The sequence below is a fragment of the Ktedonobacteraceae bacterium genome (assembly GCA_035653615.1).
GTDB lineage: Bacteria > Chloroflexota > Ktedonobacteria > Ktedonobacterales > Ktedonobacteraceae > DASRBN01.
In genome coordinates, this window is sequence record DASRBN010000015.1 from 57,672 (window position 1) to 173,014 (window position 115,343).

General features: G+C 54.3%; 93 protein-coding genes and 2 tRNA genes (2 of these 95 cut by a window edge). 39 read left to right on the forward strand and 56 right to left on the reverse strand.

From position 1 onward, the window contains the following. From VFA09_07865 to VFA09_07885, 5 genes are all read right to left on the reverse strand, one after another. Positions 1–377 carry the 5' portion of an RNA polymerase sigma factor gene (locus VFA09_07865; GenBank protein ID HZU67179.1) on the reverse strand. The gene continues 160 nt to the left of window position 1, outside the view, so 377 of the gene's 537 nt are visible here — the first part of the coding sequence; it begins with the start codon at positions 375–377; its stop codon lies beyond the left edge, outside the window. Between the two features lie 288 nt (positions 378–665). Beyond that, entirely contained in the window at positions 666–941 is a 276-nt protein-coding gene (locus tag VFA09_07870; GenBank protein HZU67180.1) for a hypothetical protein, read from the reverse strand. Positions 942–1,187: 246 nt separating this feature from the next. Further along, positions 1,188–1,571 (reverse strand): hypothetical protein, encoded by a 384-nt coding sequence (locus VFA09_07875; protein ID HZU67181.1) that lies wholly within the window; start codon positions 1,569–1,571, stop codon positions 1,188–1,190. 37 nt (positions 1,572–1,608) lie between these two features. Further along, a complete protein-coding gene (locus tag VFA09_07880) occupies positions 1,609–1,830 on the reverse strand; it encodes a hypothetical protein (GenBank protein ID HZU67182.1) in 222 nt (73 codons plus the stop codon). Next, positions 1,827–3,230, reverse strand: a complete 1,404-nt coding sequence (locus VFA09_07885; GenBank protein HZU67183.1) for a hypothetical protein — start codon at positions 3,228–3,230, stop codon at positions 1,827–1,829. Before VFA09_07885 ends, VFA09_07880 begins: the two co-directional genes overlap by 4 nt. 637 nt (positions 3,231–3,867) lie before the next feature. On the opposite strand from VFA09_07885, the gene VFA09_07890 reads away from it, so the two are divergent. Next, positions 3,868–4,950, forward strand: coding sequence for a hypothetical protein (locus tag VFA09_07890; protein HZU67184.1), 1,083 nt, complete (start codon positions 3,868–3,870; stop codon positions 4,948–4,950). 477 nt (positions 4,951–5,427) lie between these two features. After that, the gene (locus tag VFA09_07895; GenBank protein ID HZU67185.1) at positions 5,428–6,168 is read left to right on the forward strand and encodes a hypothetical protein; all 741 of its coding nucleotides are present in this window, start codon (positions 5,428–5,430) and stop codon (positions 6,166–6,168) included. 334 nt (positions 6,169–6,502) lie between these two features. Here the strand turns inward: VFA09_07895 and VFA09_07900 are convergent, their stop codons facing one another. The 10 genes from VFA09_07900 to VFA09_07945 all read right to left on the reverse strand — a co-directional run bounded on the left by VFA09_07900 (position 6,503) and on the right by VFA09_07945 (position 18,198). Next, positions 6,503–6,820: a hypothetical protein gene (locus tag VFA09_07900; GenBank protein HZU67186.1), complete on the reverse strand. Its 318-nt coding sequence runs from the start codon at positions 6,818–6,820 to the stop codon at positions 6,503–6,505. A 12-nt stretch (positions 6,821–6,832) separates the two neighbouring features. Continuing rightward, positions 6,833–6,985, reverse strand: coding sequence for a hypothetical protein (locus VFA09_07905; GenBank protein HZU67187.1), 153 nt, complete (start codon positions 6,983–6,985; stop codon positions 6,833–6,835). Beyond that, a complete protein-coding gene (locus VFA09_07910; GenBank protein ID HZU67188.1) occupies positions 6,970–7,614 on the reverse strand; it encodes an MFS transporter in 645 nt (214 codons plus the stop codon). The genes VFA09_07905 and VFA09_07910 overlap by 16 nt, the downstream gene beginning before the upstream one ends. Positions 7,615–7,748: 134 nt before the next feature. Further along, positions 7,749–8,699, reverse strand: coding sequence for a phosphotransferase (locus VFA09_07915; GenBank protein ID HZU67189.1), 951 nt, complete (start codon positions 8,697–8,699; stop codon positions 7,749–7,751). Positions 8,700–9,150: 451 nt separating this feature from the next. Continuing rightward, positions 9,151–10,503 carry an amylo-alpha-1,6-glucosidase gene (locus VFA09_07920; protein ID HZU67190.1) on the reverse strand — a complete coding sequence of 451 codons (1,353 nt, stop codon included), beginning with the start codon at positions 10,501–10,503 and terminating at the stop codon, positions 9,151–9,153. Positions 10,504–10,512: 9 nt separating this feature from the next. Then, entirely contained in the window at positions 10,513–11,391 is an 879-nt protein-coding gene (locus tag VFA09_07925; protein HZU67191.1) for a carbohydrate ABC transporter permease, read from the reverse strand. Between the two features lie 11 nt (positions 11,392–11,402). Beyond that, a complete protein-coding gene (locus tag VFA09_07930) occupies positions 11,403–12,386 on the reverse strand; it encodes a sugar ABC transporter permease (protein HZU67192.1) in 984 nt (327 codons plus the stop codon). 235 nt (positions 12,387–12,621) lie between these two features. Then, positions 12,622–13,992: an ABC transporter substrate-binding protein gene (locus tag VFA09_07935; protein ID HZU67193.1), complete on the reverse strand. Its 1,371-nt coding sequence runs from the start codon at positions 13,990–13,992 to the stop codon at positions 12,622–12,624. 99 nt (positions 13,993–14,091) lie between these two features. Then, positions 14,092–16,518 carry a hypothetical protein gene (locus tag VFA09_07940; protein ID HZU67194.1) on the reverse strand — a complete coding sequence of 809 codons (2,427 nt, stop codon included), beginning with the start codon at positions 16,516–16,518 and terminating at the stop codon, positions 14,092–14,094. Positions 16,519–16,701: 183 nt separating this feature from the next. After that, on the reverse strand, positions 16,702–18,198 hold the full coding sequence (locus tag VFA09_07945; GenBank protein ID HZU67195.1) for an AAA family ATPase: 1,497 nt from the start codon (positions 18,196–18,198) through the stop codon (positions 16,702–16,704). Between the two features lie 422 nt (positions 18,199–18,620). Here VFA09_07945 and VFA09_07950 point away from each other — a divergent pair, with 422 nt between their 5' ends. The 4 genes from VFA09_07950 (at position 18,621) to VFA09_07965 (ending at position 23,988) form a co-directional block, all read left to right on the forward strand. Continuing rightward, positions 18,621–19,184 carry a DoxX family protein gene (locus VFA09_07950; protein ID HZU67196.1) on the forward strand — a complete coding sequence of 188 codons (564 nt, stop codon included), beginning with the start codon at positions 18,621–18,623 and terminating at the stop codon, positions 19,182–19,184. Between the two features lie 161 nt (positions 19,185–19,345). Then, complete coding sequence (locus tag VFA09_07955) at positions 19,346–20,017, forward strand: TlpA disulfide reductase family protein (protein ID HZU67197.1); 672 nt, start codon at positions 19,346–19,348, stop codon at positions 20,015–20,017. A 252-nt stretch (positions 20,018–20,269) separates the two neighbouring features. Beyond that, entirely contained in the window at positions 20,270–22,717 is a 2,448-nt protein-coding gene (locus VFA09_07960; GenBank protein HZU67198.1) for a phosphoketolase family protein, read from the forward strand. Between the two features lie 56 nt (positions 22,718–22,773). After that, positions 22,774–23,988 (forward strand): acetate kinase, encoded by a 1,215-nt coding sequence (locus VFA09_07965; GenBank protein HZU67199.1) that lies wholly within the window; start codon positions 22,774–22,776, stop codon positions 23,986–23,988. Between the two features lie 252 nt (positions 23,989–24,240). Here VFA09_07965 and VFA09_07970 read toward each other — a convergent pair whose 3' ends face one another. Both VFA09_07970 and VFA09_07975 read right to left on the reverse strand, forming a co-directional pair. Then, entirely contained in the window at positions 24,241–24,963 is a 723-nt protein-coding gene (locus VFA09_07970) for a zf-HC2 domain-containing protein (GenBank protein HZU67200.1), read from the reverse strand. A gap of 29 nt (positions 24,964–24,992) precedes the next feature. After that, positions 24,993–25,631, reverse strand: a complete 639-nt coding sequence (locus VFA09_07975; GenBank protein HZU67201.1) for a sigma-70 family RNA polymerase sigma factor — start codon at positions 25,629–25,631, stop codon at positions 24,993–24,995. A gap of 247 nt (positions 25,632–25,878) precedes the next feature. Here VFA09_07975 and VFA09_07980 point away from each other — a divergent pair, with 247 nt between their 5' ends. Together VFA09_07980 and VFA09_07985 are read left to right on the forward strand one after the other, a co-directional pair. Beyond that, entirely contained in the window at positions 25,879–27,327 is a 1,449-nt protein-coding gene (locus VFA09_07980) for an acyltransferase (protein ID HZU67202.1), read from the forward strand. A gap of 242 nt (positions 27,328–27,569) precedes the next feature. Next, positions 27,570–28,691 carry a citrate synthase gene (locus VFA09_07985; protein ID HZU67203.1) on the forward strand — a complete coding sequence of 374 codons (1,122 nt, stop codon included), beginning with the start codon at positions 27,570–27,572 and terminating at the stop codon, positions 28,689–28,691. 65 nt (positions 28,692–28,756) lie between these two features. On the opposite strand, the gene VFA09_07990 is transcribed toward VFA09_07985, so the two are convergent. Beyond that, on the reverse strand, positions 28,757–30,667 hold the full coding sequence (locus tag VFA09_07990; protein HZU67204.1) for a protein kinase: 1,911 nt from the start codon (positions 30,665–30,667) through the stop codon (positions 28,757–28,759). Between the two features lie 264 nt (positions 30,668–30,931). On the opposite strand from VFA09_07990, the gene VFA09_07995 reads away from it, so the two are divergent. Further along, complete coding sequence (locus tag VFA09_07995) at positions 30,932–32,395, forward strand: hypothetical protein (GenBank protein ID HZU67205.1); 1,464 nt, start codon at positions 30,932–30,934, stop codon at positions 32,393–32,395. Here the strand turns inward: VFA09_07995 and VFA09_08000 are convergent. Then, complete coding sequence (locus VFA09_08000) at positions 32,392–33,060, reverse strand: macro domain-containing protein (protein HZU67206.1); 669 nt, start codon at positions 33,058–33,060, stop codon at positions 32,392–32,394. The two genes, VFA09_07995 and VFA09_08000, sit on opposite strands and share 4 nt — an antisense overlap. A 317-nt stretch (positions 33,061–33,377) precedes the next feature. Between VFA09_08000 and VFA09_08005 the strand changes: the two genes are divergently transcribed. Next, positions 33,378–33,782, forward strand: a complete 405-nt coding sequence (locus VFA09_08005) for a DarT ssDNA thymidine ADP-ribosyltransferase family protein (protein ID HZU67207.1) — start codon at positions 33,378–33,380, stop codon at positions 33,780–33,782. Positions 33,783–33,864: 82 nt separating this feature from the next. On the opposite strand, the gene sufB is transcribed toward VFA09_08005, so the two are convergent. The 3 genes from sufB to VFA09_08020 form a co-directional block, all read right to left on the reverse strand. After that, positions 33,865–35,265, reverse strand: a complete 1,401-nt coding sequence (sufB, locus tag VFA09_08010) for a Fe-S cluster assembly protein SufB (GenBank protein HZU67208.1) — start codon at positions 35,263–35,265, stop codon at positions 33,865–33,867. Between the two features lie 337 nt (positions 35,266–35,602). Continuing rightward, positions 35,603–35,676: transfer RNA gene (locus tag VFA09_08015), tRNA-Arg, on the reverse strand. A gap of 197 nt (positions 35,677–35,873) precedes the next feature. Continuing rightward, positions 35,874–36,305, reverse strand: coding sequence for a hypothetical protein (locus tag VFA09_08020; protein ID HZU67209.1), 432 nt, complete (start codon positions 36,303–36,305; stop codon positions 35,874–35,876). A 235-nt stretch (positions 36,306–36,540) separates the two neighbouring features. Between VFA09_08020 and VFA09_08025 the strand changes: the two genes are divergently transcribed. Both VFA09_08025 and VFA09_08030 read left to right on the forward strand, forming a co-directional pair. Next, entirely contained in the window at positions 36,541–37,632 is a 1,092-nt protein-coding gene (locus tag VFA09_08025; GenBank protein HZU67210.1) for a Gfo/Idh/MocA family oxidoreductase, read from the forward strand. Positions 37,633–37,696: 64 nt separating this feature from the next. Then, a complete protein-coding gene (locus tag VFA09_08030) occupies positions 37,697–38,245 on the forward strand; it encodes a DsbA family protein (protein HZU67211.1) in 549 nt (182 codons plus the stop codon). 18 nt (positions 38,246–38,263) lie between these two features. Here the strand turns inward: VFA09_08030 and VFA09_08035 are convergent, their stop codons facing one another. The 9 genes from VFA09_08035 to VFA09_08075 form a co-directional block, all read right to left on the reverse strand. Next, the gene (locus tag VFA09_08035; protein HZU67212.1) at positions 38,264–40,090 is read right to left on the reverse strand and encodes a S9 family peptidase; all 1,827 of its coding nucleotides are present in this window, start codon (positions 40,088–40,090) and stop codon (positions 38,264–38,266) included. A gap of 96 nt (positions 40,091–40,186) precedes the next feature. Continuing rightward, positions 40,187–40,489: an AzlD domain-containing protein gene (locus VFA09_08040; protein HZU67213.1), complete on the reverse strand. Its 303-nt coding sequence runs from the start codon at positions 40,487–40,489 to the stop codon at positions 40,187–40,189. Continuing rightward, complete coding sequence (locus tag VFA09_08045; protein HZU67214.1) at positions 40,479–41,216, reverse strand: AzlC family ABC transporter permease; 738 nt, start codon at positions 41,214–41,216, stop codon at positions 40,479–40,481. The genes VFA09_08040 and VFA09_08045 overlap by 11 nt, the downstream gene beginning before the upstream one ends. A gap of 299 nt (positions 41,217–41,515) precedes the next feature. Next, positions 41,516–42,190, reverse strand: a complete 675-nt coding sequence (gene lepB / locus VFA09_08050) for a signal peptidase I (protein ID HZU67215.1) — start codon at positions 42,188–42,190, stop codon at positions 41,516–41,518. 72 nt (positions 42,191–42,262) lie between these two features. Further along, the gene (locus tag VFA09_08055; GenBank protein HZU67216.1) at positions 42,263–42,703 is read right to left on the reverse strand and encodes a spore germination protein GerW family protein; all 441 of its coding nucleotides are present in this window, start codon (positions 42,701–42,703) and stop codon (positions 42,263–42,265) included. Positions 42,704–42,785: 82 nt separating this feature from the next. Continuing rightward, entirely contained in the window at positions 42,786–43,361 is a 576-nt protein-coding gene (locus tag VFA09_08060) for a hypothetical protein (GenBank protein ID HZU67217.1), read from the reverse strand. Between the two features lie 16 nt (positions 43,362–43,377). Then, positions 43,378–44,586, reverse strand: coding sequence for an XRE family transcriptional regulator (locus VFA09_08065; GenBank protein HZU67218.1), 1,209 nt, complete (start codon positions 44,584–44,586; stop codon positions 43,378–43,380). Positions 44,587–44,772: 186 nt separating this feature from the next. Beyond that, entirely contained in the window at positions 44,773–45,888 is a 1,116-nt protein-coding gene (thiO, locus tag VFA09_08070; GenBank protein HZU67219.1) for a glycine oxidase ThiO, read from the reverse strand. A gap of 213 nt (positions 45,889–46,101) precedes the next feature. Beyond that, a complete protein-coding gene (locus VFA09_08075; protein HZU67220.1) occupies positions 46,102–46,422 on the reverse strand; it encodes a MazG nucleotide pyrophosphohydrolase domain-containing protein in 321 nt (106 codons plus the stop codon). 219 nt (positions 46,423–46,641) lie between these two features. Between VFA09_08075 and VFA09_08080 the strand changes: the two genes are divergently transcribed. Continuing rightward, entirely contained in the window at positions 46,642–48,729 is a 2,088-nt protein-coding gene (locus VFA09_08080; protein ID HZU67221.1) for a protein kinase, read from the forward strand. A gap of 3 nt (positions 48,730–48,732) precedes the next feature. Here the strand turns inward: VFA09_08080 and VFA09_08085 are convergent, their stop codons facing one another. Continuing rightward, positions 48,733–50,247, reverse strand: coding sequence for a sialidase family protein (locus tag VFA09_08085; GenBank protein ID HZU67222.1), 1,515 nt, complete (start codon positions 50,245–50,247; stop codon positions 48,733–48,735). A gap of 323 nt (positions 50,248–50,570) precedes the next feature. On the opposite strand from VFA09_08085, the gene VFA09_08090 reads away from it, so the two are divergent. The 9 genes from VFA09_08090 to VFA09_08130 all read left to right on the forward strand — a co-directional run bounded on the left by VFA09_08090 (position 50,571) and on the right by VFA09_08130 (position 59,670). Then, the gene (locus VFA09_08090; protein HZU67223.1) at positions 50,571–51,269 is read left to right on the forward strand and encodes an SIS domain-containing protein; all 699 of its coding nucleotides are present in this window, start codon (positions 50,571–50,573) and stop codon (positions 51,267–51,269) included. Beyond that, positions 51,266–51,904: an HAD family hydrolase gene (locus VFA09_08095; GenBank protein HZU67224.1), complete on the forward strand. Its 639-nt coding sequence runs from the start codon at positions 51,266–51,268 to the stop codon at positions 51,902–51,904. Before VFA09_08090 ends, VFA09_08095 begins: the two co-directional genes overlap by 4 nt. Before the next feature lie 136 nt (positions 51,905–52,040). After that, on the forward strand, positions 52,041–53,216 hold the full coding sequence (locus tag VFA09_08100; protein HZU67225.1) for a glycosyltransferase family 9 protein: 1,176 nt from the start codon (positions 52,041–52,043) through the stop codon (positions 53,214–53,216). Then, positions 53,213–54,346, forward strand: a complete 1,134-nt coding sequence (locus tag VFA09_08105) for a glycosyltransferase family 9 protein (GenBank protein HZU67226.1) — start codon at positions 53,213–53,215, stop codon at positions 54,344–54,346. The genes VFA09_08100 and VFA09_08105 overlap by 4 nt, the downstream gene beginning before the upstream one ends. Then, positions 54,340–55,422 carry a glycosyltransferase family 9 protein gene (locus VFA09_08110; protein ID HZU67227.1) on the forward strand — a complete coding sequence of 361 codons (1,083 nt, stop codon included), beginning with the start codon at positions 54,340–54,342 and terminating at the stop codon, positions 55,420–55,422. Before VFA09_08105 ends, VFA09_08110 begins: the two co-directional genes overlap by 7 nt. 9 nt (positions 55,423–55,431) lie before the next feature. After that, the gene (locus tag VFA09_08115; GenBank protein HZU67228.1) at positions 55,432–56,391 is read left to right on the forward strand and encodes a glycosyltransferase; all 960 of its coding nucleotides are present in this window, start codon (positions 55,432–55,434) and stop codon (positions 56,389–56,391) included. A gap of 96 nt (positions 56,392–56,487) precedes the next feature. Beyond that, complete coding sequence (locus VFA09_08120) at positions 56,488–57,855, forward strand: glycosyltransferase (GenBank protein HZU67229.1); 1,368 nt, start codon at positions 56,488–56,490, stop codon at positions 57,853–57,855. Continuing rightward, positions 57,842–58,705, forward strand: a complete 864-nt coding sequence (locus VFA09_08125; protein HZU67230.1) for a glycosyltransferase family A protein — start codon at positions 57,842–57,844, stop codon at positions 58,703–58,705. Before VFA09_08120 ends, VFA09_08125 begins: the two co-directional genes overlap by 14 nt. Positions 58,706–58,926: 221 nt before the next feature. Next, entirely contained in the window at positions 58,927–59,670 is a 744-nt protein-coding gene (locus VFA09_08130; GenBank protein ID HZU67231.1) for an SDR family oxidoreductase, read from the forward strand. Between the two features lie 402 nt (positions 59,671–60,072). Here VFA09_08130 and VFA09_08135 read toward each other — a convergent pair whose 3' ends face one another. Beyond that, positions 60,073–61,911, reverse strand: a complete 1,839-nt coding sequence (locus tag VFA09_08135; GenBank protein HZU67232.1) for an ABC transporter ATP-binding protein — start codon at positions 61,909–61,911, stop codon at positions 60,073–60,075. A 705-nt stretch (positions 61,912–62,616) separates the two neighbouring features. Here VFA09_08135 and VFA09_08140 point away from each other — a divergent pair. Both VFA09_08140 and VFA09_08145 read left to right on the forward strand, forming a co-directional pair. Further along, positions 62,617–63,717, forward strand: coding sequence for a zf-HC2 domain-containing protein (locus tag VFA09_08140; GenBank protein ID HZU67233.1), 1,101 nt, complete (start codon positions 62,617–62,619; stop codon positions 63,715–63,717). 588 nt (positions 63,718–64,305) lie between these two features. Next, positions 64,306–65,325 carry an NAD-dependent epimerase/dehydratase family protein gene (locus VFA09_08145; GenBank protein ID HZU67234.1) on the forward strand — a complete coding sequence of 340 codons (1,020 nt, stop codon included), beginning with the start codon at positions 64,306–64,308 and terminating at the stop codon, positions 65,323–65,325. Between the two features lie 233 nt (positions 65,326–65,558). On the opposite strand, the gene VFA09_08150 is transcribed toward VFA09_08145, so the two are convergent. The 14 genes from VFA09_08150 to VFA09_08215 all read right to left on the reverse strand — a co-directional run bounded on the left by VFA09_08150 (position 65,559) and on the right by VFA09_08215 (position 86,579). Then, complete coding sequence (locus VFA09_08150; protein ID HZU67235.1) at positions 65,559–66,086, reverse strand: vitamin K epoxide reductase family protein; 528 nt, start codon at positions 66,084–66,086, stop codon at positions 65,559–65,561. Further along, entirely contained in the window at positions 66,087–67,100 is a 1,014-nt protein-coding gene (locus VFA09_08155; GenBank protein ID HZU67236.1) for an SDR family oxidoreductase, read from the reverse strand. A gap of 72 nt (positions 67,101–67,172) precedes the next feature. Further along, on the reverse strand, positions 67,173–69,392 hold the full coding sequence (locus VFA09_08160; GenBank protein ID HZU67237.1) for a glycogen debranching N-terminal domain-containing protein: 2,220 nt from the start codon (positions 69,390–69,392) through the stop codon (positions 67,173–67,175). Continuing rightward, the gene (locus VFA09_08165; GenBank protein ID HZU67238.1) at positions 69,389–70,765 is read right to left on the reverse strand and encodes an NAD(P)/FAD-dependent oxidoreductase; all 1,377 of its coding nucleotides are present in this window, start codon (positions 70,763–70,765) and stop codon (positions 69,389–69,391) included. Before VFA09_08165 ends, VFA09_08160 begins: the two co-directional genes overlap by 4 nt. 227 nt (positions 70,766–70,992) lie before the next feature. Then, on the reverse strand, positions 70,993–71,763 hold the full coding sequence (locus VFA09_08170) for an SDR family oxidoreductase (protein ID HZU67239.1): 771 nt from the start codon (positions 71,761–71,763) through the stop codon (positions 70,993–70,995). Positions 71,764–71,835: 72 nt separating this feature from the next. Then, entirely contained in the window at positions 71,836–73,056 is a 1,221-nt protein-coding gene (locus VFA09_08175) for a M24 family metallopeptidase (protein HZU67240.1), read from the reverse strand. A 227-nt stretch (positions 73,057–73,283) separates the two neighbouring features. Then, the gene (locus VFA09_08180) at positions 73,284–75,053 is read right to left on the reverse strand and encodes a GMC family oxidoreductase (GenBank protein ID HZU67241.1); all 1,770 of its coding nucleotides are present in this window, start codon (positions 75,051–75,053) and stop codon (positions 73,284–73,286) included. Further along, a complete protein-coding gene (locus tag VFA09_08185; protein ID HZU67242.1) occupies positions 75,053–75,883 on the reverse strand; it encodes a gluconate 2-dehydrogenase subunit 3 family protein in 831 nt (276 codons plus the stop codon). Before VFA09_08185 ends, VFA09_08180 begins: the two co-directional genes overlap by 1 nt. Position 75,884: 1 nt before the next feature. Next, complete coding sequence (locus VFA09_08190) at positions 75,885–77,039, reverse strand: hypothetical protein (GenBank protein ID HZU67243.1); 1,155 nt, start codon at positions 77,037–77,039, stop codon at positions 75,885–75,887. A 98-nt stretch (positions 77,040–77,137) separates the two neighbouring features. Then, a complete protein-coding gene (locus VFA09_08195) occupies positions 77,138–80,263 on the reverse strand; it encodes an FAD-binding and (Fe-S)-binding domain-containing protein (protein HZU67244.1) in 3,126 nt (1,041 codons plus the stop codon). A 221-nt stretch (positions 80,264–80,484) separates the two neighbouring features. Further along, positions 80,485–81,606: an enolase C-terminal domain-like protein gene (locus VFA09_08200; GenBank protein HZU67245.1), complete on the reverse strand. Its 1,122-nt coding sequence runs from the start codon at positions 81,604–81,606 to the stop codon at positions 80,485–80,487. Between the two features lie 6 nt (positions 81,607–81,612). Beyond that, positions 81,613–83,403 carry a thiamine pyrophosphate-requiring protein gene (locus VFA09_08205; GenBank protein ID HZU67246.1) on the reverse strand — a complete coding sequence of 597 codons (1,791 nt, stop codon included), beginning with the start codon at positions 83,401–83,403 and terminating at the stop codon, positions 81,613–81,615. Positions 83,404–84,228: 825 nt separating this feature from the next. Further along, entirely contained in the window at positions 84,229–85,845 is a 1,617-nt protein-coding gene (locus VFA09_08210; protein HZU67247.1) for a HAMP domain-containing sensor histidine kinase, read from the reverse strand. 44 nt (positions 85,846–85,889) lie between these two features. Continuing rightward, positions 85,890–86,579 carry a response regulator transcription factor gene (locus tag VFA09_08215; GenBank protein ID HZU67248.1) on the reverse strand — a complete coding sequence of 230 codons (690 nt, stop codon included), beginning with the start codon at positions 86,577–86,579 and terminating at the stop codon, positions 85,890–85,892. Between the two features lie 461 nt (positions 86,580–87,040). On the opposite strand from VFA09_08215, the gene VFA09_08220 reads away from it, so the two are divergent. From VFA09_08220 to VFA09_08235, 4 genes are all read left to right on the forward strand, one after another. Then, positions 87,041–87,742 (forward strand): SDR family oxidoreductase, encoded by a 702-nt coding sequence (locus VFA09_08220; protein HZU67249.1) that lies wholly within the window; start codon positions 87,041–87,043, stop codon positions 87,740–87,742. Positions 87,743–87,829: 87 nt separating this feature from the next. Then, positions 87,830–88,903 carry an S-adenosylmethionine:tRNA ribosyltransferase-isomerase gene (locus tag VFA09_08225; GenBank protein ID HZU67250.1) on the forward strand — a complete coding sequence of 358 codons (1,074 nt, stop codon included), beginning with the start codon at positions 87,830–87,832 and terminating at the stop codon, positions 88,901–88,903. Between the two features lie 290 nt (positions 88,904–89,193). Continuing rightward, positions 89,194–90,246: a magnesium/cobalt transporter CorA gene (gene corA / locus VFA09_08230; protein ID HZU67251.1), complete on the forward strand. Its 1,053-nt coding sequence runs from the start codon at positions 89,194–89,196 to the stop codon at positions 90,244–90,246. Between the two features lie 155 nt (positions 90,247–90,401). Continuing rightward, positions 90,402–90,884: a hypothetical protein gene (locus VFA09_08235; protein ID HZU67252.1), complete on the forward strand. Its 483-nt coding sequence runs from the start codon at positions 90,402–90,404 to the stop codon at positions 90,882–90,884. Positions 90,885–90,894: 10 nt separating this feature from the next. Here the strand turns inward: VFA09_08235 and VFA09_08240 are convergent, their stop codons facing one another. Further along, positions 90,895–91,734: an isocitrate lyase/phosphoenolpyruvate mutase family protein gene (locus VFA09_08240; protein HZU67253.1), complete on the reverse strand. Its 840-nt coding sequence runs from the start codon at positions 91,732–91,734 to the stop codon at positions 90,895–90,897. Between the two features lie 409 nt (positions 91,735–92,143). On the opposite strand from VFA09_08240, the gene VFA09_08245 reads away from it, so the two are divergent. The 4 genes from VFA09_08245 (at position 92,144) to VFA09_08260 (ending at position 98,684) form a co-directional block, all read left to right on the forward strand. Continuing rightward, positions 92,144–93,772: a 4Fe-4S dicluster domain-containing protein gene (locus VFA09_08245; GenBank protein ID HZU67254.1), complete on the forward strand. Its 1,629-nt coding sequence runs from the start codon at positions 92,144–92,146 to the stop codon at positions 93,770–93,772. Positions 93,773–93,810: 38 nt separating this feature from the next. Beyond that, positions 93,811–96,630: a molybdopterin-dependent oxidoreductase gene (locus tag VFA09_08250; GenBank protein ID HZU67255.1), complete on the forward strand. Its 2,820-nt coding sequence runs from the start codon at positions 93,811–93,813 to the stop codon at positions 96,628–96,630. A 162-nt stretch (positions 96,631–96,792) separates the two neighbouring features. Continuing rightward, the gene (locus VFA09_08255; protein HZU67256.1) at positions 96,793–98,163 is read left to right on the forward strand and encodes a rhodanese-like domain-containing protein; all 1,371 of its coding nucleotides are present in this window, start codon (positions 96,793–96,795) and stop codon (positions 98,161–98,163) included. Between the two features lie 131 nt (positions 98,164–98,294). Beyond that, positions 98,295–98,684 carry a hypothetical protein gene (locus tag VFA09_08260; protein HZU67257.1) on the forward strand — a complete coding sequence of 130 codons (390 nt, stop codon included), beginning with the start codon at positions 98,295–98,297 and terminating at the stop codon, positions 98,682–98,684. 55 nt (positions 98,685–98,739) lie between these two features. Here the strand turns inward: VFA09_08260 and VFA09_08265 are convergent, their stop codons facing one another. Continuing rightward, positions 98,740–100,125: an ATP-binding protein gene (locus tag VFA09_08265; GenBank protein HZU67258.1), complete on the reverse strand. Its 1,386-nt coding sequence runs from the start codon at positions 100,123–100,125 to the stop codon at positions 98,740–98,742. A 224-nt stretch (positions 100,126–100,349) separates the two neighbouring features. Next, positions 100,350–101,684: a TSUP family transporter gene (locus tag VFA09_08270; GenBank protein ID HZU67259.1), complete on the reverse strand. Its 1,335-nt coding sequence runs from the start codon at positions 101,682–101,684 to the stop codon at positions 100,350–100,352. 388 nt (positions 101,685–102,072) lie between these two features. On the opposite strand from VFA09_08270, the gene VFA09_08275 reads away from it, so the two are divergent. Further along, positions 102,073–103,104, forward strand: a complete 1,032-nt coding sequence (locus VFA09_08275; protein HZU67260.1) for an alpha/beta hydrolase — start codon at positions 102,073–102,075, stop codon at positions 103,102–103,104. Here the strand turns inward: VFA09_08275 and VFA09_08280 are convergent. Next, a complete protein-coding gene (locus tag VFA09_08280) occupies positions 103,101–104,009 on the reverse strand; it encodes a ribonuclease Z (GenBank protein ID HZU67261.1) in 909 nt (302 codons plus the stop codon). The genes VFA09_08275 and VFA09_08280 overlap by 4 nt on opposite strands. Positions 104,010–104,537: 528 nt before the next feature. On the opposite strand from VFA09_08280, the gene VFA09_08285 reads away from it, so the two are divergent. Further along, entirely contained in the window at positions 104,538–107,021 is a 2,484-nt protein-coding gene (locus VFA09_08285; protein ID HZU67262.1) for a serine/threonine-protein kinase, read from the forward strand. A 28-nt stretch (positions 107,022–107,049) separates the two neighbouring features. On the opposite strand, the gene VFA09_08290 is transcribed toward VFA09_08285, so the two are convergent. Continuing rightward, positions 107,050–107,373: a hypothetical protein gene (locus VFA09_08290; protein ID HZU67263.1), complete on the reverse strand. Its 324-nt coding sequence runs from the start codon at positions 107,371–107,373 to the stop codon at positions 107,050–107,052. 195 nt (positions 107,374–107,568) lie between these two features. Between VFA09_08290 and VFA09_08295 the strand changes: the two genes are divergently transcribed. Further along, positions 107,569–107,641: transfer RNA gene (locus VFA09_08295), tRNA-Arg, on the forward strand. Positions 107,642–107,758: 117 nt separating this feature from the next. Then, positions 107,759–107,848 carry a hypothetical protein gene (locus VFA09_08300; GenBank protein ID HZU67264.1) on the forward strand — a complete coding sequence of 30 codons (90 nt, stop codon included), beginning with the start codon at positions 107,759–107,761 and terminating at the stop codon, positions 107,846–107,848. A gap of 23 nt (positions 107,849–107,871) precedes the next feature. Here VFA09_08300 and VFA09_08305 read toward each other — a convergent pair whose 3' ends face one another. Then, complete coding sequence (locus tag VFA09_08305) at positions 107,872–108,585, reverse strand: helix-turn-helix transcriptional regulator (protein HZU67265.1); 714 nt, start codon at positions 108,583–108,585, stop codon at positions 107,872–107,874. 304 nt (positions 108,586–108,889) lie between these two features. Here VFA09_08305 and VFA09_08310 point away from each other — a divergent pair, with 304 nt between their 5' ends. The 3 genes from VFA09_08310 (at position 108,890) to VFA09_08320 (ending at position 111,087) form a co-directional block, all read left to right on the forward strand. Next, on the forward strand, positions 108,890–109,162 hold the full coding sequence (locus tag VFA09_08310) for a helix-turn-helix transcriptional regulator (protein ID HZU67266.1): 273 nt from the start codon (positions 108,890–108,892) through the stop codon (positions 109,160–109,162). A gap of 177 nt (positions 109,163–109,339) precedes the next feature. Next, entirely contained in the window at positions 109,340–109,828 is a 489-nt protein-coding gene (locus VFA09_08315) for a MarR family transcriptional regulator (GenBank protein HZU67267.1), read from the forward strand. Then, positions 109,825–111,087 carry an MFS transporter gene (locus tag VFA09_08320; protein ID HZU67268.1) on the forward strand — a complete coding sequence of 421 codons (1,263 nt, stop codon included), beginning with the start codon at positions 109,825–109,827 and terminating at the stop codon, positions 111,085–111,087. The genes VFA09_08315 and VFA09_08320 overlap by 4 nt, the downstream gene beginning before the upstream one ends. Here VFA09_08320 and VFA09_08325 read toward each other — a convergent pair. The 3 genes in view from VFA09_08325 to VFA09_08335 are tightly spaced (at most 56 nt apart) and all read right to left on the reverse strand, a layout consistent with a single transcriptional unit that may run on beyond the window. Further along, positions 111,074–112,954, reverse strand: coding sequence for a cellulase family glycosylhydrolase (locus VFA09_08325; protein ID HZU67269.1), 1,881 nt, complete (start codon positions 112,952–112,954; stop codon positions 111,074–111,076). The genes VFA09_08320 and VFA09_08325 overlap by 14 nt on opposite strands. A 21-nt stretch (positions 112,955–112,975) precedes the next feature. Then, a complete protein-coding gene (locus VFA09_08330; protein ID HZU67270.1) occupies positions 112,976–114,547 on the reverse strand; it encodes a carotenoid biosynthesis protein in 1,572 nt (523 codons plus the stop codon). 56 nt (positions 114,548–114,603) lie between these two features. After that, a protein-coding gene (locus VFA09_08335; GenBank protein ID HZU67271.1) for a glycosyltransferase family 2 protein crosses the window boundary here: on the reverse strand, positions 114,604–115,343 show its 3' portion. 673 nt of this gene lie beyond the right edge of the window; the window shows 740 of its 1,413 coding nt (coding positions 674–1,413); its start codon lies off the right edge, out of view — the gene reads right to left on this strand; the stop codon is at positions 114,604–114,606.

Consider the following 115,343-nt stretch of genomic DNA (forward strand, 5'->3'; position numbering starts at 1 on the left):
CGGTATTGCTGAGGCATGCGGCGAAGTGCCGCGCGTACTAATTCGGTTGTACCATAGATTTCTTGTGGGTCTGCGCTCTCTACATCCGCCGGTTCGTGATCAAGGTCTTGCCATGGCAACCAGGCAATCAATTTACGACGACGCAGCGCGTCATAAGCCGTATTCGTCGCAATGCGATACAACCAGGCTGAGAGCTTCAGGTTCGCATCCATTTTTGGCAGAGCCCGGAATGCCTTGAGAAAGGTATCCTGGGTCAGATCATCTGCTTGTTCGCGGTCCCCAACCAGGTGATACACATAGTTATAAATAGGTATCTTATATTCGTCGTAAATCTGGTCAAAGGACCAGGAATTCTCCTTGGTTTCCACCCTGGCCATGCGCTACAGTCCCTTCGATGGCTAGTGCTAATAACTTGTCCGTTCCATGCAAGCAATAGCAATGCATCTACAGATCCGCGCATAGTCGCTATGCGAGTTCCGGTGGTTGCGGAAAGGCTTCGGCCCTTCTGTGTAGTGGAACGGACAATCGACGCTTTCAGTAACATTAAAATGTTGTTAAATGAGAACGGTTTTTTCGCGTGATTTATTGTTTACCATGGTAGCATATTTGCCGGATTCTGCGAAATCAGTAGCCCGACAGTTAGTACTATTTGGGGGGATGGAGGGCTATTCGTCGTCCATGCTGTGCAGGAGCGCGTCCAGCAGGGCTTGCTCGCCAGCCGTCGGACTGGCCTGCGCGTAGTCCTGCCGCAATTGTAGCAGGCGCAGCATGAGCGTGAAATGGCGACAGGCGGCCTGTTCGCGCTCGCCGGGCTTCATGTCTTCGGGGTTATTGTTGCTGAGCAGGGCGGTGATGCGCCCCTCAAGCACATTCAGCCACTGGTTAACACGCCGCAGGGCATCTTGCTGGCATTCCTGTTCGTTCTGGGGGATGGTGGACATTGTTCGCGGTTCTCCTTGTGTGAATGATGATCTGGTAATGGACGAAAGAGTCGAAAATGTGGCCAGGGTCGATCACGAGTTTTACCGGGCAAGATCGGCAATCTGAGCGACCCTGACCATGTCATGCTGAGCGCAGCGAAGAATCTGCGTCCAGGCCCACCGAGATTCTTCGCCGTTCGCTCCACTCGGGGCTTCGGCTCCTGCGCTCAGCATGACATGCGGCGGATTGTTTGCCGGTTTGAACTATCATCGCAGGCGGCGCAGCAGGACGCGCAGGTGACTGCCGCCAGGGATCATGCCGGCGGGCAGTACCTCGATGATTTCATATTTGGGCGCGGCAGCGACGGCCGATTGTGAGGGCGTCGGAGTATCGGCGACATAGACTGCCCCGGTGAAACTGATGCTTAGCGGCGCGACCATTTCCATATCGGCATTGTGCTGCGGCTGCTGGCCGCTGGCATCGTAGATTTGCGGATCAATAATCTGCTCGGGGCGCATGATGACCTGGATGGCGCTGTAGGTATAGCTGCCACCTGCCAGGTAGACTACGACGACGGTGCGCTGCCGTCCGGTCCAGGATTTGGGTACGACATTCAAAATGTGCTGCGATTTACGCGCATCGAGCGGCATTGATCAACTCCTTTCGCCATTTCTGAACTTGACGTAACTAAAAGGATGGTTGTTCCACGCCTGTTGAAGGATGTGGACTGCTATGCACGGGAAGGTGAGTCAGTTGCCGGTGAGAGGAATGTTGCCGGGCATGATTGTGCCCATGATGCCGGGGATGGCTTATGTCCGAGGACAGCGTGAGGGTAGAGGAATCAAGCGTTGGAGCGGAGGAATGGCCTTTCGCTGCTGATCTGCTCTGGGTTTTAGGGATATAGGTCATGCTGAAGGTTCCTTCTGAATACGCGCGCGCTCTTCGCTGATGTCGACTTCTTCGCCGGCGAACTGGAAGATCAGGCGCATGGCCGTTTCGTCGCTGACCCAGCCCTGTGCTTTGGCCTCGGTGAGAGCGGCGACGAGCATCTGTGTAGCGTAGGCCAGCGTCTGGTGATCGGCGACATCGATCTCCGGGAAGATAATGTCGTAGTGTGTATCGATCTGCTGTGCCAGCACGCCGGCCTTGCGCGCTTCCAGCAGCACACGGTCGAGGATCGTGCGCAACATGGCGCGCATGACATACTGGCGGCGCTGGAACTTGAGGAATGTTGGCAGGCCCATTTCAGCAGCTGTGGCGCGGTTGCCATAATCGCCATCGCTCAGGTAGTGCTCTGGAAGCTGCGCGCCAACTGCTATCATTAACTTTATGGCCCGACCGTCAGCGGAGGCGTCGTTGGCGCTGATCTCCGGCTTGACCGCCGACCATTGCTCCGCCTCGTTGTGAATAATGACACTGCCCGGTTCTGGCGGGTAGGCATATTCGGCCTTCTTGCGTTCGATGGCCTTGCGGTCCGCGCCGGATAGGCGCACATCCCACAGGAAGGCGCCCTTGTACTTGTTGATACGCACCCTATCGGTGAGCCAGTCCTTGTAGCGTCGCAGCCAGGGCAGCAGTGTGGCCAGGTCGCTTTTGCCGCGTTTGGCATTGGAGACCTTGTTGATGCAGAACTGCACGACCTCTTCGCCGGCCTTGAACCACTCGCCCTCGAAGCTGCGCGCATCCTGCGGTGTTACCGGTGCCGGGTCGCCGGGCATGGCCGCGCTCGGACCGATTGGACGGCGATGGAAACGCAGCGGCGTCTCAATATCGTTGGGGTCGGTCTCGATCTCATCGATGATAGAGGGATCGATCTGGCGAATCTTGACGCGCCCATCATACGGGTTCACAAAGAAACGGATGAATTGCTCGCCATACAACGACAATTCCGTGCAGAGGGCATAGACGCGCGTATCCATGTGATTATCGGGATCGTTCCAGAAATCCATCAAGACCTGTTGCACCTCGGGCCGGCTTGCCGCGACGGTAACGCCCTTTCCCAGCACGAAACTGGTGGTGATCTCAACGATGGCGAAGGCCAGGGGATTGGCGTTATAAGCCTCGTAACAGGAGTTATGCAGTTCCAGGTAAGTCGAGGGAATTACGTCCTTCTGGTACCAGTTGTCGCTTAATCTCCGCCAATACCGGTCTTCTTCGACACCGGTCGCGTATCGCCCCCAGTACCAGTCTTCCTGCGTTGGCGAGGAGGCAACATATGTAGGGTTAATCTGTTCCTGGATGTGCATGCTTGAGGCTGGTTCACTTGCGTTAGAGGGTTTGAGCCAGCGCAAGAAAGGGGGTAGCGCCATGATGGGTAGCTCCTGGTGGGTATTAACAAATTCCGAACAGCACGTGTTCTAATGAATTCTGATTCCCAGATTGGGGAATCCTGATGAATTTTGACTACCGAATCGGGCAATGGGAAGCCACCTCGCTCCGTGCTGTAGGGACAGCGGCTGGTCCCTGTCCGCGTCTTCGATGTACAACCGTGCTGTAGGGACAGCGGCTGGTCCCTGTCTGCCTCAGGGAACCGGGACAGGGACCAGCCGCTGTCCCTACAGGATTCCCGATTCGGCTGGAAAAGTTCATCAAGGGTGGGAACGCTGGTGATGGAAGAGATGTAACTCTTGTGATTGCCCGTTACCGTGCCGGGGTTCATTACTGAGATGAATGACGAAGCTTGCTCGTCTTCATGAGCAAGTATACATGAAAGCAAGCAAGCTGTCAAGACTTGTAGCTTCTTTAAAATTTCCCGCCTGCCGAACAGGGCTATTGAAAAGTCGAGAGAACGAGCTTGATTTTGTCGGAGCGCCTTCTAAAGTTGACCTCACTGACTCGACTTTTAAATAGCCCTGCCTGCCGAAAGAGGCTGGTTGATTTTCCATACAAACTCATGTATGATTGCAAGCAGAAGCGAATCTTTTCCCTGATGATACCATCTCGCGTATGAGTAGGAAACGAGCAAGCTATTGCGGCCTGGCTCGCGCTTTTCGTCCAGCTGTATTATTTATAGAGATCATGAAAAGGTTTATCACGCATCGCTTTCGCTGGCTTTTCCTCGCTTGCTCGCTCATTCTCCTCTCTCCACTGCTGCACGCGAGCCCAGTTGCTGCCTCCACGCCGCTCAAGTGTAAGGGCTGGCATGTGGTGCCAAGTCCCAGTCCCGGTGTGGCCGGCAATTATCTCTACGGGGTCACTGCCATCTCCAGCACTGCTGCCTGGGCGGTAGGCGAGTACGGGCCAGCAGGCGGTGGTTCATCGACGTTGACGGAACACTGGGATGGCTCGCAGTGGAATCTCGTCCCCAGTCCCAATCCCGGCACAAATGGCAATTATCTCTATGGAGTCGCGGCCATCTCCAGCACGGATGTCTGGACGGTGGGCGTCAGGGATGCAGTCACCTTAATTGAACATTGGGACGGCACACAATGGAGCGTAATTCCCAGTCCCAATCCCAGTTCGAATGTCGATTATCTCTATAGTATCTCAGCGGTCTCCAGTAATGACGTCTGGGCGGTGGGTTATTCTTCGCCTCCTAGCGGAGGGACCTATATCTTAATTGAACACTGGGATGGCTCCCAGTGGAGTGTCGTCGCTAGTCCTAGTCCTGGCCCCTATGTCAATTATCTCTACGGGGTCGCGGCTGCTTCCAACACCGACGTCTGGGCGGTCGGAGGCTACTCACCGCGTAAAGGTGGGGCAGCCACCCTCATTGAACACTGGAATGGCTCCCAGTGGACGAAGGTGAAAAGCCCCAATCCTGGCAGCTTTGCTAATCTTTTGTACGCTGTCTCTGCACTCCCGAACGGCAATGTTTGGACGGTTGGGTACTACTTTCCCAACCCCTCGACCGTCTTGAACTTGACCGAACACTGGACTGGTGGTCATTGGAAGGCGGTGAAGAGTCCCAATCCGGGACCTGATAACCTGAGAGGAGTAGCGCTGGTACCTGGAACTAGTCGGGCCTGGGCAGTAGGCTACTATAGTAATGGCACCGATGAGCAAACACTTATTGAGGCCTACTGCTAGTTTGCTTCGCTGCCCAGCGAAAAGTCTAGTCGTTGTAGCCTATGCCCTGGTATGTTTTCCTTTTCTGCAAATACCCTCTTGAGTCATTTCTGTGTGCGCATAACTTTTCTCTTTTTTGCTCATGCAAAAGGTTAACTTTCACGATAATCGCTGGTATACTGGCAATTGTAGAGATAACTATGCGCGTCGAGTCTCTCGCTTGGTTTGAGGAATCATGGGTCAGGCCTCTCCTTTCCCTCGCGTGTCCTGCTGGCTCTCTCCTCACGCTCGTCATCATAGAGGGGGAATTATATATGAAAACGAAATGTTGCTTTGCTCTTGTCCTTGGTCTAGTGAGCGTATTGAGTGCTGTCCTCATCTTTCCTCAAGTGTTGGGAACTAAAAGTATTCCTCTCGCTCGTGGCAAGCCATTTGCCCCGAACACCTATGGATCCCCGGTGACCTATTATGGAGGTCCAGTGATGCCAGGGGTGGTCAATGTGTACCCCCATCTACTGGTTCCCCAATGATAATGGAGCTAACGACCAGTACATCAGCCATATCAATCAGTATTATCAGGATGTGGGTCCCAATTGCCTCTATCAACTGGTAGCCAGTGAATATGCCGGCGACAATGGTAGCATCCATTCAGCTGTGCTGGCTAACTGGTGGGAAGATACTCAGACCCCTTACCCGTGTCAGAACTGCTCACTGAGCAAATCGGAGATTGTCGCTGAGGTCAAGCTCGCCATCGCCACCAATGGCTGGCCAACAAGTGGCTACAGCAACTATTTTCCGGTCTACACGCTGCTGGGTGAGCAGGTAGCCGATCCCAGCGACGATGGCACCTGTGGCTATCAATCCTTTTGGGGACCACTCGATAGTCCAACCATCTATGCCCATATCGTCTTTCCTTCCGCTGGCGATTCCCTCAGTGGCTGTCCGATACATGTGCCAACGGCTCCCAGCGGGAATATCTACATCGATAGCAGCATCGATGTCTCGGCCCATGAGCAACTGGAGGCGGTTACGGATCCGGTTCTCAGAAGTGTCGGCTGGTATGGGAACGGTGAGATCGGCGATATCTGTTCCAAAGATTTTGGGGGCTCCTATCCCTTTCTCTATGATAATGGACTGGCCAACCAGGCCTGGACGAATCAAGCCGGGCATATCGATTATTACATCATCCAGACTATCGCCAGCAGGACACCGGCAGGCTGCCTGTTGGGTCCCTCGTGAGCAACCCCGTGCCTTGCTCAAGAAACCCGAAAGTGACGAAGCAACGAACGTACCGTGTTGGGGGAACCTGCTCTTCTGGTTTTCAGAACTGCCCAGGCAACTCCAACCCCAACTGCTATTGCGTGACCGATATTAACGGCAGGGCCGAATGCGCATGTAACCAGACCTGTGACGGCTTAGAATTCTGCGGCTCTGATGCGGCCTGCGGCAGGGGTAGTATTTGTGTCATCCTGATCCCTTGTACCGGGTGTGATAGCTCTAGTGGCATGTGCATGTACAAGTGTACGGGCAAGAACAAGAATTGCTCAGGAGGTGGGCAAGGCATGAGAGCTATTTAATCCACCTTCCGAATAGCCGGGTGCAGCAGCCCCAGCGCAATAACGATTGCGCTGATGGCCCCGCCGAACACAAAGACCGGCGATGCCCCCAATCGATCTGCTGCAATACCCGCCAGTCCATAGCCGATGGGGGCTAGCGCCGTGGAGACCAGCATATCGATACTGGCAACACGCCCCAACCTGCCAGCGGGAACGAACTCTTGCAATGTATTTATCCATGCCAGCCCAAATGAAGTGTATGACGCGCCCTGGATCAGGAACGCCAGGCTTATTATGCTCGCGGGAAGCGGTAAGCCTGCGACCAGCAGCATCAAGCTGGCAAGAATCTATGCTCCATAGATAAATGGCCCGCGTCTCCGCAGTCGCTTGAAATGTCCGAGCCAGAGCGCCGTGCTGATGGAACCGAGCGCGGACAGCGAGGTGAGAAGCGCGTAGAGGTTTACCTGTGTCCCGAATCGCTCTTTCACCAGCAGGGGCAATACTGCCTCATCGGGCCGCTGAGAAAAATCGTGCTGACACAGGCGGCCGCAATAGTGACCCACAGCCAGGGAGATTGCAACACTGTACCTATCCCCGCCCGCAGGTCATGGAGTGGGCTTGTTCTTTCTTTTGAGCTGGAATTGCGGCGTGCCGGCTTGCCAGGCAGGGCCAACAGGCATGCCGCCGAAATGACGAAGGAAGCCCCATCCAGCGCGAATGCGAGCGGAGTTCCACCCAGCGCGATAATTGCCGCGCCGATGCCCGGCCCGAACACTTGTGCCACTTGCAGGCTGATCCTGCGCAGCGAGTTGGCGCTGAGCAGGTGTTCAGTTGGTACCAGGTCGGGAATGGCAGCAGTAGAGGCCGGGTAGAAAAAAGCGCCTACAAGGCCAAAAAAGGCGCTCATGGTGCAGAGTTGCCAAAGTTCGAGCCGCTGCGTGAAGGCCAGCAATGCGATGATGCCGACCGCTACTCCTCGTGAAAGGTCGGAGGCGAGCATCAGACGGATGCGGGGAAAACGGTCCACGGCAACGCCACCAACCAGGAGCAGCAGGAGCATGGGGTCGTAGAGCAGATCAGGACGATGCCCATAGCCGTCGCCGAGCCGGTTTTTTCGAGTACCCACCATGCTAGAGCAATCGTATAGAGGCTATCGCCCAGGCGCGAGATGGTCTACCCCCACCACAGCAGTGCAAAGGAACGCTGGGAAAGTGCGCGAAATACGGTCATTGTCGCTACGGTTTCCTTTCGTATCGAATGTCGTTATAAAGCAGGCAATGACAATTCGTGCAAGCCAAACTTCCAGTACAACAGGTTCGTCTCGATCATCTCCTGGCCGGGATGATAGTGATCCCAGGTGAGCATCGACCATATGGGCTGCGTCAGGCCCACGTATTTGAGGGCGGATTCAAGATGTGCCAGTTCATAGGCTGAGAACGGGCGCACGCTGGTATAGCTCTCAAAGAGGGCGCGGTACAGTCTGGGATCGAAGAGCGCCCAGTAATAAGACCCGGCAGGCGAATCGACGAAACAGAAGCCCAGCATCGTCATCGCAAAATCCATCAATGCCGCGCTGACGCCAATTTCCTGCCAATCGACAAACGCGACCAGTTTGTCCCCATCGAACAGGCAATTGGTTGTATCCAGGTCGCCATGCACGATGCTCTGCGGGAAGGTCGCGGGTCGAAAATCGTCTAGGGAGTGAAAGACTGCCAGTGTTTCACGCAGCCTACCGGCGCTATATTTCTGGACAGCCGCCTCTATAGACTCGGGCAGGTAGCGCGCAGCGAGCCAGTGACGTTTCTCCGGCAGGCCATCGCATGGGATGAGATGGAGTCGTGCAAGGTGCAGGCCAACCTCGCGGTTAACAGCATCTGAAAGTTCGGGCATTGCGCCCTGCAGCCTGTGCATAACCACTGCTTCGCAGTCCGGGCTAGAATAGCACATCGAGCCGTCCGGCGCCTGAAGGTAATAGGCGGTCGCCTCGAAATGATATGCCTGCAGGCGCTGTAAGAAAGGCAGGCCACGCAGTATATCCTCAAGCGTCGTATTGACGATGATCTTGAAGAGGTAGTCGCCCTCTGTCGTGTTGACGATGTAGTTCTCGTTGGTGCCGGGAGCGCGCTCAAATGACTGAATCTGGCCCAGGCCAAAATGGTTCGCGATGGCCGCCAGTTTTTCGTCCAAAGTGCGTCCGGCGTGTGAAGAAGGCATAAGAATGTTCCCTTTCTGCAATGGGAGTGCGAACGCGGGAGGCGAACCAGAGGCAAGCAACTATGCGTAGATGACAGCGGGCAGCCTGCGCGCTCGCCTCACGGTCTATCGATCTAACAATTCAGCTATGTAGTTAGGAGAATCAAAAAGCCGCGGGCGAAGCTGAACAATCGCCCGCGGCCACTATGCTGTTTCCCCTTGCGTTTTAAGAAGCTCTACAATCGAAAAAGGGCATAGTAAACCCCTGGGCGACTGTACAGGTAGTGCAATGCCCACAGCAGCGGGTGCGAAAGCCGCGTTTGCGCATGAATCTCACCACAAAGCTGCCCATATTATGCGAATAATCCTTTACCGTAAATGTCTACGAACCCGGTAGCGCTTCTACTGGCTCTTGTTGAAGATTACCTGAGTTTGAGCAAGATGTCAAGCGGACCCGGTCACTTGCTACACGTTACAGGTGCAGCGAGACGAGGTAGAGCGTAGCTGCGGCCGTCCATGCCTGGATGCTGCTGGCGTAGTAGTAGTCTACCAGCACATAAGGCTGGGCGATGCGCGGGGAGCGTATCCAGGTCGAAGGAAGAACCACGTAGAGTTCGACGGGCTCGTTGATGGTGTGCATGGCCTGCAGGATGGTGTGAGCGATATGGCGTGCTTCATCCTGCAAGCCATAGCGCATCATGCCTGCCGCGATGACGGCGTTGTCGAACGGCCAGACGGCGCCACAGTGATATTTGGAGGGGTTGTAGTAGTAGGCGGTTTCGGAAAGCGTGCGGATGCCCCAGGGCGTGAGCAGGTCGGGCTGCAAGAGGCGCCGGCAGACCTGCTGCGCCTGCTGTGTTTCGAGTACTTCGCTCCAGAGCAGGTGGCCGGGATTGGATGAAACAACCTCGACCTGTTTTTTGTTGCCGTCGAGGATCATGGCCGGGAACCCCTCGCCGGCCATCCAGAATTGGGAGATGCCCTGGCGCAGTCCGGTGATACGCTGCTGAACTTGCTGGCGCAGCTCGGAATCGCTATGTCCCAGTGTTTCGGCCAGTTCAATATAACTGGCATAGGCGGCGAGGGCATATCCCTGCATCTCTATCCAGGCGAATGGGTGAAGCAGCGTTTCGCCTGCGCGCGGCTGAATCGATTCGCTGCTATCCTTCCAGACCTGGTTATCGAGGCCTATTCCTTCGGGATTGCGCCGGAGGTATTCGACGAGGCCATCGTTGTCGAGGTCAGACCATGCTAAGGCCCAGAGCAAGGCGGCGTGAATATATGGCCAGAGTTCTTCGAGCAATTGGCGATCATGGAAGTAGGTGAAGACCCGCGCGGCCGTGATGAGAAAGAGGAAGGTGGCATCGAAGGCGCCGTAATAGCGGCCGTCGATGACGGGCCAGCGAGCGACAAGCATACGATGCGGGACGGGGTTCCAGTACTCGTGAATGATGCGGCCTGGCTGCTCTTCGTTGGTGTCATTGATGGCGCGCCCCTGCAGGCTGGCGAGGCCGCGCAGTACGTCGCGAGCGAGGCTATGCAGCCAGTCATCGTAGGATGGGAAAGGCACGATAGATGAGACGGGGAGATGGTTTTCCCCCAGGGCGCGCAGTCGCTGACCGGCCTCGAGCGCCAGCAAGACGGTCCAGAGAGAGTCACGGCCAAAGATGGCATGGAAGAAACCATTCTGGCCGCTTGCCATGACGCCCAGCGAGGTGCGCAAAGAGTGCAACGCGCCGAGCGATTTCTCCCACAGGATCGCCAGCACGGCGCTGCTGAGGTCAATCTCGCCATGCGACTGTGTATCGATTTTAAAGCTATCCACTACTGATACTTATCCTTTTACGCCAGAAGAGACGGCTCCTTCAATGAAGTAACGTTGGAAGATGAAGAACAAGACCAGGATGGGAATGGTGTTGAACATCGAAGCGGCCAGTAGCAGCGCGTACTGGGTGAAGTGTTCGGATTTGAAGAAGAACAATCCCAGTGGAAGCGTGTACATGTCCTGCGTGCCTAATGCGACCAGGGGCCACTGGAAGTCGTTCCAGGCGCCCTGGAAGGTGATAATAGCCACGGCAGTGAGGGCCGGCCTGACCTGAGGGAGAATAATCTGGAAAAAGGTACGGAAGCGAGACGCGCCGTCGATAAAGGCGGATTCTTCCAGCTCTTTTGGCAACCCTTTCATGAATTGCACCATGATGAAGACCGAGAACGGCTGTGCCATTGCCGGAAGGATCAGCGCGAAATAGGTGTTGGTCAGGTGCAGGCTATTGACTACCAGGAACTTGGGTATGAGGTAGATCGCCGAAGGGATCATCATGACGCCCAACGTTAGCAGGAAAATGAAGTTCTTGCCGGGGAAACGCATTCGACCCAATGCATAGCCTGCCATTGCGGAGAAGACGACATTGAGTACCATGGCACCAACGGCGTAAATGAAGGCATTTAGCATCCAGCGCAAGAACAGCGGGTTGCTGAGAATTGTCACGTAGTTGGAAATGATAAAAGGATTGGGCAGGAGCGTGGGCGGAAAGGCCAGCACATCGTGTTCAGTTTTGAATGAAGAGATGATCGTCAGGATCAGCGGCCCAATCGAGGTGATAGTGAAAATTATCAGGAAGATGAGCACAATCAGTTGCCACCAGCGTATGGTGGGACGTTCTCTCTGTATTGTTTGCACGGCTTCGATTGGACGTGCCTGTATTTGTGCCATGGTTAGCCTCCTTATCGTGAAGCGTCAATATCAATGAAGCGGCGCTGTATGATGGTGACGATGAAAATGACGATGAAGAGAATGACGGACATTGCCGCGGCGAGGCCAAAGCGACCATCGGCGAAGCCAGCGTTGTAGATTTCCAGCATGGGAGTGAGGGTGGAATTGAGCGGCTGGCCGTTGGTCATGAACTTGGCCTGGTCAAACATCTGGAAGGCGCCGATGGTTCCCAGCGCCACTACGAGGAAGATGGTTGGGCGCAGCAGTGGCACGGTGATGTACCAGAAGGTCTGGAAGCGGTTGGCGCCGTCAACTTCGGATGCCTCGATCAACTCCCGTGGCAAATCCTGCAATGCTGCCAGGAAATAAATCATGAATGAAGCGGCTGTCGTCCAGATGTTGAGGAGCATCAACGCGGGCAATGCCCAGAACACATTGTTCAACCAGTCTGGCCCGTTGATGTGAACCAGCGAGAGGATATAGTTGATGATCCCGTCAGGATTATACAGCCAGAGGAAGATCAGCGCAGTGGCAACCGAGGAAGTCACGGCCGGCACGTAGAAGATGGTGCGAAAGATGCCACGCCCGCGTACAATGGCCTGTAAGACCAGCGCCATTGCGAGAGCGAGGATGGTTTGCCCGATCACAACAAAAAAGGTGAACTTCACGATGTTGATCATGGAAGTCCAGAAGTCGCTCAGGCCAACATTGGAAAGCTGATTGAAGATAAAGGTGTAATTTCTCAGTCCAATGAAGACGGGGCCGGTGAAGCCGAGGTCAACGCGGAAGAAGCTTAACCCCAGCCCAAATATTGAAACAAAGACGAGAAAGACCGCCAGTACGAGCAAGTATGGCAGGAGGAAGAGGTAAGCGGCAATGGCTTCGGCGCGGTCGCGATTTGACCGGCTCCCTCCACCCTGCGAGAGCCGGTGGCCCTTTTCTTTAGTAAGTGCAGGAGCTGTGGACATAGATTGTCCTACCGGTTGAGTAGCCATAAATGTTCTCCTTCGATCTACATTGGTTCAGTAAGGGCGGGAGCAGGGTGGTGGGGAGCTTGCTCCGCCGCGGGGTGGGGAGGGGCCAACCTCGGATATCCTCAAGGCCTGCTCTCCCGTTTCCCCAGGAGAACGGAGCAAGCTCCCCTGTCACCTAGCCGCCACAGCCCGCGCCCCTACTGGTACACGCCATTTCAAGAATCGACCCGTTCATGCCACGGGTTGCTACAGGGCGTCATGGGGCCTGTAGCTGGCTGTTGACCTTGGTAGCAGCGTCGTTGAGGGCCGATTGTGCGTCCTGCTTGCCGAGCAGGACGGCATCGATGGCGTTACTGACATCCGTATGGATGGTGGCGTCCTGTGGGCCATAGTAGTCGGCGTAGCTATATGGCGCTGCGTCAAAGAGTACCTTGAAGCCCGGGTTGGTGGTGAAGTAGGGCGCGTTGGCCAGGCTCTTGAGGGTCGGCAGGGCGAAGCCCGCGTTCAACTGGCTCTCCTGTACGGTTGAGCCAGTCATGTACTTAATCAGTTCCCAGGCTGCCTCAGGATGCTTGGTGCCGGAATAGGCTGACCAGGCATTGGTGAAAGTTAGATTGGCACGCTTACCGGTAGGAGCAACCGGCAGGGGAGCGATGCCGTACTGGACGTTTGGATAGGTTGAGGACAGGAAGGGGAGCATCCAGCCGCCCTCGATTACCATTGCCGCACGCTGCTTACCAAAGGCTTCACCGTTCCACCCCGCGCCCACCGTTGTTGGCAGCGCGCCGGTGTTGTTCTTGAAGAAGCTGTCATAGTAGTTCAGCGCATTGACACCTTGCTGATTGTTGAAGGTAGCCTGCGTGCCGTCTTTGTTGAGGACGGAGCCGCCATCCGCGAACAGGAAGGCGCCCCAGCGGGACAGGTCGGCGGAAAGGACGATGCCGTAGACCGAGTTGGGGGAGCCAGGATTTTTGGTCAGCTTCTGGGCGTCATTCTGCAAATCGGTCCAGGTCCAGTTGGCGCTGGGGGCAGATAAGCCAGCTGCCTGGAACATCTGCTTGTTGTAGAAGACACCCAGGCTGTTCCAGTCTTTTGGCAAGCCATATACTTGCCCACTGGTGCAGACAAACGGGTTGATCAAGGCGGAGTAGTAGTCGCTGGCCTTCACGCCGTCGCGCGCCATGTAGGGTGAGAGGTTGAGCAGTTTGCCGCCGCTAATGTACTCACTGGCCATGGCCGGCTGCAGGTAGAAGACGTCGGGAACGGTGTTGCTGGCGATGTTGGCGCGCATCTTGGTGGGATAATCACCGGTGATGGGCGCCCAGGTGATGTGAATGTTGGGGTGCAGCTTTTCGAAGTTGTTCAGGTTTTGCTGCACCAGCGCGTCCTCTGCTGGCGTCGAGGTCCAACCGGAGACGGTCAGCGAGATATTGCCGCTTTCAGGCGCGGCAGCTGTCGTGTTCGTACTGCTGGGGCAGGAGTTGTAGGGGTTACCACCCGCAAGCCCCTGCTGGCTCACTCCGTTGTTGCCACTTCCACCGCTGCTGCCGTTGTTGTTACCGCAGGCGGCCAGGATCAAGGTAAAGATAACAAAGATAGGTACGAGCGTTGTAATGAGTCGTTTCATAACAAGCCTCCTGAAGGTGACTTTTGAGAAGCCACGCTTTGTGCTGCCTGGTAGGGCGAGCGACGGCACTCAGGAAGATGAGTGAAGCGACTCACAACACTACCAGGCTACAAGGAATTCATACCGGTGGTATCCTCTGATGGGAGAGGCTGCTACCACCTGCCATGCCGGTTGATCATGCTCCTTTGTACGATCATCTACGATGTATCTATGATACTGAATGGCGTCCCCGTTCAAGGAGACACAACGAGGCTCCCTTGAATCAGGATACGTAATACCGAGTGTTACCTGATACAGCGGGTCCCCGGTTTCCAGAATGAGGCGCGTTTCCGCTCCGGTTTCTTCCACTTGAAGATGCATGCTGGTTGACCCGACACGCACATTGCTGAGGCGCACATGCTTCCAGCTGGCGGGAAGATGCGGAACGAAGCGCACAGAACGCGAAGCGGCGTCAGGCCGGAATCCAAGAAAGTAATGAACCACGGGCCAGATAATGCCGACGCTTGACCAGGCCTGGATAAAACACCCGCCATCCGGCGAAACCTCGCTCATCGCGCCTGGCATGGCATAGGGCAGTGTGGCCGCTATTTTGCGGCAGAGCATCAAAGCCTGCTCTACGCGTCCGTAGCGTGCCTCAGCTGCCACCATCAAGCCGCTGGGCAGGGTCATGGTGACGCGATGCCGGTCTGGATTGAGGTAGATGCCCCAGGGTCCCATGAACTCGTCCGACTCCAGGCGAGCAAAAGCGCGTTCCGCCTGTTTATAGGTTGCCAGTCCCGTCTCCATGGGAGTCAGGGCGATCATATGCTTCAGCAACCAGGGACGTTCTTGCTCCAGCGCTTCCTGGTCAAGAGGATGCTGCTGGGCAAAGCGTTCGAGCATGCTATCGCTGTACTCCAATTCGACCAGGTCGCCCGGCCACAAGGGTTTTTCTGCACGCAAAAGCTGGTGCGAGGTGGCGAGCGCTTGCGCGGAGGTGAAGATATCACCGTACATGCCCTCGCCGGGCATCCACCACACGCTATTGACATGCGCGCGTAGTTGCTGCGCCTTTTGCCGCAGTTCGGGAACGAGGGCCTCATCGCCGGCAGCTTGAGCGAGTTCTGCCAGGCAGAGCAGCGCCTCGTAGGTGTAGGCAGCGATATCCAGCGTTTTGAATCCCTCGCCATATTGCAGCTCGCGCGATTCAACCAGGCCCTTGCCGGTCGCGCACAGGTTGCCGTCCAGGTCGCGCTTCCCTAGCACAAGGTCGAGCAGGCCGCGTTTGCAGAAGGCATAGTGTTCTTGCAAGAACTCGCGGTCGCCCGTCCACATGAACGCGTGATAGCAGGCGCGGACGAAGAGCAGCACTTCAACCAGGTGTCCGCTATCATGCACGTGTCCCTGCGTCAGAATTTCATGAACGACTCCGCCATCCTTGTTAATGGCCTGGCTATAACGGGCAAGGTTGCGCAGCGAGGTTAGCGCCAGCTCGAACTGGCCGCTCGCGACAAGCGGAAGGGTCGTATAGGTTGTATCCTTGCCGAACCACCACGGGAAGTCTGGCAACCCGGCGGCCATTCCCTGCCCGATACCGGGAACCTTGCGTTCCAGCATCTGCAACGTGACTTTGGCCCAACCAAAGGCCGTGTCGATTAACTCATCGTCGCTCGCCAGCGCGCAGCGTTCAATGATCTCCTGGTAGACTTGCCTCTGTCGTTCGATCAGTTCGCGAGAGTGAGCGCAGAGACGCTGGTAGGTCGCGAGAGCTGCATCAGCGGAGCGCGTTGAGCCTGCTATGATGCACATCACCTCCTTTGTCGATTCAGGCGGCAGTTCCACCTGGTAGCGCAAGTACCCGCTGATGCCCTGGCCGCCGGTCTGCCTGGTCGCCCACAGGTCGTTTCCGATGGTGACGGCGAACGGTCGCCGCTGCGATCCAAAGAGTACAAAAGCCGGATTGACAGTATTGTAGGCCGCGATACATGCCTGTTTATCAAGGTAGGCTGCCTCATCGCGTCCATCGCGCCAGGGCAGGCGGTTCTCGCCCAACCAGGCTGTCCGCAGGTCGGTGCGGGCTAGAAAATGCAACACGAGAGCCAGCTTTTTCCGGTGCTGATTCCGCAGCACCAGCTGGATCAGCATGCCTTCTTCATCATCCACGCCGTATTCGTGGCGGGCCACTTCGAGCTTCGGTAACTGGTAGGTGATCTCTACCTCGCCGGGCGTCATACGCCAGTGGCTGGCCTGAGTCAACCAGTGAATCTTCTCACCGGCGCCTGCCAGCTTGCCGGTTCCAAAAGAGATGCCGAGCCAGAAGCCATCCAGCAATTTGATGGGATGATCCCAGACGCCGGCCATCTCACCAGGCTGTCTCCAGCCGATATCAGGAAACTCGCCATTTTGCGTGGCGATGCTATAGACACGGTTGCCTGCCGTAACAAAAGGCTGGTCGAGGTTTGCAGTATGTTCAAGTGACCAGGGCCAGCGTTGAACTCGCACGTCTTCGAGCGTCAAGCGTTGTTGTTCGATAGGGGGAACCACCATAAAGCCCTCCATAACAGAAGTGACATACGCTCGCCGGTGTACTCCTCCGGGAAATGCTGTAGGATAGAGTGCGGATTGATCCAGCACGTCGCCTTGTAGGAAGTGTAACGAGCAAGCGTCACAATAACGTTACAGACAGGTTACATCGTGGTTGCAAAAAAGGAAAGAAAGCCACATTTCGCCTTATTGTAGCGAAGGAGAGAGGACGAGTTCGGCGAGTGCATTCTGGCGAAACGCGCTCTGGCGTAAAGGCGTCAATCGTTTCTCCGCGCGCCCGGTGCGGGCCGTTCCCAGGATGTAGACACTGCCGCGTTTGGTATGGCGAACGAGGTGGCCGACCAGGGCCAGGGTCGCTTTGTCTGCCCAGTGGAGATCATCGAGTTGCAGCAGCACAGGGCGTTGCGGTTGAGCGAGTTGGTCGAAGAGCGCGACAATCGCGTCGGCGAAGATGAGTGGCTCGATGGGGCCTCGCTCCTGCCACGTCACTTCGCATGGAAAGAGGTCTGGGAGAAAGCGGGCAAGCGCGGCGAACCAGATTCCGGGCAGGTTCACCCGGTGAATATCCTGCTCTTTCAGGCCGCCTCGTAGGGCCTCGATGATGGCATGATAAGGAAGTTTGCGCTCGACCTGCTGGCAGGCTCCCCATAACACCAGCCAGTCGGCAGGCAAACGCTTGCGTAGTTCGTTCAGAAGGGCTGTCTTCCCGCTGCCCGCCTCACCGAAGAGCAATAATAAAGGCGCGTCTAGCGTGGAACCGGCCAGCCGTTGCTGGAGCCACGCCAGTTCGTGGATGCGCCCAACCAGAAGCGACGGCGAGGCCTCGATTGGCTCCAGCGCCGGTCGAACGGGAAGAAAGGTTGGCGGGCCTTGTATCGCTGGAGATAAAGTTGAAGAGAGAGGCGATGGGGAAGATGAGATTCGCGAGGGCGTTGAGGTGGCAGGCCACTTACTGCTATGCACGATTTGCTCGTAGAGAGCCCGCGTGGTAGCAGAGGGTTTTACCGAAAGCTCCTGCGCCAGCACTGTGCGGAGTCGCTCGTATTGACGTAGGGCCTCGGTTCTATCACCCATCGTCCAGTAAAGGCGCATCAGGCAGGCATGCGCCTCTTCTGCCAGCGGGTCGGCATCCAGCAGCAGGTGAAGACACGTAATGGCCTGCTCGTACTGCTGGTCGGCCTCATTTAGCTCCGCCAGCTGGCGCAGGGCCGACAGGTAGCGATGGCGAAAGTGGTCCCGTGTGCTGCGCACCCAGGCATCGAAGCTGGTAGAATCCTTCAGGAAAAATCCGTCAAGAAAATCGCCGCGATAGAGTTGTATCGCCTGGTTCAGATTGCGTGACGTGGCCGCTGTATCTTTTTCGAAGATTTCGGTATCGAGCCAGATGGGGGCGAGGGGATTGAAGGTCAGCAGGTCACCATCGCCGGTGATCCATTCGACAGAAGCGTCGAAGCTGCGTAGTTGAGCGCGCACCTCGGCCAGCGCGGTCTTGAAAGCGTGGCGCGCGCTCTCCTCATCCATCTCGCCGCACAGCAGGGCCAGTAGACGCTCCCGTGGCTGGGGCGTATGCGTTGAGACCATGTAGTAGAGCAGGGCACGCGAGCGCCTGCGCGGTATGCGGATCAGTCGTTCATTGTAAGATATCTCTGGTGGCCCCAGGAGCCGGAAAATAAGCTGTTGCATACCTTTCCTTCCCAGCCAGACCTGTAGGGACAGCGCCTTGTGCCTATCCTCTTATATCCCCAAGTATATATCAAGCCCGTTGAATGCTCCAAGCTCAACAAACAAACGCTTTAATACTATGTATAGCTCTGATACCGATTTTCATGGCTTGCCACTGAAAGCCAGTTCGGACGTATCATTCTGAGCGCAGCGAAGAATCTGAAGCAAGCCCCTGATCGATCTGGTTCTTACAGATTCCTCGCTGCGCTCAGAATGACAAGCGAGGAGGTATTTTCAGAGCAAGCTATTGGAATAAAAGTTACTTACTTTTATGTTTCACCGTTAATAAAGAACATTTCTGCAAGGTGTGTGACGCCCATAAAGGAAAGGGGGGAGCCACACGAAGCCTGCATCAAATACTTTTCAGGAAAGGGGTTATGTGTATGGGTATCTCGCTTTCTCTCGGTCTCCTTCTTCTCCGGCTGGTCGCCGGATTGACGATTGCCGCGCATGGGGCGCAAAAACTTTTTGGCTGGTTCGGCGGTCCGGGTTTAGCCGGAACCATGAAAATGCAAGAAAGAATGGGCTTGAAGCCGTATGTGCTGTGGGCCAGTTTCGTTATCCTCGGCGAACTTGGCGGCGGCCTCTCCTTAGCGCTCGGCTTCCTGACACCTCTGGGAGCTGCAGGTATATTTGGCGCCATGTCCATGGCGATTGCCAAAAGCCACTGGAAGAACGGTTTCTGGAATAGCAAGCGGGGCATTGAGTTTCCGCTACAGTTGCTCGCAGCTGCCATGGCTCTTGGCCTGACCGGTCCGGGCAGCTATTCTCTAGATGCCCTCTTCGGCATCTCCCTCCCGGCGCCATTGCTCTTTCTCATTCTGGCTCTGGTGGCGCTCCTCGTAGACATCGTTGGCCTCGCCATAGGCCGCGCGGCCGCTCCTGCTGCCGCTCCTGCCTCGCCGCCCGCGACCACACAGAGTGAACCTCGACCTGGCGCACCATAAGCGACTCTGTAGATGCTCATCACATGGTACTTCGTTCAACATGCTACGATGTGATGAGCATCTATCAGGAGAAAAAGCGCCAGCATGTCACCGGCTGATTCCTCTTGCACGCACTCAACCATGGCCTTATACTATATATGGTCTGGAAGGAGTTTTTTTGTATGTCCCGGCAGTTATCGAAAACAAAAGAGCAGGCAAAACAGGAGCAGCAACTGGCGCGTACCCAGCGGCAAGAATTGAAAGCCGAACTGGCAGAACACTACGCAGAGCGTCCGCGCGCCCCTCGAAACCGGCGCAGGACTATCACATTTGTCGTCCTCGGCATCATCGCAGTCCTGGCCGGCATCTTTGCTTTTCTCGTCTTATTGCCATCGCCAACGCAACAGCCAACGGGCGGCGTACCCGTGGGTACTGCTGCGCCCGGGTTTGTCTTGCCAATTTATGGTGGTTCAGGCAGCGGATCTATAGACCTGCGTGCCCTGCGCGGCCATCCCGTCGTCATCAACTTCTGGTCCGAATCCTGCACACCCTGTCGCAGCGAAATGCCGTTTCTCGAACACACCTACACGCAGCTGCACGGCGCCTTCGTTTTGCTCGGCGTCGATCAGGCCGATCCAAAGGATGACATCGCCTCTTTTGGCAAGACGTTTCAGATCACCTATCCACTCCTGTTCGATCCAGGAGATAAAACCAATATTGCATACGGTGTCACTGCCATTCCCACAACCTATTTCATTGACAGCAATGGCATCGTGCGCTCCGTCTTCGTAGAGCAGCTCACAACAAAAACCTTGCAGCAGGGCCTGGCCTCGATAGGCGTACATGTTGCGTAGGGGCCGATTGATCGCGCCCAGCGCCGATTGATCGGCCCGCATCCCTTGCCACGTAGGGGCCGATTGATCGCGCCCACCGCCGATTGATCGGCCCCACGAGATTGCTGAACTCTTTTGTTCAACAACATCATCTGGCCCCTACGCCCTCATTCACAAAGCAATAAGGACTGTTAGAAACGCCATGAGCGTCAAGCACGTATTATTCAAGGTACAACCTGTAATGACACATTCTGGCTCGCAAAGGAGAACTACATGGCCATAGAAATCTCGACATCTCGCGTATCAGCCAACGCTCACCCACTTTCCATCCAGGAAATTCGCCAGGCTCACAGTGAAGAATTGGATGCTATCGCACGCTTTCGCCGCGTCACCAACTATCTGACAGCCGCGCAGTTATATCTAAAACGCAACGTCTTGCTGCAACAGCCGCTCAAACCGGAAGACATCAAAGATCGCCTGCTGGGCCATTGGGGCACCAGTCCCGGCATTAATCTGATCTACGCGCACTTGAATCACCTGATTATGCGTTATGATATCGACATGTTCCTGGTGACAGGACCCGGTCATGGCGCGCCCGCCAATCTCGCCAATCTCTATTTAGAGGGCACCCTGCATGACTACTACCCGGAATTATCCTTCGGTTGGGAAGGGCTTGAAAAGTTCGTGCGTCGTTTTTCCTGGCCCGGCGGTTTCCCCAGCCATCTCTATCCCGGCGTCCCCGGCACCATCCATGAAGGGGGAGAACTTGGCTACGCCCTCGCCACCGCGTTCGGCGCAGCGATGGATAATCCAAACCTCATTGTCGCCTGCATCGTAGGGGATGGCGAGGCAGAGACAGGCCCTACCGCCACTGCCTGGCATAGCTACAAATTCCTCGACCCCGCCGAATCCGGCGCCGTTCTGCCCATCGTACACATCAATGGCTACAAAATCGCCAATCCCACTATTTATGGCACCATGAGCGACGACGAATTGCTGGCCCTTTTTACCGGTTATGGCTACAACGTCCAGTTCGTTGAGGGCGATGACCTGGATGCCGCGCTTTATGGCGCCCTGGATTGGGCCTATCATGAAATCCGTCATATTCAGGAAGCAGCCCGCTCAGGCAATCCCATCGAGAAGCCGCGCTGGCCTGTCCTTCTCATGCGTTCTCTCAAGGGCTGGACGACCGTCAAGGAAATGGATGGCGAGCCTATCGAGGGTTCTTTCCGCTCGCACCAGATACCAATTACCGATCCCAAGACCAATCCCGAACACTTTCAACTCTTAGAAGGCTGGTTGCGCTCCTATCATGTACAGGAACTCTTCGACGGAGACGGGCGCCCATTGCCCGAAATTCTCGATCAATGTCCAAAAGGCGACCGGCGCATGGGCAGCAACCCCCATACCTTTGGTGGCCGCATCCGCCGCGACCTCGATCTCCCCAACATCTTCGATTATGCGATCCCCGCCGAGCGCGTGGCCGAAAGCATTTCCGACTCCGAGGATAGCAAATTTGTCAGTAGCGTTGAGCAGGTAGCGTTGTATCTGAGAGAAGTTGTGAAGCGCAACCCGCACACATTCCGCATCTTCAGTCCTGATGAACTTGAATCTAACAAATTGACGGCGGTATTAGATGTGACGAAGCGCGATTACCAGTGGCCCGTTCCCCCATTTAACGAGAAGGTCACTTCTCATGATGGTCGTGTGATCGAGATACTCAGCGAGCACACCATCCAGGCCTGGTTGCAGGGATATCTTCTGACCGGCCGGCATGGCCTTTTCCCTTCCTATGAGGCATTCCTGAACATTGTTGTCTCGATGATGGACCAGTTTTCCAAGTTCCTCAAAATGTCACAGGAAATACCCTGGCGCCTGCCTGTCGCCTCACTCAACTACTTCGAAACTTCCACTCTGTGGCGCCAGGAACACAATGGCTTCTCGCACCAGAGTCCCGGGCTCATCAATGATGTGCTCAACCGGAAAGCCAGGGTATCTCGCGTCTACCTGCCACCGGATGCCAACTGTCTTATCAGCACCGTTGACCATTGCCTGCGCAGTAAAGAATACGTCAACCTGATCATCGCCAATAAGCCACCCATGCCGCAATGGCTTTCGATGACCGATGCCATTGCTCATTGTCGCGCAGGCGCTTCCATCTGGAAGTGGGCAAGCATCGATGATGGCATAAGCCCCGATGTCGTACTGGTGGGAATTGGCGATAGCCCCACGCTCGAAGTCATGGCTGCCGCGCACATCCTGCGCAAAGAACTGCCCGAACTGCGCGTGCGAGTCGTCAACGTTACCGACCTGTTCATCCTGGAGAAAGAAACTGCTCACCCGCATGGGCTGGACGATGAGATGTTCGAGGCCCTGTTTACCGCCGATTGCCCCGTCATCATTAACTTCCACGGCTATCCCTCGGCTGTGAAGCAGTTGCTGTTCGGGCGTTATCATATCCATACGCAGCGTTTCCAGATCAACGGCTACCAGGAAGAGGGCACAACCACTACTCCATTTGACATGAACGTGCGCAACGGCACCGACCGCTTCCACCTCATCACGCAGGCCATCCGAATGGGTGGAGTGCGCAACCCGCGTGTTGCGGTACGCGCCAGCGAACTCGTTCATCATTACGAATATGTCCTCGCCGATTTCCGCCGCTACATCGAGGAAAACGGCGTCGATCCCAAAGAAATCACTGACTGGCACTGGAGTTGAGCTTTATATCAAGAGCCAGGGCGTACCCTGGTGGTCGCCCTGGAAAACAGGATCATATGAAAATACTCATTCTTAACGCGGGATCAAGCGGCCAGAAGAGCCGCCTCTATGAAATAGGCGATTCTCTCCCCGATAACGCCCCGCCACCTTTGTGGGAAGCCGATGCTGACTGGGGAGAGCATCCAGGCGCTACAACGCTCAAAGTGAAGAACAGTCAAGGCGCGTCACTGGAAGAAGAGCTTCAGACCGACTCGCGTCCAGAAGTCATCAGGCACATACTGGAAACGCTGTGGAGCGGAAAGACCGCTGTCATAAGGCAACCCTCGGATATCGATATGGTGGGGCACCGCGTCGTTCACGGCGGGCGGGAATTTGAGCAGAGTACACGCGTAACGCCGGAGGTGAAGGATGCCATTGCGCGCCTTGCCGAAATTGCGCCACAGCATAATCCCGCCAATTTAGCAGGCATCGAAGCCGTTGAGCATATCCTGCCCTCAATTACCCAGGTAGCCGTATTCGACACGGCTTTCCATAGCTCCATGCCTTTACCGAATGTCGTCTATCCCGTCCCCTATGCCTGGTTCGAGCAGGGCATTCGCCGCTTCGGTTTCCATGGCATCAGCTATCAATATTGCACGCGGCGCACAGGCCAGGTACTTGGACGCAATGTACGCGACTTGCGTATCATCGCCTCTCACCTCGGCAATGGCTGCTCCATAACCGCTATTCAGAACGGTCAGAGCGTAGACACCAGCATGGGCTTCACGCCGCTCGAAGGGCTGATGATGGGTAGCCGCTCCGGCTCGATTGATCCCGGCATCTTATTTTACTTGCAACGCGAAAAAGGCCAATCAGCCGGAGACCTTGATACGACCCTCAATAAATCGTCGGGCCTCAAAGGAATTGCGGGTTCAAGCGACCTGCGGCAGGTTTTACAACGTATGCGCGCTGGTGATACCCGCGCCAGGCTGGCATTCGACATGTTTGTGCATCATCTGCGCTTCTACACCGGCGCCATGCTTGCGACCCTGGGTGGCGTAGATGTTCTCGTCTTTACCGGCGGCATCGGCGAGAATTCCCCCGATGTGCGTGCGGCCACCTGCGAGTCCTTCAGCTTCCTCGGCCTGAAACTCGACCAGCAAAAGAACTCGCAATCCCCTCCCGACCAGGATATTGCTACTGCCGATTCAAAAGTGCGCGTCCTCATCATCCACACGCAAGAAGATTGGGAAATTGCCAGGGAGTGCTGGAATCTGGCAAAAAAGGCTTGACTCTCCAGTTACGGGAGATGGTAGAGTCTACTTAGAAGCAATTGCTGCCTAAACACATACCCGTCCGGATGGAGTGCATGTATGATTAGAAGCAGCAACAGCTGGCTGAAGAGCAGGAGCCGATTTCATCAACGCTTGTGTGAGGATTTGAAAGACCCGGAGTTCGCAGTTGCTTTCTGCAATACAAGCGCAGAAATCGCCCGGCTTCAGATATTTGAACGGGCGGGGCAGGCGCTCAATATAAGTGAGAACCTACCTTCGCCTCGTAAGCGCGAATCCCAGGATACCCAGCACAAGCAGGACTGAACCGATAACCAGGTGACTCGAAGGCGTACTCAAGTCGAAAACTGCAGGCGAAGGTTGGACCGGCGGCCCCGTACTCGTTGGAGCCGGTTTGACAACCTGCGGGGGAGTTGGAGTGGGCGTTTGCACTCCCGTTACCGATGGCGACCCTACTCCTGCCGGGTGAGTACCAACCCCTGTCGTTGGATGCTGGGTTGCAGTCGATGCATTATGAGTAGCTCCTCCCGAAGTAACAGCGGGAGCGGACCCCGACGACGCGGTATTGGTAGCTCCCCCCTGTGATAGTGCCGTCGCAAAGAACGAGAGGATAAAGATCAGACCAAGCACAGCCGCCAGTGTGCTCACCGCCCGAAATGCAAGTTGTAGAGAATTTCGCCTTGCGCGCCTTTTTGCCGGGATAGGTATTACTACCGGATTGCCTGAATGACCGGGTAACGGCTGTTCCTGGACAAGCGCCAGGCGAGCAGGCAGTGTGAATGAACGAGGTACTTCTACCTGGGGCAGCGCGCGCAGCAGTGCAACTGTCTGCCGCAACTCTGCCAGTGCAAGCCGGCACTGCTGGCACGTCTGAAGATGAGCATCGACAATCACCTGTTCCTGCGCGGAAAGCTGCTTGTCGAGCAGTGCGGAAAGCTGTTCGGTTGTCAGATGCTCGTCGTCCCGTTTTGTCACTGTCCACTCCATGCTGGCATGAATGCTGCTTACTCTCTATCTGTATGTAAACGATAACTCCTCGGTAAAAGTTCCCGGTGCTCGTACAGGTATTTGCGCAGGCGTGTGCGCCCCCGTGAAATACGCGAGCGCACAGTTCCCAGCGTAGTCTGAGTCGTGGCCGCGATTTCTTCATAGGAGAGACCCTGTATGTCGCATAAAACGACCGCCACCCGTTGATCTAGAGGCAGTTCCTCTAAAGCCCGCTGGATCAACTCCTGCAACTCCTGGCTAAGCAGGGCTTCCTCAGGATTCCCCTCCTGATCGCTTGCCGCCAAAGAACTCAGGATGCCGGCGCTACGCGGCTCATCCTCATCGGTCATTGCCTCTATTGACTCGATGGGATGGCGATGCGTACGCCGCCAGTAATCGCAGGCCTGGTTAGAGGCAATACGCAGCAGCCAGGCGCGAAATGAGGTGCCGCCCCGGAAGGTTTGCACGCCGCGAAAAGCAGCAATAAACGTATCCTGCGTCACATCTGCCGCGACATCAGCATTGCCGAGCATACGCAAGATCACGTTATAAACCATTTGCTGGTAAAGCAACACCAGCTCATTGAACGCGCTAACATCCCCGTTCTGGCTGCGAATAATGAGCTGTAGCTCGCTCTCTTGCCCTGATTCTGCCATGAACCGCCTCGTTTCTTCTCCTCTCCTCTCCATGCCAGTGTAGCATAATTCAAAGCATATGCATACAGGATACTTCATGATCTACACCCTTTGGGGGATGTAGGGGCCGGATTATAGAGGTGAATAAAGATAGAAAAAATTGCCCAAAGGTACAAAACCAAGTCTTTCCATTGAACTCGTTCGTTATTACTAAAGATGTTGGTAAGAGGCAAGTTGCTAAAAGAGTCCAAATAGAGCCGGTAATGGAATGAGTACATTCATAGCCTATCTTCGCTACCCCTTTCTCTGGCTACAATTTGTCATCCATCGCGTAGGTCAATGGCTAGCCAATCTGTTTGAGGAAAGTAAGCAGAATAAAGGTAAAAATTCGATAGCTGTTCTGGATGGTGTACGCGCCTGCGCTATCCTCTTTGTGATCATCTTTCATGTCAATCGCATGACAGGAGACAGGCTCTGGAGCAGTGTTCAGTATCCCCTGGCCAGTTCTATATCCACCGCAGGGGGAACCGGCGTGACGCTCTTTTTCGTGCTATCAGGCTTCCTGCTTTTCATGCCGTTTGCCAAAGCGCTCTTATTTAAGACAGAATGGCCCCTAAATCGTGTATTCTACCTGCGCCGCTGCCTGCGCATCATTCCCGGCTATTATGTCTCGCTTTTTTTGCTGATCCTGTTTGCGAATCCGCAGTATCTACAGCGCGATCACTTGAAAGACCTCTTGTTGTTTGTCACCTTTTTCATGGATTCCTCGCGGGCAACATTCCGGCAACTGAACGGCCCATTCTGGACACTGGCGACCGAGTGGCAATTCTATATGATCCTACCCATCATGATGCTTGTTTTCGTTCTGCTTGTGCATCGTGTTCCTATTCAAAAACGTCTGAAAGCCGTCACATGCTGTCTCGCGGGCGTCATTGTCCTGGGCTTATTTGTGCGCTTCTGGGGCTTTTACTTTCAGTCCCATCCCTCGGCAACATTTCTGATCCCGCGTAACGATCTCAACATCGTGTTATTCTTCACGTTTGGTATGACCGGCAAATACACCGAAGATTTCGCCGTAGGTATGTTTGTCAGCCTCTGTTACATCTATGCGCAGCATCCGTCAACTGACAGGAAGTTTGCTCAAACCTGGGAGCGCCTCAGTATGTGGCTCTGGGGCGCCGGTATCATCATCCTCGTCTTCAGCGCCATGTGGCATTTTAAGGCGAACTCAACGGCGGCATGGCCTTTCTTAAGTGGCCTGATGCCCTATTTCAACTGGTTGAGTGAAATGGTGCTGGCATTTGGCTATGGCGCCTGCATCGCGGCTATCCTGTATGGGCCTTCCGGCTTGAAACGCTTTTTTGCGTGGCCTCTGATGCGCTGGATCGGTCTGATTTCGTATAGCCTCTATATGTGGCATCTGCCTTTACTCGAGCTCTTCCAGACGCGAGTGCTTCCACTCTTGCATATTCAAAACTACTACTTCGCCTACAGCCTCTACTGGGTCTGGGTCTTTCTCGTCATCTTCCCATTTGCGTTGCTCTTCTATGCCATAATTGAGAAACCATGGATGAATTTGGGCGATCAATGGAGGCGCAGCATCGAGCAGAAGCATCGCGCGAAGCTGGCCTTGAAAAAACAGGCGAAAGAGGCTGCCGCGCACCCAACTCCAATGGATCAAGAAATTGCCAGGGAGCAAGAGGCCGTCAGCCTCTAGCCCTGGCCAGCCCTCCCGGTTTTAGTCACCTGGCACACTTCTGGGGAATCGCCAGCTCGTTTTCCGTTGACATTCTACAGGTTATATGGCTATAATACTTTACAGAACCGCATATCATTTGTTGTGTTGAAAGTTGTTGCTTCGCCGTGGAAGCAGCAGTTTCCCGACAGCTGCAAAAAATACCAGGCGCCGACCTGATTGCGCCGTGGCGAGGCGTACATCTCCTAGAGGAGTATCTATCTATGACCACCACCGATGGACTCGAAGACGTTGTAGCTTCCCATTCGCGCATTTGCGACCTGGATGGCAAACTTGGTAAACTCTCGTACTTTGGCATTGATATTCACGACTTAGCCAATCATTCTTCATTTGAGGAAACAGCTTACCTGCTCTGGAACGGTACTCTACCTACCAGGTCACAGCTCGATGAGTTCAAGGCACAGCTGCTCGCCAATCGTACATTGCCTGAACCCGTTAGTGAACTGATGCGATTGCTGCCAACAACGTCAACTCCCATGGATGTACTGCGCACGGTTGTTTCATCTCTCTCTTCTTTTGATCCCGAAGCCAATGATAGGTCTCCTGAGGCCAACCAGCGACGTGCCATACGTCTTACCTCCATGATGGGAACCATCGTGACAGCCTGGGATCGCATTCGCAATGGCAAAGACCCGGTTACTCCTCTGCCTGATAGTGATTACGCGACCAACTTTCTCTATATGCTAACCGGAGAGATGCCGGATGCTTATAAAGCGCATATGCTGGACGTGGTATTGATCCTGCACGCCGATCACGAACTGAACGCCTCCACATTTGCCGCGCGCGTCACTGCCGGTACCCTGGCAAGCATGTATGCTGCGATCACCTCTGCTATCGGAGCTCTTTCCGGCCCATTGCATGGCGGCGCAAATGAACAGGTGATGCGCATGCTCTTGAGGATTGGCGATGTTGACAATGCCGAATCCTACATCGCGGGTGCCATTGAACGTAAGGAACGCATTATGGGCTTCGGGCATCGCGTCTATAAGACGGAAGATCCTCGCGCCACGCATCTACGGGCAATGTCGAAAGAATTGGGCGAGCGTACCGGCCAGTCGAAGTGGTATCAGATCTCGCGCATTGTTGAGGAATATATGAAAGAGCACAAAGGCCTCAATCCCAACGTTGACTTCTACTCCGCCTCGGTCTACTACATGATGGGCATTCCCATCGATCTGGATACACCCATTTTCGCCTGCAGCCGCGTCACCGGCTGGACGGCTCACGTCCTCGAACAATATGCCAATAACCGCCTGATTCGTCCCCGCGCCGAATACGTCGGCCCGAAAAATGTCGAATATCTGCCGATTGACGAGCGGGGCTAAGAGAGACTATTGTGAACATGAAAAAACTGCCATCTCGCCCAGGCGGGATGGCAGTTTTTTCATGTTCACAATAGTCTCTGCAAATCCCTCTTCATTTCCGCGTAACTCTGGTATCTATATTCCCTATCCTCCATCAATGCCTTGCTCAAAATTGTCTCCAGTCTTGGTGACACTAATGGATTCAGCATCCGTACCGGCGGGTAGGAAGGATAGTGTGGCGGCGCGATATTCGTAAGCGCGTGGTGCATGGTTGCGGCCAGCATATAGATAGAGGTGCGCTGGTCATATGGCTGGTCTTTGACCGGCAGGTAGGGCGAGAGCGCTATTTTCAAAGTTGTCCGATGCTTTGAGCGCGCATTCTGGTTCTCAGGCGCGGGCGGAATGACCTGAAAACCTGTCAGTATCGCTCTACCACGAGACTTTTCAATAATGATATTGGCGGGCGAAATATCGAAATGGCGCACGGGCGGCTTCGCTTGCTCCAGGGCGATCAATGTATTCAAGATGTTGTTCATATAGCCAACTACATCGCGCTCCAGTAGGGGTCTGAGCAGCTTTTGTAAGCGTGCTATGAGACTTTCGCCATCAATGTATTCCGCTACCATGTAGTAATGTTTTCCCTCGATGAAGCGATCTAGCACACGTGGAACGAGCGGGTGCTGCAGACCCGCCAGTGGCGCGGTGGCCTTTTCATAATAGACCAGCTCCGTCCGGCGGCGGGCAACCGGCAAATCGGTACATTCCCAGCGTTTCAGGAAGACTTTGCGCTCGCTTGCCTGCGTATCCAGCGCCACAGCGGTCATTATGCGAGTCTCTTCCGAGTTTTTGAGTACATGCTTGATGAGATAGCGTCCCTGGCGCGCGCTCACTCCTGAGAGCGGACTGTGTAGGACGAACTCCGGCGGGAAAACCAGGCGCCCGCAGGTGGAGCAGCAGCGCTGGCCAAAACGCACCGGCGCGTCGCAATAGGGGCAGCGGCGTCCATCATACGCGGTACCGCAGTTGCTGCACCGCTGAGCGCCGGTTCGATTTTGATACCCACAGTTCTGGCAGACGTAGCGCTGCAAAGCGATTTCTACCGCGTTTTTGTACTCCCCGGCAAATTCAAGAATATTGCGATAACGCTGGTGGTAATCTTTGGAGAGCGCGCGCAGCAATACGGCCCCGACCTCAGCGGGAACGCGTGGATTCCACATTTGCGGCGACATTGGCTGCTCATTCAAGTGAGCGTTCCACATCTGTTCAATGAATTTATACATAAATGGCGGGCGACCTGCCAGCAATTCATACATGCAGATAGCCAGCGCGTACTGGTCGGAGTCACGGCGTGGGTTGCCCTGCCACTGCTCAGGTGGCATATAGGGAGCGGTACCCGTTACCTCACCCAACGAGGCATGCGTTTGCATACCAAGATCGAAGGTTGCCCCGAAGTCGGAAAGCAAGATTTGCCTGTTCTGCCCTATCAATAAATTGCCGGGTTTGACATCCTGGTGAATGAAGCCGTTCTGATGAATAAAGTAGAGGGCAGATGCCGCTTGCTCGAGATATGGCACCAACTCTTCCGCGAAAGCAGGCCTTTTGCTGCCATCTTCTTTACGGAAGAGATCATAGATCGTGCGAGGTGCATACTCCATCACAAGATAGGGCCGCTCATCCGCTAACTCGCCAAATTGATAGATACGCAGGATATTGGGATGCTGCAATTTCGCGATACGCTCCGCCTCGCTGCGAAAATTGTTCAGTGCCTGCTCGTTGAACTGGTCGATGCGCAGCACCTTGAGTGCCATGATGCGATTGAGCGGCGCCGATTCGCGAACCTGGTAAACATAGCCATAGCTGCCCATGCCGACAAAAGAGATCACCTCGTAATTGCCGACATGCGCGCCTTTTACCAGGAAATCGCAGCGCTGGCAAGATATGGCGTAATTCGGGTTCTCATGTCCCCCGCCAACTCGTGGATTCAAACAACGAGCCAACTATCTATCCTACTCTCCAACTTGATGCTATACTTTGCCTCTATCATTATGTACGCTGGTAGTGATTTGTGGTTGCGAGCGCCGTTGAATAGTACTTTCTCGTGCGCAATAGTCCTTCGCAGATTGACAGGCCGCTTTATACGCGTATAATATCGCTTTAAATCAGAGATGCAATCTTTACCATAGTTCCCTGTTGGATTTTGACAACCGGAGAGAGGCAATGCTGTCCCTACAGCAAATAAAATGAAAAGATGGTAGTGTAACATGAATATCCAGGATCAACCATTATTCGCATCGACCACTCCGCTGGCGCTGGGCGCTGGCTACCATAATGTAGGCAGCGAGGGAGTATTACGCGCCTCCAATGAAAGCATGGTCGAATACGTACAACACTATTATGGAGAACGATGCGGCCATCTTCCGCTCAATGCTACAAATATACGCGCAATCGTGAGCGAAGCCTCACCGGAGATTCAAGCGCAGATGGCCTATCTCAGCACGCTCTTTGGCAAACAAATAATCCCTGTAACATTTGACGAACTCAAAAGAGAAATGGAGCGCATGCCGGGACAAGTGCCCTTGATTGTACCCTATATCAATGTTCCTGAGTTAGAGGCGCACTTGCGCAATGACTTCGGCACACTGGCATGGGGCCTTCCGGCAAAGATGACCCACGCGCTGAAAAATAAAGCCAATTTTTACACGCTGGCGCAAGAGTTTGCCCTGGAAGGCTTTTATCCTCCCGATTTTATAGTCGCCACTATCTTCGAGGTTGCCACGCAGTCAGAAAAGTTTCTCCAGCGCGTAGAGGAAATCTACCAGCAAGCAGGAGTAGCGGCAGATTATCCCCTGGGCGTGATGCTGCGGGCAAGCGAGGAAGACGGCAATTATGGCTGCTGCATGGTCTATGAAAACGCGGGTAGCATCGTTGTCGTACAGGATGGGGACGCCGAACGCGCTCAATACTATACGAACTGGCAAGAGGCGCTGGCTATCTCGCAGCAACACCTGCTTGCGACCATGAATGTGGAGAAGGAGCAGCGCGTCGTCATCAGCCGCTACATCGACTTTGCCGACTCGCCCGGCATGTCCGTGGTGATTATGGATAATCAAATCGAGTCGCTCGGATGGAATGGCCAGTTGCAAAAGCCGGGTAGTAAAGCCTGTATCGGCACCAGTACATATGTCCCTCGAAATGCCTACATCCGGCGCATGCAGCAGGAATACGAGGCAAAAACCGCCGCGTTCTTCGAGGCCCTGTTGAGAAAAACGGCCCAGAAGTGCGGGATAGATTTCGCCTCTATTCGTGGCGTGGCAAACCTGGATATCATGATCCCTGGAGAACTGGAACAGCGCCTCCAGCGACAGAGGAAGCAACCAGAAGGCAATTACCTGGCCGAATGCAATCCGCGCTGGACGAACTACACCGATGCCATTCTGACCGTCATCGGGGCCAATCGCAAAGAACAGACCATCGCTACCATGAAAGCGACCATTCTGGCAGGCATAGCCACTATCGACAAGCAGCCCTTACCCAAAAATGCAAATCCCCAGGATGTGAGAGCCTGTATCGCTGAAAAAGATGAGATCCTGAAGCAGGATGGAACCAGGATCATCTGCCGCATGGCAAAAAATCCCATGGGCCTGATCTTCGCCGGAGATATCGCAAGGGGGCAGCAAGAGGTCAACGATATCCTGTCAATGCTGGCAACGGAGACGGTTCTCTAATTTGCTATACCGGGAAGTGTGGCCTGAGCAAATTGCGGAGGATTGTTCTTCTTAGATTTTTTCCTCTTTGCCGCGCTTCGTCGAGAACTGGATTTAGCACCAACAGGGATGATGGAATGGATTTCATCAGAAGAAATCTCTTCTGACGAGGATATATGCGAATTATCACTTTGCGAATTGTGCTGATAGATCGTGTCACTCTCAGCCTGATATTCTTTATCCCCATCGGCAATGTAGATATAAACATCGATATCGAGTTGGCTAAGGTATTTAGCCATGAGCGGACCGACTTCATCCCATGATAATTTGCCATTCTGAGTTCCAAGTTTAGGGAAAGCAATGCTTGTTATGCCAGCTTTTTTATAATGAGTTACCAGAAACTCCAGACCTTTTTCCAGGTATTCTAATTTTGAGGGGAAGCGCCAATGATCTTTAGTAGGAAAATTAAGTATCCAGGGAGTGCTTTCTCGATAGAGGGTTGGTCTGCCAATCCGAAGTTTTCCATTTTTACATTCCTGCTGGTAGACAGCGAACATCGCAGGATATCTTTCCTTAAAAGCCAGGGCCAATCCTTTACCCATAACTCCTTTGCAGTTAACAGTATTAACGATGACCTGAGCATTTGATGTGAAGATATCTCCTTTTTGATACTGTATGCGTGCCATTGCTATTTCCCCTCTCATGCATTGCGTCTTGTCGGATTAGTAAATTTGTCCCATTTTTTACAATTGTAACATCCATCAATGATAAATACAATTATTCACGAGACCGGATACTACCTATTTCCCAGCAAAAGCTGATGAATTGACATCTCACCCTCTTGTTATCTATAGTGGTTAATCAATTGATGAGAAAGGTATGTAGGGTGTGTCAGGTAAAGATTATTTGAGTGGTTCTGCTGTTGTATGTGCAGTATACGCGTAGGATTCAGGATCAGATAGGTATCTTTGAGGTTAGCCGTGCCATTCTTAAAGAACCGGGAGTGGTCTTTACAGATGGCAATGCTAGTAATCAGCAACTCTCGAAATTCGGACGTGAAAAAGTTGGGATTAGGCCAGCAACTCTTTTAGAGCCTCACTGTCAACGTAAGTACTATCCTTATGGCCCGCTAGGCAGCAATCGCAATCGTTCCAATTTTTATGCTAATACAGCATTTCTCGATCAACTAGATTGGGATGTTATAAACGATCGTTGGTTTGATGATGATGAGAAAAAGCGTATCAAGCATGCCGAGGTACTTGTGCCTGACCTTCTTCCATTGGCGCGTATTACAGGCATTTTTGTAAGATCGCGCGATATGGTAGGAGCAGTAAATGCTCTAATTGAGGAGTGTGGACTTAAAGGGCGAATCCCATCCGCTATAAGCCGACCTGACTTATATTTTTAGGTAGGCAACAAGAAGAAGAGGTCACCAGAACCCCGGTAACCTCTTCTTCTTGCTCTTTCGTGTTACGAAGATTCTAATCGGTTTAGCCCACGCTCCCCGACATCTCCAACTGGATCAGCCGGTTCAGCTCGACCGCGTACTCCATCGGGAGTTCCTTGGTGATTGGCTCGATGAAGCCGTTGACGATCAGCGAGTAGGCCTCGGACTCGTCAAGGCCGCGGCTCATCAGGTAGAAGAGCTGATCTTCGCCGACTTTGGAGACGGTCGCCTCGTGACCGATCTCGGTCTGATTCTCTTCGACACGGATGGTCGGATAGGTATCGGTGCGAGCATCTTCGTCGAGCAGCAGCGCGTCACAACGCACGCTGGACTTGGTGTGGTGCGCGCCAGGATTGACACGAACCAGCCCGCGATAGGATGCGCGGCCCGTTCCCTTGGAGACAGACTTCGACAGAATCTGCGAGGTCGTATATGGCGCGAGGTGCGTGACCTTGGCGCCAGCATCCTGGTGCATGCCATCGGAAGCAAACGCGACCGAGAGAATATCACCGCGCGCGCCTGGCTCCATCAAGAGCACTGCCGGGTACTTCATAGTCACCTTGGACCCTAAATTGCCATCGACCCATTCCATCGTCGCATCGCCATAAGCGGCTGCGCGCTTTGTGACGAGATTATACACGTTCTTGGACCAGTTCTGGATCGTCGTATAGCGCACGCGCGCGCCCCGCATGACCTTGATTTCTACAACGGCGCTGTGCAGGCTATCGGTAGTATAGGTTGGCGCTGTGCAGCCCTCGACATAATGCACATAGGAGCCAGGAGAGGCAATGATCAGCGTGCGCTCGAACTGGCCCATGTTCTGAGCATTGATACGGAAGTAGGCCTGCAGCGGAATTTCGACGCGCACGCCCTCTGGCACGTAGACGAAGCTGCCGCCGCTCCAGACAGCGCTGTTCAATGAAGCGAACTTGTTATCGGATGGCGGAATGATGGTGCCGAAATGCTCTTTCACCAGGTCTGGATACAGGCGCAAAGCCGTGTCCATATCGGTGAAGATCACGCCTATTTTCTCCAGGTCTTCACGAACTTTATGATAAACCGCTTCGCTCTCGTACTGGGCGGTCACGCCTGCCAGGAACTTGCGCTCGGCCTGTGGAATGCCCAGGCGATCAAACGTATCCTTAATCTCGACCGGGATATCATCCCATGTCTTGCCCTGTTGCTGGACGGGCTTGATATAGTAATAAATGTCGTCGAAATTGATCCCCGACAAATCCGCGCCCCAGGTGGGCATCGGGCGTTTTTCAAAGAGTTCCAGGCTCCTCAGGCGGAACTTGCGCATCCAATCGGGCTCGCCCTTCATTTCAGAAATTTGCTCAACAACTTTGCGGCTCAACCCCTTTTCGGACTTGAACGCATAGTTTTCGGCCATATGGAATCCAGGACTATACGTCTCTTGCTCCACATCGAATACCTGACTCATAAACTCTACTCCATCTGCATGCAGGCGAAAACCTGATAATAACTATTTTCTCTTGCTAAGAGCATAATGCTTGTTACTAATCCTACCTCTATACTCGGATTTAACCATATTATATGCCCCCCGGTCAAGGTTGTCAAGGCAAGTGGGAATACTGGCAGGTCGCCGGAAACCAGGATGAAAGGCTGTTGAGGTCAACTGGCTCTATCACTCAAGGTTCGCGCCTGGTTCTGTGATCGAAACGATATTGTTGACAGTAGCGAGGAAATCCCCCGAAATGCTTGTAAGGTCACTTTGCGCCAGGCAAGCGTTATTCATTGCGGAAGAGTATGAACTGTAACGTCGGTGGGGAGACTCGAACTCCCGACATGCAACTTAGAAGGTTGCCGCTCTATCCAACTGAGCTACACCGACCCAGTGGTATTCTAACATAGAGATCAAGAGGGAACAACATCTGTAAGCTGATCAGCTGATCGAATGAAACCTACTGAGTTTGTTCCCTCTGGCCTCCTTCTAAGGACTCCACCAGAAGCAATCCACCATCCTTCTAAAGGTGTGGCTGTCAGTTCGAATCCCGCCGGGTGCGCCTGATAATAAACAAGCCATTGTGTTCAATTGAAAATCATATGCATGATAGCGGATAAACTGGCTTGAAAGGCGGGGTAGGGGCGGAGTCTAAATCCATACGCCAGCGATACATCGATGCCGATGCGCCAGAAGTCTTTCAGGTAGGGCGAATAGGGTTCACAGAATACCTGCTCTCCCACGGGCTCTTCAAGGATAAATCCATGCGTCGCAAGGGCCGGAAATTCTTTGGGGCTGGGACTGGTAGAGGACTTACCATACCACCAGATCTGTGACATTACCACCTGGTCCTGACCCCTGGGCAGACAATGTATTTTTTCCCAGATATCTTGCATCCCTTGCTGGTAACATTCCTGTGGCGTGATAGTTGACTCCTGGCTTTGCTCCTCAGGAGTCAAAGCCAGGAAGACATTCAAATTTGTAGTTGTGTCCTCTCTTTTTCTATCCGTAATTGTCATTGCATCTCCTCGAGGTTTTAGACCCCCGCCTCCTATTATTTATGTGTTGGAATTTTTTCCAGCATTCTGGAAAAAGTCGATAAGCTGATGAAAATAATTATAGCGGAATTCAGTCCAAACTACAAGGGGTAAAAGGATGATATTCGGTTGAGGCAAGGTTATAATACAATAAGATCTGTAAAGAACTCAACGTTCGAAGACCTCTACCGGTCACTATCCGTTGTTGGAGTAACAAATGTCATCTTCTATTCCTGCAATTGAACCGCTGCGTGTCGCCATTATTGGTTATGGACTGGCGGGTTCGGTATTCCATGCTCCCCTCATCGCGGCCACACCCGGTATGGCTGTAACTGCCATTGTTACGGGCAATCCCGAACGCCAGCAGAAAGCGAGCCATGATTTCCCGTCCGCGGCTATCCTATCTTCAGCCGAGCAACTCTGGCATGATTCTGCGCGCTATGACCTGGTTGTGGTAGCATCTCCCAATCGGACGCATGCTGCGCTTGGCATAGCCGCCATGAAAGCCGGATTGCCCGTCGTGATCGATAAGCCCATGGCAGCTTTCGTCGCCGATGCTGAACAGTTAATTGCGACGAGCAAAGATACGGGCAAACTACTGACTGTGTTCCAGAACCGGCGTTGGGATAATGACTTTCTGACAGTGCAACGCATGCTGAATGCAACTCCCGACTTGCTTGGCACAATCACACGCTTTGAGTCGCGCTTCGAGCGTTATCGTGCGGCCCCACGTCCAGGCGCGTGGCGCGAACTTCCAGATTTAGAGGAGGCGGGCGGATTGCTCTACGATCTTGGCAGTCACCTGGTCGACCAGGCCTTGCAGCTTTTTGGGCAGCCGGTGCGTGTCTACTCTGAGATGAATCAACGTCGTACTGGGGCGCAAGTCGATGATGATACCTTTGTTGCGCTTGAATTTCCTGGCGGCGTGCGTGCTCATCTCTGGATGAGCGCTATTGCCCGCATTGCAGGCCCTAGAATGATGCTGAGGGGCCTGCGCGGCACCTACGTGAAGTGGGGACTCGATCCCCAGGAAGATGCGCTCCGTTCTGGTATGCGACCGGGAGACAGTGGCTGGGGCCAGGAACCTCGCGAAAGCTGGGGACAGCTCTCCACAGATATCGACGGCCTGCACTTTGATGGACCTGTAGAGACGATTCCCGGTTGCTACGAATGTTTCTATGCTCTGCTGCGCGATGCGCTTCTCTCCGGAGGGCCACCACCGGTAGACCCCGCCAGCGCTATTGCGACGTTGAAGATAATCGAGGTGGCAAAGTCGAGCGCGGCTAATAATAGGGTAATTGAATTGTGAAAGGGGTACTGGCATGCCTGTTCGTATCGATGTCTGGTCCGATTTTGTTTGACCATTCTGTTTTCTGGTAGCCTCCAGTTTGGAGAAGCTTCAACAGCACTATGACCTGGATATTCACTGGCGCTCCTACCAGCTGCGTCCTCCTGGCTCGCCTCCTATCCCGCCCCAGCGCCTGGAACAAATCAAGGCCGCGCGCCCGCAGCTCCAGCGCAGGGCACGCGAGCAATACGGCGTGGAGATCAACCAGGGCCCTATGAATATCGATAGCCGTCCGGCCCTGGACGCTGAAAAGTATGCCGAATCGCAGGGCAAAGGCAAGGCGTTCCACGAGGCCGTCATGCGTGCCTACTGGCAGGAGGCATGCGATATCAGCGACCTCAACGTCTTGCAGGAAATCGCGCAAAGTGTTGGCCTGGATACTGAAAACTTCGCGTCAAAAATAAAAAATCCTGAATACGATGCCCAGGTCTCCGCCGACATTGACCTGGCAAATGAATACGGACTGGATGGCGTACCGGCGCTTGTCTTTGCCGAGAAATACCTGGTCATGGGTGCGCAGCCCTACAGCGTTCTGCAACAGGTCGTAGAAAGGGTTCAGGCCGAAAGCGTGTGAGGTGAATGCACCAGGCATTCACCTCGTCAGATATTGTACGAACCAGCGCGTGATAGCGACAACCGCTCGGATGCGATTGGACGTTTTGTTGAAGCCGTGTCCCTCGTCTGGGAAGAGTACGTATTCTACCGGCACCCCGCGCCTCCGCAGGCTCTCTACCGTCTGTTCCGCTTCGATGACGGGAACGTTGGTATCATTGGCGCCATGCAGCACAATCGTTGGCGCTTTCACTCGGTCAATCTTGTGGATAGGAGAAAGTTCGCGCAGCATAGCAGCCTGAGTTTCAGGGTCGCCATACTCGATCTTTGAAACCGCACCCATCCAGGGGACACTCTGCGCGAAGAAGGTCTCGAAGTTGACGATGCCGAAGAGGTTCGCCCCTGCCGCAAAGAGGTCAGGATACTCCGTCAGTCCCGCCATGGTCATATAGCCGCCATAGGAGCCGCCCATGATGCCGATACGCTTCGCATCTGCAATGCCCGCCTGGATCACATATTCGACGCAGGCCTGAATATCGCGAATCGCGTTGAAGCGCAGCGGTCCGTTATCAAGGTTGACGAACGTTTTGCCGAAACCTGATGAGCCACGCACATTTGGCGCGAAAATGGCTATCCCCTGGGAAAGCAGTGCCTGCAGGTAATAGTTGAAAAAAGGTCGCTCCTGGCTCTCAGGACCACCGTGAAAGTAGAGTACAATCGGCCCGGGAGCGGTAAAGTCGTGCGGGCGATAGAGCCAGCCACTGAGCTGTAGCTGATCATGGGCCTGAAAATATACCAATTCAGGACGAACAATGTCAGACAGCACTACTCCGGCATGCGGGCTATATGTCACCTGCCACAAACGACCGGATGCGAGTTCAAACACCCAGATATCCCGCGGCGCGGTCGCTCCTGATGCGCTCAACGCCAGGAAACGCCCATCCTTCGACCATATAATGTCGAAGATTATCTCCACCGGTAGTTCGGGGCCTTTTGAGATTTCGAGCGTGGCGAGGTCGATGAAGGCAAGTTCGTTCCGCCCCGCGATATTCCATACCAGGACTGCCATCGTTCCGCCCTCATTGATAGCAAACGTTTGTAGTTCGGCGTCTTCTCGCCCTGCAAGAACTTCAATTGGCCCTGGTTGACCGTCTCCGTCCAATTTTATACGCGCGAAAGCAACCATTTCGCGGTCCTTGTTGGAAGAGAGATAAATGGTCCTACCATCGGGAGAAAAATATCCATCTGTGAAATGACCGGGTCCCTCGTGAGGAGTCAGCAGCATCTCTGCTCTACTTGCGAGATCGATGAGAAAAAGGTTATCATCGCTGCGGTTGAGCATACGGAAAAGAATCGCTTTTTGTCCATCGCGGCTGATGTCGCTCAGGTTGCCAATTCCCTTGTTCTCGGCCACCAACTGAAACGTACCGTCTGCAACATCGACGAGATAGGCATCCATAGCATCGGCACTGCGGCGATTCGAGCTGATAGCAAGTTTGCGACCATCGTGCGTCCAGGGACCGAGCCAGTTGTTCACCTCGCCTCCTTCCGTAAGGCACCTCAAGCCGGTGCCATCCGGGTGGACGAGATACACCTGTGAGTTCATCCCGCCGCCGGGCGCAAGCGAAAAAGCCAGCCAGTTGCCATCCGGCGACCATGAGACGCCCTGGATTTGATCGTCGAGCGCGGTCACCAGTTCCGGCCAGCCTCCCCCGGTAGCAACCGTCCAGACCTGCGGGATACCATTGAGGTCAGAAACAAAGGCGATGCGCGACCCATCTGACGAGAAACTGGGCGAAATGCAGCGACGAATCTTTGCCATATAGGATACTGTGGTTTCAAGTTCGTCGAAGGTAGATTTTGTCATGAACGAATAGCTCCCATTCTTTTTGCATTGAGAGAGGTCAGTTCGGTGTAATTGTTGGTATGAGAGTATTATACAATGCGCCGCGAGCAGGCTCATTTAAAGCAGGTGTCGCAGTATCCACACCATCGCTATCCCGGCAATCATTGCCACCAGCACATTTTTCGTGCGCCATGCCACCAGCACTGCGATTACCGAGGCCAGGGTCTCTGCGATGCTGCTGGCAAGCACGGTTGGAGCAACAATCGCTACCAGCACGGCCCCCGGAATCTGTCGCAGCCACGCCTCAACTCGTGGCGAAGGAGTCACGAATCTCATCAGCCACAAGCCACCGGCCCTGGTAAGATAGGTGACGAGAGCCATCCCAAGAATAGTTAAGAGCGCGAGCATATCATTTGGCATGCGTCATTGCTCCAGTTATGCTACCGGCCAACCCGCCCAGTAGAATATACCATTTGCCGGGCAGCCAGTGAGCCGCCGCGACTGCTACCATTGCCGCAACTACCCACGGCAGCAGGTTGGATTTCCCCTTCCACATGCCTGTCAGCAATGCCAGGAAGACGGCCGTGAAGGCGAAATCCAATCCCCATTGCGCCGGGTCCTGGATAGAAGATCCAAGTGCCTGTCCAACAATCGTCGAACTGACCCAGACAACGAAGAGGATCACGCCGCTGCCGGGTAGAAAGGCCATATCGCGGCCACCCACCGTAAAATTGCTCATTGACAGGGCCCAGCTCTCATCAACCATGAAAAAGACGGATGTATAAGCTTTCAACGGAGAGAGGCGAGAAAACCATGGACGCAATGAGGCCCCCATCAGCAAGTGGCGCAGGTTGACCACCAGCGTAGTGAGAATGATCGCTATCACCGGCAAAGGCACTGCTGCCCACAAGGACAACGCTACAAACTGCGATGCCCCCGCGAAAACCAGCCCGCTCATCAAAAACGATTCCAGCGTCGTCAGATGTGCCTGCCGCGCCAGCACTCCAAAAACAAGGCCAACAGCAAAGACGCTGACCGCGAGGGGAATAGTGCGCCGCACACCAAGTAATGCGCCCGCCAGGGTAAATGTAATCGCTTCGTCTTTAGCCCCTGCCGTTGCGCTTTCAATCGAATTCGCTTTCTCCATAAGCTCGCACTCTCAAACTCTACCTGCTCATTTTGACAAAACCAGGCTCTGGGACCCGGCTTCCTTCCGAATAGTAACATCGCTCTCGAAAAGAATTGGTCAACCAATCAGGCCATTACCTGAAAGCCAATCTTCATAACCCGTTCACAAAATAGCTCTACGTGGATATAACCTACAAAATATGTTTTGAAGGTTATAGAAAGTGTAACAGAAGGAGATGCAGATGTCAAGAGGACAATACGAGGTGGTTCCATCTTTCAGGTATAGGGGCGGGATCAGCCTGCCCCTGTCCCTCAGAGCTAGGGTTTCACCTGAGTATAGACTGACTGATAGGTGTTAATGGACTCCCAATCGCTGATCGGCCAGTACACCATCACAGCCTCACCTATGATGTCATCTCGTGGTAAGAGGCCCCAGTCACGTGAATCGTCGCTAACGGGACGATTATCCCCCATGACGAAGTATTCATTGGCCGGAACTGTCACAGTTTCTGCTGGAGGGCCGTTAGGCGCGCTGATGTATGGTTCATTGATCGTCACACCATTAATCGTCACAGAGTTCGGCGTAATCACCAGTTTATCCCCTGGCAGGCCGATAACGCGCTTAATCAGATTTTCGCTGGGATCCCCAGGCAGTTCAAAAACGATCACGTCGCCTCGTGCCGGTTGGTGGAAGGTGTAGGCCAGTTTGTTCACCAGCACATATTCGCCGGTGTGCAGGCCTGGCTGCATGCTAGGTCCATCGACCTGAAAATTCTGCACGGTGAAGCGAATTGCGAGGAAGATCAACACGGTCAGCGCCACGGTTTCGAGGATTTCCCGTGAGAAGCCCGATGAGCTTTTCTTCTCCGGGGCCTTCGTTGCTGTTTTTTGCTGGGGCTGGCTATCGTCTACCGGCTTTGCGCTTTGTTGTGGCTGGCTATCATCAGCCTGCTCTGTGCTTTTTCCCGGCAAGCTGTTCTCTGATGAACTCATGAATTTGAACCTCTTCTTTCACGAAATACGGGCACATGTTCAGTATTCGACCGAGTTTGCCTGAACGACAGGCTATCCCCCGATAGCCTTTCTGATCTGTTTCAAAGATGCTCCTTTACCGGAGCTGGTGACGCGATTGAGTCGGCCCAACCAGAGAAGTATGAATGCCCCGGTCGAGAGCGCGGCCAGCACGACCTTCGTCATATCCATGATGGGCTCTACCCTGACGCCTTCGTCGGTTATGATGATAGCCGCGATTGGCCGCCCATTTGCGCCTCCACCCATCCCATATCCTCCGCCCATCGAATTTCCCTTTTCATTGATTGGTCCACTGCCCGAACCCAGGCCCATACCGACCGAAACTTCGGAGCAGGGGATAACGGTAGCGTTCCCGCGCTCCACCGGTTGGCCAAAAACAGCATCTGCCCTTGCCACGCTCACCAACTGGTTCAGAGCCTGTTCTATCGTCTGGTTCGTGGTTGTAGGTCGAGTTGCCTTCTGTTCTTCTATCACAAGGTTCTTCCGTTCTAGCTAAGAGTAGCTAATTCGTTAACCGCGTGGTTGCGAAACATTCTTGAATATCATACCACATGCATTAAAGAGTTTTCCCATCTTTGAGTTTTTGCCACCAAAGATAGAGTTTGTGTCTAAGTGGGGGTTCATACTTTGCTTTTATGCGGATTCTCTGGAGAGCGAGGCGAATTACTTCTCCTGGAGGATTAGTGGTATCAATCCAATATTTGATCAATTCCGGTGTCGATAGCACTTGTAGATGTGGCGCGTGCTGATTGAAAAAATTGGTTGCTTTCCGGTCATCACTGGCAATGGACCAGTTACGATGGAAGGCAATAGCACATGTAATGGCTTCACCGTCATCAAGCGCAGCAGCGAAATTAACGAAAGAGGTGTTCTCAGCTTCGGATTCGGGCGTGACAACAATCAGCAGACCAGAATCGATAAAAGGCTGCAAGTTGATCTGCTCATACTTTTGAGTTGTCGCACTATCAACTTCGCTAATAATCCTTAATGCTTCATGATCACGAACGTAGGCAGCAATTGCGACAGACTTTGAAACCGCTTTCAGGATACTTTCCATCTCTCCTGACGCATACAAGTTGATAACACAGCAAGCATCCAGGATAATACAATCCTGCTTAAAAACGTCCCCCATCGTCAACACTATCCTCCTATGCGCCCAATGATTGTGTCATGTCGAGATCAATAGGCGTATCGTCCATAACGCCACTTGTATGCTGCCGCAAAATTTCGCCAATATGACGGGCTTCGATTCTATCCACTCCAAGAAAACGAGCAAATTGGCCCTCGCTGATCAGTGCTCTGTCGAAGGCGTCGAGCGCAAGGTATTGGTAGCGCACAGGCAATTTCTCATCTCGCACCTGAGTAGCTGATAACCCATGTTGCTGTTTACCGGCTTGTGTCTTAAATCCTCCTGCTCTCAGCTTATTCCAGGTGCTGGCAGGGAGTAATCTCATATCTTCGAGGCATAGCGTAATGGCAGCAACAGAAACTCCATAGTAGAGAGCAAGGGTGCAGAGATCAGCAGGAGTTAAATGCTGTTTTGTGCGGCGAATATCATTAAACCGTCTCGTTAAACCACTGGTAGGCATTAAAAAGTAGCGCGCAAATTCACCGGCGAATCGCTCGCTTTCTGAGAGACGCTGGTGGTTGCCGTCAATAAATATGCCAGGTTTATGACGATACACCAGAAAATGACCATAAGCATGTGCCAGCGACCAGCGACGATGCTCTTCTGAAAGAGAGCTATTAACAGCAATACATGCGCCTGCCCTATGGTCATAAACATATATGTAAGAAAGTTTGGATGGATAGAAAGGCAAGTAGAATATGCGCAGGCCAACATCTTGTTCGAGGATATCACGCAAAGTCCGAATTGGCCCATCGCCAAGTCCAAGGCGATTACGCTCTTCAATGGCAACACCCATTGCTGCCTGTTCAATGCGTAACCCGCTGATCTGATATTCAGGTGGATACTTTCGCACAAGCGGCGTTCCCGTAATCTGTTCGAGTTCAAGATAATTCCTGGATAATTCCTCCAGTGTATCGATGTAAAGAGCTATTTGAGTGTTTTCCTGGGATGAGAATAGAGGCAGATTGCGAAACTGAGCCTGGAACGGTTCGAACTGCGGACGTGGACGAATAAAATCAGTTACTTCACGGCCATAGGCATACGCCAGCTTAATCAACTCCTCAGCTTTGATGCGTCGCTCACCTTTCTCGATAGCTGTAATCGTCGTGCGTGCAACATCAATAATTTTGGCCGCCTCTTCCTGAGTCAATCCTCTCCTGCTGCGTGCCTGTTGCAATTCTTTCCCGAGTTCGCGCATATCAATGACATCAAGAAAGTCGCTGTTCATAAGAGTTGCCTCCGTTCCATCCAACTTTTCTACCGTGAATGAGATGTGATCTCTCTCCAATCATTCTAGAGATATGCATTTAGCTATTCCTGATCAATGGTAGAAGTATAAAGCATAATTCTGACATTGTCAAGTAATTAACAAGTAATTTCGTGCTAAATGTCAGCTTCCCTTTCTCAGGAACATTTATTTGAACCGTTCCACCGCAAACGCCTCCACAATCTCCGGCGCCTTGCCCGTCGTTACCAATTCAGCGATAGCCTGCCCTGTAATTGCGCTCAGCAAAATGCCCACACTGCCGTGGCCGGTAGCAAGGGTGACGTTTTCCCAACCGGGCGCGGAGCCGAGAATGGGGCGCTGATCAGGCGTTTTGGGCCGCAGGCCTGTCCATAAGCGCTCGATTGCGCTGTATTCGAGCGAGGGAATGAGGCGCATTGCCGTATCGAGCAGCCATCTCACTCCTCCTGCCGTAAGCTGCCTGTCAAAGCCTGCCTCATCTTTGGTAGCGCCTACGACGATGGTTCCATCTTTCCTTGGTACAAGGTAGGCCGCCTCTCCAAAGATGATATGATGCAGTGAAGGACAGGACTGGCGAAGCGCGAGCATCTGACCGCGTTGTGGGCTGACCGGCAATGAGATATTGAGCCACTCGCCGCAGCGAGCAGACCATGCTCCTGCCGCGATCACCAGGTGATTGCAGCGAATAGCTTCTCCTTCAGAAGTCTGTACGCCCGTCACCCTGGTTTTATGTCTTGTGATACCTGTAACTCGTGCGGAAGTAAAGAACAGTGCCCCCTTTTTCGCTGCTGCTTGCGCGTATGCCTGTACCACGCGTGGAGCCAGTATTTGTGACTCCTCCGGCGCATAAACAGCGGCAGTGATCTCCGGCGTTAACAGGGGTTCGCGTTGACGGCTCTCCTCGCCGCTTAGCCAGTCTGTTTGCAAGCCGAGCGGTTGCCATGCTTTCAAGCGCTTGCGCAGGTTGGGAACACGCTTCGCATCGCGCACGACTCGTAGCGCGCCCGTTTGCTCATATTCCAGTTCGATGCCAGTCGTCTCTTCAAGTTCCGTGACAAGTGATGGAAACAGGTCAAAACCTGCTAGTAAGAGATCAGCAAAAGGGCCGGGACCCGGAAGTGGCCCCAGCGGGGCCAGCAATCCAGCTGCGGCGCTCGAAGCCCCGGCGCCGATCTCGTCCGCGTCAACCACCATAACCTCCGTGCCTGCTTTGCAAAGATAATAAGCAATGCCGCAGCCTATCACACCGCCTCCCACAATCAGTATGTCGGTCGAAGTTTTCATGGTTAGGAGATTGGGTACCCTCCGGAAAAGAAATCGTCGTTGACGATGAACATGTTATGGCTATTAAGAAGTGGCCGGTGCATGTCATTCGAAGTGGCCGGTGCATGTCATTCTGAGCGTAGCGAAGAATCTGAGGCCTCCGGTCGAATCCGCTCACCAGAGATTCTTCGCTGCGCTCAGAATGACATGCGAGAGGATCTTCTTCATGTAATATTATTCCCAGGTTCTTTTCTCATTCACCGCCTCTTTCTCACGAAATGCCTGCTCCAGATCGACCTGGAAATAGTTAGCCAGGTCAAGAAGATAGCTGAGTACATCGGCGAACTCTTCGGCCAGTTCAAGCTGCCTCTGTTTTGCTTTCTCCTGGTACAGGCCTCTTGCTTTGCGCATGGCCTTGGCGAGTTCGCCGACTTCTTCGCTGAAGAGCAAGAACTTTTCCGACCAGCTATCTTTCGTCCAACCTCGTTCCTGGCAGACGGCTTCCATATATGTTTGCAGGTCTTTTAGTGTGGGATGTTCAGGTAAGGATGCCATGGTATTCCTTTCAAGATGCTACAAGGTTCCTCTAAAACAGTTGTAGTATACACGATAGAGGTTTATGGTGACGCTCTCTGACCATTGTTGCGGTCAAAGTATATGAAGCGAAAGCTCTCCTGCTTATTCCATTACTGTATTAACTATGCTATACTATTCCCGTACTCATCGTAACACAATCAAATCTAACCTCGCCAGCTTTTAGATCGGGGGTAAATTATGGCCCTGGAAGGGATGCAACTCGGTCGCTATCGTATTTTGAGTCTGATCGGCAGTGGTAATATGGGTGAAGTCTACCTTGCCGAGGATACACTGCTCAATCGGCAGGTGGCTATAAAATTGATACGGACAGAAGGCTCTTCTTATCCCAATCCTGAAGCTGTAAAAGAGTCCGAGCGCCTGTTCCAGCGGGAGGCGAAAGCCATTGCCGCCCTTGATCATCCTAATATTTTGCCTCTCTATGATTACGGCGAACAGATTGTAAATGGAGCTCCTACGACCTATATGGTTATGCCGCTGCGCAAAGATGGCTCATTCGCTACCTGGCTACAGCAACGAGGGACTTCAAACCTGCTTTCGTTCGAAGAGGTAGGATATTTTGTGCGTCATGCGGCAGATGCTCTGCAACATGCTCACAATCACCAGGTCACGCATCAAGATGTGAAACCATCCAACTTCCTGATCCAGCGTAACGAGCAGGCTAACAGCTTGCCCAATCTGCAACTGGGCGATTTCGGTATCGCGAAATTCACTACCGGCACCGCCGGTGCCAGCCGTACTATCCGTGGAACTCCAGCTTACATGGCCCCCGAACAGTGGATGGGTAATCCAGCTCAGGCCAGTGATCAGTATGCCTTGGCGATAATGGCGTATGATCTGCTCACCGGGCGGCTGCCCTTTCAAGGGACACTCGCGAATCTCATGTACCAGCATTTTCAAGAGCAGCCCAGACCTCCGAGCCAGTTGAATCCGAAACTGCCACCGGAGGTCGATGCCGTATTTAATGTTGCGCTGGCGAAACAACCGGAAGCGCGTTTTAAGAGTGTCTCTGCTTTTGCAGAGGCATTGCGGCAAGCATTACATCTCCAGTCCACCGGTGCAATTGCTACCAGTATTACTAACAATGATGATTCTACCGTGGTGCGTACTCCGCCTCCGCTAACGGGCAACGATATTCATACCTCGATTGCAATCAGCGCAGCAGAAGCGCAGACCGGTACGCAACGCGTACTCAATTTTGCGGATGGAAGGCAAGCGAACGTCGTGATACCGCCGGGAGCATATCATGGACAAATACTGCGCCTGGAGGGTCAGGGCCGGCCATCTCCTTATGGAGGGCCAGCCGGGGCCTTGCTGATCTCTATCATTATCGCAGGAGCACAAACGATTCCTACTATACCAGGACAGGATGATCTTGCGCCAACGGTAGCTGCAGCGCCTCTAACTCCTCCGCCTCCACCTCCCATTTCTCCGGTCGAGGCCTCATACACAAGTCAACAGCGTCAGGGCGTGCCTATGAGTATAATAATCCTGCTGGTTGTGTTCGCACTTCTGGCAGGACTTGGAGGTGGTGGATTCCTCTATTTCAGCAGAGCAAACTTGTCGAATACAAATCAGATCAATACAGGCTCAACAAATCCAGAGACTACACCGTCGCACCCACAAAACACTGTCACTACGGGCACCACCCCTCAAGGTCAACCCGATGCAACGGCGACTACTCCAACCAATAGTGGGCCAGCAAACCCGTATACGCAGGGCGGCACGCTGGTACTGAATGACCCACTGACGCGAAATAACTACGGTTGGGATACCGGCACAAATAGCAATAACGCTGTGTGCCAGTTCACTTCACAGGGCCTTGAAGTCATCCAACCAAAACAGGGATATTTCCATGGCTGTATCGCGAAGAGTACCAATTTTAGTAACTTCGCTTATGAGGTGCAGGTAAACATGATCTCGGGCGATTATGTTGGCATCATCTTCTGCGCCAATAAAGCGCAAGGAAACTATTATTTCTTCTATATCAAGCCGAATGGCGATTATGCGCTTCAAATTTATAGCGGGGACAAGGCTCAACGCACGATAACGTCAGGTACCAGTTCAGCAATAACGACGGGCCTGCCCGCGACCAATGTGCTGGCTGTTGTGGTACAAAATGGGAGCATCCGTTTGTACGTGAATCAAACCGATATCGCGAATATCAGTAATACCCTCTACCCATCTGGACAAATCGGTGTTTTCAGTGGCAATGACACAGATATTGCCGATGCCGTGTTTAGTAATGCCCGCGTCTGGCAGTTGTAATTATCAGGAGGAACCTACTGCGATACCCCCCTCAATGGTATACATGGCTTCGTTGAAATAGCCTCCAGATGGCGCGGTTGCAAGGGCAAAAATAGGAAAGGCCCGGCCATTGCAAAAAGCTGTTGCGATGTAATCGCCGACTTTGTTGTTGCCCTGCGCAACCCAGGAGCCAGGGATAGGACCGCCCAGCCGTATTTTGCTACTCCAGGTGTTGCCTCCATCAATTGACGAGACAAAACCAACGGAGAGGGCGCAATTGTTGTGACAAGCGGCGGGGTAATAATAGAAGGTGAGGCCCAGGTGTGCCCCGGCGCCGGAAGTTGCCGGATCAATGCCGAAGCCTGAAACGTAATAATTAATGCCGCTTCCTACAGGTGCAATAGGGATGCGTCGCACCGGCGACCAGGAGATACCATTGGATGATGACATCATCACCAGGTCGTTTCCCTGGCAGTTCGACTCAAAACGGCAGTCCACCCACACCAGGTAAACTTTTCCGGACTGGTCAACCTGTGGCGTAAGCAAGATATTATCGGTGAAGTAGGCATTGCCGGAGAACGACGTAACAGCAGTAAGTGGAACAGCGCTGTTCCAGCTGGCTCCCCCATCGGTTGACCGGAAGACCATGATTTCCGTTTCGTGCCTGTTACTGATAGGCACAATCACCGTTCCGTTGGGCTGTACAAGCGGATAGCCACTCGTACCCGTGTCTCCATTGGCCGTGGTCTTTATAGCGCCCCAGGTTCTTCCTCCATCTCGTGATGTACTCATCTCAATCAGGTCGCCTTTCGTATAGTCATCCCATTGCGCGTAACAATTGCCGAAATAGGGGCTGCCAGGGGTGTTATCGCAGGTAATCCAATCCTTGTCGAATCCACCGTAGCTGCCGGTATCTGCAATCGCGATAGGCGTATTCCATGCTGTTCCGCCATTCGTTGACAGGCTGATCAACACCGCCGGTGCTGAAATGCCCGCTTGATTTGCCAGGAAAGCGACAGTGGCAATCATCCAGGTAGCATGCCTGACATCATAAGTGACAGAGGGGTCAGTGATACGGTCATAGGGACCGCCAGCAGGCTTTGTCGTACCTCGTAAGAAGCCATTCTGCCACGTATCGCCGCCATCGGTTGAGGTGGCCCAACCGATGTTGGAACTGCCGACATCGATAAAGCGACCAGCCTGGAATGTATCGACGATAGTATTCCCATAGGCATAGGATGAAGGCTCGACCTCCGTTCTATGCTGGCCCTCGCTGTTGCCATACGGATCGGTGCTGAGCTTGACGGGAATGTTGGGATGCGGAGTGGGTGTAGGGGTGGGTGGCATAGTAGCTTGCGGTGTATTTGTGGGCTGCGTTGGCGATCTGGAAGCCTGTGGCCGCGATTGGTGTGTATCGCCAGGGGTCGATTTTACAGACGCGAAGTTGGAGAGGAGATCGAACGTGAGGAACGTAAAAAGCGCCAGTAACAATATGACAAGAACAACTAGAAACCAGCGTTTCTGCAATAGTTCAGGCATTGGAGACCCTCCTTACCCAGCTTTCCTAATCTGAGCAAGAGTATACCACACCTCCAAAATTCACGGATAGGCTGTGCAAAAGCCATTTTCACCACGTAGTTAAGACAGCTTGATAGCAGAAGTTAAAAAAATGTTAGTTTTGGCTAAAAAATAACTTAGAGTTTTTACTGCTGACTTGTTGAATCCCAAGATTACAGTTATTGTTAGTAGGAGAAGCGCAAAGAGAAGGGAGCTTCATCAAATACGGTAACTGAAAACAGTTACTATTACCCAGGAGATGATAATTAGTTTATGCAGTTAATTAGATTTGAGAATTGCAACAGATGTTAAGCCATAAGGAATGGGCGGTGCAGGCGCTGCCCGATCAGCCGGTAACGCAGGGAATTGACTATCAAGGCCTTGTTGAAGACGTACTGGCTCTTCGTCGCAGAGTATTGGATGATGCGCTACTTCAGTTCGCCGCGCGGGCGCAAGCATTGGCGCAGATCGCAAAGCTACTGGTTGGGACCTTACGAGCCGGACATAAAGTGCTTGTTGCAGGGAACGGGGGGAGCGCTGCTGAGGCACAGCATTTTGCTGCGGAACTGGTGGGCCGATTTAAGCGCGAACGCCTACCCTATGCAGTCCTTTCTCTTACCACCGATACTTCGATCCTTACTGCTGTGGCCAACGATTATGGCTATGCCGAAGTCTTTGCGCGCCAGGTACGAGGATTCGGCCAGCCGGGCGATCTGCTGCTGCTTTTCAGTACCAGCGGCGAGTCCGAGAATCTTGTGCGTGCCGCACTGGAGGCTCAGCAATGCCTGATGAGCGTGGCAGCGATTACTGGTGATCGGTCCAGTCGCCTGGAACAAATTGCCGATATTACGCTACGCGTGCCGGTCGTCGATACGGCCATAGCTCAAGAGCTGCATATGATGGCGACGCATATTCTCTGCGATATTACCGAAACCGAACTCGCGCAGTGGGAAGTGCCAGCCTCGGTCGAAGACCGTTTCCGATTGGAACAAGAGGGCATATGAGGCGACCGGCTCTCTTTCTCGATCGCGATGGAACGCTGGTCTATCCTCGTCATTATCCATCCAGACCTGAGGAACTGTGTCTTTATGATGGTGTGGGAGAAGCACTGAGGACGTTCCAGGAAGCTGGCTTCCGGCTGGTAGTGGTAACAAATCAAGCAGGCATTGCGCGTGGGTATTTCAAGGAGGATGACCTGTGGCGCATGCATACATACCTTGCGAAGGAACTGGCGAAGTCAGGCGTTCATCTCGATGCCATCTATTACTGCCCGCACCATCCAGAGGGCGTCATCCCGGAGCTGGCTGTCGTGTGTGATTGTCGTAAGCCGCAACCGGGAATGTTGTTGCGAGCCGCCAGAGACCTGGCCTTGAATCTGCCGCGTTCATGGTTCGTGGGCGACATCCTTGATGATATCGAGGCGGGAAACAGGGCAGGTTGCCGTACCGTTCTCGTCGATCTGGGAACCGAAAAACCGCCCGCAAGCCAGTTGCGCCGTCCAAATTTTATTGCGCGCAACACTATACATGCGCTGCGTATCATCGCTGCATGCGAGCACCTTGGAGCGGCAGCGGAGCTTACCTATCGTCCACCGGCCTGGCAAGAAGACGCCGAATTAATGGGACGCATCGCACTTTAGCCCTTGAATGCACGTCATTCTGAGCACAGTGAATGTCATTCTGAGCGCAGCGAAGAATCTTCAGTCTCTGGCACTATCACATCTATACAAAAGAACGATCATTCAAACCGGTTAATGATACGAACGAGGGGAAATAATGATTGACGAGCGATGGTTGACAGTCAAAAAAGTACTGGCTGTCAGGCTTGATAACCTTGGTGACGTGCTGGTCACCACGCCTGCTTTGCATGCTATAAAAACTTCGCTGCCGCGTGCCAGTTTGACATTGCTGGCCAGCCCGGTCGGTGCCCAGGTCGCCCGTCTCAATCCTGATCTCGATGATGTAATTGTCTATCAAGCCCCCTGGATGGACCCCTGGCACAAACTGCCGCAAGATAGCCAACGCGAGCAGCAAATGATCGACCATATTCGCGAACAGCAATTCGACGGCGCCATTATTTTCACTTCGTATCATCAAAGTTCGCTGCCGGCCGCTTACCTGTGTTACCTGGCGGATATCCCGCTGCGTGTTGCCGCTTCTATTGACGGCCCCGGTTCGCTGCTAACCACGCGCCACAAACACCCGGAGCGCATGATGCACGAAGTCGAACGCGGCCTCGACCTGGTGGGTGCGATTGGCCTCACAACTGACAACCTCGACCTGGTTTTGCAGGTGCCGCAAGAGGCGCGCGCTCAATTAGCCCGGCGTTTATCTGCTGCCGACCTCGACTCGCGCCGCCCACTGATAGTTATTCATCCCGGGTGCAGCATGCCGGCCCGCACCTACCCCTGGGAAATGTACGCGCAGGTGGTCGATTTAGTAGTCGAACAGCTTGGGGCGGTAGTCGCGCTTACCGGCGCAGACGACGAGATGGCATTAGTCGAGCAAGTGCTGGATCAACTGGGACCGGAGACGCGCCAGTCCACCTTTGCTTTTGCCGGAAAACTGTCTTTCCCTGAGTTTTGCGCGCTCATCGAGGCCGCTGATTTGACCATTACCAACAATACAGGGCCGATGCATATCTCAGCAGCGCTAAAAACTCCTGTCGTGGCATTGTTTGCCCTCACCAATCCCCCTGAACAATGGGGACCCTGGCGTGTGGCTCATCGCCAACTGTATCATGATGTATCCTGCCGCATCTGCTACAGCCGCATCTGCCCTTATGGACACGAGTGCCTGCGCCTCGTCTCGCCGCAGATGGTTGTCAACGCAGCAAGCGAGCTACTCGTGCAAGCTGTAGGGGCGAGGGATGAGAACTTACCCGCCTCGAAAAATGTGCCAGGAACGGCACATCATATGTATGAAGCGCAACAAGTGGAGGTAGAGCGATGAAGGAATGGCTTGAGGCTCGTAACATACTGGCCGTGCGGCTGGACAATATCGGCGATGTCATCATGCTTGGCCCTGCCTTACGAGCGGTAAAGGAAACTTCGCCGCAGGCTCGTCTCACACTCCTGGCGAGTCCCGCCGGGGCGACCGCGGTTCCATTGCTGCCCTGGATCGATGATGTCATCACGTGGCGCCCTATCTGGCAGGATGTCGGTGGGCGCATGCCTTTTGACCCGTCACGCGAGCGCGAGTTGATCGATATCCTGGCTCAGCGCGGATTCGATGCCGCTTTGATCTTCACCTCGTTCAGCCAGACGCCGCATGTTCCCGGCTATGTCTGCTACCTGGCGGGTATTCCACTTCGTGCCGGAGAATCGAAGGAGTTCGGCGGCAGCACCCTGACGAACGAATTGAAAGGCTCGCCCGATCAACTGCACCAGGCAGAGCGAAATTTGCGCCTCGTCGAGCAGCTTGGCTTCGTCGTTCATGACCGCCAGCTCATGGTTTCCCTATCTTCAGAGGCGCGAGCAGCCGTACCGGCTTTACTCAATAACGCCGGAATCAACCCGGACAGGCCATATCTGCTGCTTCATCCGGGCGCCAGCGCGCAGGCCCGCCGCTATCCACCAGAACGCTATGGCGTGCTCGCTCGTCTGTTGACCCGGCGCGGCTGGCAGGTGCTGGTAACCGGCGTTGAACGCGAAGCGGCGTTGATCGAAGAGGTCATTGAACATGCGCCCCAGGCCCATTCCCTGATTGGTGGAACCACACTGGCTGAATATGCTGCCCTCGTCGAGAGCGCGGCTCTCGTCATCTGCAATGATACCCTGCCCATGCATCTTGCCGATGCCCTGAGAACTCCGGCAGCCGTCCTGTTCTCCGGTACCGACTTCGAGGAGCAATGGCGTCCAAGAGCAACGCGCGCGCGGTTGCTGAGGCGAAACACCTCCTGCCACCCTTGTTATCTCTTTACCTGCCCTATCGGCCAGCCCTGCCTCGACATCTCGCCCGAAGAGGTAGTCGAAGAGGTTGAATCCTTACTGACCTCGCTGCCCGATTCGCGTAGGGACGAACCCATGAGGTCTCCCGTTGGCAGCCGTCCAGAATTGGATGGGAGTGTGGATGTATGTTAAGCAAGGAAAGGGAAATACGGCGTATCGCCATCTTCCGAGCGCTCCAACTCGGCGACCTCCTGGTGGCTGTACCGGCATTGCGCGCGCTTCGCGAACGATTTGCTTGCGCCGAAATAACACTCATCGGCCTTCCCTGGGCGGCCTCATTTGTACGGCGCTTCAGCCGCTACATTGACCGCTTTGTTGAATTTCCCGGCTTCCCCGGTATTGACGAAGTGGAAGTCAATCCCAAGCGTACCGCGCGTTTTCTCGCGCAACAGCGGGCCTACAGTTATGACCTGGTCATCCAGATGCATGGAGATGGCACCGCCAGCAATCCGTTCGCGCTTCAACTTGGAGGAGATGTAACGGTTGGCTACTTTCAAGGCAAACGACCCGCTAGATTGACGCTCGGTCGAAAGTACCCACAGCACCTCTCAGAAATTGAGCGCAATCTCGCGTTAGTCCGATTGCTCGGTTGCCGCGACGTTGATCCCAGGCTGGAGTTTCCATTGTACAACCAGGATTACGCGGAGGCATCGGCGTTGCTCCAGCGGCTCCCCCTGGCGACGCGCCCCTGGATTGGCATTCATGCAGGCGCCCGACCGCCGTCTCGCCGCTGGCCTGCCGAATACTTTGCCCGGCTCGCCGACACATTCGCGCAACGCTTTAATGCACAGGTAATCTTGACCGGAGGTCCTGCTGAAGAGCCAATTGTACAGAAAGTCGTAGATTTGATGGCTACATCGCCGTTGAATATAGCGGGACAAACTTCGCTCGGTGGCCTGGCCGCCTTAATCAGCGAATTGGACCTGTTCATCAGCAACGATACCGGCCCTGCCCATATCGCGAATGCTCTCGATGTGTCCAGCGTCACCATCTTTGGCCCGGCGGATTACCGGCGCTGGGCGCCGCTCGATCAAGAGCGGCATCGCGTCATCCGGCGCCCGGTAGCATGCAGTCCCTGCGGTTACTGGGATTGTCCTATCGATCATCGCTGCCTGCGCTGGATTCATCCCGACGAGGTTGCAGAGGCGGCAATATCCTTGCTGTCGCCTGTCATAGCAGAACATTCGACTATAGTGAAAGGTGTGTGAAGGTATTCCATGCGGCGTCTCAACATATTGATCTGGCATATTCATGGTAGCTATCTCAATACCCTGGCCCGGCTCGACCACAACTGGTACCTGCCCATCAAACCCGGTCGCCCGGAGGGATATGGCGGTCGCGGCCCAACATTCGACCTGCCCGATTACGTGCGCGAAGTTCCAGCAGAGCAGGTGCGGAATCTCGATCTTGACCTCATCATCTATCAAACGCCGAAGAATTACTTCGAGGATCAATTCGAGCTATTGAGTTCGGAACAACGCCGCCTGCCGAAAATCTACCTGGAACACAACACGCCCAAACCCAATGCCGTCGACACGCGTCACCCGATTGACGATCCCGATGTCCTGCTTGTGCATGTCACCCACTACAACCGGCTGATGTGGGACAACGGACGTACCCCAACCATCGTTATCGAACACAGCGTAGCCATTGACCCTACAATTCGCTACAGCGGGCATCTTGAGCGCGGTATTACCGTCGTCAATGGCATGCAGAAGCGGCCCCGCGTTGCCGGCTACGACCTGTTCCTACATGCCAGACAGAAGGTGCCCCTGGACGCTGTAGGAATGGAGACCGAGGCGTTCGGTGGCCTGGGAGATATCCCATACCGCGAATTACATCATCTCGTGGCAGGATACCGCTTCTTATTCAGCCCGATTCGTTATACCAGCCTGCCCCTGGCTGTGATCGAGGCCATGACCATCGGTATGCCGGTCGTCGCCCTGGCGACAACAGAACTGCCAACCGTCATCGAAAATGGTAAAACCGGCTATGTGTCCTGCGACCTCGATACACTTGTCAACCAAATGCGCTCTCTACTCGTGGATAAAGAGAAAGCCTACCAGTTAGGGGAGAATGCGCGAGCCGTTGCTCGTGAGCGGTTCGGCCTTGATCGTTTCATCCACGATTGGAACCACGCATTTGAAATGGTTATGCCAGCAGCATGGATGCGCTGAGAACTGCTTTTCTGACCGGATGAGTGCGAGCGGCGTTTCCGGTCGGAATAAGATCAGTAATGCCACCTTGTGGCATGGAGAGGATACCGAATGAATATGGATCGACCAACACGGATTGCGTTTTTAAGTGAGCATGCCAGTCCCACTGCCATCCTGGGAGGAGCCGATGCAGGTGGGCAAAATGTCTACGTGGACGAGGTCAGTCGTAACCTGGCGCGTCGAGGGTACGCCGTCGATGTCTTTACTCGCCGTGATAGTATCGAAACTCCCGAAGTCATCGAGTGGGGCCCTGGCGTTCGCGTCATACACCTCAAAGCCGGGCCATTACAACCGCGTCCCAAGGATGAGCTCTGGCCGTTCATGCCCGAATTTCGTGACTCCTTCCTCGAATTTATGCAGCGCGATGAAGTTCATTACGACCTGCTGCATGGCAATTTCTGGATGTCTGGATGGGTCGCGGGCGAGCTACGGCAGCGACTCGGTATTCCCGTCATTCAGATCTTCCACGCTATGGGCAAGACCAAGCGCCGGCATCAGAAAAAAGTCGATACCAGCCCGGGCGACCGTATCAAGATCGAAATGGAGGTCATCCGCCAGGTTGATAGACTGATTGCCCAATGTCCAAACGAACGCACGGAACTGGTCGATGATTACAAAGCTGATCCCGCCAAAGTCGTCATTATCCCCTCTGCCGTTAACACCCGTGTCTTCAAACCCGTGCCGCGGGAAGAGGCCCGGCGGTGTATCGGATTGCCTGTAGAGGGCAACGTTATCGTCTATGTTGGGCGCATGCTGCCGCGTAAGGATATTCGCAACATCGTGCGCGCCCTCGCTGTATTGCTAAAACAGGATACAGGCGCTGCAAAGGCATCTTGCCGGCCAATCACCCTCCTGGTCGTGGGAGGTGAAACAGAGGAGCCAGACCCGGTTGCCACACCTGAAATCGGAGAGTTACAACAACTCGCCGCGGAACTCGGCGTCACCGATTTTGTGCGCTTCGCAGGCAAGCGGCAGCCGAATGAGCTGCGTTATTACTATAGCGCTGGAGATGTAACCGTTACCACGCCCTGGTATGAGCCATTCGGTCTCACTCCACTGGAATCCATGGCCTGCGGTCGCCCCGTGATTGGCTCAGCCGTCGGCGGTCTCACATTTACCATTAAGGATGGCGAAACCGGTTTTCTCGTCCCGCCGCGCAATCCAGAAGCGCTCGCTGGCCGCCTGCGTGATCTTCTCACTCAACCCGGCTTATGCGAGCAGATGGGCCATGCCGCCCGGACGCGTGTGGAACATGAATTTACCTGGTCAATCGTTGCCATGCGCACCGCCGCCCTCTATGATGCAGTCCTCGCCGAGCGTATGCATGAAACATTGCCGGTAGAAAGCCTCTCACTTGCCGTGTTGCCAAAGGCATCAATGTCGGATGACACCTTTACAGGAGGTAGAGACCTTGGCGCGAGTTGATGTCCTGATACCCACCTATGCTCGCAAAACCGGCCTCGCCGTTGTTCTAACCAGCCTGCTCGGCCAGACGTTTACTGATTTCGACGTCATCATCTCGGATCAGACAGACGACGACTTTTCGTACCTCGACAGCATCGAAATTACTACGCTGGTTCAGGCCCTGCGCTGGCATGGTCACGACGTGCAATTGCACCGTCACCTGCCGCGCAAAGGCCTCGCCGAGCAGCGCAACTTCCTGCTCGAACAGAGTCATGCTCCATATGTCCACTATCTCGATGATGATGTGCTGCTCGACCCGCCCGTCATGGAGCGTATGCTGCGCGTGCTCGAGGCGGAGAGATGCGGCTTCGTCGGCTGTCCCGCCACCGGTCTCGGCTACCTCAATGACGTGCGACCTCACCAGCAACACATCGAACTCTGGACCGGCCCCGTCCAACCAGAACCTTTTACTGCCAGCACCATTCCCTGGGAGCGCCACGCCGTCAATAACGCCGCCAATCCATTGCACCTCGAACAACAACTCGTCCACGCCGGCGGCATTGTCCGCTATAAAGTTGCCTGGGTCGGCGGTGCCAATATCCTCTTCGACCGTGCCAAACTTCTCGACGTCGGCGGCTTCTCCTGGTGGCAGCGACTCCCGCCCGTCCATGCAGGAGAAGAGGTCGTCGTCCAATTCCTCTTGATCCGCAAATATGGTGGCTGTGGCATCCTCCCCAGCGGTACCTATCACCTCGGCCTGCCCACCACCGTCGAAGATCGCACCTCCAACGCCACCGCCCTCTTCGAGCAACTCATCGAGGAATTTCATGTCTACCTACCCGTCCACGTAAATGAACATGCCGGCGGGTAACCCGTAGGGGCCGATTGATCGTACACAGCGCCGATTTATCGGCCCGCCGTGGTTTCGCCACGGGATGGCTGTAGGGGTCGATTGATCGTACACAGCGCCGATTCATCGGCCCCCATGCGAATTACCACAATAACTTATAAACGGCATTATCGCCCTTGGGGCCTCGGCTTCTCCCGCCTTGCCCCAAAAAACGAAGCACTCAAAAACAAAGGAGCAAACACATGCAAGAAAATATGTTGAAAGACAAAGTAGTCCTCGTCACCGGAGCCGGCAGCGGCCTTGGTGAAGCCACCGCCCGCGCTTTTGCAGCCGCCGGTTGCGCCGTTGCCTGCATCGATATCAACGAAGCCGCCGCCCAACGCGTCCAACATGACCTGCAGGCGCAAGATACTCAGAGCATCGCCTTGCAATGTGATGTCAGCAATGCGCAGGCTGTCTCCAATGTTGTCAGCACCGTCCAGCAGCGCTTCGGGCGGCTCGACATTGTCGTCAACTGCGCCGCCATCGACCACACGCTTTCCGTCGAAGATATGTCCATTGAGCAGTGGGACCAGGTCATCGCCGTCAACCTGCGCGGCCCCTTCTTATTCGCCAAAGCCGCGCTGCCCATCATGCGCGAGCAGCATTCCGGCCATATCATCAACATCGCCTCCACCGCCGCTACCCGCGCCTGGGCCAACGCCTCCGCCTATCATGCCTCCAAGTGGGGACTCGTGGGCTTCAGTCGCGGCCTCGGCGTCGAGGGCAGACCCTATGGCATACGCGTTACCACCATCATCCCCGGCGGCATGCGCACGCACTTCTTCGACCGCTTCGTCGACCAGGGCATCCCTATGCCCGAACAGGCAAATTTACAGGACCCGGCCAACGTCGCGCAGGTGATCGTCTTCGCGGCCCAGGTGCCACCCGAATCGGCCCTGCAAGAAGTCATCATTACGCCTTTGACCGAGACGAGCTGGCCATGATGATGAAATTTAGCGAATAATGAGGGGATAGCACGGCGGGCCGATCAATCGGCCCGCGTCCATTGCTAGATTATTTTGTCAAACACCATGATCGGCCCACAGGTGAGAAACCAGCCCCTGCCGAACTCTTGTATCAAACTCCATCATTAGTCCCGGAAAGTGATCGTCTCGTCGCGATCTGTCCCAAACGGTGAAAACGCCTGTTACACCCTCTTCACGCTATTGCGAAAGAATGAGGTATTCATCTCGCTCTTCTTTGATTTTCTTATACTCATTGTTGTTGCATGAAGATCATTGCCTTTCCTATTCAGCGTCTCATTTCAGCTGCATTTGCAACCGAAATGAAGAATAACACAGTTCAAGTCATTTACCAGTTATTCCGTCAAACTTCCTCATCCCACCTCATATTTTGGCCTGCATGTTGTACAGGTTCGCATACACACCGTTCAAAGCGAGTAACTCCTCGTGTGTACCCTGTTCGGCGATCCCGGCGTCAGATAACACGACTATTCTTTGTGCATTGCGGATGGTTGACAAACGATGCGCAATCACAAGCATAGTGCGGTTATTGGCTAACTTCTCTAATGAATCCTGCACAGCCCTTTCGCTTTCATTATCCAGCGCGCTCGTCGCCTCATCAAAAATGATAATTGGCGGATTTTTGAGGAAGACACGCGCGATACTCAAGCGTTGCTTTTGCCCGCCTGAGAGTTTGACGCCGCGCTGACCGATATCCGTATCATAGCCATCCGGTAACGCCATAATGAAATCGTGCGCGTGCGCCTTTTTGGCCGCGTTGATGATTTCTTCCCGGCTGGCGTCAAGTTTCCCGTAACGGATATTATCCGCGACAGTTCCGGCAAACAGGTACACATCTTGCTGGACAATCCCGATGTTCCTGCGCAGCGAGCGTAAGGTCACTTCCCGGATATCCCGCCCATCCAGCAATATTTTCCCCGCGTTCACATCGTAGAAACGCGGAATTAACGAGCAGAGCGTTGTTTTGCCAGCGCCGGAAGCGCCAACCAGGGCCACGTATGCTCCCGCCTGTATCTCCAGCGAGAGGTTCTTCAGGACATCCTTCTGGTCTTCTTTATACCTGAAGCTGACATCTTGAAACTCTATATGGCCCCGCACCTGTCTCAGATCAATCGCGTCTTCCGCGTCTTGGAGATCAGGCACAATCTCCATCATGTCCATAAAGCGGTGAAACCCGGTAATTCCTTCCTGGTAGAGCCTGCCAAAATTGACTAATTTCTGGATGGGGTCTATCAGGATACTGATGCATAAGAGGTACGTCACCAGGTCGGCCACATCCAGGGAAGCGTGAACGATGGCAATGCCGCCAAAGATGATCACACTGATGGTAATGAGCTGCGTGAACGCCATCAATCCGCCGGAAAAGTACGCCTCGCTTTTATAACCTTCGTTGCGGCTTGCCAGGAAACGCCGGTTGGCGTAGGCAAACTTGCTTGTTTCAATATCTTCGTTGGTAAACGACTTGACCACGCGAATGCCCGCGAGCGTATCTTCAACCTGCGCGTTAATATCGCCGATCCTGTCCTTGCTGCTGCGTAACGCCCTGTTCATCTTCTTATTGAAGTACAGCGCGAAAACGGCCATCACCGGCAAAAAGAGAAAGACGATCAGCGTCAGCGCGATATTGATCTTCACCAGGATAATGAAGGCGCCCACGACCGTCAAACAGGTAACGACGATATCCTCAGGCCCATGATGATACAATTCGGCCAGCGCGAATGTATCATTGGTAATCCGGGTCATTAATTGCCCTGTTCTTTGTTCATCGTAAAAGCTGAACGAGAGCTTTTGATACTGCTCGAATAGTTCACCGCGCATGTCGCTTTCCATCCTGGCGCCCATCATATGCCCTTGAAAGTCAATGAAGATGGTACACAGCGTATAGATACCAACCAGCGCCAGCATGAGCGCGCCCATCAGGTAGATATCATCCAGCTTCTGAGGCGAATTGCTTGCTAAGATGTTTTTAATGATGTATTGCGCGCATAACGGCAGTAGCAGCATAATCGCTGATACAATCAGCGCGCAGGCCATATCCGCGAGAAACAGGCCCAGGTATGGTTTGTAGTACGACAAAAATTTTTTACCGCGCGAGCGTGCAGGCGCCATCGCACCCCGTGCAGAGCTAGCTTTTCCCGCGGCAAGATCATTTGCCGGGGGCTGCACAGGCGGTTCTGTCGTAATCGAATCGGTTGATTGCAAAAGGATGCTCCTCATAGTCGTGTTTGAACAATCGCAAATGACACAAACATCTCACCCCACAGCAAAAACAAACAGGTGGGGTCAGTGAATGAGGATACGCGCGACAAGGAGTTCCAGCACAAGAGGAAGCGAAGTGGAAGACAGGATCATCCTGATTAGATGACGTTTATGGAGATTGAGAAGAGGATGCATTTTCTAATAATCGAGAACAATGGGACGCGAAGGGATAGTTCAACGTCTATATTTTCCCGGCATCCTCGCTATAACTCCATGCCTTCATACTGGATATCGATGTTGCGCGACGTGCGCTTTTGCTCATCTTTCTACCTCCTTTCCAGACTGGCGGCGCGGAAAAGTGTGCGCCAGGGACAATAACGTTTGCAGGGTGATGATACCATGTGGGAGAGGAATGGTCAACTATAACATCTGCTGAGTGGAGGTTATAGAGAGTCTTTTGTCTGCTTTTGGTTGTTCATATTGTTATACCTGTTAGGATGGCTATGTAGATAGAGACAGATATATGAACAAGGGAGTTATGTAATATAAGGCAAGCAGAGTACCAAAACGAGCCAGGTGAGGCTTCGGTATGGATATATCAGCGGGTATACAAGAACTTGAGTGGATACAACAAGCTAGTAGGAGTGATCAAGAGGCGTTTCGTTGTCTTGTACACTCCTATAAAGCCCTGGATATGGAGGAACTAGTATGAGCAATCAACGCCATGTTACCGGGAACTCTGCTTATCCAGATACCCCTCATGAAAAAATGGTTCTTTTGCTGGACGCCTATTCCACCGGTGAGCTTGAGAGGAATGAGCAGGAAGCAGTAGAAAAACATCTGGCTACTTGTCGTGAGTGTCAGCACCTGTTAGCAACAGTTCAACATTTTCGGGGGCTTTTCACCAGGCTCCCTGCTTATGATCACGAGCATAATCAGGATGGAGAGACTGTACAGATGCCGTATGATGAGGAGCCCTTTCCGCTTACTAGCCGGGTTCTCGATGAAATTACGATAAAAAGAGAAAAAAAGATGAGGCGGGAGCCAATTGCCGGGATATTACAAGAGAATCACACGAAAAATAGAGGACCTGGCCAGAGGACCTGGCGAACTTCTCTGCCTCTCATTGCATCTATACTTTGTCTCTTGCTGCTCGGCAGTTCCCTGCTTCTGGTACTTCCCTATTTCCGCCAACCGTCGTCTGGCCCAGGAACCGGTGAATCTCGACCGCCAACACTTGTTTGGCAGAGGCAACAGGAGCAGTTCCTGGCTCAAAATACCGAGGCTACATTCAGCATTAAGTATATGGACATTACTAATCAGGAGTTTCGTTTCTTCTATGCATTTCGTTCTGCCGGTGAAAAGATTCCACATGTTGAGGTTGTATCATACCTGTCATCTGATCCTAATACTTCTACCACATTGCCGACCACCATCCAATCGTTCGGATCCGTTGGCTCATTTAATGTTGGTGTTGTCCGCGCTCGTGGATTGAACAGGGTTGGTCAAATTATTACGCTCCAAATAACTCTTCCAGGGAAAAGTACACCTGCCTGGCATTTGGCCCCACTCAAGCAACTATTCAATTATCCCTTCGATAGCTCTCGTACATACTGGGGGTTCCCTATTGAACAGGCAGAGCTTCCAGCTGTTCTTTGGTACGGGCCGGTCACGAAGGCGTATGTTGCTTTCTTCAAGAACACGGTCACAGGTGTACACCTTTTTGTACGAATCGATGATCCTGTTGCGGTGAAGATCATTACTCAGAAAGAGTATCTTGCGATTGCCGGACAACAAAACTTTTTCTGACAATTTGCGCCTGACTATTCTTTCATCCTTCAATGCCCCTAACATTTCTACCTTTAGTAGCATCGTGAACTTGCAGGTAATCACTCGTAAACATGCCGGAGTTCGCGAATACGTTTCTTTGTCCCTGCCATGTATCATGAACACCTCGTTCCCTTTCACCAGAATCGTTTACCTTTAAGCCATCGTCGCTCAATCTATCAACATCCACAACCGCATGACCCACACGATTCATCAGAAGACAAGGGTAAAAGAAAGCTTGCAAAACATTTATGAGCATTGTTAGGTAGCCAGGATACACTAAATAGAGAGAGCAATCATGACCATATCACCTGGTGAACATGAAGGATCAAACCTGATCCTGTCATTCTGAGCGAAAGCGAAGAATCTCTGGCTCGCTGGACATGGATTCTTCGTTTCACTCAGAATGACATGCTATGAGCGATGCGATCCTGGTTGTCACAGTTCATTAGGGGCCATAGTTCTATGCCCCTTTTGAAATACTGAATCGTTCTTCTTTCTTTTTATGGTCATGGCAGCCGGAAAACTATTTGCGCCACATACTCAACAATAAAGTCGAAGGATGATGCTATGAAAATCGCAATAACTGGCGGAGCCGGCTTTGTTGGTTCCCATATCGCAAGCGCCTACCTGGATGCCGGCCACGATGTCTTTATCATTGATAGCCTGGTAGCCGGCTCCGCACAGGCCATAGACTCGCGCGCCCGCTTCTATCAGCTTGATATTCGTGATAGCAAACTCGAAATGATTTTACGCAATGAGCGGCCCGATATCCTCAGCCATCACGCGGCACAACGACAATACGGGCCATTTCCCCTTGGACAATCGCCGCTGACCGATGCCGATATACATATTCGCGGCCTCTTGAATGTCCTGGATAGCTGCGTCAATGCCCATGTCACTAAAATTATCTTCGCCTCAGCGGGAAATAGCCTCTATGGGCAAATTGATATGGCAGAGTGTCTGGCGGACGTAACTCTCATCAAGGAAGATGCGCCGCTCTGCCCGCGCCGTCCTTTCGATATCAGCAAGGTCGCCGGTGAATCCTATGTCCGCTACTACACGCTTAATTATGGTCTAAAACATACCATCTTACGTTATGCCGATATCTATGGTGAAACACACTCCGAACTGGCCCAGCATCCCCTGACCTACTTTATTGCTATGCTGGCGGAAAATCGTCGCCCGGTCATTCGCGGTAGTGGCAATGAAATCCGTGATCACATCTTCATTGATGATGTCGTGCGCGCCAATCTCAGCGTATTGGAACGCGGCAAGAATGCCACACTCCACATCAGTTCTGGACATGGCTATACACTCAACCAGTTCTATGTTGCCGCCGCTCGCCTCTTAGAGAGCGACCTCTTGCCCGTCTACGTTTCCGGTCCATTGACAGAACCGCCGGCAATTGCGCTCGATAATACCCTGGCGCAGAAGCTTCTGGGATGGCAGCCCCGCATTTCCTTCAGCGAAGGCGTGCGGCTGGCCGTTGAACGATTGGGGGGTGCGGGTGCTGACGTGCAGCCGGATGTTGTTGCTATCCCCATTGAGTCTACGGCTGAGCGACGAGCTGCGCTCGCGCTTGCGTGATCGAACAAAAAACTTGAGGTGTCAGAGGATGCGAAGCCGATCAATCGGCGGTGCCCGCAATAAATTGGGGCCTACGGCTGTGCCGTGGGGGTCGGGCAGTCCTGTCTGGGGGACAGGCATACCGCGCCCATCGCCGATTGATCGGCCCTCTGTGGGGTCATATAATTTTCAAAATCCCTTATCGTAACCCATAGAGCCATTCAAAGCCAATCAATCTCGCCCTTAGCTGTTCCCTACTTTCTCCCGATCAAATGCTTAATCGCCGCTATCGTCTCAGGAACCGCCAATGGTATCGAGGCGAGCGTCATCACATCTGCCAGAATGCAGTAGCTGCACAGGACTTTCTGTTGAGTGACCTGGTTGATGAAAAGCCTGGCGGACTGGTAGGCATCAAAGCCGATTTTGGCCGCCATCGCCAGGGGTATCCACGGTTGCCGTTCGGCGCGGTACATGCCACCCATCGCGGCCAGGGCAGCGGTCGCCGTATAGTTGCCGATGGCCAGAATGCCATCCGGTATTTCCAGCAGCTTATACGCTTCCGCCGAGGCATCCACCTTGTCGGCATTCAATCCAGGGATGGGCGGCTCCGGCAGGTGCGGGATGATACCGGTCTGGTAGAGCGCGATCATGCCCATGGAACCGGCGGCCAGCAGCGAGAGACCGATGATGCCGCGCCTTTGGGATAAGTAATGGCCGAAGCCGTGGCGCAGTTGCTCGCTCAGTACCTCGGCCTGTTCCGAGCTTTCCATGATCTTCAGCATTTATTTGCTCCTCCAGAAGAGTGTAGCTCCGATGACGCCGAATAGGCCCACTCCGGCCAGAGCGAGCGGGGCCATGTGCATATCGGCCCAGAGCTGCCAGCTGCGGTTCATGGCTCGCGAATCGAATGCGCCGTGCGCGCCATGGTCGCCGCCACCCTTGCCATCGACCGGCTCCCACAGGTTGTTGGGACGATTGGGGTTCTCCGGCTCGTTCGTCTGCTGCGACTTGTAGCCGGTTTTGCCCAGGTACCAGTCGCCGAATCCCGGCAGGATTTTGTTCCCCTGGATCACGATCACCGTCGAGAGGCCAATGAACATCTGCCGGCGGTAGTGGTCGGCGAGATAGGTGATCGCATCGGCGATGATCTCCGGCTGGTAGATCGGCGGCACGGGCTGCGCCTTGTGAGGCAGCCGGCTCTTGACCCAGCCAAACTGGGGTGTGTTCACCGCCGGCAACTGCACCATGCTGATCTTCACATTGCTCTTATCGTGAATCAGCTCGCAGCGTACTGACTCCGTAAAGCCCTGAATGGCGTGCTTCGAACCGCAGTAGGCCGATTGCAGTGGTATGCCGCGATAGGCCAGCGCCGAGCCGACATTGATAATTCTGCCCGAATCACGGGGCAGCATGCGTTTCAGAGCCGCCAGCGTGCCATAGACCTGTCCCAGGTAGGTCACTTCGGTAACGCGCTTGTACTCTTCCGGCTTCATCTCCTTAGCCGGTGAGAAGACCGAGGCCATCGCCACATTGACCCAGATGTCAATGGGGCCAAACGCCTGCTCAACCTTTGCCGCGGCATTTTCGACCTGCTCGGCATCGGCCACATCGGTCTCTACGATCAGCGCCTTGCCGCCCAGGCGCTCGACATCTTTTTTCGCGCCCTCTAATCCATCGATGCCGCGGGCCAGCAGTCCAATATGCGCGCCCCGTTTCGCGAAAGCTCGTACCGTGGCACGCCCTACACCGGCGGATGCGCCGGTGATAACTACAACTTGTGGTTTATTTGATTGCATGGTAAAAAATCCTGTTTCTAGCACCCTGTCAGGTGATACTACTTCATTTCTCCATTTTTCGGGATGAAAAGTTCATCTTTCCGGCTCATCCTCAACCGCAATCATATCCTTTTTATCTGTCCCTTTCCTGGCTTCCATATCCACTACCTCCCAGCGCGAGTTTCCATCTTCGCGCCAGAAGCGAATGGTGACGGAACAGGGGCCGACCTGCATATGCTGTAACTCGATGGAAGGTATCCAGTCGGGCAGCGTTGGTTTCACGTACAGGCGTTTATTGGGCGCGTCGGCGCGCAGGCCCAGCATCGTGCGAATCATGTGGAAAATGCTGCCCGTCGCCCAGGCCTGCGGTATATTGGCACCGCCCGGATAGAGCACCGGAAAATCTTCGGCGCCCTCGCGGTGCGTTCCGGCGAATACCTCCGGCGGTCGAAACGACTCGAAGCGATCGATGGCGTCGAAAATGCCGCGAATCACTTTATTCGCCTCGTCAACCAATCCATAGCGCTTGAAACCCGCGGCAATGATGCCATTATCCTGCGGCCACACCGATCCCAGCTGGTACAGGTACGGATTATAGGCCGGATTTTTAGCCGACAGCGTGCGGATGCCCCAGCCCGACCACATATCTTCTTCTAACAGTCTGTGCGCCGTCCGTTCCGCCTTCTCAGGGTCAGCAATGCCGCTCCACAACAACTGGCCGGCATTCGAGGCAATAGAAGTGACCAGCTTCTTATGCGGGTCAAGCGCGTAAGCAAAACAGCCCTCATCCTCCATCCAATACACCTGGTTGAACTTGTGTTTGAGCTCATCGGCCTGCTGTTGTAAAGCTTTGGCCCGCTCATCATCGCCCAGCACCGCGAAAATTTCGGACATACGCGTTTTGGCATCATACACATACCCCTGCAATTCGCAGGTGCCCTTGGGCTGTTTCACCTGGCTACCGTCGGCATAGACCACCGCGTTTCCGGCATCCTTCCAGGAAAGGTTCTCGTAACCAAGCGAGGAGAAGGTTTTGTATTCCTGGAATCCATCCCCATCCAGGTCGCCATAGTGATCGATCCAGTTCAGGCAGCCCTCGACAGTCTTGCGCAATTTTTTCACCAGGTCCAGGTCGCCTGTCCAGCGATAATATTCGGAAAGCACGATCAGGTACAGGATCGTGGCATCCGCCGTGCCATAATAGGGATAAAAAGGAATTTTATGAAAGTGCGATAATTCGCCGGAGCGTAGTTCATGCATGATCTTACCTGGCTGCGCGTCGCGCCAGTCATCGCGTTCCTGTGCCTGGTGCTGTGCCAGGCGTTCCAGCGCCCCGCGCGCGAAATCGGCAGAGACGGCCATGTTCTGATAAGAAACCGTCAGGCTGTCGCGCCCAAAGAGCGTCACGAACCAGGGCACACCCGCGGCAGGCACCCAGGCATCCGGTGAAACATCCATGTCATAGATGCGCAGCGCCCCCATATCGTCTACCGCCTGGCGATACGTCTTGTAGAGGTCATCGTTGGGAGTCGCGATATCGGTAACCGAATCTTGCCAGTGCTTTTGCCGTTCGTCGTAGTCGCTGCGCTCCTGGCTCTTGGTTGGTGGCGTCGCGCCTGCCGAGGATGAGCCTTTTTGCCCAAAACTGCAACTTTTCGGATTCGGCTTGCTGACATGCTGCCCATGCTCAAGGATAAAATCACCGCACACCTGCCACTTCTCATATTGCTTCAACTCAATCTCGAAGTAGATACGCCCGTTCGCGTATCCAACCGCTGAGTTCGTGTTCATTATCTGGTAAATCAGCCCGCGGTGGAAATCCTCGTGATCGTAGTTGGTCCTGAGCTGCAGTTTTTTCTCATCCCATACCGTGCGTTGTTTGCCGCGCTGCACGATATCCTTATTCTTCACCTCAAAGATGTCCGCGAAATCGGAGCGGATGCCCAGTTCTAGCAGAAATTTCACCTGCTTCCCGCTATAATTCACAAGCTCCAGTTCCTCGTGGATGCCCTCGCTAACAGTGCGATTGATCGTCAAGCCCAGGGTATGCGCGCCAATTGTGCCTCCCTCAGTATCAATAATGGGATTAGTCAGGTGAAAACGCGAGGCATAGAAAACGATCTGACTTGAATTGATCACTTCCCACGGCACGCGGTTGATATAGATTTTGTAAAAGCTAATAAAACGTGTATCAAGGGCATACACCCCCTGATCGCTGTCGGTATTGATATAGCCATGTTTATCGGTGACCATAAAGGTCCGCCCCTGGCTGATCGTAATAACCGGAGGCCCTACTTTTATCTCGATGGTCATTGTTGAGCAACCTTTCTCTTGCCCGCGGTCTGCGGAAGCGAATTTTGAATCTGTCCCGAGTCCAGGAGCCGCTGGCAGGCGGGACTTCCGATGATGATGCGAGAATTTTTCTGGAATGTGAGATAAATCCAGGCATACTGGAGCAACACTAAAAGACGATTTCTAAAACCTATCAAAAAGTAGATGTGGACGAGCAGCCAGAAAAACCAGGCCAGCACCCCCGTAAAACGAATCATCCCGATATTGACCACTCCGAATGCTCGCCCTACGACCGCCAGGGTGCCCTTATCCACATAATGAAAGGGCCTGCCATACAGTTTTCCGCTCATCCTGTTCACTATTTGCGACGCTACATATGTTGCTTCCTGAATGGCGACGGGAGCAACCCCAGGCAGGCGTTTGCCATTCTGTGTCACTGTTGCCGTATCACCTATCACGAAGATGTTGGCATGGCCCGGCACGCTCAGGTCACGCTCGACTTTGACACGCCCATCGTGATCGGTGGGAGCATTGAGCCACTGACCGGCAGGTGAGGCCTTCACACCGGCGGTCCAGATCACATTTTCCACCGCGACACGTTCGTCGCCGATTTTCACACCATGCTCGTCAATTTCAGTGACATGGACGCCGGTGCGGATTTCTACCCCCATCTCGCGCAATTTCGCGCTGACTTTGCGCGTGAGTGAGGTCGGGAATGAAGGCATGATCCTGCCTTCACCCTCAACGAGGATGATGCGCGCCGATGACGGACGAATATGGCGGAAATTGCCTGACATCGTCATGTGCATCAAATCCGCCATGGCTCCCGCCAGCTCAACTCCCGTAGGCCCGCCCCCGACCAGCACAAATGTCAGGTGCTGCCTTCGTTTCTCCAGGTCGGCTTCGCGCTCGGCGGCCTCGAACGCTGCCAGGATCGTATCGCGAATCCCCACTGCCTGCTCTAACGTTTTCAGGCCAGGGGCAAGCCGTCTCCATTCTTCGTGCCCGAAGTAATTGTTCGTAGCGCCCGTGGCCACGATCAGGTAATCATAGGGAACAGACTCGTCACCCATCAGGACGTGCTGTCCCTCTATATCGATGCCCGTCACTTCTGCCATCAGTACCTCTGTATTCGCCTGGTACTTGAGAATATCGCGAATGGGCGAGGAAATGTCATCAGGAGCCAGGCCGGCCGTGGCGGCCTGGTAGAGCATCGGCTGAAAGAGGTGATAATTATTGCGGTCAATGACCGTTACATGAACGGGCGCATTTGCAAGTGCCTTTGCCGCCTGTAACCCTCCAAATCCGGCGCCCACAATCACGACTCGCGGTCGTGATCGGGCTGGCTCTTGTGGCTCACCGGCATTGGTATTTGCCTGCGTTGATCCTATCATATTCACTCCCATATATTCTTCCCACTGTATAGAAAAGGTTAATACGTGTATAAACTGTCCATAAGGCCGATCATGTGTTTTCGCAAATACATCCGGCAATAGTTGGTTTCCCGCGGGGGCCGATAAATCGGCCCCCGCGCGGTTCCCTAACCAATTAATCGAGCCCGATAATGTTTAACAACCCTTTACCGGTTAGAAAAATTCATCAGGCTATTGCTTCGCTCGTCCTACAACGCCCCCGTATTGACCGATAGTCCGCCATCGATAATATAGGTCGAACCTGTCACATACGATGCCGCGTCTGACGCCAGGTAGACCGCCAGCCTGCCGACTTCCCAGGGCTGTCCCATGCGATGCAGCGGAATTTCGTCGAGCAACGCCTGCATCTTCTTGGGGTCGGCCTTGACATCGGCATCAATCGGCGTATCGATCGCGCCCGGCCCGATATTATTGACCGTAATGCCGTAGGGCGCCAGTTCCAGGCAAATCGTGCGCATCAGCATGCGCAGCCCGCCCTTCGCGCAGCAATACGGCACGTTTTGTGGCATCGCCAGGTCTTCATGAACCGAAGAGATGTTGATGATGCGCCCGGGTATCTTGTTCTTGATCATCTCGCGCGCCGCGGCCTGGGCGCAGAAAAACGCGCCTTTCAGATCAATACTCACCACCTTGTCGAACATCTCCTCCGTCACATCCACGAAAGGACTATGTATCTCCATGCCGGCATTATTGACCATAATGTCGAGCCGCCCAAAATGCTCGACCGTCTGCTGTACCAGGCTCATGCACTGCTGGTACTGCGAAACATCGGCCTGGATCACGAACGCCTTGCCCCCGCTCTGTTCGATGGTGTTGAGGACTTCCTGGGCCGCCTTCTGGTTGTGCGCGTAGTTAACGACCACGCTTGCCCCCTCTTTCGCGAACTCAATCGCAATGCCGCGACCAATACCGCTATCCGAGCCGGTAACAAGGGCCACTTTTCCGTCTAACATTCCCATTTGAAACGAATCCTTCCTTTCCTTTTTTTAAGGATAGTATTAAAGAATGCATGCCTTGCATCCTCAGCACTATCATGACACAACCAGCCAGTCTAAATCACGCGGAATCATCTTCGACAGCACTTCATTCCCATCGCTCCTCACCAGCACATTATCATTGAGACGGATACCGCCTTTCCCTTCCAGGTAGACCGCGGGTTCCATGTTATGGACCATGCCGCCCCGCAACACCGCGTTCGAGGCGGGATGCAGCACGGGCGCGGCAGCATGATTGATAGCCTGGAAGCCGAAACCATGTCCCAGGCCATGTTTAAAGGCTGCCCCAAAGCCAGCCTTTTCCATCACATTTCGCGCGGCTCCATCTACGGCACGGGCGGCAGCGCCGTCGCGGATACTCTGCAAAGCGGCATCCTGCGCTGCGATACACGCCTCGTGCGCTCGACGCCATTCATCGCTGATGCTTCCGGCGAAAAATGAGCGCGTGAGCTCTGCCCAGTAGCCATTGATGCAGACCTCCATCTGCACGGTAACAGTATCGCCCCCCGCTATCGTATAATTTGATGTCAGGTTGAACGCCCGGTAAGCGAGCGCCGCGCGCGGGCCTGCCATCACATGCACGTGGGGCAACACGTGATTCGCCCCCGGCGCAGCGTACCCCGCGCGTAGGAGCGCGGCATAGGTTGCAGCCGCCACATCCGCTTCCGTCGCGCCTATGCGGATGGCATCGCGCGCCGCCTTGAACCCCTCGTATGCCACCTGCTCGCAGCGCCGGATAGCCTCTATTTCATCCTCCGTTTTAATTGCCGCCAGCTCATCGAGCATGTCTGAAACATCGCGCAGGTAGCCGCCCAGGAAAAGCTGGTGCAGCAGTTCGAGCGTGGCCGGGCCTGGAACTCCCACCTGCGTATAGGCGGGGGCTATGGGTGAATAGATGCCCTCGTGTCCGATTACCGCATTTTCGTTGATCCCCGCCGAGCGGATCAGTTCCGCCAGTGGTTCGCGAACCGCCTCAATCGTATTATCGATGTAGCGCATCGTCTCTTCAGCATAGGTCTTCACCTCGACTGCCGTGCCGGGCGGCACAAAATCTTTTTCATCGGCAGGCAGTGCCAGGCGAATTTGCACCTCTTTCGTCGCCGCGTCTACTGTTACAAGACAAAAGGTATTACCGAGAATCGGCTGGTAGCCGGTCAGCATCACCACGTTTTGTGGCAGGCGACAGATCAGCGCGTGAAAGTCTTCGCCTCTGTTAAGAAACATCTCTACAATGCGTTGTTTGCGAGCAGTATCCATTATTTCCCTCCGTTTCTAACGCTACAGGGCTAAACAAAACAGCCCGTGCGGGTTGCCGATTCGGTTGTTCAAGTGCAGTAGGGACAGCGGCCTGTCCCTGTCCCCGCATTTCCTCTTTCGGTTAGCCCCATTCACCAGGCAGAGCAAATTATGTTATCTTGCTCTAGTGCAAGAATCTGGGAACCTGGATATGCATGTTATCTTTGTGTTCTCCAGGTCGCGCCCTTTTATGCGTGGGTGTGCTCCTTACGCCGGGACTTGATACGCGGCATGCCGCGTCCCGACGTTCCACGCGGCGAAAGGTTATGCCGCACGGGTGGCTCCTCAACATTCACAACACGTGGCTGGCGCATCAAAACATCTGGCCCATTCGAGATCAGGAAGTCGGCGGTGCGCGCCGCCAGGGCCTGGATGGTCAATCCGGGATTGGCCGACCCCTGCGTCGGTAACAGGCTGCCGTCGCAAACAAACAGGTTCGGAATATCATGCGTGCGCCCCCACTTATCCGTCACCGATGTACGCGGATCATTGCCCATGCGCGCGCCTCCCACCAGGTGAGCGTAACGCGCCTCCTCCACTACCTCCTCGGCCCCTGCCGCGTACAGGATTTCGGTCGTCTTCTCGACGCCTGCCTTCGCAATCTTCTTATCGTTCTCATGCAGGCTGAACGTGATCTTTGCCACCGGAATACCGAAGCGGTCGGTTTCTTGAGCAACCTCTACGCGATTATCCTCCCAGGGCAGGATCTCGCCCAGCACGCCCAGCGCCGCCCAGTGGTTGTAGTCCATCATCACCCGCCGCAGGCCCCAGCCCCAGGCTCCCTTGGCAACCATCATCTGTTTCGCGAAAGCGATTGGCAGCGGCCCTACCGTCTGAATCGCGAAGCCGCGCACGTAATCGTTTTTCGGATTCGTCTCGTAGAATTCCTCGGTCAGCGCGTGGGCCGGTGGTGCTTTGTACATACGCACCAGGCCAGGGAAGCGCCCCGCTACGACGTTGCCGATCTGCACCATCAGGTACTTGCCTACCGTGCCGCTGGAATTGGCCAGCCCGTTTTCGAAGCCCGGACAGGCCGAGTTCAAGAGCAGGCGCGGCGTCTCAATCGCGTAACCGGAGACGATCACTACCTTTGCCTTCTGCTCTCGCTCAACACCGTGCGCATCAAAATAGGTCACTCCGGTCACAATACCGTTCTTGTTCATATTGATGCGCGAGACCATACTATTAGCACGAATCTCCGCTCCATGACGAATAGCGTCGGGCACATGGCTCACCAGCGTACTCTGCTTGGCGCCGACTTTACAGCCCTGAATGCAGAATCCGCGATAAATGCAGTGCGGGCGGTCGGCGTGCGAACCCGAAGTGATAGCAACCGGCCCTCCGGCAACGGAGCGAATGCCCAGTTTCGAGCACCCCTTCACCAGCACATCACCAACACCTCCCAGCGGGTGCGCGCCATACGTATAGCCATGCGGATCGCCCCAGGGATAATAAGCCGGGCCTGCGACGGGAATCTCCTTCTCCAGCAACTCGTAATATGGTTTGAGTTCATCGTAGGTCATAGGCCAGTCCGCGCCCACGCCATCTTCGGAATAGACGCGGAAGTCCGATGGATGAAAGCGCGGCGTAAAACCGGCCCAGTGTACGGAGCCTCCTCCGACACCCTGCCCGCTATTGTTGGCTCCTAGCGTAATCGGGTCCGAGCCGCCGGTGATGCGCAGCTCGTTCCAGTAGAGCTTGTGCGAACCCGCCTCATCGCTTACCCAATCCCGCTCTGTATCCCAGAAAGGCCCCGATTCTATGCCGAGAACCTTAAAACCGGCGCGCGCCAGGCGCTGCACCAGCACTCCTCCCGCCGATCCGACGCCGATGATGCAAAAATCAACCTCCTCGTTGTGATCGTATGTACGCATCGGCACATCAATCTTCTGAATCGGCCCAAGCATATGCTCCCCAGCTTTGGGGCCTTCAAATTCACCAAAAATTGGACTTTGCATTAGTGCGTTCCCTCCTGCCCTGGCGTCTGGTTTTCATGATGGTGCTTTGGCCCACCTATCGGCTCGTAGCGGTCAGAAAGCGAGCCGGCAGGCGCCTCCCATTCATAGCGTTTCTCGTCCACTTCCCATGGCTCTGGCCTTCCACCCTCCAGGCGCATGTAGCCACGCGGATAGGCCGGGCCGCCAAAGCCAATCTCATCCCAGGCATAAGGATGAGCGTAGTACACCTCCACCGCGTCCTGTAGCAGCAACATCCAGAAGTGCTGGATCGACATCTTTTGCCAGATTTCGTGCGCCCCTACTGGAGTCGCATCGTGAATAGATTTGAGGATCGTATCTTGCTCCGTCTGGTTCAACTCGGTGAAAGACCTTCCGTACATCTCCTTCGACATCTGCTCAATCGCCTGCAGGCCCAATCGATGCGCTTCATGATCGGGCGGCATGTCCTCGAAGCGATAGCCATCGATGCGCCGCTCGTACAGGCGCTCGTCAATGTAGTTGACCATCGGTATTTTATGCGCCTCATCGCGGTCATCCTGGGGCAGCAAACGGTCACAGACCGCCTGCATCAGATACGCCTCTTCGGTCGTAAAAAAGCGGATTGGCGGCACGTTATTCATGCGATCAAGCACCACTTTTCTTGTGGCTTCGTCCCAGAATTCCTGCTGGCTCAGCGTTGAGAAACCAGGATAGTAGCCCGGTTGTGCCACCGGTTGAATAGGTTTGCCCGTTTTAGGATTCACCGGTAAATGGTCTTCGCGTACCGACATGGTTTTATCGACTTCAAAGACTTGTGAGTGAGGAGCTTTAGGGTTGCGTTGCACTTTCATATTATTTCTCTCTCCTTAACAGGCTTGCCAGCACTCCCAGGAATCCAGAGGCGGCAAACAGTAGTGGTGCGAATATAGGCGGACCATAAATGATGTTGTACAGGAGTTTGCTGCTACCGGCAGGTCGCCGCAATATACCGCGCAGGTGATAGAAGAAGCCAATGCCACCATTGAGCAGCGCCAGGATCGAGGCCACCGGCAGCAGTGTGCGCGCTATCGCCCGGCTCCACAGGGTGCCAAAACCGGCAATCATCAAGACCGGCGTCAAAAGGATGGGCGTCCATTGTATGCGATAGGTGAAATTATTCTTGTAATGGGAATAGAGCGACTCGAAGCCACTGAAGAACGCGGAGACCGCCGTCGCCACTCCCAACATGCGTTGAAAGCGTCCCTCACGGATATCCTGCTCAAACACCAGTCCCTCGTGCGTGATGCTATGTGGCAGCAGGTGCATCCATGTAGAGCGAGGCTTCACCAGCCCACCGAATGTAGGAAACTCAGGCGCGTCCTCTCGGCGTAAAAAGGCCGTAATCAAACCCAGGAAGCCGCTGAGGCCAAACAGCAAGGGCGCAAACAGCGGCGGCCCCATAATCAGGTTGAACACCGGAATGCGCCATCCTCCCGGTTTGCGATGGATGCCGCGAATGTGATAGAAGAAGCCGACCAGCCCATCGAGCATCATCACCAGCGAAACAATCGGTAACACGACACGCGCCGCGAACCGGCTGAAGACTGCCCAGATCGCCGCGATACATATCACAGGAGACAACAGCACCGGACTATACATGATGCGCTGGCTATAGCTGCCCCGGTAGTGTTCATAGGTCACTTCCAATCCTGCCAGCAAGCCCGAGAAAGCGGTAATCAACGCCAGGCTGCGCTGGAAGCGTCCCTCGCGAATGTGCTGCTCCAGAACCACTCCCTCGTGCGTGATCTGGCGCGGCAGCATATCCAACAGCGTTGACTGTCGTGGTTGACCCTTGCGGCTCAACGAGCGCCAGAGCCGGACGACTGCAATCGCACCACTCAAAATAGTACCGATGGGCAAGCGGCCTCGCGATGACGTACGTGACGGTGTTCCAACATGCATTGCTTGCTGAAGCGCCTTGCGCGTACTTCCATTTTGTGCAAGATCAATCGGTATTTTAACGGCCATAATAGTTTTCCTTCTCTTCTATGTAGCGATAATCTCCACCTGGGGCCGATAATGAACTTTTATAACCAGAACAGAGCCGATTTGGTCATGAAACTTCATTATTGGCCTTTCGTCTCATCCTGATCTCCCTGTAACAATTTCCAAATCCATATACCCGTGCCGCCTACCAGCATTACGCCTGCTCCAATGAAAGTGGCAGCGCGTATTTTTGATAGCGACGACGAGGGACTCTTCGTAAACTCCTCTTCGGGATAGGTGCGGCCCACAAACTCACCCTTCTCCTTCTCCATCGCCATCTTCAAGACCTGGGCCATGTGCAGCGCCTTGCGGTCCGTACATTGCTCGATCTGTTCGCGACAGCTGAATCCGTCGGCGATAATCAGCGTTTCTTTGTCGGCATCCCGCACGGCAGGCAGCAACACGCGCTCGCCAGCCTTGATGGAGACCTCATAGTGACTATTCTCAAAGCCAAAAGCGCCCGCCATGCCGCAGCAGCCGGAATCCAGCATCTGGAAGTCGAGACCCATCTGCTTGAGCAGCGCCTCCTCGTCTTTCATCTTCATAATGGCCTTATGGTGGCAATGCCCATGCACGACCGCTTTGCGATTCAGCTTGGGTGGCCGGTAATGCTCCGCCTTCTTGTTCAGAAATTCGCTCAGCAGGAACGATTGTTTGGCGAGCCGTTTCGCGTCCTCGTCGTCGGGGAAGAGGTTGACCAGTTCGTCGCGAAAGACGGAGACGCAGCTCGGTTCGAGGCCAACAATGGGCATACCGGCGCGAATCTGCGGGCGCAACGTATCGAGTATTTGCCGCAGCAGCTTTTCCGCCAGGTCGAGGAAGCCGAAATCGTAGAGCGGGCGACCGCAGCACAACGACTCTTCAGGCACCATCACCTGGTAGCCGGCCGCTTCAAGCACCTCGACGGCGGCGATGGCGGTCTCCGGGTGGAAATGATTATTGAACGTGTCGGGCCACAGCAAGACCTGCTGCTGGCCCACGTTTTTCGGTTCGCGCTGCCTGAACCACTGCTTGAACGTCATAGGCGCGAATTTCGGCATGGCCCGCTTCTGAGAGATACCGCCCATAGCTTTGACAATATTGCTCAGAACAGGCGCCTGCATGAAGAAATTGACCACCTCCGGCGCGTAAGCCGCGAGCCGCGCCCACCAGTAGATCAGGCCCATGGCATAGCCCGAAGGCGATCTTAACTTGCCTTCGTAATAATGCGAGAGGAATTCCGCTTTGTACGTCGCCATATCGACATTCACCGGGCAATCGCCCTTGCAGCCCTTGCAGGCCAGGCAGAGATCGAGCGCATCCTTCACCGCCTCGCTGTGCCAGCCTTCTTCAACCGGATTGCCTTGTAGCATCTCAAAGAGCAATCGCGCCCGCCCGCGTGTTGTATCGGCCTCCTCGCGCGTCACCATGAAGCTCGGACACATGGTACCTCCGCCCATCCGCCGGCATTTGCCCACGCCGATGCAGCGTGTCGTTGCTCGTGCGAAGCTGCCATCCTCGGGAAACTTGAAATGCGTCTGTACTACCGGAAGCTGGTGGAAGTCACGCAGGCGCAGGTTGTCGTCCATGCGATATGCGTTAACCATCTTCCCCGGATTCATTTTCCACTCCGGGTCCCAGATGGTCTTGAATTCGCGGAATGCCTGGATCAGTTCATCTCCATACATCTTCGGCAGTAATTCTGCTCGCGCCTGCCCATCGCCATGTTCGCCCGAAAGCGAGCCACCATATTTGACAACCAGGTCCGCCGCGTCGTTCATAAATGCGCGAAATTGAGCGATGCCCTCGCTGGTTTCCAGGTCGAAACTGATGCGCGTGTGGATGCAGCCCTGCCCAAAGTGCCCATAGAAAGCCCAGCGATAATCATAGCGTTTCAGCAGGTCACGCAGGTCGCGCAAATAAGCGCCCACTTTATCGGGTGGAACGGCCGAATCTTCCCAACCGGGCCAGCTATCTTTCTCGCCTGGTACGCGCCCGGTTGCTCCCAGCGCCGACTCGCGCACCAGCCAGATTTTCTCTTCATCCTCGCGTTTGTCGAAGAGCTTCATATCGGGCGGATTATTTTTCTTCTTCAGTTCCTCCATCAACCCATTGGCCTGGTCGCGCGCCTCCTGAATCGTATCGCGGCCAAACTCGACCAGCAGCCAGCCACCTCCAGATGGCAGGAGTGAAACATCGCCGGGGAGCAGATTCTTCTTTTTGGCGTCCTCGATCATCAAGCCATCCATGCCCTCCAGGGCGATGGGCTTATGCGCCAGGATTTCCATGATATGATCGGTGGCGCTATAGATATCTGGATAGCCGAGTACAAGCAACACGCGTGCCGGGGGACTGTTTACCAGGCGCGCCTTTGCCTCCAGCACAGTAACGCAGGTGCTTTCCGTACCAACCAGCGCCCCTGCCACATTGAAGCCGTTTTCGGGCAGCAATTGATCGAGGTTGTAGCCTGAGACACGGCGCGGGATTTTGGGAAAGCGCTCGCGGATCAGGTCGGCGTATTTGTCGCGCAATGCCTTCAGGCGAGCATAAATCTCGCCCCTCCTCCCGCCCTCCGCGATGATGCGTTCGAGTTCCTCGTCGCTTGTCTTACCCACACGCATCCGCAGGCCATCATAGGTGAGGATATCAAGCTCGTCGATATTATCGACGGTCTTCCCAGCCATCACGGAGTGCGTTCCACAGGAGTCGTTGCCGATCATGCCGCCAAGGGTGCAGTGATTATGTGTGGCCGGGTCTGGTCCGAAGGTCAGTTTGTAATGCTCTGCCTGATGCCGCAAATCGTCAAGGATCGTGCCTGGCTGCACGCGGGCCTGCTTTTTGTCCGGGTCTATCTCGATCACCCTGTTCATATACTTCGACATGTCGATGACCACGGCGACGTTGCAGCACTGCCCGGCCAGGCTGGTGCCACCGCCACGCGAAAAAAGAGGGGCGCCATAGCGACGGCAGATTCCTACCGTTTTGATGACATCATCCACGTTCCTGGGAATCACAACACCTATCGGTATCTGGCGATAGTTCGAGGCGTCGGTTGAATACAACGCGCGACTGCCAGCATCGAAACGAACCTCCCCGCTGACGGCGGCCCGCAAATCGCGTTCCAGACTCCCAACGTCTATGACCGAGGTGGTCATCTGTCCACCACGTACATTGCTATTTTTGAGATGCGTGTTGATATTCTCGTTTGCGACGACTTCTTGTTTCATCAACAAAATCCTTCGTAGGGTAAAATATTCGGGATGAGCATATGCATTAGTGCGGGGGTCGGGGATGATTTTTCACAAATGTATTGCGGCTACCACGCGGGGCCGATTTATCGGCCCCGCGCCCATTGACAGAATATTTTGTCGAGAATCATAATCAGCCTCCGTACCCCTTGCCATATGCATTTGTTAAACCCCATTACCGGCCCTGCGGCTATACCCTCTTAAAAAGACACCCTGTACTTCTCCGCGTCCGCGTGCTTGAACTCCAGGCCCATGCCTGGTCGCGACAAATCCGGCCACAGGGCGCCCTTAACCGGCGTCAGCGCCCCATCGAAAAGCATATGTTCGATGCGCGCGTGATCGTGGAAGTATTCCAGGTGCCGGTACGAGTTGATGGCGCAGCATGGATGCGCGTGAATGGATGGCCCGCAATGCGCCGAAAGCTGCATCGAGCGTGCCTCCACCAGCGCGTCGGTTCGCATGAAACCGGTGATGCCCGCGCAGCGCGTGGCATCCGCCTGCAACACGTCCACAGCCCCGGCTTCCAGCATGCGCCGGAAGTACCATAGATCATAGCCATATTCCCCGGCGGCAATATCCATACCCGCCGGCGCGCGGTCGCGAATCAGGCGCAATCCCTCCAGATCATCCGACGAGACCGGTTCCTCGAACCACGTGACCCCGTATTCAGCGGCAAACAGTTCCGCGAAAGCCAGCGCCTGTTTGCGGCTGTACGCCCCGTTCGCGTCGACGAACAGTTCGGTATCGGGTCCAATGGCCTCGCGCGCCTCGGCTACCCGCCTGGGATCAGCATCCGGGTCTGTGCCAATCTTCATTTTCACGCGCGGAATGCCCATCTCTACCCAGCCGCTCAGCTGGCCCTGTAGCTGCTGCTTAGAGTAAGATGTAAAACCGCCACTGCCATACACAGCCGCGCACTCGCGTTTTTGCCCCAGCAGCGTCACCAGCGGCAGATCGAGCAGGCGCGCCTTCAGGTCCCATAGCGAGTTATCGACGGCGGAAATCGCCATTGAGCTGATACCCGGACGCCCAAGATTGCGAATGGCATGCACCATGTCAAACCAGGTGCCGGGAATAGACATGGCGTCGCGTTGTAGCACGATAGGCGCCAGTAAATCCTTAATCAGTCTTGCCGTCGCGGTATCGGCGTATGAATACCCGACGCTCTTTTTCCCTCCGGCGGTTATTTCAACCAGTACGAGCGTCGTGCTATCCCACTTGATCGTGCCGTCCGATTCAGGAGAATCGGTCGGCACTTTATAAGCGGAAACATCAAGTCGCTCGATGGGAACCCCGCTGTTGCCAAATCGTGTGCCAGTCATTTTCGCCTATCCTTTGTGTGGGATAATGCCCTCAACGACGCTCTTGACAGACTCCACGATGATCGGCCCCTCTTCGGGATCGCCCTTCAACAGCGCTGTGCTGTAGTTCTTCGCCTGCTGGAATGTAATATGCGGCGGCAGTGTGGGCACATTGGGATCGGTGTACACGTCCAGCACCACAGGGCGGCTGGAAGAAAGCGCCTCGTCAAGCGCCGGCCCCACGTCTTCCGGCTTGTCCACACGAATGCCTTTCAACCCAATAGAATCTGCGAAATTGGCGTAGGGGAAGTCGGGAATGGCCTGCGTCAGCGGAAGTCGAGGATCGCCGCCCTCGATGCGCAGTTCCCACGTCACCTGGTTAAGATCTCTGTTGTTCAGCACAATGAAGATGATGCGTGGGTCGCTCCAATTCTTCCAGTACTTCTCAACCGTAATCAATTCGTTCAGGCCATTCATCTGCATCGCACCATCACCGGTGAAAGCGATGGAAACGCGGTCGGGATAGGCGAATTTTGCCGCGATAGCATACGGGACGGCCGCGCCCATCGAGGCCAGGCTGCCCGACACCGAGCCTTTCATGCCCCTGCGGAACTTCATCGTGCGCCCATACCAGTTGGCCGTCGTGCCAGAATCCGCGCTGACGATACAGTTATCGGGCAGGCGAGGCGAAAGTTCCCAGGCCACGTATTCCGGGTTGATCGGGTTCGCGCTCTCTTTAGCGCGTGCCTCGACCACTTTCCACCAGTCACGAATGTCTGACTCGATCTTTTCGCGCCACGAGCGGTCGGTTTTGCGCTTCAGCAGGGGAATGAGCGCCCGCAGCGACTGCTTGCTATCGCCGATCAAATTCAGTTCCATCGGATAGCGAATGCCAACCAGCCGCCCATCAATATCGATCTGGATACCACGCGCCTGCCCCTCCTTCGGCAAGAACTCGGCATAAGGGAAGTTGGAGCCGACCATCAGCAGCGTGTCGCAGTCCATCATCATGTTCCAGCTGGGCGTGGTTCCGAGCAGGCCGAGTCCGCCGGTCACAAATGGCAGTGTATCGGGTACCGACTCCTTACCGAGCAGTGCCTTAGCAACTCCGCAGCCCAACAAATCGCACACCTCAATGATCTCGTCGGTGGCGTGTTTGGCCCCAGCGCCCACCAGGAAAGCAACTTTCTTGCCCTCGTTGAGGATATCGGCGGCTTTCTGCAAGTCTTCCTTAGATGGGATGATATAGGGGGCGGAATAACCAATCCCTGTGTGTACCGAATTATGTACATGTGGCGGCTTCTTCACAGCGTCCAGGTCCTGCACATCCTTGGGCATAATGATGCAGGTCACCGTGCGCTCCGCTATCGCAATGCGCATCGCGCGGTCAACCAGTTGCCGCATCTGCACAGCATCGGTACAGGTATGCACATACTCACCTGCCACATCTTTGAACAGGCTCATCAGATCGACTTCCTGCTGGTAGCTACCGCCAAGAGCAGGACGGGCCGATTGACCGACAATCGCCAGCACCGGCTGGTGATCCATCTTGGCATCATAGAGACCATTCAAGAGGTGAATCGCTCCTGGTCCCGAAGTTGCCATGCACACACCTACTTCACCCGTATACTTCGCGTGCGCGCTGGCCATAAACGCGGCCATCTCTTCATGACGCACCTGCACAAACTCGAACAGATCTTTGTTCCGTTCTAAAGCCCCCAGGATGCCTAGAATACCATCACCGGGAAAGCCGAAAATACGCTTCACACCCCATTCCGAGAGGCGCTGTAATAAAAAATCACTGACTTTTTCTGCCATGAACACAATTTCCTTTCTTTATAGAAGCAACAAACTGTAGGGACAGTACCTTGTGCCTGTCCTGCAATCTTTCCTTTCTTTCGAAGCAACAAACTGTAGGGACAGTGCCTTGTGCCTGTCCTGCGACACACAAAATTCCCGTTTCCAAAAACTTGCTGGATAGTAGAGAAATGTCTGAACCTGGCAACTGATCCTGTCTCCCACGGTATTCGTACCTATCTCGGTTACGTTTGAAAAACCAAAAAGGTCGCAGCAATGGCTAGATAGCCAGGTAACATAGATTGCCGGTATTCCTACCTACTTCAGTCACGTTTAAACAGAGAGAATTGATACTCTACAGTTAGAAATAAATAGTAGAAGAGCTTTTCATTATAGTTATAGGCACTTCTACAGGTAACTCCGCAAAAAAAGCCCCGCTACATTTGATACTGCCTGCAATGAGAAACTCTGCTAACCGTCACCAGACCGCGATATCTACCTGATTCTAAACTACCCTATCGAGGTTAAAGCATGGTAAGCGTAGGCTTAGAGCCTTCTTAAGCAACACTTAGAAAATGATAAGATAGGTATTTCCGTAGCACGCCTGTACTTTCTCTTGAAGAGAGTACCGGCGCCAGATTGCATAGTGTGATAGAGCGACGAGTACTCTATCACACTACACAACGACTAGAGAGGAGGAGAAATGGTTTGGCTTGTCTGTTTGCTCTGTTTCTAATCCCTTACTTGTCTCTGTTCTTAGTGTACCAGCGATAAGTAAACGCTTTGTAAAAGCAGGATTAGAAAATGATAAGGGAATTGAAAGCCAGTAGGGACAGGCCGCTGTCCCTACTGACGAGGGACGTTGGGGCCATCGAAAGCAGTAGGGACATAGTTGGTTGGTAGCCAGACATAGAAGCAGGTTTCTTTCCCCGGTTCGCTCTCTACAGTGATGTAGCCCCCGTGAGCCTCAGCAATCATTTTCACAATGGAGAGACCAAGGCCAGCACCCGTTTTGCCGCTTCTTTCTGTCTTCCTGGACCGGTAGTAACGTTCGAAGATATGTGGCAGGTCCTCCGCAGCGATACCAGGCCCTGTATCACAGATGCTGAGCACAGCCCATTCGATCTGGCTGAGGGCTATTGCCTGCCCCGCGGGTAGGTTTTCCTTGTGCCTGCGAGTCAGTGAAACTGAAACCTGTCCCTCTGGCGCTGAATAGGCGATAGCGTTATCTACCAGGTTAAGCAATAACTGCTTGAGCAAATCGGCGTCGCCAGGAATCTGTATTTGTTCAAGTTCCCCAATCCGCACAAGGTCCTTGCCCGGCTGTTCGCGTCTATGGTAGAGAAAACCGGCCTCGCGTACAACATCTATCACCAGCGAATCCAGTTCAACCATCTGAACGCCATGCACAAAAGGCTGCGGTGGCATACCTGCCTCCTCACGCGCTGAGGTCAGTAAATTGGTTACCAGGTGAGAGAGCCGCCTCACTTCGGTGCGGATATCCTGCAAATACTGGCGCATGCCGTCTTTTAGTTCAGGATCGATCAGCAGCACATCCACCTGCCCCATGATCGCGGTTAAGGGTGTCCTCATCTCGTGTGAGATGGTCGCGATGAAGTTCCTTTGCAGAGCAAAACTTGTTTGCAGGCGATCAAGCATCGCATTGAAAGCCTCGGTTAGCTGTATCACCTCGATAGTCAAAATGTGAGGATGGTAACGGACCTCATTCAGGCGCCCCGCGTCCAGGCGCTGCATCGTGCTGATAAGCAGGCGTAGGGGCCGCAATTCTCTTCTCGTTAACATCAGGCCAACCACATAGGCGATGGCGGTTGCTATAATACCTCCCGCCCCGAGTATGATCCCAAGTACCACCTGTAGTTGTTGAACAATTTGTAACGATTGAACCAGCATGGCCACGGCAACCAGCTTCGATGTTTTATCATGTATCGGCACTACCAGAACATGCGCCTGGTTTCCGCTCCCATCGCTCATGCTACCGGTAATTTGATGTCCTTGTAGTGCCGATACAAAATCAGCGTGGCTCAACGGTAGCAAAACCTGGCTCAGAAATGGTGAAAGCGCCAGCAGGCGGCCTGTGTGCGCGTCGTATATCTTAACGGAGAGGGAGACCGTAGAAAACTCATTGATCGGTTTATCCTGCACGAACTGGTTCAAAAACGCACTATCGGATGGCCCACCGGTTGCCGTCCATTGCTGCGCTTTCGCCTCAATCCTTCTTCCTTGAGCATTGAGTTGTGCATCCAGGTTGGCTATCACCGTGTAGATTACGAGCTGGTACACCACCAGTTCTATTAAGGCCAGCGCGATGAACAGCACCAGCGCATTCCACTGTGCAAGTTTGCTGCCAAGTGATCGAGGCCCCTTAAACCATGCCTTAAACCCGCGCAAGCCGCTTTCGGGTTCATGTGTGCGTCGCTGCGGACTCTGAATAATTTCTAACATAATCAGCCTCCATGCGTTAGGAGATAGGCACAGGCACCAGGCCATCAGGGCTTCAACATATAACCAACCCCACGCACAGTATGAATGATATCCCGTTTGCCCCCAATGTTGAGCTTGGCGCGTAGATAATTGATATAGACCTTGATGATATCTAAGCCGGCCTCATTATCGTATCCCCAGATGCGTTCAAAGATACTGTCTTTCGTCAGGACATGACCGGCATTCTGCGCCAACAGCTCCAGCAGGTCATATTCGCGCATCGTAAGCTCGATAGGGATGCCTTCCCGTGTCACCTGGCGCGCCGCTGTATCAATAACCAGGTCTCCCACTATAATCTGCGAAGTATGACGGCCCTTCGCCTCCACTCGTCTCAACCCGGCCCGGATACGCGCCAGCAACTCCTCGAAGGCGAATGGTTTCGTAATGTAGTCATCTGCTCCACTGTCCAGCCCAATAATTTTATCCGAAAGCTCGTCCCTTGCCGTCAGCATCAGGATAGGTAAAGACTCATCACCGGTCGCGCGCATGTAGCGACATACCTGGTAACCGTCTATATCTGGTAACTTGATGTCCAGTATCACCAGGTCCGGTGGCGTGGTCTGAAATAGCTGCAATGCCTCATGACCATCGTGCGCGGCAAGCACATCAAAACCCTTGTAGCCCAGCCCGCGTTTCAGCAAATCCAGGATTTGTGGCTCGTCTTCAACGATAAGAATGCGCTTTCTCTCCTCCATTTTTCATCCCTGCCTTCTGAGATAATGCGTGATAAATGGACTCTCTCTCCTGTTCACTCATGAACACGATTGAAAGTCGTGAATATGATACCTTCTATTATTATCTCATTCCGGCTGCGGCGATTGTATGGTTTGTATGGAGAAAAAGGCACCCGGTCAGGCTTCTGCCACCTGCTGCTGCCAGCACTCCTCCCCAGCCGAAGGCCTGAAGTTATGGACGAGGAGAAGCTACAGCAGCGAGCCATCGTACCTTCTCCTCCATAATCTCGTGCCATACTAAAGCAAGTTGGAACGTATTGATCTGACATCTGTAGAACGGCATTGGAGAGGAAACCGTTTCGATAGCCGCTTCTTTCACTGTACCAAAGTGCAGGAGAAAACTGGCCTTTCGTCTGAGGCCGCGCACGGCTTTGAGGGTATACTATAGGATAAGATCAAATTGATTGGAACGGAGACCGAAAATGACAACACAAACAACTCGAACTGCTCTCATTACCGGCGCATCCCGTGGGCTTGGCCTGGCGCTTGCCCGCCAACTCGCTGCCCTGAGGTGGCAGCTCATCATAGATGCACGCGGTGCGGATGCCCTCGAAACTGCCCGCGCGGAACTTGCGCGGCAGACGCGCGTGATTGCTATTCCAGGTGATGTAACGGATGCTGCCCATCGCCGTGCCCTTGTGCAGGCTGCGCAGCAACTGGGTGGATTGGACGCGCTTGTGAATAATGCCAGCATCCTTGGCCTAAGCCCGCAACCCAACCTGCTGGCCTACCCGCTCGACGTGCTTGGTCGCGTCTACCAGACCAATGTCATCGCCCCGCTGGCTCTGATTCAAGAGCTGCAACACGAATTGAAGCCGGGGGCCTGCTTAGTGAACGTCACCAGCGATGCCGGTGTCGAGGCTTACGCGGGCTGGGGTGGCTATGGATCGAGCAAGGCCGCACTCGAACAACTTTCAAATATTCTTGCCGCCGAAAACCCTGAACTGCGTGTCTACTGGGTTGATCCCGGCGATATGCGCACGCAGATGCACCAGGAGGCATTCCCTGGCGAAGATATTAGCGACCGCCCATTGCCAGAGGAGAGCGTGCCGGGCTTGATTGAGCTGATTACAGGCAAGTACCCAAGCGGACGCTATTCGGCCCGATCTCTTCAGTCAACGTAGGAGCGAGGGCCGCTGTGGATGTGGGGAGGGGCCTCTTGTGGTCGCCCACGTGGGGTTCCATCAAGCACGATTACTAGAGAATTCATTATGCCATACGATTTTGAACTTCCAACCGAACTTGAGGCAGGTGAGCCACCGGAGGAGCGCGGCCTGGCGCGTGACGAGGTGCGCCTGATGGTCTCATACCTGGCGAACAACCGCGTGGTGCATACGCAATTTCGCGAACTTCCAGATTTCCTGGAAGCCGGCGACCTGCTGGTAATCAATACCAGTGGCACGATGAACGCGGCTTTGCACGCCACACGCAGGGACGGTACTCCTTTTGAACTGCATCTCTCGACCCACCTTCCGGCGGATATGTGGATCGTCGAAGTGCGCCAGCCCGGCGCAACCGGCACCAGGCCTTTCTACGATGCCAGGGCGGGTGAGACACTGCAACTGCCAGGCAAGGCGGCAGTGACGCTGCACGTACCCTATTCTTCGGATCGAGCAGGCAAACCACTTGCCGGGAATAACGCGCAAACTCGCACACGCCTGTGGATTGCCACCTTGCAACTACCATATCCCTTGCAGGATTACCTTGCGCGCTACGGATTCCCCATCCGCTATAGCTACGTAAAGCAGGAATGGCCCTCGAACTATTACCAGACGGTCTATGCAACCGAAATGGGCAGCGCGGAGATGCCTTCCGCCGGGCGCGCCTTTACCCCCGAATTGATTACGCGGCTGGTTGCGCGCGGTGTTCAGATAGCCCCCCTGATTTTGCACACCGGAGTTGCCAGCCTGGAGGATCACGAACCGCCTTACGAGGAATATTATCGTGTACCCCTGGAGACAGCTCAGCGTGTAAACACAGCCCATTTGACGGGCAAGCGCGTCATCGCCGTCGGGACGACCGTAGTACGCGCCCTGGAGACGGTTACTGATAGCGAGGGAACCATACATCCAGGGGAGGGCTGGACCTCTGTGATAGTGACACCGCGGCGCGGCATCCGGGCCGTAAATGGCATGCTCACAGGCCTGCACGAGCCGCGAGCTTCCCACCTCTCTATGCTAGAGGCTCTTGCGGGGCTGGAACATTTGAAAGTGACCTATGCCGAAGCGCTGCGCGAGCATTACCTCTGGCATGAATTCGGAGATTTGCACCTGATTTTGCCCTGATAGAGGCAATCATGAGGCGAGAGAAATACATCCGGCCAGGCCCCTACAGACCTGGCCGGATGTATTTCTCTCGCCTCATCGTATACTTATACATATGAACTGAGGCGTATAATAACATGACAATGAGGCGTACTAAACCGTACCCTCGTGTCTAAAATTTCAATTCCCATCGGGAAGTCGGAAAAGGCTCAGTTCCTGCCGCTTCTCTGTTGGGAGAGTACACTGGCAAACTCGAAAAAGTCAAATGGAAAGGTACCTGGATACCAGCCCCTGGAAAAGGAGTGCATCGCATGCAGCAACAGGAACAGAAATCAGTGAAACCGGCACAGGAGCAAGGGAAATTGCTGCCCGCTCAACAGCAGGAACTACGCACAATCGCCTGGAGAAACGGCCAGCTTAGCACAGACATCCCACTTGAAACGTTACCTGAAATCCTGCTTGATCCACACACGTTAGTATGGCTCGATATCACCGGCGATTGTAGCGACTGTGAGGCTCAACTCTGTGACATATTCAAGCTCGAACCTATCATTGTCAAAACAATGTGCGAAGAACACGAGCGGGCCAAATTTCTGGAAAGAGACAACTACTTCTACCTGGTTGTGCATGGAATGACTTTTGACTCCGCAACCGGGGAGGCCGTTACCCCTAAACTGGACGTGATCTTCGCAAAAAATTCTATCATCACCTCGCATCGCGTCTCTTTCGAATGGATGGATAAGTTGCAACACGAAGCGCGGGAAAAAGATGCGGGAGAGCATATCATGGGTCGTGGTATGCCATTTCTCTTATATACTATGCTTGATGCGCTGGTGGATAGCTACTTCCCCGTCATCGATGTCATCGATGATATCATTGATGATCTTGAGGACGAGGCGGTAAGTAGTGGTTCCAACGATGTACAGGTGCGTATTTTCCGCATGAAAAGAACCCTGGCACAGCTGAGAAGAGTCATCAGTCCGCAGATAGAGGTTGCTAATGCGTTAATAGCGCGTACCGGGAAACTGATTCCGGCAAAAGCCGAGCCTTATTTTGCCGATGTGCATGACCATCTCGTGCGCGCCTTTGAAATACTGGATTCTTATCGCGACTTGATGAGCGGCATGCTGGATGTTTACCTGACGACCGTATCGAATCGACTGAACGTGGTCATGAAACAACTGGCCATAATAGCGACAATATTTATGCCCATCACCTTTATCACAGGTGTTTTTGGACAGAATTTTGGTCACCTGCCGCAGGTTGAATACGATAATGGCTACCTGTTCTGGTATGTGCTGGCGGGAATGGCAGTTATTACCGCTATCCAGATCATCTACTTCAAACGCCGTGGTTGGCTCTGATATGTTCGTTTGAACCTGTTCTGCAAGGGACAGCGACTTGTCCCTGTCCGCATCCCCCGGCCAGGGCAGCCACATCGGCCGATTCTTACGCAGTTTTTACCAGCAGTTCGTGTCCCTATTAACAGGTGAAAGATCAGAGGGAAAGGGGAAAAGCTGTGAAGAATCGCGTTGTTTTTGGTATCGTCCTGCTTATAATCGTGGCTATCGTAACGGCCTGTGGTGGATCAAAAAGCTCAGAAAGCGGCACGAATACAACGACGAAGACGCCGGTTCCAACGTATACATCCTCGCGACAGGTGAGGGTAATGATCACCGATAAAAGTATCAGCTCTTCTATGAGGACCTTCCAGGCCGGCGTGCCGTATTTTTTCGTCGTAACGAATAACGGGAGTTCCAGCCATAACTTTATCATCAAAGAAAACCCACCCAATTCAGAGCCGGGCAGCCCGCAATCGCAGGAAGGAGTTATCTATTCAGTCGGTAATATACCGCCGGGAGCAACCCACACCTTTACCTACCAGTTTCCAATAGTCGCCCCGAATACACATTTGCAATTCGCCAGCCAGCTGAATGGACCCGGCGGCCATGAAATATATGTTCCGGTACAGGTAAGACAGGGTGGCAATACCATTCCATAAGAGATGGTCGTTAGAACAAAGCGTGCAGTTCGCTTCCTGTAAGCATCTCCCCGGCCATACTCACGTAAGTCCCCTGCTCAAGCAATTCGCGGGCGATGTTTCGCAGGCGACCCAGCACCGCGCGCATCTGCCCGGAGCCGAAACTGACCCGCGCCACTCCCAGTTGAGCCAGTTCTGGTATCGTAGGAGTATTGGGACCCGCAAGGATATTGATCGGCCCACTGATTTCCCTTGTTAAACTGCCAATTGTTTGTGCGTCGCTCACAGTGATTGGGAAAAAGCAATCAGCTCCTGCCTGTAGATAAGCATTTCCGCGCCGTACAGCCTCTTCCAGTCGCGTAGCAGGTGACTCATCCGAAGGCAAAAGATACACATCCGTGCGCGCGTTGATAACTAGCGGTACATCCATGCTTGCGGAGAGTGCTGAAATAGCCTGAAGCAGTTCGACTTGATAGGAGATATCCAGCAGTTTCTTTTCCGAGCCTTTCGTCGAATCCTCGATATTTATCCCTACCGCCCCGGCTTCAATGATCGCCTTGATAGTCTGTAAAACTTCTTCGATACTCTCTCCATAACCAGACTCGATATCGACCGTAACAGGACAGCTAACCACTCGTGTAATGTGTCGCACAACCTCGATCAGCATATCCCGGCGAATGTGCTGCCCATCGCGATATCCCAATGCCGCGGCCACGCCAGAACTGGTAGTGGCAACGGCACGAAATCCTGCCTGCTCAAAGATACGCGCGCTTGCCGCATCCCAGGCATTCCCCAGAACGAGAATGGGCGAACCCGAGTGCATATCGCGGAACTGGACAGCCCTGGCTTTTTGAGTGGGTGATGGCATCATCAAATGCTCCTTCATCATTCTCTTCCTTAAGAAGTAATATGCTGGCTCCAATTGTGATGGACAAATATACGATAACATAACTTTGCAGCCGGGGTTACGGCCAATCCAGCGAACGAACACCGGCTAATGTCATTTATGCCTGCCGGGGGCAACATTCTTGATATCGAACTCGAAACAAGTCTCTTTGATTCGTATCAATAACCAGAAGAAATATAATAAATAACTTGAAAGAATAAATAAAATATGATAATGTTGGCATTAGAGGGCAGGGAAAGGGTCATAGGGAAAATGATCATCAGTAAGGATTCATAGAAGTTTCCAAAGAAATCGACTAGACAAGCGCGTATTTCTCTCTTACACTATCATCAAGAGTAATACCCTTGTTCAATGACGAAAAGGATGAGTACTCATGACGAAATATGCCTTTGTCATCGACCAGCGCAAGTGTATCGGTTGCCATGCCTGCACCGTCGCGTGTAAGGCGGAACACGACGTGCCTATCGGCGTCTACCGCACCTGGGTCAAATACATCGAGAAAGGCGAGTTTCCCAACTCCCGTCGTTACTTCCTTGTCAATCGCTGCAACCACTGTGATGACGCTCCCTGCGTTGCCATCTGCCCCACACAAGCCCTCTATAAGCGTAAGGATGGCATCGTAGACTTTGACTCTTCGCGCTGCATCGGCTGCAAATCGTGCATGCAGGCTTGCCCCTATGACGCGCTCTACATCGATCCCGATACCCATACCGCCGCCAAGTGCAACTATTGCGCTCACCGTACCGAGTTGGGACTGGAACCCGCCTGCGTGGTTGTCTGTCCAGAGCATGCCATCATCGCCGGTGACATGCACAATCCGCGGAGCGAAATTGTCGGTCTGCTCGCTCATGAAGCGGTACGCACGCGCAAACCCGAACAGGGAACCGGCCCTAACGTCTATTATATAGGAGCGGATGAAGCGGCCCTTAACCCGGAATTAGCCACAGAAGCGCTGCCGCATATGACGATGTGGAGTACCCTGCTCAAACCCGGTCATGAAGATGAAAACAATATCGATAAAACTGCCTCGCTCCGCACACTAAAAACCATCAATCCGCTCAAACCTTATGCGCCACCATCCGAGACGAAGGACGGAAAACCCACGGCGCAAATCGTCTATGATACGCCCAAAAATAGCGCGCCCTGGGGCTGGAAAGTCTCAACCTACCTGTGTACGAAATCCATCGGAGCCGGCACGATGATCGTAGCGGCTCTGGCCCTGGCGCTCTTTGGACTAAACGGAGCTTTTAACGGTGTCATGAACGCCTTGCTCGGCATTGGTGCCCCTGTCATTGGCGGTTCTTTCATTGCGCTCACATTGCTATTACTGGTGGCCGACCTCAAGCGACCCGACCGCGCGCTATTTCTCGTGACGAAGGCTAATCCCACTTCCTGGCTCGTCTGGGGCGGCCTTATACTCGCCATCTTCGGCCTGCTCGAAGCAGCATGGTTTCTGGCAGCTATCACCGGCTTCACTAATGCCCTGCTCTGGCTGCTCATTCCGACCGCGCTCTTTGGCATTGGAGCGGCTTGCTACACGGCTTTCCTCTTCGGGCAGGCCGAGGGACGCGACTTCTGGCAAGGCCCGCTTTTGCTGCCCATCCTGTTTGTGCAGGCTTTCCTGGCCGGTTCTGCCGCGTTGAGCCTGCTCGCCTGGGCGCTCCATCCCGGCAGTTCAATCGGCACATTCCTCACCGTCACCCTGCTCGTTGCCATCATCGTCCATGTGCTGCTCATCTTATTAGAAGTCTTCGGCCCGCATGCTAATAGCCACGTTGCCCTGGCGGCTCGTTTCATGAGCCGGGGTGGCCTGCAAGATATTTTCTGGAGTCAGTTCTTCGTCATTGGCTCGATTCTTCCTATAGTCATGCTCATCGTCGCCCTGTTCGTCCCGGTTGCCCAACCCGCGCTCATGGGTGTCGCATCGCTATTTGCCCTGATCGGCCTTTTTGCATATGAACATTGTTTTGTAGTTGCCGGACAAATTGTCCCACTGAGTTAATGTAAGGGTGGTCGCCCTTTACCCATACGGAGAGACATATGGTCGAAATTCCTTTGCAACAACACCTTGCTCCCAGCGGCGAGCAGATGACCGTGCGCGATCTCGCTTCCTGCCCGCCGCCGGAGAAATGGGATGATTGGATCGAATACGATGCGAAAGCCTGGCCGCGCAAGGTCGAGAAACACTACACCATCATCCCGACCATCTGTTTCAACTGTGAGGCGGCCTGTGGCCTGCTCGCCTATATTGATAAAGAGAGCGGGTGTGTCAAAAAATTCGAGGGCAATCCCTACCATCCAGGCAGTCGCGGGCGGAATTGCGCCAAGGGCCCTGCCACCATCAACCAGGTCAACGATCCCGGACGCGTCCTCTATCCCCTCAAGCGCGCGGGCAGGCGCGGCGAAGGCAAATGGGAGCGCACGACCTGGAACGAGGTGCTGGAAACATTCGCGACGAAGATTCGCGCCGCCATCGTCGAGGGCCGCCGTGATGAAGTGATGTATCATGTCGGGCGGCCCGGGCATGATGGCTACATGGAGCGCGTGCTGGGCGCCTGGGGCGTAGATGGTCACAACAGCCATACCAACGTCTGCTCCTCTGCCGCCCGTTTCGGCTACCAGCTCTGGTGTGGGGCCGACCGTCCCTCGCCCGATCACGCCAATGCTCGCTTCATCCTGCTCATCAGCTCGCACCTGGAAACCGGTCATTATTTCAACCCGCAGGCGCAGCGCATCATCGAGGGGAAGATGCAGGGCGCTAAGCTCGCCGTTATGGACCCTCGCCTCTCCAATACTGCCAGCATGGCCGATTACTGGCTCCCAACCTGGCCCGGCTCGGAAGCGGCGGTACTGCTGGCGATGGCGCGCATCCTGCTGGTGGAAAACCTCTTCAATCGCGAATATGTGCGCCGCTGGGTTAACTGGCAGCAATACATGGCCGCCGAACATCCTGGCGAGCCACAAACATTTGAGCGCTTCATCGAACTGCTGATCGATCTTTACGCAGAGTACACGCCCGCCTTCGCCGCTCGTGAAAGCGGACTGCCCGCGGAAACGATCATCACCATTGCCCGCCAGATAGGTGAGGCCGGAACAGCCTTTGCCGCTCATACCTGGCGCGCCGCCTGCGCCGGAAACCTGGGCGGCTGGCAGGTCGCTCGCGCCCTCTGGTTCCTCTCCGTTCTTACCGGCAGCATCGGCACTCCTGGCGGCACCGCGCCCAATAGCTGGAACAAATTTGTGCCCGCGCCATTTCTCAAACCGCGTCCCTCGGAGGCCTGGAATGAGCTGCTCTTCCCGCCCGAATATCCCCTCGCCAACTACGAAATGAGCATCCTGCTGCCCTACTTCTTGCGCGAAGGGCGCGGCAAGGTCGCTGCCTACTTTACGCGTGTCTACAATCCCGTCTGGACAAACCCCGACGGCACCGCCTGGATCGAGATGCTGGCGGACGAACAGCAGGTCGAACTGCATGCCTCCCTCACGCCTGTCTGGAGTGAGACCGCCTGGTACGCCGACTACGTTTTGCCAATGGGCCTCGGCAGCGAGCGCCATGACCTGATGAGCCAGGAGACACATGCCGCTCGCTGGATCGGCTATCGCCAGCCCGTGCTGCGCGTCTACAGGGAACGTAATGGCGAGCCTGTTCGCTACACGTACGAGGCCAATCCAGGCGAGGTATGGGAAGAGGATGAATTCTGGATCGAGCTTTCCTGGCGTATCGACCCCGACGGCAGCCTCGGCATTCGCCGCTACTTCGAATCGCCCTACTGTCCAGGAACGAAGCTTACTATCGAAGAATATTACCGCTGGATTTTTGAGAACAGCGTGCCTGGCTTGCCAGAAGCCGCCGCGCGCGAGCATCTCTCACCGCTGGAATACATGCAAAAGTATGGGGCTTTTGAGATTCCCCAGCACAAGGCTCCCGTTTTCACCTTGAATGAGCGGAAGCTGGCCCCATCCGACCTGCAAGATGCCCAGGTAGATGAGACGAGCGGGAAAATCACGCGCGATGGCACTCCCACCGGTGTGATGATCGATAGCGAGGCTTTCGAAGGCTTTCCAACTCCTTCGCGCAAACTGGAATTTTACTCGGCTACCATGAAGGAATGGGGCTGGCCCGAATACGCCATTCCCGGCTATATTCGTAGCCATGTGCATCGTTCCGCAATCGATCCCGAACGCGGCGAATACCTGCTCATCCCCACATTTCGCCTGCCCACGCTCGTCCATACACGCTCCGGCAATGCCAGGTGGCTGTACGAAATATCGAACAACAATCCCGTCTGGATACATCCGGTCGATGCCGGGCGCATCGGCGTGGAAACCGGAGACCTGGTGCGCGTTACAACTGAGATTGGCTATTTCGTCAATCGCGCCTGGGTCACTGAAAGCATCCATCCAGGCATCGTCGCCTGCTCTCACCATCTTGGACGCTGGCGCTTGCATACAGATCAGGGTACAGACCGTTGGGCCTCGGCCCAGGTCGAATTGAAACGCGAGGCCGATGGCAGGTGGCACATGCGCCAGTTGCAGGGCATTATGCCTTTTGAAAGCGATGATCCCGACTCGGCGCGCATCTTCTGGCGCGAAGGCGGTGTTCACCAGAATCTCACCTTCCCCGTCCATCCCGATCCTATTAGCGGCATGCATTGCTGGCACCAGAAGGTGACGGTTGAAGCTGCTCGCTCTGAAGACGCGTATGGAGATGTATACGTCGACCCACGTAAAGCATATCAAGTATACCAGGAGTGGCTGGCAATGACTCGCCCGCAAACCAATCGACCCGACGGTCTGCGCCGCCCCCTCTGGATGATCCGTCCCTATCGTCCCGCCGCGAGCGCCTTCAAACGCCCATAGGCCGACCATGCAATGTAACAAATGAATTCAGAAATAGCATATCCAGTTGCGAAGCCGCATCACAAACCAATACATCCGAAAAAGAAATACCCCGCGGTGCAGCCGCGTAGGGGCCGATTCATCGTGCCCATCGCCGATTGATCGGCCCAGGAAGGAGACCCCATGTACTTCAAACAACTTGTCAAAGAAGACTTAGGCTGTGCCAGCTATATCGTTGGCTGCACCAGCGCCGGCGTTTGTGCTGTCGTTGATCCTCGTCTCGACATGGTTGACGACATCCTGGCGCTGGCGGAAGCAAAAGGTATGCAGGTAACCGCCATCATCGAGACGCACAATCACGCCGATCACGTTTCCGGCCATGGCGAAATTGCGCGCCGCACCGGTGCCGAGATCTATGTGCATGAACTGGCAGGTGTGGTCTATCCGCATCGAAACCTCAAAGATGGGGACGAACTGCGCTTTGGCGTCGCCAGGTTGCGCGTCATCCACACACCCGGCCATCGCCCGGAGCATATCGCCCTGGCCGTCTCCGACACCAGCCGTAGCGATGACCCCTGGCTCGTATTGACCGGCGATTCTCTCTTCATCGGCGACGTAGCTCGCCCCGATCTCGCCGTGCCGGGAGAACAGGGTGCCGCTGCCCTCTACGACAGCATCTTCGAACGCCTGCTCAAGCTTGAAGACGGCGTGGAAGTCTATCCCGCGCACGTGTCAGGCTCGCTCTGCGGGCGCGGCATGAACGCGAAAACCAGTTCAACCATCGGCTTCGAGCGCAAGCACAATCCCGCCATCGCCCCGCGAACCCGCGCCGAGTTCATCCGCGCCATGAACGAAAATCTGCCACAGCGCCCGCCCAACATGTCCAATATCGTGGTCCGCAACTGCGCCGACTATCTCCATGCCGAGGCCCCGTTAGACCCGCGACCACTCGACCTGCGCACCTTCCAGCATGAGATGGCCCGCGGCGCGCTGGTAATTGATACCCGTTCGCCCCACCAGTTCGCCGAAGGTCACATTCCAGGAGCCATCGGCGTCTTCCTGCACGGCTCCGCCTTTCCCACTCGCGTCGGCTTTGTCGTTCCGCCTGAAAGCCGCCTGCTGCTGGTCGTCAAAGATGAACGCGACCTGGTCGAAGCGACGACAGAACTCGCGGTCGTCGGCTTCGACTCCGTTCTCGGCTACCTCGATGGCGGCATGGAGGCCTGGCGCGAGGCAGAGTTACCCTTGCAGGCATTAGGCCAGATCACGGTTGAAGATCTACACAGCCTGCGACACGACCTGCAAGTATTGGATGTGCGCGACCCCAACGAATGGCAGGAAGGGCACATCAAGGGCGCCGTTCACATTCCTTATTATGATATCGAGCAGCGCCTGCCAGCATTGAATCCTGCCCAGCCGGTGGCCGTCGTCTGTGGCAGCGGCCAGCGCAGCACCATTGCCTGCTCGCTCTTGCAACGCCACGGCTTTACGCAGTTGTTCAATGTCGTCGGTGGCATGGAGGCCTGGGACGAAGCGGGCTTTGAGAAGGTGTAGAGGAGCTTCTTGCATCTATTCACATTTCTAGTACGTGATACAAGCAGTCAACCTATAGTTGCTCCTGTAGGGACAGTGCCTGGTGCCTGTCCTTGTCGGGATCGGAGTTCGCATTGACAAGGAGGAACCATATGACGATGATCGTAGGGTCTAAAGTCCTGGGCGTCCTTACAGAAAGCCAGCAGCTGGATCAGGCTATAGATGAACTGCAGCGTTCTGGCTTTAACAACATCGATTTTGCCCATCCCGGTGAAACGGCGAGCAGCTTTAACGCGCGCAGCGGCTTAACGGGCTTTATACGAGCCGTCTTTTCACCAAATGAAGGGGACATAAGGGGTAATATTGTCTCCGATCTTACCAAAATCGGTGTACCGGATGAGGAAGCCCGTAATTACCAGCGCGAGTTCGAGCTTGGTCGCAGCATCATTATCGTCGATGCTCCCGGTCGCCAGGAGCAGGCACTTGCCATCCTGCGCCAGCACGGAGCATTTGATCCCGCAACCCGTTCTGCAAACGGATGATACCCAGAGAGGGTAGGGGCGGCCTCAAGGGCCGCCCTAAAGAGGTCGCGGCTCCTCAAAACGCTGGCCCACCCTGGAAAACATAGCGCGTTACCGGGCGCCGGAACCTTGGTACCGATTCGCCCGCGCTTTCGGCAGGCTGTTGAGCGGCCAGGGCATTCGCGCTTACCATCTGCTCGCGCAGCACTTCCACTTGCGCGGCCATGATTTGCTCCATCGTCTCCTGGCCGGTCCGGTTGATCCAGCGCATCATAGAGGAGAGAAACAGTTCTTTCAGGTAGGCGAATGAAAAGCCCTCGGTCTGCTCCGCCAGTTGCGCCAGCGCATTACCGGAGATCTGGAGCGCATCCTGTAGAGAGTTGTTCCACATCGTGATATATGCCTGTCGCTCCTCTAACGCGGGGAGATCAAAAGGATACTTGCGGTCGAAGCGGCTGGGACGGTCCAGAATGGCCGGGTCCAGGCGCTCCGGGTGATTGGTAGTGGCCAGGGTGACGATGCCGGTATTTGCCGCGAAGCCGTCCAGCTCATTCAGGAAAAACGAACGATTATCTGAAGTCACCAGCGAGTCCAGGTCTTCCAGTACCAGGATGCAAGGAGCCGATTTACGCGCGCGGTCGAATACTATACGAATATTGTCTTCGTCGGTGCGGTACTCAGCTTTGAAGCTCTTCACATACAGGCAAGGCTGCTGGATGGCATTAATGATGGCTTTGACGGCGTGCGTTTTGCCATTTCCGGGCGAGCCAACGAAAATGATGCCTCTTTTCCATGGTATGCCGTAGCTCTCATACGTCTCGCGGGACGCGAAAAACTGCACAAGGTCGTCGTAAATTTCCTGCTTGAGATTGCCGCGTAAGATCAGGTTGTCGAGCGTGACTCCCTTAATCGATTTGAAAAGCTGCCGGTCTTTTTTCCAGCAGCCGCCATCAAACACCAGCACCTCACCACGCACTTCGATGTTCCAGGCGCACACTGCCACGAGAAAGCTTTCTGCAATCTCTTTGCTATCGGCCAGAATCCAGAAGTGATAGGCCGTCTGTATTCCATCCAGGTACCAGTGCATGACAATCACATCAAGTTTTGCACCTTGCCATTCCACCTCGAACCAGGCGTTCTTAGCAAAATGTTGCGCCTCTCTTTCGACCCATTGCGACGGAGCCCTTGGAGCCCTGCTGCTGAGCCACATCACATTCCGGTTCCAGTCCATGATGCCCGTCTCCGGGCCTCGCCAGAAGGTAATGTTCTGATTATCAACAACGGTCTTCAATTCGAGCTTACATTGCCCGGCATGTGCGTATTCTTCTATATTAAACAGGGTATCCGCGCCCTCAATAAATATTTTGCCGGGAAAGAATTTCTTCAAATGCTGGCCCACATGGTAATCAATGGCGCTGATGGGCAGGCAAAGCGCCTCGCTGATAAGCTGTTCCAGGTCCATAGCATCTCCCTCGATAGATGAATAGAGTATCTCTCGAATAATAAGCCCACAGATTTATACGATCTTCTCATGAAGAGGTTGCAGCGAGTTTCAAGACGGTAGTATAGCGGCAGAGTCGGTTGGCGCGCAAGACCCCGTCGCTGGCAACGATAAGGCACGCCTCACACGAGAGGCGTGCCTTATCGTTGCCAGCCGGAAAATCTCCCCATATGTAGACAGCCTGGCTAAAACGGCCCCACTCCCAGCCCATGTAACATCATCTCGATGGCCGCCGCCACAATCACCGGCAGGAAGATCAGGCGCAGCGTGCGATTACTCAGGTGCAGCAGCAGGCGTGCCCCTGCCAGCGCGCCGATCAAAATGCCCAGGGCTACCGGAGCCGCGATCATCGGCGGTATATCGCCGCGTGAGAAGTAGATGCCCGCGCTGGCCGCGGCTGTTACGCCGATCATGAAATTGCTCGTCGTCGTCGAAACCTTCATTGGCAATCGCATAATCGTATCAAGCGCCAGCACCTTGAACGTGCCGCTGCCGATGCCCAGCAGGCCAGAAATCAGGCCCGCGATGTACATCATCGCCATCCCCAGCGGGGTGCGCGTCACCGAGTAGGAAACCTCACGCCCCAGGTGCGCATCAGGATAGGTGCTATTGAGGCGCAGCCAGGTGGCCCAGCGATCATTCTTCACACCTTTCGGCAATTCTTCGCCCAGCTTGAAAAGGATCGGCGCCGCCGAAACCAGCAGGATGATGCCAAAGATCACCGCCAGAATTCCCGGCGCCAGCAGCCCGGCCACAAACGCGCCACAGATCGCGCCCGCCGTCGTCGCAAGCTCAAGAAACATGCCTACACGCAGGTTGGTCAGGCGATCTCGCACGTAGGCCGCCGCCGCGCCACTCGAGGTGGCAATCACTGAAATGATGCTCGCGCCAATCGCGAAGTAAATCGGAAAACCAAAAGCCAGCGTCAGCAAGGGCACGATCAGTACCCCGCCGCCTAAACCTACCAGCGAACCCAGCAGGCCCGCCGCGATTGCTCCCACGAAAATCAATATGATCGTCAGATATGAAAAGTGCAGTTGCGAAATTGTTGTTCCATGGCCATGTGTCACCATATTTCCAACCACGAAAATGCTCACCAACAAGATTGCCAGCACCCCCAGCGTAATCACCACATAGCGCCGGTCGCGCTCCAACGCAAAAGCCACCACCGACACTGCCACTCGCAGCACCGGCGTCGCGATCAGCAACAAAAGACCCAGCGTAATGACTGCCTGTGGCCGCAGCACCAACAACTCTGCCCATAGCCCACTCAGCGTTTCAGGAAAAGCCAGCAGCCGCTCAGTCGAAAATCCCCCAGGGCGGAATGGAAACAGGATGAGTCCAAACAAAATTACTGCCGCGCTGAGCATCACACCGCCCTGAAGTATCCAGCCGATGATGGCATTGATCTTATCTGATTCGGGTGGGATTTGACGTACCGGAAGCCTGGAGGGAGCTAACAATTGCGAACCCGCCTCTTGCGGGCGGGTCAAAGTTCGTGATTCAAGTTCTGTTTTCATATGCTTTTCATCTCTTTCTTAAGGGAGCAGGCAATGATACCAGGCCAGCCCTGGTTGGAGAGGGATTCTTCGCGCAGCGAAGAATCCCTTATACCCCTTCCCACCCACTAAAAACAAACCAGTTGATATATCAAGAGAATAAATGATATAGGATGAAGTCCTATAAATTATTATATTCCGCCGCTTGTTATAATTCCAATATATAATTCTTATGTTTTTCATAGCTTTATGGAATGATAATTTGGGCCGAGGCGAAGCCGGTGATCAACAACGAGCCGCTTGATACGTATATATAGTAGGGCATAAATTTGCTGCTCTTGACGTTATAAATTAATGAATAGAATTGTCCTCCTATGCCGGTCAAATACTAGAAAGGTCAGCAACTTCTATGCTTCAGTTGCAAAATATACGACTTTTCCGTCCTCCGTTGAAGCGAATAGTGATCGGTGGAGTTGGTGGCAGTATTGGTTTGATAGGAATTTTGTTTGGTGTAGCGGTCTATCTTGTAGAATCTCTCACCCGTCCTAAACGAAGCACTCCATTTGATAGCTATACGTTCAGTCCATATGAACTCGGTTTGCCTGCCGAAGTCGTTACGTTCTCCCCGCTCAGTGGAGATCATAAGGTAAGAGGCTGGTATATTGCCGACGAGGAAGCGGCCACCACAATCCTGGTTTGTCCTGGCTATCGCAGCGGCATGGCCGATGTACTCGGCATCTCCGCGCATCTCTGGAAGGCCGGCCATAACGTCCTGGTATTTGAGTATCACGGGCATGGCTCAGAGGTTGGCGCCCAGGTTACCCTTGGCTACCGCGAGATCAATGACTTTCTTGGTGCGGTCGCCTATGCCAGAGAGCGCGCTCCCCACACGCGCATCGGCGTTATTGCTTATTCCATGGGAGCTGCGGTCGCCATCATGGCCGCTGCTCGAAATGAAAACGTTGAGGCAGTGGTGGCCGATGGTGCTTTCGCCACCCAATGGGGCGTCATCGATTACAATTTCCGCCGTGCCGTGCGCGTCCCCTCGGCCCCATTTACCTGGGTCGCCGATTACCTGCTAGGATGGCGTGCCGGTTATCATTTTCACCAGGTTGAACCCCTGCGTGAAATTGCTCGCATCGCCCCCCGTCCCATCCTGATTATCCACGGCGACAAAGACTCCATCGTCGATCCGCGCGATGCCACTCTGCTCTACAACGCCGCCGGTGAGCCGAAGGAATTATGGATAGGACCGGGTGCCGATCATTGTGGCGTCTACTTTCAAGACCGCATCGCCTACGTCAAGAAGGTCACGGAATTTTTTGATCGCTACCTCAAGCATTCTCGCTCGCGTTTGCAACTACTAGAGCCTTTCGATGAACAAGAAATCACTGTAGATGATGAGCGAAACGAGGGAACTGACCTCTCGGAAGCGAGTTAAGAGGGGAAATCAAGCGTCACGATCATTCCATCTTTCGCGGCACGAGCGTTCGCGAATACACGCTGTGCCGCTTTTTGTGCCGGCAATGTATCAGTAATCTTCGGGCTAAAATGCGTCAGCAGCAGGGCATGAGCTTGCGCTGCCTTTGCGATACCGGCTGACTCCTGGGCCAGCATATGCGCGTGCGCCTTTGCCAGTGGCAAATCCTCGGGATCATCGTACATACTTTCGCAGATCAGCAAATCTACATCATGTGCAAACGCGGCCAGCTGCTGTGTTGGGCGAGTATCCGTAATGTAGGCTAGCGAAATGCCGCGGCGTGGAGGTCCCAGCACCTGTTCAGGTGTCACTGTTTGCCCTTCGTATGCTACCGTCTCGCCATGTTGCAGCCGTGACCACAACTGCACCGGCAGCCCCAACGCTCGCGCCTGCTCCGGCAGGAAGGGCCGGTTGCGTGCCAGTTCCAGCCGGTAAGCCAGGCAGGGCACGTTATGCGCCGCTAACGCACAGGAACCACGCAATCCACCAGGTAGTGAAAATTGCTCTCCGCCCCTCAACTCGTGAATGCGCACCGGAAAAGGCAATTCAGCCGCGATACGCCGCAGTCCATCCACAACATAAGCTGTGCCAGGGGGGCCATAGATATCCAGCGGCTCTGTTCGCTCCGCGTGGGCGACCATAAACAACACCCCTGGCAAGCCTGCTACATGATCGGCATGCATATGCGAAAAGCAGATCGCTCCCAGCTGGCGAAAGCCCCAGCCGAGAGCCTTCCATGGAATCTGTGTTCCCTCTCCGCAATCCAGCAAGGTCAGTGCCGGCCCGCAACGCACCAGCGCGCATGACAGCCAGCGTCCCGGCATCGGCATCATCCCACACGTCCCTAACATACAGATATCAATCATTTTTGATCCTTTAACTTCAATTGACGGGGAACCTGTAGGGGTGTACCACCTGCTAGATCCATCTGCACTCTACAATGGTCGCCCGCCCTCATACGGCAATTATACCAGACGCGGCAGAAATGATACATCACGAGGAGTAGGGCCGATTGATCGCGCCCACCGCCGATTAAGAAATTCCACGATCAAAACCAGCAATCGGAGTGATCTTAGCCGTGTCATTCTGAGCGCAGCGAAGAATCTCTGGACCGACGGACACGGATTCTTCGCTGCGCTCAGAATGACACGGCCTGGGGGCTTCCCGATTTTGCTGGTAAAAATTCGTCATCGGCCATCCATTCCCACTATATTTTATGGAACTGCATTATCACGTCCGGTCCGGGATGGCACTGTCGGCGGATCGCCGCTCACCCCGCAGGATGCAGACCCCTTTATTATTACGCATTGACATGAATTTACAACAGTGTATACTAATGGAGGGACAGCGCCTGGTGCCTGTCCTGATTCAATAACCGGAAAGTTACATCATTTATGAGCATTACGCCACGCCGGCTCGGTAAATATGAACTACAGGAACGCCTGGGGAGAGGTGGGATGGCCGAGGTATGGAAAGCCCTGGATACACAGTTGCAGCGTTACGTTGCCATCAAGCTACTCCAGGCGAATTTGCGCGAAGACCCCAATTTTGTCACCCGTTTTACACGAGAAGCACAGGTCGTCGCCTCCTTGCGTCACCCCAACATCGTCCAGATCCATGACTTCTATAGCTCTGAGAACAGCGCAATGGGAAGTCCAGGATCGGAAGCAATCGCCTACATGATAATGGAGTATATTCCCGGCCCCACCCTCGCCGATTATGTCCGCAGTACCTCGCGCCAGGGGCGTATCCCTCCCGCTGAGGATATCATTCGCCTTTTTACGCCCATCAGCCTTGCTATTGACTACGCCCACCGGCGAGGCATGATCCACCGCGACATCAAACCCGCCAACATCCTGCTCGACTCGCGCAACACCACACACAATGCCGCCGGCGAACCTATGCTCACCGATTTTGGCCTCGCCAAAGTCCTGGGCATCGCGGGCCAGACACTCACCAACTCCGTCATGGGCACCCCGCTCTACATCTCGCCTGAACAGGTACAAAACGCTCCTGTCAGCCCGCAGACCGACCTCTACGCCCTCGGTGTCATGCTCTACGAGATATTCACAGGCACGCCACCTTTCAGAGGTGAAAGCGTCACCGGCATCATGATGCAACATCTCACAGCCACACCGGCCGATCCGTCTAAGATGAATCCTACTTTACCACCCCAGCTTTCAAATGTCCTGCTCAAAAGCATGGCCAAAAACCCCCAGGAACGCTATTCCAGCGCCGCCACCATGATTGCGGACGTCGCTGCCACATTCAATCTCTCCCTGCCCGACGACTTGAAGCGCGCACTTTCAAGGTCAGGTAGCACGAACCTGTCAACTGACCAGACCATCATCCCCACATCAGCAGCAGATAAAACGCCCTCCTCACCCGAAAATCGGGGCGTCAACCCCGGAAGAGATAAATCCGCTCAAAAGCCACCTGCGTCTCCAGATAGCGCAACCGTTGTAACCCAATATAGCGCGCCAGAAATGATGCAAACAGCACAGGTACACTACCAGGATATGCCGGTCAGTTCATCAGATTCAGCCGGAAATTTGAACGAGCAGGTAAATAGTGATGCCGGCCTGGGAGCTAATGCGCAAGACGTGGGAGCCAGGGGTGGGAGCGCCAGACCGTCCACCGATCAGCGGCCTGCGGGCATACATGGGTCCACCCCGCCGCCGCTACTCAAACCGGCGCCGGTACAATCCCCGCCTCCCGCGTCCAAACGACGCGCAATTATCATCGCCAGCCTGATTATACTGCTAGTAGTAATCCTCGCAGGCTCAGGGCTGGGCGCTTTTTTCGTCTTCAACCATCATAGCCCAACCACTACAGTCACTACCGGCACTACTGTCGGACAGGCCATCTTCATAAGTACCGGCCAGGTAAATGAAACCACCAACGAGGGCAGCAACGACGAATTACAGATCACCCTGCGCAATATTCCAAACCCCACGCCCAATACAAACTATTACGCGTGGCTACTGCCAGATCTAAATCAGAGCGAAGAACCTCCGGTCTTTCTTGGCGCTCTCACCGTCAATCATGGCGCTATCAATTTCCTCTATAAAGGCGATAGCACCCATACCAACCTGCTCGCCGTCACCAGCCGCTTCCTGATCACCGAGGAAAGCTCAGAGGCGACACCCATCGTGCCCTCCCCTGACCTCAGCAAATGGCGCTACTATGCCGAAATTCCGCAGACTCCTGTCCAGGGACAGACTTACACTCTGCTCGATCACCTGCGCCACCTGCTCGCGAGCGATCCAGAACTCGGACCATATCACCTGCCCGGCGGCCTGGATATCTGGACCTACAGAAACACGCAAAAGGTCATGCAATTTGCCGGGGCTGCGCAGAAAGATTGGAATGCGCAAAATTATACCGCCGCGCGCCAGCAAATCATAGGTGCCCTCGATTACCTGGATGGCATCAAATTTGTTGGCCAGGATGTGCCCGCAGGCACTCCTATCACCGCGAATACCACATTCGCTCAAATAGGATTGCTTGAATTGCACGCCGGGCAAAATCCCAATGGCTACCTTTATCACATTCAACTCCATTTGACCGGTGTCGTTTCTTCGCCGGGTGCCACGCGGGCTCAGCACCAGCTCGCCGCCCAGATCGATACGGCCATCACGACCATGCAGGGGTGGTTAGAAAAGGTACGCAGTGATGCCATGGAGCTGGAGCATATGGATGACGCTCACCTCGCCCAATCATCTTCCTCATCAATCTTGAACGACATGGTAACGCAGGCTACCTATGCTTTTATGGGTCACAATAATCCTTCCTCCGGCAATCAAGAGGGTTTCTCACAAATTTATACAGATATACAGCACATGGCAACCTTTGAGGTAATGCCCTACAAATCATGATCGGCAGGTTGTTCCCAGGAGAGATGTTTCACTGCTCTTGCGCAAACCGTGGGCAGTGGTTTACCGCATATTTATACCAGGTATTCCACTCATCTGGCGTAAGCGGATCGCCGGGCTGTTCGTGTGCCTGGCGCATCAACCACTGGCAGAGCGCGTAAGAAATCTCAGAGTTTAATTTGATCGCGTTGTCGAAATCGGCGTAATCCAGGTAATCGGACTCCTTCCATCCCGCGATATCACGTTTCTTCGGCCTTGTGACTGCCCCGCCTCCTGGCCACGACCCCGTGGGATACATTGCATAGAAAACCTGCCCCGGCGAGACGCCAGGAGTTGTAGAACTATTAGATGACATAATTCGAACCTCATTTTTGGGAATAGTTTCTCATTCGTTCACTTTCTGCACGGTAGCGCTTGTATACTCCGCGTCTGATACGTATACGTTTGAAAGCGGGTGGACGTACTCACCTGCGCGTGAGAGACCTCTATACCTCTTTCCAGCGCGTGCCTGCGTGAATTGAAGTTGACACCGGTGATATAATTTTCCGAAGCACCCGTAGCTCAATGGATAGAGCGTCTGACTTCGGATCAGTAGGTTGCGGGTTCGAGTCCTGCCGGGTGCGCTTTTTTATGAGCCTATGGCTATTGAAAACTGTGAAAGCCGCCAGACCTCACTCCACTACTTCCCCTGATTTTCATACATCTCGATATCCGCACGGCGCGGCCTTATATGGCCTATTCTGCCCGAACTCCTGCGCGGGCACAAAATGAGCGATGCTGTCGCCATCATCGGCAGCACCGATGTTGTCATGGGCTGCGTTGATCGCTAAAAGATACCTTTCGCAGTTACTGCTCAATGGTCCGGCACATACATCACTCTATGCTCGCCGTTAGGTGCGAGACTGTAATTTCCCTGGCGATCATACACGTCAAAGCTGATGATAATTGGGCCGCGTGGCGCTCCGAGCGGTTTGATATTGACATCGCAGGCATAGACATCTTTGCGCGCCGGCCCCCGAATCACACACAGAATCTTCCACATACGTGGATCTACTCCCGGCCAGTACGCCGTAAAGTTCACATGGTCGATTTGCGGGTCTCCGTTGTTCGTCGGATAGGCATAGGCGGCAAAATGAATAACATCCCCTACCATCGTGCCCGTAGGACTGATCCATACTCCTCCAGGTTTAACGCGGAAGAGTGAGAAAGGGCGCACAACATAGACACCAAGTCCAGAAGTAATAATGAGTACAAGCAACATTCCGGCTATGGCAAGCAGGAAGCGCCTTTTTCTTGTATGCGGTACAGGTATTGGGCTACTCTGCTTTTCGGCATCATCCAGGCAGCATTCAGAAGAATTTATCAGATCCAGGGCCTCGGCCCTGGTTTCAAAGAGTTCACAGAGCTTCTGAACATACACCGGATAGGGCATATGTTTGCCCCGTTCCCATTGTCCGACGGTATATTCGCTCACTCCAACTTGTTGAGCAACATAGCTTCGCGACCAACCCCTGCGTTCGCGCTCGCTCTGTAATTTGCTCTTCTTTCTTTGGGGTGGAGTCTGCATAAAATCTTTACCTCCACATCCTCTTCTTTAGCAGGTAAAGGTAGTCGAGATGCATCTCTCACTTCACTGTGTGGCCCTTTTCTACCTGATAAAACGTCAAGAGAAAAGCCCACTAGCATACTTCATCACTAGAAAAAGACGTGTAAAAGCGCGTGCTATCAAGTTGCCATCAAGCAGCCACAAAGTCTTCACAGATGCTACTTCCATAAAGAGGACTATGAAATTATGCTTGACTCAGCGAAAACAAGCATTCTGATACCAGGTTGCGATCTAAGACAAAACAATGAAAGAAAGAGGAAACGAGTTGATTGAACAGGCTGCAGGACTGGTAAAACCGGAAGGAAGAGCAAACTTTGGCTGGCGTCTTCGTCGCGAGCGCGAATTACATAACTGGTCACAACAAGAACTTGTTAGACGAATCCTGGACCTATGTGCGAAGGACAAGGAGTATCGATCCCTTGATCCAAAAACCATAGGAAGGTGGGAGCGAGGAGAACATAAACCTTCACTCTACTACCGCAAACGTCTCTGCGAGGTATTTGGCAAGAATCCAATACAGCTGGGTTTTATTGAGTAAATGCTCCATGTCCCTCTGCTGAGTTCGACATCCATCATCAAATGTCGTATAATATAGTTAGCCTAACGAATTACTTCACAATTGAGGATTCAGTGGTAGGGTTTAAGCTGTACTTCGAATCTTCCTACCGGTCTCATAGATAAAACTATCCTCTACTTTTGCATGGAGATAGATATTATGATTAAGAAATCATCCAGTACAGATTCTCCTCAGCAGCCCATTGCTGCCACCGCGGCCTTAGACGCGCTCACAGTTGCTAACCGGTTGCGTCCCGTGCTGCTGCGCCTGCATCGATTTTTACGCGGTGAAGCGCATGAGCTGGGCGTCACCAGCACTCAGGCCAGCCTGCTCGCCGCCATACAGCGTTCGCCGGGCATCGGCCTGGGTGAACTTGCCGCCCAGGAGCATATGAGCGCCCCCACCCTTGTGAACCATATTGACAGGCTTGAAACAGCGGGATTCGTTGAGCGCGCAAAAAGTAATCTTCAAGATCGCAGGCGCGTCGATCTCAATATCACGACGTCTGGCTGCCAGGTTTTGGAGACCCTGCGCGAGCGACGAACAGCCTGGCTTGCTACCCGCCTGGAAACCCTGACACCCGACGAACTTGCTGCAGTCGCGGCTGCCATTGAACCATTGCAGCAGCTAGTGAAGCGTGGGGAATGAGAATATCTGTACGTAATCCTGGAGCATTTTTTAGCGGGCATACTTTCGCCAGCCTGCGCCGGCATCATAACTATCGGCTCTATTTTTCGGGCCAGTTTCTCTCTCAGATCGGCACCTGGCTGCAGAGCGCAGCCATGGCCTGGCTTGTTCTCGAACTGACCCACTCGGCATTCGCAGTCGGTATGCTGGCTTTCTGGCAATTCGGCCCATATGTAATACTCGGCCTGTTCGGGGGAGCGATCAGCGACCGGCTCGATCATCGGACAACGCTGATTGCGACCCAGGTGGCCCTGGCATTATGCAGCGGTACAATGGCCGGACTGACGCTTTTGCATGTCGTCACTGTGTGGGAAGCCTACGCAATCGCGGCCCTGCGCGGACTCGTATTAATCATCAATAATCCCAGCCGGCAGGCATTCATCTTCCAGATGGTTGGACGCGAAGAATTACCAAACGCCATCGCGCTGAATTCCAGTGTAGCCAACGCGACTCGCATCATCGGCCCCGGACTCGGCGGCCTGCTCATAGCTGCTTTTGGAGTCGGCATCTGTTTTAGCATTGACGCAATCAGCTATGTGGCTGTAATCATCGCCCTGCTGATGATGAACGTCAACGAGCTGCTGCCGATTGAGCGGCATGGCAGGCCTACGATTCTGCGCGGAATTGGCGAGGGTCTTGACTATGCGCGCCGCACGACGACCGTCTGGCTGGCATTAACGATCTTCCTCTTCATCTGTACGGCAAGTATCAACTTCAACGTGCTGCTGCCACTCGTCGCCAGCAATACGCTGCGTTCAGGCGCCGAGATCTATGGCCTGCTGACGGCATGTTTTGGAGCCGGTGCGTTAATAGGCGCCTTGATTTCCGCCTCATTGGGCCGCGCAAACTGGCGTATCTTGCTAATGAGCGCAGGAGGGTTCGGCATAGGTGAACTGTTGCTCGCGCCACAGAATACCGTCGTTGGCGCAGTACTCCTACTGATTGCCACCGGCATTTGCTATACCCTCTACACCTCCAACACGAATGCCATCGTCCAACTTGCCACGCCTGGCTACCTGCAAGGGCGTGTGGCCGGGCTTTACAGCTACATATTCTCTGGCACCAGCTCTTTCGGTGCGCTGCTGGCAGGTGGACTGGCCGACCTGGGCGGTACGCAACTCGCTTTCGTAGTGGCAGGTGGTACCGCGCTCGTCTTCGCCACCTTTGGACTGGCCTTCCGCTGGCGCGAGTTTCATAAAGGGACCGTTAATGGAGCTTGATCACCCGAATCTTATGTATCTCTCTCGCCTCCGTGTGCCGGTATTCGACCACCTGCCGCTCGCGGTCTATCTCGTAGCTGCCGTCCGAGACCTCGACTGTGTATCCACGCGGATACTGGTAATTGGGCACAAACAACACCGTCGGCGCGCTAATCGAGGCATCATGGCGGAACTCGAACTCGAAGATCTTGCGCCGCATATCAAACCCCATCCGCAGCGGCTCGCCCGCCACTGCCCGCGCGTATGGCCGTACCACCGCCTGTAGCGCCCGTCCACCAGAATGAATATCCGCTGGATGCAGTTGCTGATCGCGGCTGAAAATCGACAGGTCCTCGTCATTCCATTGATCGCCATACGCATTCGTATTGTCTGCCGTATAGTTCCACAGCGTGCAGCTCATCAGCGCGTCCTCTAACGCGCGCATGTTTCGATTCATCGCCCGTATCTGCTTGCTAAAATCACCGCTGCGATACGCCTTCTTCTTATCCAGGTCGAACGGTATACCAATCTCGCCAATAAGCACGGGCGCGCCACCCAGAAATGCTGCCGCCTGCTGCCTGAACGTCGCCAATTGAGCGGCAAATGACCTGCGAATGCGGCCCGGCCCGAACACCAGCTTCCCGGTAAATATATTGAAGCCGACCCATGGCGAGTACTGCTTCATGAACAGCACGAATGCATCGTACCAGTGCGGGGCGTAAACGATCTCCGGCGCATCCTCTGCCCTCCAATGGGGCGGTTTATGGTTGATCTCACATTCCAGAAAGATCAGCGCTCCCGGGTGGACTGAGCGCATTTCGCGCGCGAAACGATTGGCAAATGGCCGGTAATAATCCTCACTGAAATCCACCTCTCGTCCATTTATCACAGCAAAATAATCGAGGCGCAGCAGGCGCGGTGTTCCGTCTGGCGTCACATCCCACACCCCATGCCGCTTCCAGATGCACTCTATCCCATCGCGCCAGGCACGTATCATCTTGGCATTGACCGTGTGATGACCAACAAGTCTGGGGCCGCTCACACGCTGTTCCCACACCTCGATCTCCTCTGGATATCCATCGCCGAGCAGCATCGTCTGAAACACGGTTGGACACTTGCCCATTTTGACCAGCCCGTTATACGTGTTGGCATCCTTGCAACCAATATAGCCACTCAGCGGCTCGTTCATCGTATCGTAGCCAATCACGTTCGGCAATTCACGCACCCGCCGCGCTACCTGCTTTATCGCCTCGATATAATGCCGCTGCAGGTACTCCTGTACCGGCTCGCCATCCACATGTACCAGCGGAGCGAAATCATTGCCGCCGAAAAAGAGCGTACACATTGTCGCAGCCGCCAGTTTCGCCCCATTCGTAGGCCAGATCATACGCGGAAAAGGGCCATCCCAAAGCTGGTGAAGAATGGCAGCGCCCGTCTCCTGGAACTTTGTAATATCCAATCCCACGGCCTCGAATGTCCAGCCGGGCGCTCCATCGCCCCCTGAAAAGCGGCTCCAGACATCCTGGTGCGGATCGATACACACGTGAAAACCATACTCTCCGGCCTTTTGGAGAATCGCGTAAATATAGTCCAGGTAATCTTCGTCATATATTCCCGGCCCCGCGTGCTCTATCGCCTCCCAGGTTATCAGGAAGCGCAGGAAGTTGAAGCCCCATTCCTTCAAACGCGAGAAGTGTTCATCGGCCTCCTCAAGCGGAAAAGGGCGTCCAACAAACGATATATCGCGGTGTTCAAAGAAGCCATCGCGAATATGCGTAGCGCCATCCGGTTTGAACGGCACCTTAGAACTCCCACCCAGATTGATCCCCCGCAACAGCAGCGTTCGTCCCGCCTCATCCTGAAAATGAGAGCCTTTGATGGAGATCATGGAAAGTTCTCCTATATCCACTTACCCTGAAAGGGCGGTTGGCGTCGTGTACGAGAGTGTACGCACATCTTGCTCAATAGCGCTCACCAGTTGTTCGATATCGTCAAAATCACTACGATAACGTGGCTCGCCAAAGCGCACCGTAGTGTGCCAACGCTTATCTTGCCCGCGTGTGTAACTCAGACCTGCCGGAACAATCGCCACCCGCGTTTTTCTATCCTTTTCTGCCAGCTCTACCAGCCTGGCGAAGCCGGGTTTGAAGGGCATAAAAGCCTCAAGGTCCGGCTTCGGCGTCGGATGCGGATCAATGTTGGGATAGCCCTCTGGAAAAATGACCATCATCTCCCCTGACCGGAACAGCCGCACCGCCGCCCGCGTCAATTGCCGCAGATATTGCCGGGTCTCAATGGGCGTATAGGCCCACTGCTTATCCGGCTCGTGTTCGTGAAACTGCTCGCTGCGCAGCACCACCGGCCAATCGGCCAGCAAACAGGCCAGCTCTATGACCAGGCGCAACTTTCGCGATGTCACCCAGTCCAGCGCCACAATCGTATGCAAGCGCCGGGGAATGGCCCGCACCAGGATAAACCCATCATAGAAGTAGTGGAAGTGGCGCGCGGCAACCAACACCGGCCCCGACTGTGGAACATGTTCAACTCCCTCGACCTGGATCACCATTGTTCGCCAGCCGATTACCAGGCTCATACCTCGCATCACTAGCCACACAGATTGGCTCAGAGCCGCGCGCCCCCGGCCATCCTGCGAAGTCCGTATTTCATCATTGCCGGGAACAAGCACTAACGATTCAGGAAACAACACGAACACGATCAATAAAAACGGAGTGAACCACAGGCCGCTGCCGAGGCTCAAAATCATCGCGAAGCCCGTATTCACCGTATAGACCCCAAACGGAACCCAGGTCGTCACTTGCCTCGTATCAAGATTGGAGCGCCACAGCAATCTGCATACGGTGAGCAGGATCAGAATATCAAGCGTCCAACCGGCAAGACTGCTCATCGGCAGACCAAAGTAAGAACCGTATTCCTGCCAGTGCCATATTTGTGTAGAAATGCGCTGGCTTGCCAGCGCAGCGCTGAGCGCCAGGTCCCAGGTCATCAAGAAATAAGTACCCAGGATCAGCGACCACAACGTCTGGCGATGCAATTCAAGTTTCGCCGCCAGTTTGCTCGCCAGCAAGTAGGATGTGAAGCCCATATAAAACCAGGTTAGCAGGATGGAATAGGAAACGAGTCCGGCCACTTTAATATCGGCAAGCGGCGTGGCAGAAGAAATGCCCGATGGGAAACCGATCCTCATATTGAGCAATTCAATGCCCATCGTGACAAGTACCGAAGCGGCAAAAAAGATCAGCGTCTTGCGCGGGCCGACGCCCAGTAGCCCGAAGAAAAACATCGTCGCCGCGCCAAAGATGATTTGCAGCGTCCCGGCGCTGCGCAGCACAAACTCAAAAATAGCCACCCCAACAGGATTTGTATCCCATACTTGCGGATGTGGCGCAATGATCAACAAGACCCCCAATCCACAAATCAGGGCCGCGAGATGGCAGGTGAAGAGTACTTTGACTATTCTCATGAGACCTCCGCGTGTGAACGCATGGCCTTACATCTTCATATATTTTCGCACATGAACTAATCGGCCAACCCCGTAGGGACAGCGCCTGGTGCCTGTCCTGGCTCCGGGGTGTGTCCTGTATCCGGGGCATATCCTGGTTCCTTCTGCTTATCCTGTATCCAGGGCATGTCATTCTGAGCAGTGAGCCGAAGCCCTGAGGAACGAAAGGGAAGAATTTCCGTTGACTTGCCCGGCGGCAACATTCTCTCCCGTATATGAATCTGCCGCCCTTTCCATTGCGCGCCATGCCCCGTCAATATCAAACGTGCCACGTCAAGCACCATGACGCCAAAAACAGCCCAGCTCAAAGGCGCCGCCAGAGACCAGGTTACCAGCAATCCATGTTCGCGATCAAAGCAGCGTTTCGCGTCGATCTGCGCCAGCAGAGTAATGCCTGCCAGCAGCGCAGCGAGACGAGGCATTTTTCTCGTAAGGAGCGCATAGGCAAGCGTGCAAAGTGGTCCCAGACCATAAATAATCAACGCTAACCCGGCGTGCAGACCACCAAATGGCACGCGCGAACGAATGATTTCGCTATAACAACTCTTCCCCCACCCCTGGCGGGCGCTTTTCCACGTCGTCCACTGCCGGTTCGCAATCAGGCCGCGTCCATTCACCAGCTCGACGCGCTTTCCAGCCCATTTGAACTGTTCAGCGAGCGCGAGATCGTCGATAAAGGTTGTGCGCATGTAGCTGGCCGCGTAGCCACCTGTCTCCACATACGCCTTGCGGCGCAGCAGAATATATTGCCCAAAGG

Coding starts and splice junctions, on each gene's coding strand:
- VFA09_07870 (HZU67180.1), bottom strand. CDS start 941: ATGTCCACCATCCCCCAGAACGAACAGGAATGCCAGCAAGATGCCCTG.
- VFA09_07875 (HZU67181.1), bottom strand. CDS start 1,571: ATGCCGCTCGATGCGCGTAAATCGCAGCACATTTTGAATGTCGTACCC.
- VFA09_07880 (HZU67182.1), bottom strand. CDS start 1,830: ATGACCTATATCCCTAAAACCCAGAGCAGATCAGCAGCGAAAGGCCAT.
- VFA09_07885 (HZU67183.1), bottom strand. CDS start 3,230: ATGGCGCTACCCCCTTTCTTGCGCTGGCTCAAACCCTCTAACGCAAGT.
- VFA09_07890 (HZU67184.1), top strand. CDS start 3,868: ATGAGTAGGAAACGAGCAAGCTATTGCGGCCTGGCTCGCGCTTTTCGT.
- VFA09_07895 (HZU67185.1), top strand. CDS start 5,428: ATGTGTACCCCCATCTACTGGTTCCCCAATGATAATGGAGCTAACGAC.
- VFA09_07910 (HZU67188.1), bottom strand. CDS start 7,614: ATGGTGGGTACTCGAAAAAACCGGCTCGGCGACGGCTATGGGCATCGT.
- VFA09_07915 (HZU67189.1), bottom strand. CDS start 8,699: ATGCCTTCTTCACACGCCGGACGCACTTTGGACGAAAAACTGGCGGCC.
- VFA09_07925 (HZU67191.1), bottom strand. CDS start 11,391: ATGGCACAAATACAGGCACGTCCAATCGAAGCCGTGCAAACAATACAG.
- VFA09_07930 (HZU67192.1), bottom strand. CDS start 12,386: ATGGCTACTCAACCGGTAGGACAATCTATGTCCACAGCTCCTGCACTT.
- VFA09_07935 (HZU67193.1), bottom strand. CDS start 13,992: ATGAAACGACTCATTACAACGCTCGTACCTATCTTTGTTATCTTTACC.
- VFA09_07940 (HZU67194.1), bottom strand. CDS start 16,518: ATGGTGGTTCCCCCTATCGAACAACAACGCTTGACGCTCGAAGACGTG.
- VFA09_07945 (HZU67195.1), bottom strand. CDS start 18,198: ATGCAACAGCTTATTTTCCGGCTCCTGGGGCCACCAGAGATATCTTAC.
- VFA09_07950 (HZU67196.1), top strand. CDS start 18,621: ATGGGTATCTCGCTTTCTCTCGGTCTCCTTCTTCTCCGGCTGGTCGCC.
- VFA09_07955 (HZU67197.1), top strand. CDS start 19,346: ATGTCCCGGCAGTTATCGAAAACAAAAGAGCAGGCAAAACAGGAGCAG.
- VFA09_07960 (HZU67198.1), top strand. CDS start 20,270: ATGGCCATAGAAATCTCGACATCTCGCGTATCAGCCAACGCTCACCCA.
- VFA09_07965 (HZU67199.1), top strand. CDS start 22,774: ATGAAAATACTCATTCTTAACGCGGGATCAAGCGGCCAGAAGAGCCGC.
- VFA09_07975 (HZU67201.1), bottom strand. CDS start 25,631: ATGGCAGAATCAGGGCAAGAGAGCGAGCTACAGCTCATTATTCGCAGC.
- VFA09_07980 (HZU67202.1), top strand. CDS start 25,879: ATGAGTACATTCATAGCCTATCTTCGCTACCCCTTTCTCTGGCTACAA.
- VFA09_07985 (HZU67203.1), top strand. CDS start 27,570: ATGACCACCACCGATGGACTCGAAGACGTTGTAGCTTCCCATTCGCGC.
- VFA09_07995 (HZU67205.1), top strand. CDS start 30,932: ATGAATATCCAGGATCAACCATTATTCGCATCGACCACTCCGCTGGCG.
- VFA09_08000 (HZU67206.1), bottom strand. CDS start 33,060: ATGGCACGCATACAGTATCAAAAAGGAGATATCTTCACATCAAATGCT.
- sufB (HZU67208.1), bottom strand. CDS start 35,265: ATGAGTCAGGTATTCGATGTGGAGCAAGAGACGTATAGTCCTGGATTC.
- VFA09_08020 (HZU67209.1), bottom strand. CDS start 36,305: ATGACAATTACGGATAGAAAAAGAGAGGACACAACTACAAATTTGAAT.
- VFA09_08025 (HZU67210.1), top strand. CDS start 36,541: ATGTCATCTTCTATTCCTGCAATTGAACCGCTGCGTGTCGCCATTATT.
- VFA09_08035 (HZU67212.1), bottom strand. CDS start 40,090: ATGACAAAATCTACCTTCGACGAACTTGAAACCACAGTATCCTATATG.
- VFA09_08040 (HZU67213.1), bottom strand. CDS start 40,489: ATGCCAAATGATATGCTCGCGCTCTTAACTATTCTTGGGATGGCTCTC.
- VFA09_08045 (HZU67214.1), bottom strand. CDS start 41,216: ATGGAGAAAGCGAATTCGATTGAAAGCGCAACGGCAGGGGCTAAAGAC.
- lepB (HZU67215.1), bottom strand. CDS start 42,190: ATGAGTTCATCAGAGAACAGCTTGCCGGGAAAAAGCACAGAGCAGGCT.
- VFA09_08060 (HZU67217.1), bottom strand. CDS start 43,361: ATGGGGGACGTTTTTAAGCAGGATTGTATTATCCTGGATGCTTGCTGT.
- VFA09_08065 (HZU67218.1), bottom strand. CDS start 44,586: ATGAACAGCGACTTTCTTGATGTCATTGATATGCGCGAACTCGGGAAA.
- thiO (HZU67219.1), bottom strand. CDS start 45,888: ATGAAAACTTCGACCGACATACTGATTGTGGGAGGCGGTGTGATAGGC.
- VFA09_08075 (HZU67220.1), bottom strand. CDS start 46,422: ATGGCATCCTTACCTGAACATCCCACACTAAAAGACCTGCAAACATAT.
- VFA09_08080 (HZU67221.1), top strand. CDS start 46,642: ATGGCCCTGGAAGGGATGCAACTCGGTCGCTATCGTATTTTGAGTCTG.
- VFA09_08085 (HZU67222.1), bottom strand. CDS start 50,247: ATGCCTGAACTATTGCAGAAACGCTGGTTTCTAGTTGTTCTTGTCATA.
- VFA09_08090 (HZU67223.1), top strand. CDS start 50,571: ATGTTAAGCCATAAGGAATGGGCGGTGCAGGCGCTGCCCGATCAGCCG.
- VFA09_08095 (HZU67224.1), top strand. CDS start 51,266: ATGAGGCGACCGGCTCTCTTTCTCGATCGCGATGGAACGCTGGTCTAT.
- VFA09_08100 (HZU67225.1), top strand. CDS start 52,041: ATGATTGACGAGCGATGGTTGACAGTCAAAAAAGTACTGGCTGTCAGG.
- VFA09_08105 (HZU67226.1), top strand. CDS start 53,213: ATGAAGGAATGGCTTGAGGCTCGTAACATACTGGCCGTGCGGCTGGAC.
- VFA09_08110 (HZU67227.1), top strand. CDS start 54,340: ATGTTAAGCAAGGAAAGGGAAATACGGCGTATCGCCATCTTCCGAGCG.
- VFA09_08115 (HZU67228.1), top strand. CDS start 55,432: ATGCGGCGTCTCAACATATTGATCTGGCATATTCATGGTAGCTATCTC.
- VFA09_08120 (HZU67229.1), top strand. CDS start 56,488: ATGGATCGACCAACACGGATTGCGTTTTTAAGTGAGCATGCCAGTCCC.
- VFA09_08130 (HZU67231.1), top strand. CDS start 58,927: ATGCAAGAAAATATGTTGAAAGACAAAGTAGTCCTCGTCACCGGAGCC.
- VFA09_08140 (HZU67233.1), top strand. CDS start 62,617: ATGAGCAATCAACGCCATGTTACCGGGAACTCTGCTTATCCAGATACC.
- VFA09_08145 (HZU67234.1), top strand. CDS start 64,306: ATGAAAATCGCAATAACTGGCGGAGCCGGCTTTGTTGGTTCCCATATC.
- VFA09_08150 (HZU67235.1), bottom strand. CDS start 66,086: ATGCTGAAGATCATGGAAAGCTCGGAACAGGCCGAGGTACTGAGCGAG.
- VFA09_08155 (HZU67236.1), bottom strand. CDS start 67,100: ATGCAATCAAATAAACCACAAGTTGTAGTTATCACCGGCGCATCCGCC.
- VFA09_08160 (HZU67237.1), bottom strand. CDS start 69,392: ATGACCATCGAGATAAAAGTAGGGCCTCCGGTTATTACGATCAGCCAG.
- VFA09_08165 (HZU67238.1), bottom strand. CDS start 70,765: ATGATAGGATCAACGCAGGCAAATACCAATGCCGGTGAGCCACAAGAG.
- VFA09_08170 (HZU67239.1), bottom strand. CDS start 71,763: ATGGGAATGTTAGACGGAAAAGTGGCCCTTGTTACCGGCTCGGATAGC.
- VFA09_08175 (HZU67240.1), bottom strand. CDS start 73,056: ATGGATACTGCTCGCAAACAACGCATTGTAGAGATGTTTCTTAACAGA.
- VFA09_08180 (HZU67241.1), bottom strand. CDS start 75,053: ATGCAAAGTCCAATTTTTGGTGAATTTGAAGGCCCCAAAGCTGGGGAG.
- VFA09_08185 (HZU67242.1), bottom strand. CDS start 75,883: ATGAAAGTGCAACGCAACCCTAAAGCTCCTCACTCACAAGTCTTTGAA.
- VFA09_08190 (HZU67243.1), bottom strand. CDS start 77,039: ATGGCCGTTAAAATACCGATTGATCTTGCACAAAATGGAAGTACGCGC.
- VFA09_08195 (HZU67244.1), bottom strand. CDS start 80,263: ATGAAACAAGAAGTCGTCGCAAACGAGAATATCAACACGCATCTCAAA.
- VFA09_08200 (HZU67245.1), bottom strand. CDS start 81,606: ATGACTGGCACACGATTTGGCAACAGCGGGGTTCCCATCGAGCGACTT.
- VFA09_08205 (HZU67246.1), bottom strand. CDS start 83,403: ATGGCAGAAAAAGTCAGTGATTTTTTATTACAGCGCCTCTCGGAATGG.
- VFA09_08210 (HZU67247.1), bottom strand. CDS start 85,845: ATGTTAGAAATTATTCAGAGTCCGCAGCGACGCACACATGAACCCGAA.
- VFA09_08215 (HZU67248.1), bottom strand. CDS start 86,579: ATGGAGGAGAGAAAGCGCATTCTTATCGTTGAAGACGAGCCACAAATC.
- VFA09_08220 (HZU67249.1), top strand. CDS start 87,041: ATGACAACACAAACAACTCGAACTGCTCTCATTACCGGCGCATCCCGT.
- VFA09_08225 (HZU67250.1), top strand. CDS start 87,830: ATGCCATACGATTTTGAACTTCCAACCGAACTTGAGGCAGGTGAGCCA.
- corA (HZU67251.1), top strand. CDS start 89,194: ATGCAGCAACAGGAACAGAAATCAGTGAAACCGGCACAGGAGCAAGGG.
- VFA09_08240 (HZU67253.1), bottom strand. CDS start 91,734: ATGATGCCATCACCCACTCAAAAAGCCAGGGCTGTCCAGTTCCGCGAT.
- VFA09_08245 (HZU67254.1), top strand. CDS start 92,144: ATGACGAAATATGCCTTTGTCATCGACCAGCGCAAGTGTATCGGTTGC.
- VFA09_08250 (HZU67255.1), top strand. CDS start 93,811: ATGGTCGAAATTCCTTTGCAACAACACCTTGCTCCCAGCGGCGAGCAG.
- VFA09_08255 (HZU67256.1), top strand. CDS start 96,793: ATGTACTTCAAACAACTTGTCAAAGAAGACTTAGGCTGTGCCAGCTAT.
- VFA09_08260 (HZU67257.1), top strand. CDS start 98,295: ATGACGATGATCGTAGGGTCTAAAGTCCTGGGCGTCCTTACAGAAAGC.
- VFA09_08265 (HZU67258.1), bottom strand. CDS start 100,125: ATGGACCTGGAACAGCTTATCAGCGAGGCGCTTTGCCTGCCCATCAGC.
- VFA09_08270 (HZU67259.1), bottom strand. CDS start 101,684: ATGAAAACAGAACTTGAATCACGAACTTTGACCCGCCCGCAAGAGGCG.
- VFA09_08275 (HZU67260.1), top strand. CDS start 102,073: ATGCTTCAGTTGCAAAATATACGACTTTTCCGTCCTCCGTTGAAGCGA.
- VFA09_08280 (HZU67261.1), bottom strand. CDS start 104,009: ATGATTGATATCTGTATGTTAGGGACGTGTGGGATGATGCCGATGCCG.
- VFA09_08285 (HZU67262.1), top strand. CDS start 104,538: ATGAGCATTACGCCACGCCGGCTCGGTAAATATGAACTACAGGAACGC.
- VFA09_08290 (HZU67263.1), bottom strand. CDS start 107,373: ATGTCATCTAATAGTTCTACAACTCCTGGCGTCTCGCCGGGGCAGGTT.
- VFA09_08305 (HZU67265.1), bottom strand. CDS start 108,585: ATGCAGACTCCACCCCAAAGAAAGAAGAGCAAATTACAGAGCGAGCGC.
- VFA09_08315 (HZU67267.1), top strand. CDS start 109,340: ATGATTAAGAAATCATCCAGTACAGATTCTCCTCAGCAGCCCATTGCT.
- VFA09_08320 (HZU67268.1), top strand. CDS start 109,825: ATGAGAATATCTGTACGTAATCCTGGAGCATTTTTTAGCGGGCATACT.
- VFA09_08325 (HZU67269.1), bottom strand. CDS start 112,954: ATGATCTCCATCAAAGGCTCTCATTTTCAGGATGAGGCGGGACGAACG.
- VFA09_08330 (HZU67270.1), bottom strand. CDS start 114,547: ATGAGAATAGTCAAAGTACTCTTCACCTGCCATCTCGCGGCCCTGATT.